Raw genomic sequence first — 115,343 nt, forward strand, 5'->3', positions numbered from 1 at the left:
CGTAGCTCAGTTGGTAGAGCACGGGATTGTGACTCCCGTTGTCGAGGGTTCGATCCCCTTCGTCCACCCCATATTTAGAAAGCGCCAGATTAATAGTCTGGCGCTTTTTTTTATGCTGTTTTTTCTGCCTTTGTTGTTGCGCATTCTCGAAGTCAAGAAAAAAACAAGCATTCTCAATGCCTTGGCGTTAGAATCGCTGCCGGTTTTGAACGCATGGATCTGATCCGGTTACATCGGGGTCAGTGCAGCTATTTAATAGCAGATAACGGCGCAGCACCTGAAAAAGGGCTGTGCCGTTTTTGTTTAAGTGGCTTGAGTTTCAGCGTGGCCGCAGGTATTGGGCTGCAGGGATAGGGTGTTTCGTCGTATTTATGTTTCTCGATGATGCCGCTGTGTCCGCCGGTCCCGTTTGTGGGTCGGCTGTCAGGGAGCTGATCGACAATCGCTTCTATATATAGAAGTGTTGGCGCAGAGCCTTGGCGTGAAGGGATGTATTGCTAGCGGGGCGAGGTGCATTCCTGCATTCGCTCCTATAAATGGCCTGCTGTTTTTTTACCCGTTTTCAGTAGGGTGACTTCTTGAGTTTGACCCACTAGAATGCATGCCCTTGATTCTGGGGTCGGAAACGGCCGGCTAACGTCTGTGCAACGAGGAATATCCATGCAAGTTTCTGTTGAAAATACTTCTGCTCTTGAGCGCCGCATGAGCATCACCGTGCCGGCTGAACGCATCGAGACTCAGGTCAACAAGCGTCTGCAGCAGACTGCCCAAAAGGCCAAGATCGCTGGTTTCCGTCCAGGCAAAGTGCCGATGAGCGAAATCAAGCGCCGCTTTGGTGCTGATGCGCGCCAGGAAGCTGTAGGCGACGTAATCCAGTCCTCCTTTTACGAAGCGGTCGTCGAGCAAAAGTTGAACCCGGCTGGCGCGCCTTCCATCGAGCCTAAATCGCTGGAAGCGGGCAAGGATCTGGAATACGTTGCAGTTTTCGAAGTGTTCCCTGAGTTCACTGTTGCCGGTTTCGAATCCATCGCCATCGAGCGCCTCAGTGCTGAAGTGGCTGATTCGGATCTGGACAACATGCTGGAAATCCTGCGCAAGCAGAACACTCGCTTTGAAGTGGCCGATCGCGCCGCTCAGAACGAAGACCAGTTGAACATCGATTTCGTTGGCAAGGTTGACGGTGAAGTATTCGCTGGCGGCTCCGCCAAGGGTACTCAGCTGGTGCTGGGTTCCAACCGCATGATCCCTGGTTTCGAAGATGGTCTGGTTGGCGCTAAAGCCGGCGAAGAGCGTGTTCTGAACCTGACTTTCCCGGCTGACTATCAGAACCTCGACTTGGCTGGTAAAGCCGCCGAGTTCACCGTGACGGTCAACACCGTTTCCGAGCCTAAGCTGCCAGAACTGAACGAAGAGTTCTTCAATCAGTTCGGTATCAAGGAAACCGGTATCGAAGGCTTCCGCACCGAAGTTCGCAAGAACATGGAGCGTGAACTGCGTCAGGCTATCAAGTCCAAGGTCAAGAACCAGGTCATGGACGGTCTGCTGGCCGCCAACCCGATCGAAGTGCCTAAGGCTCTGCTGTCCAACGAAGTCGATCGTCTGCGCGTGCAGGCTGTTCAGCAGTTCGGTGGCAACATCAAGCCTGATCAACTGCCGGCCGAGCTGTTCGAAGAGCAAGCCAAGCGCCGTGTTGTGCTGGGCCTGGTTGTGGCTGAAGTGGTCAAGCAGTTCGACCTCAAGCCTGACGAAACCCGCGTTCGTGAGCTGATCCAGGAAATGGCCTCGGCTTACCAGGAACCTGAGCAGGTTGTGTCCTGGTACTACAAGAACGACCAGCAGCTGAACGAAGTGCGTTCGGTTGTGCTGGAAGAACAAGTTGTGGATACTGTTCTGCAGAAGGCTAGCGTGACCGATAAATCGGTCTCTTACGAAGAAGCAGTCAAGCCGGCGGAAGCAGCACAAGCCGACTGATTGTCCGACACGTTTGAAAATACACACATAAGCCAGCCTCGCGCTGGCTTATGTGTATTCAAGACATGACTATTTGGGAGTGACTGCAGGACATGTCCCGCAATTCTTATTATCAGCAGAGTTCTGACATCCAGGCCGCAGGCGGCCTGGTCCCGATGGTTATCGAGCAGTCCGCCCGTGGCGAACGCGCCTATGACATCTACTCGCGCCTCCTCAAGGAACGAGTGATCTTCCTGATTGGCCCGGTAGAAGACTACATGGCCAACCTGGTCGCGGCGCAACTGCTGTTCCTTGAAGCGGAAAATCCGGACAAGGACATCCATCTTTACATTAACTCGCCAGGTGGTTCGGTCACTGCGGGGATGTCGATCTATGACACCATGCAGTTCATCAAGCCTGACGTCTCCACTACCTGCATCGGCCAAGCCTGCAGCATGGGTGCTTTCCTGCTCGCCGGCGGCGCAGCGGGCAAGCGTTTCTGCCTGCCGAACTCGCGGATGATGATTCACCAGCCACTGGGTGGTTTCCAGGGGCAAGCGACCGATATCCTCATTCATGCCGAGGAAATCAAGAATATTCGTCTGCGCCTCAATACGTTGTTGGCCCATCACACAGGTCAAAGCCTCGAAACCATTGAGCGCGACACCGAACGTGATAACTTCATGAGTGCCGAGCGCGCAGCCGAATACGGGCTGATCGACTCGGTCATGCAGAAGCGTCACATGCCTGCCTAAGCAGCCCAAATGTAGGTGGTTGGTTTAACTGACCACCTGCGGACTTGAAAAAGCCCGCAATAGCCTTCATCTTGTGTTGCAAGCCTATCGGATTTGGATCGATCGAATGACTGACACCCGCAACGGCGAGGACAACGGCAAATTGCTCTATTGCTCCTTCTGTGGCAAAAGCCAGCATGAAGTGCGCAAATTGATTGCCGGCCCCTCGGTCTTTATCTGCGACGAATGCGTCGACCTGTGCAATGACATCATCCGTGAGGAGGTGCAGGAAGCCCAGGCCGAAAGCAGCGCGCATAAATTGCCTTCGCCTAAAGAAATCAGCGGCATCCTTGATCAGTATGTGATTGGTCAAGAGCGTGCAAAAAAGGTTTTGGCCGTAGCGGTGTACAACCACTACAAGCGGCTGAACCAGCGTGACAAAAAGAATGACGATGTCGAGCTCGGCAAAAGCAACATCTTGCTGATTGGTCCTACAGGTTCGGGTAAAACCCTGCTTGCAGAAACCTTGGCTCGCCTGCTGAACGTTCCCTTCACCATTGCCGATGCAACCACCCTCACCGAGGCTGGTTACGTAGGTGAGGATGTCGAGAACATTATTCAGAAGCTGCTGCAGAAATGCGATTACGACGTGGAAAAAGCCCAAATGGGCATTGTCTACATCGATGAAATCGACAAGATTTCGCGCAAATCCGACAACCCGTCGATTACCCGGGACGTTTCCGGTGAAGGCGTGCAGCAAGCACTGTTGAAACTGATTGAAGGCACGGTTGCTTCCGTTCCGCCACAAGGCGGCCGCAAGCATCCCCAGCAGGAATTCCTTCAGGTTGACACGCGCAATATCCTGTTCATCTGCGGCGGTGCGTTCTCCGGTCTGGAAAAGGTTATTCAAAGCCGTTCCACCCGTGGTGGCATTGGCTTCGGTGCAGAAGTGCGCAGTAAGGAAGAGGGCAAGAAAGTTGGTGAGTCCCTGCGTGAAGTCGAGCCTGACGATCTGGTCAAGTTCGGTCTGATCCCGGAATTCGTCGGTCGCCTGCCTGTCCTGGCGACCCTGGACGAGCTTGATGAGGCTGCATTGATGCAGATCCTCACCGAACCGAAAAACGCCCTGACCAAGCAGTACGCCAAGCTGTTCGAGATGGAAGGCGTGGACCTTGAGTTCCGTGCTGACGCGCTCAAATCGGTGGCCAAGCGGGCACTGGAGCGCAAGACAGGCGCTCGTGGTTTGCGTTCGATCCTCGAAGGTGTGTTGCTCGACACGATGTACGAAATCCCCTCGCAGTCCGAGGTGAGTAAAGTCGTGATCGACGAAAGCGTTATAGAAGGCAAGTCCAAGCCACTGTATATCTATGAAAACAGTGAGCCGGCTGCAAAGGCTGCACCTGACGCGTAAGTGTCGTCCTGCTGCAATAGAACCAGCTGTACAAAATAAGGGGGCCTTTGGGCCCCTTTGTTTTTACTGCGTTTAACTGCTGCCATTGAGCTTGTTTTTTTTGCAGGCAGCCCCCATCTTGGTTTCAGGCTACTTCCATCTGTTTACGGCCCCTTGGGCCGCCGTAGAGGCGAAATCATGAAGACAACCATCGAATTGCCTCTCCTGCCATTGCGTGATGTCGTTGTGTATCCGCACATGGTTATCCCGCTGTTCGTGGGGCGCGAGAAGTCGATCGAAGCCCTCGAGGCCGCGATGACGGGCGACAAGCAGATTCTGCTGCTGGCCCAGAGAAATCCTGCCGACGACGATCCGGGCGAAGAGGCCTTGTATCGCGTCGGTACCATTGCCACTGTTCTGCAACTGCTCAAGCTGCCTGACGGCACCGTCAAGGTGCTGGTCGAAGGTGAGCAGCGTGGTGCGGTCGAGCGCTTCATGGAGGTGGACGGCCATCTGCGCGCTGAAGTGGCGCTGATCGATGAAGTCGATGCACCCGAGCGCGAATCCGAAGTGTTCGTTCGCAGCTTGCTTTCCCAATTTGAACAATACGTACAGCTGGGCAAGAAAGTTCCGGCTGAAGTCCTGTCTTCCCTCAACAGTATTGATGAGCCAAGCCGCCTGGTGGACACCATGGCCGCGCACATGGCGCTGAAGATCGACCAGAAGCAGGACATCCTCGAAATTATCGATTTGTCTGCCAGGGTCGAGCATGTCCTGGCATTGCTGGATGCCGAAATCGACCTGTTGCAGGTTGAAAAGCGCATCCGTGGTCGGGTCAAGAAGCAAATGGAGCGCAGCCAGCGCGAGTACTACCTGAATGAGCAGATGAAGGCCATTCAGAAAGAGCTGGGTGACGGCGAAGAAGGCCACAACGAAATCGAAGAGCTGAAAAAGCGCATCGATGCTGCTGGCCTCCCGAAAGATGCCTTGACCAAGGCGACCGCCGAGCTGAACAAGCTCAAGCAGATGTCGCCGATGTCCGCTGAAGCCACCGTGGTACGTTCCTACATCGACTGGCTGGTCCAGGTGCCGTGGAAGGCCCAGACCAAAGTGCGTCTGGACCTGACTCGCGCCGAAGATATTCTCGACGCCGATCACTATGGCCTGGAAGAGGTCAAGGAACGCATCCTCGAATACCTCGCCGTGCAGAAGCGGGTGAAGAAAATTCGCGGGCCGGTGTTGTGTCTGGTCGGTCCTCCTGGTGTGGGTAAAACCTCCCTGGCTGAGTCCATTGCCCACGCAACAAACCGTAAATTTGTACGCATGGCCCTCGGCGGCGTGCGCGATGAAGCGGAAATTCGTGGTCATCGCCGTACTTACATCGGTTCGATGCCAGGAAGATTGATTCAAAAAATGACAAAAGTGGGTGTGCGCAACCCGCTGTTTCTGCTCGATGAAATCGACAAAATGGGCAGCGACATGCGTGGCGACCCGGCATCTGCCTTGCTGGAAGTGCTCGACCCTGAGCAGAACCACAATTTCAACGACCATTACCTGGAAGTCGACTATGACCTCTCCGATGTGATGTTCCTGTGCACCTCCAACTCCATGAATATCCCGCCAGCTTTGCTGGACCGGATGGAGGTGATTCGTCTGCCGGGCTACACCGAAGACGAGAAGATCAACATTGCCGTCAAATACCTTTCGCCCAAGCAGATTTCAGCCAACGGCTTGAAAAAAGGCGAGATCGAATTTGATGCTGAGGCAATCCGCGACATCATTCGCTACTACACCCGCGAGGCCGGTGTGCGGGGTCTTGAGCGTCAATTGGCGAAGATCTGTCGCAAGACGGTCAAGGAACATTCCCTGGAAAAACGCTTCTCGGTGAAGGTCACGGCTGAGTTGCTGGAACATTTCCTGGGTGTGCGTAAATTCCGTTATGGCCTGGCTGAGCAGCAGGATCAGATCGGCCAGGTTACGGGCCTTGCGTGGACTCAGGTGGGTGGCGAGTTGCTGACCATCGAGGCCGCTGTGGTACCGGGCAAGGGGCAATTGATCAAGACCGGTTCCCTTGGCGATGTGATGGTCGAGTCCATCACCGCTGCACTGACCGTTGTGCGCAGTCGTGCCAAGAGCCTGGGCATCCCCCTGGACTTCCATGAGAAGCGCGACACTCACATCCATATGCCGGAAGGGGCAACCCCCAAAGACGGCCCTAGCGCAGGCGTAGGCATGTGCACGGCCCTTGTTTCGGCATTGACCGGCATTCCAGTGCGCGCCGACGTGGCCATGACCGGGGAAATTACCCTTCGTGGCCAGGTGCTAGCCATTGGTGGCCTCAAGGAGAAATTGCTGGCTGCGCACCGTGGCGGGATCAAGACAGTGATTATTCCGGAAGAGAATGTTCGCGACTTGAAGGAAATTCCTGACAATATCAAGCAGGATCTTCAGATTAAACCGGTTAAATGGATTGACGAGGTCCTGCAAATTGCGCTGCAATACGCGCCGGAGCCCTTACCGGATGTGGCTCCGGAGATAGTTGCAAAGGACGAAAAGCGCGAAACTGACTCTAAGGAAAGAATTAGCACGCATTAATACGTTTAAGCTTGGGGGCTTCCTTGACAGCTTTTTAGAGCCCTTGTTATAAAGCGGCTCTTAAGTGTCTGTAGGCCATTCAGCACTGGTTTTTGCTTTCACCAAAAAACTTAGAATCATACTCAATAGATATAAGGGGACTTAGAGTGAACAAGTCGGAACTGATTGATGCTATCGCCGCATCTGCTGATATCCCGAAAGCCGCTGCTGGCCGGGCGCTGGACGCAGTAATCGAATCCGTCACTGGCGCTCTCAAGGCCGGCGACTCTGTGGTACTGGTTGGTTTCGGTACTTTCTCTGTGACCGATCGTCCAGCTCGCACTGGCCGTAACCCACAGACTGGCGAAGCCCTGAAAATCGCGGCAGCCAAAAAACCAGGTTTCAAAGCCGGTAAAGCTCTGAAAGAAGCCGTTAACTAAGCTTCGCTCAAGCTTTTGCCTATCCGGGTCACACGCAAGTCTGACCTGGCAGCGGAGCGGCACCAGACCCAGCTTATGTTGAGTCGCCACGCCGGGGGTGTGGGTTCTAACCCCCGACCGCTCCGCCAGTTACGAGAAGGCGCATCCTCGGATGCGCCTTTCTTCTATCCGGACTCTACCCACGCTCCACGGTTGCCTAATTTTGAAGTTCAACCGTTTCTGGGGGACGCATGCTGCAAAATATCAGGGACAATTCACAAGGCTGGATTGCCAAGACCATTATCGGGATCATCGTTGTATTGATGGCTTTCACCGGTATCGAGGCCATTTTTCAGGCCACGACCAACAGCCAGGATGCGGCCAAGGTCAATGGTGAAGAAATCAGTCAAAACGAGCTGAGCCAGGCCGTCGACACGCAACGTCGGCAGCTGATGCAACAGTTGGGCAAGGACTTTGACGCGTCCTTGCTGGATGAAAAAATGCTGCGCGACGCCGCGCTCAAAGGCCTGATCGATCGCAAGCTGCTGCTGCAAGGCGCGGCTGACTCGAAATTCGCTTTCTCGGAAGCTGCGCTGGATCAAGTAATCCTGCAGACGCCGGAATTCCAGGTCGATGGCAAGTTCAACGCTGAGCGTTTCGACCAGGTGATCCGTCAGCTGGGCTACAGCCGTATGCAATTTCGTCAGATGCTGACCCAGGAAATGCTTATCGGCCAAGTGCGTGCAGGTATTGCCGGCAGCGGTTTTGTAACCGATGCGCAGGTTTTGGCATTTGCTCGTCTGGAAAAACAGACCCGCGATTTCGCCACTGTAAGCGTCAAGGCCAACCCGGCGGCGGTGAAACTCACCGATGACGAGGTCAAGGCTTACTACGACCAGCACGCCAAAGAGTTCATGACACCGGATCAGGTGGTCATCGATTACCTGGAGTTGAAGAAGTCTTCCTTCTTTGACCAAGTCACCGTCAAGGACGATGAGCTGCAGGCGCAGTATCAGAAAGAAACCGCCAACCTCGCTGAACAGCGTCGCGCCGCGCATATTCTGATTGAAGTCAACGACAAGGTGAACGAGGCGCAAGCCCAGGCCAAGATCGAAGAAGTGCAGGCTCGCCTGGCCAAGGGCGAAAGCTTTGAAGCCCTGGCCAAGGAGTTTTCGCAGGACCCTGGTTCGGCCAGCAATGGCGGTGACTTGGGTTACGCAGGCCCGGGTGTCTACGATCCAGACTTCGAAACAGCCCTGTATGCCTTGAACAAGGATCAGGTTTCGGAGCCGGTACGTACCACCTTCGGCTGGCACTTGATCAAGCTGTTGGGTGTCGAAGCACCGCAAGTGCCATCGTTTGCCAGCCTGAAAGACAAGCTGACCCACGAAATCAAGACCCAGCAGGTTGAGCAGCGTTTCGTCGAAGCGACCAAGCAATTGGAAGACGCCGCGTTTGAGGCCTCCGATCTGGCTCAGCCGGCTTCGGACCTGAAACTGACCGTGCACACCTCAGCGCCATTTGGCCGCGAAGGTGGCGAAGGTGTTGCAGCAAACCGCGCAGTGGTAACCGCTGCTTTCAGCCCGGAAGTATTGGATGAAGGTGCCAACAGCACTGCCATCGAACTGGACCCGGAAACCATCGTGGTGCTGCGTGCCAAAGAGCATCGCAAGCCAGAACAGTTGCCGCTGGAAAGCGTTGCCACTGCCATCCGTGCACAGTTGACCAAGGAGCGCGCAAGCGCTGCGGCGAAGACTCATGCCGATGAGCTGATTGCCAGCCTGCGCGATGGCAAGTTGCCGCTGAATCAAGCGGTCGATGGTCAGGCATGGAAATTTACCGAAGCGGCCACCCGTGGCCAGGAAGGGATCGACCCAGCCGTGCTGCAGGCCTTGTTCCGCATGGCCAAGCCAGTCGCCAAGGACAAACCGACGTTCAGCGACGTGACGCTGTCTGACGGTAGCTTGGTGATTGTGCGTCTCAACGCCGTCAACGAAGCAGTTGCCCCGACGGACGAAGAGAAGGCGCAATATCGCCGCTTCCTCGCGTCCCGTGTTGGCCAGCAGGACTTCGCTGCCTATCGCAAGCAGTTGGAAGCCCAGGCTGACATCAAGAAGTTCTGATGTCGTTATCAGCCTGAATAAAAAGACCCCGGCCTGAAGAGGCCGGGGTCTTTTTTTATGGACCGTCAGTCGTTTCCATTCAGACGCTTGCCCGAGAACTTGAGCTTGCCCCAGGTCAGCCCAATCACCGCTGCCAGGGACGAAGCTGTCAGCACGCTCAGCTTGGCAGCCGACAGTAGCGTCGGATCAGAGAAGGCCAGCGAGGATATGAAAATGGACATGGTAAAACCAATTCCTGCCAGCAGGCCAACCAGGCCGACACCGTTCCAGGTCACGCCCTCAGGCAGTTTGCAGAGGTTCAGTTTAACCAGCACCACGCTCGCCAGTATTACCCCCAGCGGCTTGCCGAGTACCAGAGCCAGGATGACGCCCATGAACACACCGTGGGGTAGCGGATCGTCCAGGTTGAACCCTTGCAGACTCACTCCAGCGTTGGCCAGGGCGAATAGCGGCATGACCCCGAAGGCTACCCATGGGTGTAAACCCGCCTGAATGCGCTGCACCGGCGGTAACATCTCGCGCTGAGCCTGTCTCAACTGCCTCAACGGTTTGGCGACCTGATGCGCACCTTCAGCTGATTGCGAAAGTCGGTCAATCAGTTCATTAAACGTGCGCCCGATGGTGTCCAGAGGCCGTTCCGATGTAGGTCTGGAGCTGACGGGGGTGATCAGGCCAAGCATGACGCCCGCGAGCGTCGGGTGCACACCGGTCTTGAGCAGGCCAAACCAGACAATTGCTCCCGGCAGAACGTACACAATGGCCTTGCCTATGCCCATCTGCTGAAAAATCAGCACTAGCGCCAACCCGCAGGCCGCGATCACCAACCCCATGTAGTCCAGGCTGGCGGTGTAGAAGATGGCAATGATCAAGATAGCGACGATGTCATCAATGATTGCCAAGGCCAGCAACAGGATGCGCACGCCACCGGGAATTGACTTGCCCAACAGCGCGAGCACACCCACTGCGAACGCGATATCAGTGGCGGTGGGCACGGCCCAACCGCTGGCGGCCTCGGTACCGTGATTGAGCAGGGTATAAATGATCGCCGGCATCAGCACTCCACCCAGTGCAGCGCCTAACGGTAGGGTGGCCAGTTTCAGGTTGGCGAGTGCGCCGTCCTTTATTTCCTGGCGAATCTCGGCACCCACCACCAGGAAGAAGATGGTCATCAGCCCGTCGTTCACCAGGAAGTGCAATGAGCGTGAGACCGTGAAGTCCCCCAACCCAATAGTGAGTGGGGTATTCCAGAAATGTTCGTAGGAATCGGCGGCAGGGCTATTGGCCCAGATCAGCGCCACAATCGCTGCCAGCAGCAGCACGATACCGCTGACCGCTTCGATGCGTGAAAACCGCTCCAGCACAGACAGGGCGCCCTCAGTCAAAACCTGTGGGCGGGGAATAGCAGGGTGTTTATCAGGCACGACAAGTCTCCATTGGCGGCCCGACCAATGCTCATCCTTTAACCTACCCTGTGCTGTATGCAGCAGCGCACCCAGTGCGATCATAAGAGTTAACCGACACTGAGTCACGTTGCTGGTTAAACATCTGTTAAATGAAGCGTCGCCGTCAGGGCCATCAAGTCGCCATGCCTCGGCGAAGTTGCGGGTGTTTATCGACCCTATGGGCGAGCGCCTTTTTCCTGCAGACACCGTCCCGTAAGACTGTGACGTTTTACCGACAGGAATCCGCGCGCCAACGCCACGATCTGTTGCACAATACCGCCCTGACTGTTTTCCTCAGGATTTTCAATGTCGACATCATTTCACTTGCGTGCCCTCAGCGTGGCGCTGGTGCTGGCGGGCGCCGCGGGCTGCTCGTCGCCCAAGACCGCTATTTATGAACATGAGAATTTCGACGACTCCGGTACGTTTTCACGTGATTATCCGGTCAGTGATGTCGCGGCTTGCGAAGCGGCCAGGCGTGCCTTGCTAAGCCAGGGCTATATCATCACCAGCAGCGATCCGAAGCTGGTGGTCGGTAACAAGAGTTTCCAGCAGACCGGCGAAACCCACCTGCAGATTAGTTTCAACGTGGTGTGCGCCGACGATGGCAGTGCGAATCATCACTCGACGATGTTTGCCAACGCCCTGCAGGATCGCTATGCACTGAAGAAGGTCAATAACTCCGCAAGCCTGGGTGTGGGTGTGTTGGGATCGGTGTCGATGCCGATTGGCTCCACCGATGACTCGATGGTCAAGGTGGCCAGTGAGACAGTGTCTGCGCCCAAGTTTTATGACCGTTATTTCGCGCTGGTGGATGTTTTTCTGCCACAGGAAGTGAAAGAGGCCGCGCATATTCCTGAAAAACCCAAGGCCGAGCTGGGCGTGCCGGAGCCCAAGGCGGCACCGGCTGAGCCGGCCCCGGCGGCTGATAAGCCCCAGGTGCCCGCGCCCCTGGCTCCGGTAACGTCGCCCGCCCCTGCGGCAGAGCCCGAGGCATCGCAACCGTTGGCCCCGCCACCGGAAGCCGCGCCGATTGCACCAGAGCAAGCCCCTGAGCCAGCGGCACCGGTTGAAACTGCGCCAACGTTGCCTGCGCCGACAGAGTCCATTGAGCCCCTACCGACACCTGCACAGTAGTCTGAGCTAGACCGCTACGGGATTCGATTTGTTGACATCGATCCCGTAGCGGCTTATGGCCTCGCTGCCGCGGCTGCGACTGATCAGACCGTCGTCGGCCAAGGCCTTCAGCGCGGCCAGCGCGATGAAATGCCGACCCTCCTTGAAGAACTCCCGTAAAGCTTCCCGCGTATCGGATTGATCGAACCCTTTGGCGCCCAGGGGCGAACGTGCGGATCTGGTAGGCGAAGATTTTCATGTGGTCGGTGGCGACCATCACCGCAGACTGCTAAATCGCCAGAACGCGGCTACGTTTAATATTCAGGTGCAGGAACGTTATGGCCCGTACATTTTTTCGTCATGACGGCACTTTAGGCTGGTTGTGAAGGTCATTAAGCAACCACCGCGTTGAACTCAACAAGGAGCTGACAATGGACGATTACCAGGAAGAATTGCTGGAGTACCAGGCCTTTGAACTGGACCCGTTGGACCCGACCGATGACGCCACAGAGCTGTAACCGTACGTCAGGCTGAATGCCGCTGACTGCGGCGAAATTCCCCTGGGGTCTGGCTGTTCCAACGCTTGAACGCCCGTTGAAAGGCTTCGGCTGAGGCAAAACCGAGCAAGTAGGCGATTTCGCCGAACGCCAGTTCCGTATCGCGAATATAGGTCATGGCCAGGTCGCGGCGGGTATCGTTGAGAATCGCCCGAAACTGCGTGCCTTCTTCGGCCAGTTTGCGGCGCAAGGTCCAGGTTGGCAGCTTCAAGCGTGCCGCCACTTCTTCCAGGTTGGGTTCCCGACCGCCATTGAGCATCGGCCCGAGTAAACGGGTGATGCGCTCGCGCAGGCTGCGGGTGCGGGTCAACTGCTCCAATTCCCTTTCACACAGCTGCAACAGCGTTTGCCAGGTACTGGGGCAATGCGCGGGGTTGCGCAGTGCCAGGGTGTGTTGGCTCAGGCGCAGTTGATTGGCCTCGGCACCAAACTGAATCGGACAGTCTCCCAGCACGCTGTAGCGCGGACTGTAGTCGGGCGCCGCGAATTCGATCTCGATACGTTCGGCCCGCACCGGTTCTGCGCTCAGGCTCGACAGCTGATGCAGCCAGCCGGCGATGATCGAGTCCACCACAAAGCGGTTGTAGGCGTTGTAGGGGCTGATGGAGTAGAAACGCAACCACGCGCCCTGGGCGTCTTCATGAAAGCTGGACTGGCCACGGTAATTGGTGCCATACAACGCTTCGAAGCGGGTCAGCGTGCGGGCGGCCTCGCGTACGGTGGGCGCCTGGGCGGCGGTGACACCGGCCAACCCTGCCTGGCTCAAGCGACTGAGCTGGCCCATGCGCAAACCCAGGCTCGGATCGCCGGTCAACTGAATGGCCGCGTGGCCCAGGCGCATGTAGCGGGGGATCGACAAGCGAGCACCGGCCTCGCCAAGGCGTGCCGGGTCCAGGCCGTATTGCAGCAGCAGTGGTTGCGGGTCCAGGCCATGGCTGAGGATGGCGTCGGCCAGTGTGTGGACAAAGCCCACCGATAAATCCCCGAGGCGCATTGGCGCAGGCTTCATGATTTACAGCCAGACGTTCAGCATGCGCGCACCACGCGCGTTGCTGTCGGCGAACACTTCGCCATTGCGGGTGAGAAAGCTCTGCCCGGCACTGCTCTGGTCCCAGAACTGCCCGCGCAGGAAAACACTCATGCCGGCCGTGGCTTGGCTGATGGGTTGTTGGCTGATCAGCGTCAGGCGGTGCCAGGCTTCGCCTTCACTGAGTTCTTCGGGTTTGAGGCTGACTTCCGGCGGCGTCGATACGCTCTTGAAGCCACGCCACGGTTTGTCCCACGTATCGCGGCCAATGACGAACGCCGGCACCACCACCAATTGCGCGCCTTGTTCATTGAGCTTGCGGTAGTTGTCCGGGTACCAACTGTCGCTGCCAATCAGGATGCCCAGGCGGCCGGCAGGCGTATCGATCACGCTGATGGCGTTTTCATCGCTGGGTTGGATAAAACCGCGCTCATCGAAGATCGGGTAGAGCTGGCGCTGGGGTTGGCCCAACGGAAAGCCATCACGGCCAAATACCAGGCTGGCGTTGTACAGCGCGCCATGGCCGACCTGCAATTGGCCCTGGCTGACACTGGGGTTGGGCAAGGCAATGGAGCCGGCCACCAGGGTGATGCCGAACTCTTTGGCCAGGCCGCCAAACAGAATCTGATAGTCGCGCGCCATGGTCGGCGCTTTCATGCGCAGGTAGGCGTCGTCCATACGGTTGGCGCCCTCGGCGCTGATCAGGGCGCGAAGGAACAGCAGCGGGTTGCTGGCCGACAGCCAGTTCATTGCCTCTTCAAGACTGGTGGCCTGGTACAGCTGGTCTTTTTCGCCACTGAGCATCAGCCAGGTGCCGACATGTTCGGGCAATACGACGATGGTTTTCTCGTTAATCAGGCCTTGGTCCTGGGCTTTGCGCAGGTAGGCAGACAGTTTCAGGTGCAGGCGTTCCAGGCTCTGGTAGTCGGCGGGAAACAGTTCTGGCTGGATGCCCAGCAGGTTGCCGCGATCGGCGGGGATACCTTCGTCGACTGCCAGGTTAATCCGCAGGTCCGACAGGTAATGCCCCACGGGGCGCTCCTGGGTCCAGACCAGATAGGCGGAAACGGCGGCGACGAAGGCCATGGTGAGGGTTAAGGCAAGCAGTTTACGCATGGGGAAAATGACAACGGACGGTGTGCATGATCTTGCATGTTCCCTTAAAACTGTATCGCAGGTACGAAAAACAATGGTTGGGCGCAAAATTTCAGATCGATATGAAATCATATTTTTGCGGCGAGGTGAATGTCGGCCTCATTCAATACGGAGGATGCGTTGTGTCAAATGTGATCTGCGCTTGCACCCAAACCCATCGAAGTGAAGTTTGGGGCAAGCGCACACTCACATGAGATCTTCGTTATTTTGAGCCTTGTGCTCGCTTGACTGACTGGGATTGTTTACCAGCTGATCCGAACCCCCGCGTTACCACTGACACCCTCCAGTTCGTTGGTATCCAGATTAGTGTTGTAGTCCGCCGCCAGGTACATGCTCACTGTCGAGGACAAACGGGCGACCACGCCCACGCCCAGATCGGCGGAGGAGGACTTGTGATCGCTCTTGATCCGGTCGACGTCATCGTAGGTCACCGTATCGCTGCCACCGAAGGTGCGCCAGGCGTTGGCTCGCAGATAAGGTTCGATCGGCGTGTTCTGCACCAGGTAACGGCCTTTCAGGCGCGCGCCGACGCGCCCGGTCCAGTAATCCTGGGAGTCGAATGAGACCTTGGAAATACCGTCATTCTGGCTGTCCATATTAATCTGCTGGTTGATCACCTGGACCTGCGGTTCCACTACCCAGTGCTCCGACACGGTAATCGGATACCCGGCTTCTGCCGACAGCGCCAGTGCGTGGCCCTTGCTGTCCGTCTTCACGCCACGGTCGGACTTGTTGTCGCCATCCAGGCGGGTACCCATGGCCACCAGGTCCACGTACCAGCCTTTGGGATCGGTTAGGGTCCAGTAGGCACCGAAGTTGTCCCCGTCAAGTTTGACCCGACCGGAGCGGCGGTCCTGGAAGCCCAAGGCAAAGCCTTTGACGTCGCCCTGTAAACGGCTTTGACCCACGAACAAACCGAAGCGCTGGGTCTGCCCGCCACTGGTTTCAGAGGCGTAGAGATCGTGACCCACCTGATAGCCTTTGACAGAACCGTCGAAACTCGGCGAAACGGTGCCTGACCAGCTCTTGTTGAAGTCACTGCCATACGCACGACCCCAACCGGCCGGGACGGCTCCGGTTTCGCTCAGCAGGCTTTGTTCGCCCTGGCGGTCATGGAACGTACCCAGCGCTTGCAAGGTCATCAACTGTGCGGCCGGCACCACCACCGAATACACGGGCACTTCCAGGCGGTACAGGGGAATTGGATCGGCGCCCGCGATCGCTGTCGGCAGTAGTGGGGTGGTGACGGCAGGCTCAGGCGAGGCTCCGGCCGGCACTTGCGTAGGTGGTGGAGCAGGGGGCTCAACTGGCGCGACAGGTTGTGAGGTCGGCGGCTCCACCGGCGGCTCATCGGGCGCGACCACGGGCGGTGTCGGTGGAATCGGTGGTATCGGCACCACGACTGGCGGCACCGGTGGGGGCGTCGGTACCACGGGCGGTTGCACCGCCACTGCCGAGGAGCGCAGGTACCAGTTGTTTTCCGAACCCGCCGTGACCCCGCCCTTGAACAGATAGTATTCATAGGCCCCGGCAGACACCGAGCCTTTCAGGGCAAAGGCATCGGTAGTGCTGACCGCGCCGTTGAGCGCCTGCACCACCTCGATCCCATTGTTTTGCGTGAGGCCACCGAGGCCACCGAGGTTGGTTACCGCCAACTGGGTGTTGCCGCTGATGGTGCCGTCCGAGACCACCAGTTTGTCAGTGGCGGAGCTGTCGTCTCCCAGCACCGTTTGCAGCCATAACTGTCCATTGTTGCCAACATAGTTGCCGTACACCGTTAGCGAGTCGGTGGCGCTGTTGCTGGCGGTGGTCATGTCGATGGTGCCGGCGTTGTTGAGGATGGCCAACTGGCCGGCGGTATAGGGGCGGATGCTGCCTTGGGTCACGGCCAGCACACTGCTGCTGTCGATGGAAAAGGTTCCAGTATTGCTGGCGCTGTCACCGAGGAAAAAATCCCCCGCCAGGTCGAAGCGCGAATTGTTGTTGAGGTTGACGGTCTCCCAGCCGATGTAACGCGATGCTGTGCTGGAGGTGGTGTTATCGAAGGTCAGTTGATCATTGCCCAGGCCACCGTCGATGGACGGCGTGGCACTTAACAGGCTTTCAGTCAGGCCGCTGAGCAGCGCGGTATCGTTACCGTCACCCATCAGCACGGCTGATTTGATCTGGCCGCCATTGATCCAGTTGAGTGTGTCGTTGCCGACGCTGGCGCGGATTTCGCCGTTAATGATCCCGCCGTTGATTGTGATGCTGTCATTGCCACCGCTGACGCTGATATTGCCGCCGATAGTGCCACCGGAAACGATAATCCGGTCGGTGCCAAAACCGGTCACCAGGTTGCCGAGAATCGAGCCACCGGACATGTCGTAGATATTGTTATCCAGCTTCATGTCGACCCGGCCAATGGTGCCGCTGGTCTGCTGCGCCACGTCGCCGTCTTCAAAGGCGCCGACGATGGTACCCCCGGTCATCAGGAAGGTGTCGCGGCCGTCTCCTTGGGCCAGGGACTGGATTTGTCCGCCGCTCATTACAAAGTCATCGATACCATTGCCTTGGGAAACAGCCCCGGTGACCGCACCGGCACTGATTTGGAAGCGATCGGCACCGTCACCCTGGGTGATTGTCCCCACAATGCGGCCAGAGTTTATATCGACGAAGTCACCCCCCGGACCGAAGGTGATGTTGCCGTTGATGGTGCCGGTGCCGCCGGCGGGGAGTGTCAGGGTGTTGTTGCCCACCAAGTCGGTAAGGCCGGTAGCGCTGGTGCCGCTGTCGCACAGATAAGAATCAACCCCGGGGCCTGGGGTAAGTACACAGGCGGCCTGGGCTTGCTGCAAGGCGAGACTCATCAGGGAAAGTACGCTAACGCCGAGTAGAGCAGGCTTGGTAAATAACCGTTCCGTGTGCATAAGGCCGTCCTGCTCTAGTTATAAAACTGTACTGGGTTTAGTACATGTCGTTCAGGTTGGCAATTAATGGCGCGCGCTCGCTTGGTTCAAGGGTGAGTGAACAGAATTTAGATCCTGGTGAATACTCATGGAGGGTTTGGCACCCGGGTAGGGCCGATAGGCACACTTGCCAAGAGGCGCTGCGCATTTGGATCAATAAGTTGTCAGTTTCAGTCATTGAGCGACAGCGGGTGGACTCTTAGTCTGTGGGGCATAAACCGATGGGGTGCCGTTTGAGCGTCCCACGTCCCGTGATGATCCGTTGTGGAGCTGTACCATGACCGCTGCTGCCTACCCGCACCTGCTGGCCCCGTTGGACCTGGGTTTTACCACCTTGCGCAACCGCACACTGATGGGCTCGATGCACACTGGTCTTGAAGAAAAACCCGGTGGTTTCGAGCGCATGGCGGCCTATTTTGCCGAGCGCGCCCGTGGCGGCGTTGGCCTGATGGTCACTGGCGGCATTGGCCCTAACGATGAAGGCGGGGTGTATTCCGGTGCGGCCAAGCTGACCACTGAGGAAGAGGCGCAAAAACACAAGATCGTCACGCATGCCGTGCACGAGGCGGGTGGCAAGATCTGCATGCAGATTCTCCATGCCGGCCGTTATGCCTACAGCCCCAGGCAGGTGGCGCCAAGCGCGATCCAGGCGCCGATCAACCCGTTCAAGCCTAAAGAGCTGGACGAAGAGGGCATCGAAAAGCAGATCAGCGATTTCGTCACCTGCTCGGTACTGGCCCAGGTCGCCGAGTATGACGGTGTGGAAATCATGGGTTCTGAAGGCTACTTCATTAACCAGTTTCTCGCTGCCCACACCAACCATCGCACCGACCGTTGGGGCGGTGCCTACGAAAACCGCATGCGCTTGCCGGTGGAGATCGTCCGTCGGGTGCGCGAAGCCGTGGGGCCCAATTTCATTATCATTTTCCGCCTGTCGATGCTCGATCTGGTGGAAGGCGGCAGCACCTGGGAAGAAATCGTGCAATTGGCCAAGGCCATCGAGCAGGCTGGCGCGACGCTTATCAACACCGGCATTGGCTGGCATGAAGCGCGCATCCCGACCATCGCCACCAAAGTCCCCCGTGGCGCCTTCAGTAAAGTGACTGCCAAGCTGCGCGGTTCGGTGAAGATCCCGCTGATTACTACCAACCGTATCAACACCCCGCAAATCGCCGAGCAGATCCTGGCCGAAGGCGATGCTGACATGGTCTCCATGGCCCGGCCGTTCCTGGCGGATGCGGACTTCGTCAATAAGGCCGCTGAAGGCCGCGCTGACGAGATCAATACGTGCATTGGCTGCAACCAGGCCTGCCTGGACCACACCTTCAGCGGAAAACTGACCACCTGCCTGGTCAACCCGCGGGCGTGCCATGAGACCGAACTCAACTATCTGCCCGTCAAGCAGATCAAGAAAATCGCCGTGGTCGGCGCCGGGCCTGCGGGTTTGGCTGCAGCCACCGTGGCGGCCGAACGCGGCCATCAAGTGACGCTGTTCGATTCCGCCAGCGAGATCGGCGGCCAGTTCAATATCGCCAAACGCGTCCCGGGCAAGGAAGAGTTTGTTGAAACCCTGCGCTACTTCAAGCGCAAGTTGCAGACGACCCATGTCGAGTTGTGCCTCAACACCCGCGTGGATGTGGAGCATCTGGTGGCTGGCGGTTATGACGAAATCATCCTGGCCACCGGTATTGCGCCGCGTACCCCGGAGATTGCGGGTGTCGAGAACGCCAAGGTGCTCAGCTACCTGGACGTGATCCTGGAACGCAAGCCGGTGGGCAAGCGTGTGGCGGTAATCGGGGCCGGTGGCATCGGTTTTGACGTGTCGGAATTCCTCGTGCACCAAGGCGTGTCCACCAGCCTGGATCGTGAGGCGTTCTGGAAAGAGTGGGGCATTGATACTCACCTTGAGGCGCGGGGCGGCGTGGCCGGAATCAAGGCTGAGCCTCATGCACCGGCGCGCCAGGTGTTCCTGCTGCAGCGCAAGGCTTCCAAGGTCGGTGACGGCCTGGGCAAGACCACTGGCTGGATTCACCGCGCCGGCCTGAAGAACAAGCAGGTGCAGATGCTCAACAGCGTCGAGTACTTGAAGATCGATGATGAAGGTTTGCACATCCGCATCGGTGCCGACGGCGAGCCCCAGGTGTTGGCGGTGGACAACATTGTCATCTGTGCAGGCCAAGACCCGCTGCGCGAACTGCAGGACGGTCTGGTCGCTGCCGGGCAGAATGTGCATCTGATCGGTGGTGCCGATGTTGCCGCCGAGCTGGATGCCAAGCGCGCCATCAACCAGGGCTCGCGCCTCGCCGCCGAGTTGTAAGTGCGTTGAAGGGGTGGTGTTAGAATACCGCCCCTTTTTTCATGCAGACTCGCTGCCATGGGTCCCTTCGACTGGCTCCCTCACGCCCCGCTTGAACCGTTGCATCTGGACTGGCTGGCACGCGCTGGCATCGAGGTTGCGGTGCTGCGCCTGGATCGTATCGACCCGCTGATCAGCGGTAACAAGTGGTTCAAGCTGACCGAGCATTTGGCTCAAGCTCAGCAAGCCGGCGCTAGCGGTATCATCAGCCTGGGCGGTGCTTACTCCAACCACCTGCACGCGTTGGCGGCAGCCGGCAAACGCTTCGGCTTTGCCACCGTCGGGCTATTGCGTGGTCATCCTCAAGAAACCCCCACCGTACTCGACCTCAAGGCCTTCGGCATGCAGCTGCATTGGCTGGGCTATGGCGGATATCGGGCGCGCCATGAGCCTGATTTCTGGCTGTCGTGGAGGGAGCAGTATCCGCATTTGCACCCGGTGCCTGAGGGTGGCGGAGGATTGTCGGGGGCCATGGGCTGCAGGCAGTTGGTGTTCCAGGCACAGGCACAGTTGTGCGGTTTGGGTTGGGCGGACTATCACGGTTGGTGGCTAGCCGCCGGGACCGGTACCACGTTGGCCGGGCTGGTGCTGGCCGAGGCGGGTGCGCATCCGGTGTATGGCGCGCTGGCGGTGCCACAGGATCACGGTGTGGAGCGCCAGGTGCGCGAGATTGTGCAAGGAGGGTTCGAACTGCTTGATGCCAGCCGAGGCGGATTTGCCCAGGTTGATCCCGTGCTGCTGGCGTTTATCGACGCCACGGAACAGGCCAGCGGTTTGCCCCTTGAGCCTCTTTACACCGCCAAGGCGCTGCTGGCGTTGAAGGAGCAAGTCGAGGCGGGCCGGTTTGCCGTAGGCACACGCCTGATCTTCATCCACACCGGCGGTTTACAGGGCCGCCGGGGTTTTGCGTAAGGTCAGCGTTTAGGCATCATCCGCATCATGGTGTTGTCACGCATAAAGTAATGGTGATAAAGCCCCGCTATGGCATGCAGGCCGATCAGCCAATAGCCGATGGTGCCACCCAGCACGTGCCAGCCTTCGATCTGCTTGGCCAGGTCCTTGTTCTCGCCAATCAGCGGCGGTAACTCAATCCCGTAAAACAGCACCGAGTGTCCCTCGGCGCTAACGATCAACCAGCCAAAAATCGGCATGCCGATCATGAATACATAGAGTGCCACGTGCATCAGGGTGGCAAGCAAGGCCTGCCATTGCGGCGGCGCCGGCACGATCTTCGGTGCTACTCCCAGGGTGCGCGCGAACAGTCGCAGCCAGACCAGTACGAATACCGTCAGGCCGAACATGAAGTGCAGCTCCTTGATTAACGTACGGCCACCACTGCCCTTGGGGAATATCCCGCGAAATTCAATGGCGGCGTAGACCACTACCAGCAGCACCAGCATCAGCCAGTGCAGGGCAATCGACATCGTACTGTAACGCGAATCAGTGTTTTTCCAGGGCATTGCTTTGTTCCTCACTCATCAGGGCAAACCTCCGTTCTTTAACGACGAAGTCCTTTCAATGTAAGCCTTTTTTCCAGGTTTGCCCGTGGCAACTGCGTGAGGTCGCAATATGTTGATCTTTATCAGTTGCTCTGCGGCATCTCACCTCGTGCCAGACGACTATTGATATCGGCAATGACCGCAGGCAGGTCGCTGATAGTGTCGATCATATAGTGAGGACGTGAGCTTTCGAACTGGCCCTGGATACGGCTGCGTTCGCTGGCCAGTGTTTCGCCGTCCAATGCGCGAAATTGTTCGTAGGTAAGGCCCAGCGCGTTGCCCGAGCAGGTCAGCGCCACGGTCCACATCCCGGCACGACGGCCTTCCAGAATGCCCGGCACGGTATCGTCGATCTTCACGCAGGCAGCGACATCATCTATCCCCAGCGCGATCACGTTAGCCAACGCCTGGGCCGGCCACGGGCGGCCGTTGGGCACTTCGTCGGTGGCGACCACATGGTCGGCGACATAGCCGTTACGGGCGGCCAGTTCCACCACCTTATCCATGACCTGCTTGGGGTAGCCGGAGCAGGAGCCGATCTTGATACCTTGCTGACGCAACTGCGCGATGGTCTCCAGGGCGCCGGGAATCAAGGCGGAGTGTTCGGCGATCTTTTCGATCTGCAACGGCATGAAGCGTTGGTAGATGGCGGTCACGTCGTCATCGGTCGGCGTACGGCCAAATGCTTTGAAGTACCGTTCGGCCACTTGCGGCTGGTCGCACAGGGTGCGGATGTGGTCCCACTTGCCCATGCCCATCGGGCCGCGCGCTTCTTCGATGGAGACCTGGACGTCGAATTCGGCGAAGGCTTCGACAAAGATCTGGGTTGGGGCGAAGGAGCCGAAGTCGACCACGGTGCCGGCCCAGTCGAGGATGGCGGCTTGGAGTTTGCTTGGGTTTTGGTAGTTCATGGTTCAAATCCTGTGGTTCAAAATAAGGGGGGTAATCAGATTTACAGCACTTCCATCTCTTGCAGTACCTGGGCAATCGCTGCCACGGCAGCCTGCATCTCGGTCTGGTTGACATGGCCGATGCAGCCGACGCGAAAGGTTTCCACTTGGGTCAATTTGCCGGGGTAGAGGATGAATCCCTTGGCCTTGACCCGTTCGTAGAAGTCCTTGAACTGGTAGCGCGGGTCGTTTGGCGCGTGGAAGGTGACGATGATCGGCGCCTGGATCGCGGTGGGTAGAAAGCTGCGCACACCGAGCTTGGCCATCCCCTCCAGCAGTGTCTGGCAGTTGTTGGCATAGCGCTGATGGCGAGCCGGCAAGCCGCCTTCTTCGTTGTATTGCAGCAACGCTTCGTGCAGTGCGGCGACGACGTGGGTTGGCGGGGTGAAGCGCCATTGGCCGGTCTTGGCCATATAACTGTGTTGATCAAACAGATCCATGGCCAGGGAGTGGCTGTTGCCCTGGGAGGCGGTCAGTGCCTGTTTTTCGGCGAAGACAAAACCCATCCCCGGCACACCTTCCAGGCATTTGCCGGAGGCGGCGATCAGCGCATCAAAAGGCACTTGGCGGGCATCGATGGGCAGCGCGCCAAAGGAACTCATGGCGTCGATGATCAGGCGCCTGCCGTGGCGGGCGATGACCTGGGCGATTTCCGGTAGCGGGTTGAGGATGCCGGTGCTGGTTTCACAATGGATCAATGCGACGTGGGTGATACCGCTGTCAGCCTGCAGCAGGCGGTCGACGTCGGCGGCGGTGGTGGGTTCATCTTCGGCGGTTTCAAAGGTGCTGAACGAGCGGCCCAACACTTTGCAAATCTTCGCCAGGCGCTTGCCATAGGCGCCATTGATTAGCACCAGCACCTTGCCGTCCCGTGGGACCAGGGTGCCGATGGCCGCTTCTACCGCGAAAGTGCCGCTGCCCTGCAACGGCACGCAGTGATGGCTGTCGCTGCCGTTGACGATACTCAGCAGCTGCTTGCAGAGGCTGGCGGTCAGTTGATTGAAACTGTTATCCCATGAACCCCAGTCCACCATCATTGCCTGGCGGGTACGGGCGGAGGTGGTCAAGGGCCCGGGGGTGAGCAGGATCGGCGCGGCAGTACTCATTCTGATGTCCTCGCAAAGCGTTGGGGTGAAGCTACGGGACATAAGTTGCAGTTTGCCTTGTCATCAATCAAATTGTTTGTTGTTATGCCAGCCATCAGTGAGGCCGATAACTATGAATTTATTTCAACTGCGTGCATTTGATGCCGTCGCCCGTGACGGTAGTTTTACCCGTGCCGCTGCGCGGTTGTTTATCAGCCAGCCGGCGGTCACCGGGCATATCAAGGCGCTGGAGGAGCACTACCAGATCACCCTGTTGCGGCGCACTGCCCGGCGGGTGGAATTGACCGAGGAGGGCACCAAGCTCGCCGCGATCACTCGGGCCATCTTTGGCCTGGTGGACGAGGCGCAAGCGATGCTGGAGGCCAACCGGCAACTGCTCACCGGGCGCCTGGAAGTGGCGGCGGACGGGCCGCACATGGTCATGCCGATGCTGGCGAAGTTGCGCGCCCGTTATCCGGGGATCACCGTCAACCTGCGCCTGGGCAACGCTCAGGAAACCCTCGCCGCACTGCTGTCCGAACACGCTGACGTGGCGGTGTTGACCGAGGTCGAGCCGCGCAAGGGCCTGCACCTGCAACCCTTGAGTGAGTCACGGATCTGCGCGCTGGTGCCGGCAGGGCATCCCTGGTTGGCGGACCCGGCAGGGATTCGCCTTGAGCAACTGGACCAGGTGATCATGGTGTTGCGCGAGCCCAGTTCCATCACCCGCCGCACCTTCGACGATGCCTGCTCCCAGGCAGGGGTCCAGCCCAAGGTGCTGCTGGAACTGGACAGCCGCGAAGCGGTGACGGAAGCCGTGGCCGCTGAGTTGGGGGTGGGGGTGGTGTCATCGGTGGAGGTCAGCCGCGACCCACGGGTTCGAGCGATTCCCATCAGCGGCGACGGGCTGGTGAACCAGCACATGATCGGTTGCATGGAGCGGCGCCGGGAGTTGCGCTTGATTCAGGCGTTTTTTGAGTTGGCGCCGGGCTGATCCTCCAGCAGGCTTTCCCTGACAATCTCCAGGAATGTCGCCACCACTCCAAACCATTGCGCACCCGACCTCCTGCGTCAGCGGCCGGTTTTTTGGTGGATCAGAGTGTTTTTGCGCTATAAACTCTGGCCCCAAAGCGCCGGCCAGTAGACGTCTCGGCGCGATGGACAAAAGAGAGCGAGTCATGGGCGCACAGTGGAAGGTTAAACACAAAGAAGCGGCATCCAATGCCAAGGGCAAGATTTTCGGCAAACTGGTGAAAGAGATCACTATTGCCGCCCGCAACGGTGCCGATATCTCGACCAACGCGCACCTGCGTCTGGTGGTGGAACAGGCCAAAAAGGCCTCGATGCCCAAGGAAACACTGGACCGGGCTATCAAGAAAGGCGCCGGCCTGCTGGGTGAGACCGTGCACTACCATCGCGTGACCTACGAAGGTTTTGCCCCGCATCAGGTGCCATTGATCGTTGAGTGCGTGACCGACAACATCAACCGTACCGTGGCGGAAATTCGCGTGGCGTTTCGCAAGGGTCAACTGGGCGCTTCCGGCTCCGTGGCCTGGGACTTCAACCATGTCGGCATGATCGAAGCCACGCCAGACACCCCGGACGCCGATCCGGAAATGGCCGCCATTGAAGCCGGCGCCCAGGATTTTGAAGAAGGCGAAGAGGGCGCAACCCTGTTCATCACCGAGCCTACTGACCTCGACTCCGTACAGAAAGCCTTGCCTGAACAGGGTTTCACCGTGCTGTCCGCCAAGCTGGGATATCAGCCGAAAAACCCGGTCAGCGGTTTGAGCGAGGAGCAAATGGCTGAAGTCGAAGCCTTCCTCGAAGGCCTGGACAACCATGACGACGTGCAGGACATGTTTGTCGGGTTGGCGGGCTAACCCTTTAACTGATCATTCCCACCCAGTGTGGGAATGATCATACGGTCACGCTAACAGCGTCTCGATCTCGGCGAATCCCGGCCTTGCCAGCACATCCGGCTGACAGCAACGCTCCTGCAATACCTCCAGTGCCCGGCGATTCTCATCGCTCAACCCGGTCTCAATCCGCTCCAGCAACTCCCCCAGCAACACCCCGAATGCCCGCACTTCAATGCGCTGCAAGGCCTGTGTTTCGAGGCTGTCAGCCGTGGCATGGAACGAGGCGGCACCAAAGTCCCCCAGCAAACAATCACCGGCTTCGTTCCACAAAATATTGTGGCCGTAGAGATCGCCGTGGGTGATGCCCTGGCGATGCAGATGTGCCGCCACCGAGGCGATGCCGCTCACCATGCGCAGGGCCACCTCGGCGCGCAAGCGCGTGCCGGGTTCATAGACGTCACGGGTACACGAGGCCAGGCTCGGCAAGCCCGCGAGGTTGCGGTAGCTCGGCTCGATCAGTGGCATCACCAACGCCGCCTGGCCTTCGGGATGGCCAATGACGCGGCCTTCAACCTTGATCAAATTGGCATGTTGGCCGGCAGCAATGCTGGCCTGCATCTCGTGCAAGGGAGAACCGTCGCTGGTGATGCTGCCTTTGTAGAGCTTGACCGCGACGGCCCTGGCCGGGCCCGTCGTTGGGGTCCAGGTCGCCTGGCGAATGATCCCGGAAGCGCCTTCGCCGAGCACCTGGGCCAGGTCGAGCTGCGACCAGGGAATATTGGGTGTCGTGTCGTTGCTGGCCACCTCAACGGCCATTTCCACCGGGTTGCCGGCATAGGCCAGCCAGGTCAGGCTGGGCAGCGCCAGCAGCCAGTCCGGCAGGTAGGTCAAGCGGTTGGAGGCGATGCGCAGCAACTCAAGGTTTTTGCAGTGGGCCAGGCTCTCGGGTAACTGTTCAAGGTGGTTGCCGGCCAGCATCAGTTTTTGCAGCAGCGGTCTTTCGCCCAACTCGGCCGGCAACCGGCTGATGCGGTTGTCGGTGAGGATCAGCCAACGCAGCAATGGCGGCAGGGCGGCGGCCGGGACGTTTTCTATCTGGTTGGCCTTGAAACCGACCATGCTCAACCGGGTGCATTGGCCCAGGCATTCGGGCAGTTCGGTGAAGGCATTGTCGGAGCAGAACAGCACGCGCAAGTGGTGCAGGCGGTGCAGGTCGTCCGGCAGGCCGTGCAGGGCGTTGCCGCTCAGGTTGAGAATTTCCAAGGAGTCCGCCAGGTCGAAGATTTCCCGGGGGAATTCTGTCAGCCCGCAAGATAGGTCCAGACGCTTGATGCCAGCCAATTGGCCGGCCTTGAGTTGGGCAAGGGTATCCATGAACAGCGTGGTCACTCGGCAATAGGAAGGGCGTAACGGGTGGTGATGATAGCGGTTTGACGAGCACAGAGGCGCGATCTGTACCGCAAGGACCGATATTGACATGTGGTGTTGGGCGTGGGGTTCTAGAACCTTATGGTCTGCTTGAGCATCTGGGTGGTCGGTTCATCCGTCGGGCTGACCATCGCATAGTTGTAGCCGGCGCCCGACCAGTACTCGGCCTGCAACCCGTCGGCACTGCGACTGCCCCGTGGCAGCAGGTTGTTTCCCGGCCCTGGTGGCCGGATGTAGAAGCTGATGCGCCGGCCTTTGGGGTCTTCGTACAGCACCATGGCCGCCGCGCCCTGCTCGGTGGTGAGCAAGCGCCCGCTGACCGCCTTGAAACCCGCCTGGGTCAGGTCCGGCAGGCGGTGGGCCTGGGTGAAGTAGCGGTCGAGCCAGGTTTGTATGTCGCCGTTGTCTTGCACTTTGTAGTCGGCGGGCATGATCTGGTTCTGGGCAAACAGGCGATAGGCCTGCATGGCATCGGTCATCGGTGGCACCGCGCTGGTCATGGTTGCTTGCCGTGCCTGCCAGCCGCCCAGGCCGCCGACGCTGACGGCTATCAATAGCACGGCGGCGGTGGCGAGGTGACGGCGAGACTGGCGCTTGATCCGTTGGCGAATCATGGCCGGGTCCAGGTCAGGATTGGCGGGTTGTTGTTGCAGCGCGCCACTCAGGGCTGCGCGCAGGTGTTGTGCATCCTGTTGCCAGGCGTGGACCTGGGCCGCGACCTCGGGGTGGGCCGCCAGCCAGATATCGAGTAGGCGACGATCAGCCTCCAAAAGCTGGTGATCGACGTAGGCATGCAAATCGCGTTCGCTGGGAGGCAGGCTGATCATTTGAGTATCCGCAGGGAAGGGCTGGTGATTTCGCCGTCGCTGACCTGACGTAAGGCCTGGCGCGCACGGGACAGGCGAGACATCACGGTGCCGACGGGCACATCGAGGATGTCGGCGACTTCCTTATAGCTCAAGCCCTCTACCGAGACCCACAGCAGCAGGGCGCGTTGTTCGGTGTTCAGTTGGTCGAAGGCTTGCAGGGTCGATTGCGCAATCACGGTGCGCTCGACCGAGGGCTGGGCGTCATCGCGGCCGGTAAAAAACTCAAGCATCCGCGCATAGCGCCGGAAACGCCGGTGAGCATCGAGAAACTGCCGGTAAAGGATCGAGAACAGCCATGCGCGCAAATCGCCTTCGGGGCGCTTGTCGGCCCAACGGATGATCGCGCGCTCAAGGCTCGCCTGCACCAGGTCGTCGGCGCTGCTGGAGTTGCGCGTCAGGGACACGGCAAAACGCCGAAGCCTTGGAATGAGTTCACGTAACTGTTCGTCGAGTTCGTGCATGGGGTTCTGGCTAGTCACTACGCTGGGACTAGGAAGACGCCCAGTGTTGAAGGTTATTCCAGGCCTTGAAAAATAAACAGCCAGCCCGGGAATAGAGTTTGCCGGGGTTCGTCCTATTGCACCGACCTTCTGTTTTCACACCTGTAGCCACTGGCCCTGGAGTTCTTTCATGGTAGATCACTCATCACCGCGACACCCTCCGTTAAGCACTGCGAGCCTGATAGTGCGGTTGGCCAGCATCGGCGTAGTGGTAGCGGTTGTGGCGGGGGCTTTTGCCTACGTCAACGGCAGCCTCGACCCACAACGATTGCGCCCCAAAACCCTGGTCAACGCCTTGGAAACCAACAACGGTGTGCATCCGGGTTACCGCCGAAACCACTCCAAAGGTGTATGCGTGGCGGGTTATTTCGAGAGTGATCCTTCGGTGCGCCAGTATTCCAGTGCCCAAGTGTTCAGCGAGGCGCGTACGCCGGTGATTGGCCGCTTTGCCTTGCCCAGCGGCAACCCCTATGCGCCGGACAGCAGCGTACCGATCCGCAGTTTTGCCCTGCAATTCAGCTTGGCCAACGGCCAGCAATGGCGCACTGGGATGAACAGCATGCCGGTGTTCCCGGTGGGTACGCCCGAGGCGTTCTACCAGATGCTCAAGGCGGGCGCGCCGGACCCTGCCACCGGCAAGCCGAACCCGGCCAATATGCCGGCATTCTTTGCTTCTCATCCGCAGACGGCGCCGTTTCTGGCGTGGGTAAAAACCGCTAAACCGTCCGCCAGCTATGCCACAGAGACTTATAACGGCATCAATGCGTTTTACCTGGTGAATGCCAGTGGCCAACGTCAGGCCGTTCGCTGGGGCGTGGTGCCTGTGAGTGAGGATGCGCCAGGTGCTGCAGCGCCAGAAGGCGCGGACTTCCTGGAAAAAGACCTGGCACAGCGCCTGGTAGCCGGCCCCCTGCATTGGCAGTTGAATATCACCCTGGCCAATCCCGGCGACCCCACTGATGACGCCAGCAAGGCCTGGTCGGGTGAGCACAAGGTGTTGAACGCCGGGACTCTGGTACTGCAAAGCAGTCAGCCGCAAATCGACGGTGATTGCCGCGATATCAACTTTGATCCGTTGATCCTGCCCAGTGGTATCGAAGCCTCCAATGACCCGCTGCTGGCCGCTCGTTCGGCGGCGTATGCCAGTTCCTACCTGCGCCGTACCAGTGAAGTCAGTCAGTTGCACAGTGCCCCTCAGGAGTCGAAGCCATGAATGTCCAACCCCGGTTTTTCGCACCCTTGGCGCGGCTGCTGCATTGGCTGATGGCCTTGATGGTCATCGCCATGCTGTTTATCGGCGCGGGCATGGCGGCCTCGGTCTCGCAACGGCACGAGTGGCTGCTGCATCTGCACAAGCCTTTGGGGATCGCCATCCTGGCGCTGGTGATCGTGCGCCTGGTGGTGCGCTTTTCCACTCGCCAGCCGTCGTTGCCCACCGACTTGCCGTTATGGCAGGTGCTGGCGGCCAAGGCGTCCCATGTCGTGCTTTATGCGTTGATGCTGATCTTGCCGTTGCTGGGCTGGGGGATGATTTCGGCGGCGGGTGATCCGGTGATGCTCAGCAGTTCCGTGCAGTTGCCTGCACTGGTCTCGGCCAATGCCCAGCTATTTGCGGTGTTGCGTAAGGCTCATGGGTTTCTCGCCTACTTGCTGTTCCTGACGGTGCTGATGCATCTGGCGGCGGCGCTGTTTCATGGGCTGATCCGCCGTGATGGCGTACTGCAAAGCATGACCGGGACCAAGGACTGATGGTTAACCCTGTGACGGTTGTGCTTGTGCAGCCGTTGCAGGGCTCAGCGTAACCCGCCAGTAGATCAGCGCCAGCAGGTTGATGCCGGCGCCGAGGGCGCAGACTCCAATCCATCCCGCCCAGGCATACACCATGGTTGCACCCACTGATCCCAGCGCGCTGCCCACCGAATAGAACAGCATGTAGCCGGCCGCCAACCGGCTCTGGGCTTCGGGGCGCACGCTGTAGATCAGGCTTTGGCTGGTGACGTGCACTGCTTGCAGGCCCAGGTCGAAGGTAATCACGCCGAGCAACAGCGCCCACAGGGAGGATTGGGTAAAGGCAATCGCCAGCCAGGACACCAGCATCAACACCAGGGCAACGCCGCTGGTCCATTGGGCCAGGCCCCGGTCGGCCAGATGCCCGGCGCGGGCTGCACCAAGGGCACCAGCTGCACCGGCCAGTCCGAACAGGCCGATTTGCGTGTGGGACAACGACAGCGGCGGGGCTCTCAAGGGCAACACCAGTGGCGTCCACAGCACGGTGCCGGCGGCGAAAATCAGCAGCGCCAATACCGCCCGGTCCCGCAGTACCTTTTCTTTCCGGAACAGGGTGAAGACCGAGCGGATCAACTGACCATAGGATTCGCTGGCCCTTGGCTGTTCGGCTGTGGGCAAGATCCGCCAAAGCATCAGTGCCATCAGCAAGGTCAATCCCGCCGACAACACGTACACCGAGCGCCAACCGGCCAGGTCAGCCATGGTTCCCGACACCGTGCGCGCCAGCAGCAGGCCGACCACGATGCCACTGGTGACCAGTCCCACTACATGCCCGCGTTGCTCGGGCCGTGCCAGGTTTGCGGCATAGGCCACCAGCACCTGGGTCACTACCGCCAGCAACCCGGTGAGGACCATGCCGGCCAGCAGCCAAAAGCGGTTGGAGGACAGTGCCACCAGCAGGACCGCGAAAGTCGACAACAGCAACTGGCCGACGATCAAGCGCCGCCGGTTCAACAAGTCGCCTAGAGGTACCAGCAGCAACAGGCCGACGCCATAACCGATCTGTGTCAGGGTGATGACGATACCGACCGTGGCGTGGTCCATGGCGAAGCTGTCGGCCATGGCATCCAGCAAGGGTTGGGCGTAATAGACGTTCGCCACCGACAGGCCGCAGGCGATGGCGAACAGCAAGACTACGGCGCCGCTCAAGGGGGATTGAGACATCGTGACTTCCCTACTCTGGTTTCGAATTAAAACCAGTTGTACGGTAGGTATTCTAGTTTTATATTGCAACTACATTTTTCCGAAGGCAGGTATCTTCCCGTGGTCAAGCTCACCCGCTTTGAAAGCGCCGAATGCCCGGTGGCTCGTTCCCTCGATGCCATTGGCGATGGTTGGGCGCTGTTGATCATTCGTGATGCCTTCGACGGCATCCGGCGCTTTGGCGAGTTCCAGCGCAGCCTGGGGGTGGCCAAGAACATTCTTTCGACGCGTTTGCGTAGCCTGGTGGCCCATGGGATTTTCGAGATCGTTCCGGCGTCGGATGGCAGCGCGTATCAGGAATACCAGTTGACGGAAAAGGGCAGGGGGTTGTTCACCGTGATCATTGGATTACGGCAATGGGGCGAGGGGTTTTTCTACGCTGAGGGTGAACACCATTCTGTGATGGTGGACTGCGCGCAGGGGCTTGCGTTACGGGCGCTGGAGTTGCGCTCGGCAGATGGCCGCCTGGTGGGGCCAGAGGATTGTCGACGCGTGGCCGTCGAGTAAAGGGCCCAAATCCAGAGGGCCCTTCAGCACGGGGTTAGCGCAACACTGCAACGATATCCGCCACCGTACTCAACACATCCTTGCCCAACTGCATCGAGCGTTTGCCCGACCAGCCGGTGTGCGGATCAGGTGAGTCATCGTTGTCCTTGAAGGGCATTTCCAGGGTCAGTGACAGGCAATCGAACTTCTCGCCAACGCTGTTGCAGGCCAGGGTCATGTTGGCTTCGCCCGGCAAGTCACGGGTGTAGCCGTGGACGGTCTGGAAGTCGCGGGTCAGCGCGCTCAGGTGGCTGCGAAAGTGTTTTTCCAGCTGTTCGATACGCGGGGTGTAACCAGGGTTGCCTTCACAACCAGCGGTGAAGACGTAGGGGATTTCTTCGTCACCGTGGATGTCCAGGAACAGGTCGACGCCATATTTTTCCATCTGCTGCTGGACGAACAGCACTTCCGGACTGATTTCCTGGCTGGCACTTTGCCAGGCGCGGTTGAGGTCCTGGCCCATGGCGTTGGTGCGCAGGTGACCGTGGAAGGCTCCGTCCGGGTTCATGTTGGGTACCAGGTACAGATCGGCGGCGGCCAGGAGCTTTTTCAGTTCATCGTCGCCGTCCTGTTGCAGGCGTTCGATGATGCCTTCCATAAACCATTCGGCCATGTGCTCGCCCGGATGCTGCTGGGCAATGATCCAGACCTTGCGCTTGCCTTTGCCGCCTTTGCCCCGACGCAGTAATGGAATGTCGCGGCCTTCAACACTTTTGCCGGTGGCCAGCAATTGAGTGCCGGCGCGATTCAGTGCCTGGTCGATCAACCCGTCATGACGCTCGCGGCTGTAGGGTTCGAAATAGGCGAACCAGGCTTGTTTTTCCTGGGTTTCAAGGCTGATGTGCAGGGTCTCGCCATCAAAGCGGGTAGGCACCCGGAACCAATTGATGTGGTCGTAGGATGCCACGGCGCGGTAGCCAGTCCAGGCATGTTTGTAGGAGGACTGGCCGGCGTTGCTCAGGCGGAAGGTGTGGGTGTGGCCCACATGCATGCCTTCGGCCTTGAAGTGGAACCACTGGAAGTGCTGGCTGCGAGTATCTGGTTTGATCGCCAGCAGCAACTGATGGGCATCGCTGGCGTCGAGCACCTGGATATTGCCACTGTCAAAGTTGGTGCTGATTTTGATGGAGGTCAAGGCCACGGTCATAGTCTGGTTGCCTGAATATGATTGTTGTGGCTGGCATTTTACACAGGAGCGAGGTAAAGCTCGGACGCAAATTTTTGCGTGGGGAGAGGGGGGCGTCATCCATGACGCCGCAGTAGCTTAGAATCTATGAGATTGATTCTCAAGTGCTATTTTGGAAAGATCGATGCCAGAGCGCTTGATCGGCTTTCTTTCGGCGATGGTCTTTTGCTACCATGCGAGCCATCAAGCAACACACAGTCTTCATTAGCCTGAAGCCACGCCAGGAAAAACTGGCAAAAAAAAGACCCGGCCAAAGAGCCGGGTCAAAAACCGTGATTAGCCTGATGAGGAGATATTCCAAGAGTCCGACCTAAGGTCCCTTGGTTTATCGACTGATCTCGCGACCAGCTGCATGCAATAATAATCATTATCATTTGCAAGTCAAATGTTTTTATCAACCTGATAGAAATATTTGTCGTTGATGGCTTCTACGCGCTTGTCTGGTGGTCGGTTTTCCGAGCCGAGACTTGCAGTGTCCGTTCCAGCATGGCCCTGGCCATATCAATCAAATAAACCACCGAAAATGCCAGGTCGCGGCTATTGCCGAGGGTGCCATTCGCCGATTCATAAGCCGTGGCGGCCGCGCTGCGCAGCAGGTCAGAGGCGTGGAGAAGGGCTTCTTCATCACTGACCTCGGCCTTGACTTCGAACAAGGTGCCATCGGTTACCGATTCGGTTACATCCGTTTTCAAGTAATAATCCAGCGCACGCTGGGCTGCACCGCTGCTGTGCAGGAAAAGCAGTTCATCTTCGTCGGGTGTAGAGGGCTGGTGGTCCGGGGACAGGGTCATGATGGGGGTGCTCTGGGTAGGGAGTGGAATGCCTGGACCCAATAGTAGTACGTATTGTATTTATGTCATTTGATTGATTACTACAAAGTGTTTATTGTGGGCCTGAGTACACAACGTATTGTCGGCCCCATGGATAAATGGATAGCGTTGGTCAAAACCAGCATGAAAGACCGCAAGGTCACACAGGATCAGCTTGCAGAGCGCTTGGGCATGTCCCAGGGCGGCGTCGGCCATTGGCTGAACAAACGCCGTATACCGAGCCTCGCCGACATGAATCGGGTGATCGAGGAGCTCGGCCTGGGGGTTCTCGAAGTCGCCTTGGTGATCCGCGAAAAGGCCACCGAGCCGGTTGAAGACGAGCAGTTGCCGGCCGAGAAATACAACCCGTATTTTCGTTATCCGGTGAGCGACTGGAAGGGCGTGGGCGAGGTTCGCGAAGAGCGCCCTGCCTATGGCGCTGCGCGCTTCGAGCTGACGGACTACCGCGCCCGCGGCGCTGCGTTCTGGCTGCAGGTGACAGGTGACGCGATGACCGCGCCCAGCGGTTTGAGCATCGGTGAAGGGATGATGATCCTGGTCGACCCGGCGATTGAAGCCGAGCCCGGCAAGCTGGTGGTCGCCCAATGGCCGGATGCCATCCAGGCGACCTTCCGCAAACTGATGGAGGAGAGCGGCCAGCTTTACCTGGTGCCGCTTAACCCGACCTATCCGAAATCCCTGTTCACCGATGAATGCCGGATCATCGGCGTAGTGGTACAGGCGACGGTGAAGTTCTAAGCCTGCGCCTCCAGTTCTACCAGCGCGCTGCCTTCGCCGACCATTTCGCCTTCCTGGCAATACAGCGCCTTGACGATGCCGGCGTGGGGCGCCCGGATGCTGTGTTCCATTTTCATGGCCTCCAGCACCACCAACTGTGTGCCGGCCTCAACGGCCTGCCCGAGTTCCACCAGCACGCGCACGATGCTGCCATTCATCGGTGCGGTCAGGCCGCCTTGATGAGACTGGCTGGCCTCAACCGCGGCGATCGGATCAAACAGCCTCACGCTGTGCATCTCGCCGTCCCAGCGCAGAAAGAAACCCCCTTCGCCACGTACGGCGAGGTGCGAGCGCCGCACGCCTTGCTGGTCGATCAGCAACTGTTCGCCCCGCAGTTGCGGTGCGTGAACACTTTCTCGCAGCGTCACGAGGCGATCCTGGCCGTTGCAGCTCAAGTGCAGCGAGGTCTCGGCGGGTAAGCCTGCACGAAAGCCATTGCTGCGAGCCCAAGGCGAGCAAGAATCATCATCGCGTACCTTGGCAGGCTGACTCTGCATAAAACCATGGCCGGCGGCTTGCCAGAACTCATCGCTCAATTCGCCGACGGCGGGCAGCAGGTCATCCTGATAGCGAGGAATAAACCCGGTATCCAGTTGCGCCGCCGCAAACGCCGGATGGCCGATGATACGTCGCACAAACCCCAGGTTAGTCTTCAGCCCCCCGATGGCGAACTCATCCAGCATGCTCAACAGTCGCAGGCGCGCCTGTTCGCGGTCCTCGCCCCAGGCAATCAGCTTGCCGAGCATAGGGTCGTAAAACGGCGAGACGCTATCGCCTTGCTCGACACCACTGTCAACCCTGCGGCCCGGCCCAGGCGCTGATTCACGGTACAGCGCCAGGTGCCCGGTGGCCGGCAGAAAATCATTGGCAGGGTCTTCGGCGTACAAGCGTACTTCAATGGCATGGCCGAGCAGCGGCACCTGCTCCTGGGTCATCGGCAACGGTTCGCCCTGAGCCACACGAATTTGCCAGGCCACCAGGTCAAGGCCGGTGATGGCCTCGGTCACCGGGTGCTCCACCTGCAGCCGTGTGTTCATTTCCATGAAGAAAAATTCGCCCCGTGCATCCAGCAAAAACTCCACGGTGCCAGCACCGATGTAGCCGATGGCCTGGGCCGCACGTACTGCAGATTCGCCCATGGCCTTGCGCAGCAAAGGGCTGAGACCAGGTGCTGGCGCTTCTTCGACGACCTTCTGATGACGGCGCTGGATCGAGCAGTCCCGCTCATTGAGGTACAGGCAATGCCCCTGTTGATCGGCGAACACCTGGATCTCCACATGGCGCGGCTTGATCAGGTACTTCTCCACCAGCATCTGCGCGTTGCCAAAGGACGACAGGGCTTCGCGCTGTGCCGAGGCCAGGGCTTCGGCCAGTTGGCTGACGTCTTCGACCACCTTCATGCCCTTGCCACCACCACCGGCGGTGGCCTTGAGCAGCACCGGGTAACCAATGCGTTCGGCCGCTTCGCGAAAGGTTGCCAGGTCCTGTGCTTCGCCATGGTAGCCGGGCACCAACGGCACCCCGGCGGTTTCCATCAAGGCCTTGGCAGCGGATTTGCTGCCCATGGCATCGATGGCCGAGGCGGGCGGGCCGAGGAAGATCAAACCGGCCGCTTCAATCGCGCGAGCAAATCCGGCATTTTCCGACAGAAAGCCATAACCGGGATGAATCGCCTGGGCACCACTGGCCTTGGCCGCAGCGATCAGTTTGTCGATTTGCAGGTAGCTGTCAGCAGCCTTGCTGCCGCCCAGGTCGACGCGGATATCGGCCTCGCGGCTGTGGCGGGCGTCGCGGTCGGTAGCGCTGTGGACGGCGACCGTGGTCAGTCCCAACGATTTGGCCGTGCGCATGACCCGGCAAGCAATTTCGCCGCGATTGGCCACCAGCACGGTAGTGAGAACAGGTGAACTCATGAACGCGGCTCCTGGGATTGCCAGCTGGGCGGACGTTTTTGCAGAAAGGCTCGCAAGCCTTCCTGGCCTTCGGCGCTGACGCGGATGCGCGAGATGGAGTTTTCGCAATAGCGCCGTAGCGCTGGGGTAAGTGCGCCGTGAGCGACTTCGCGCAGCAAGTCTTTGCTGGCACGCATCGCCGCCGGGCTGTTGAGCAGCAGGTTGGCGATCCACTGTTCAACCTGATGATCCAGTTCGGCTGGCGGATAACTTTCCGCCAACAGGCCGATTTCCCGCGCGCGCTCACCACTGAACCGCTCGGCAGTCAGGGCATAACGGCGGGCTGCACGCTCACCGATGGCCTGAACCACAAACGGGCTGATGACCGCTGGCGCCAGGCCAATGCGCACTTCCGACAGACAGAACTGCGCGTCATTGGTGCCAATGGCCATGTCACAGCAACTGATCAAACCGAGGGCGCCACCGTAGGCTGCGCCTTGAACCACTGCCAGCGTCGGGATCTTCAGCTTGGCCAGGTTGTACATCAGCTCTGCCAGTTCCCGGGCGTCATCCAGGTTGGTGTGGTAATCCAGCTCGGCCGACTGTTGCATCCAGGCCAGGTCGGCGCCGGCGCTGAAGTGCTTGCCACGGCCGCGCAGTACCAGAAAGCGCAGGGTGGGATCACCCTGGACGTGGTCCAGGGCAATGATCAGTTCGCGGATCATTTCGGCGTTGAAGGCATTGTTTTTGTGTTCTCGACTCAGCCACAGGGTGGCGAAGCCACGGGCGTCGGTAACCAGTTCGAGAGTGTTGAAATCGCTCATGGGGTGCAGCTCCATTTCACATGCGGAACACGCCGAAGCGGCTCGGCTCGATGGGGGCATTCAGCGAGGCAGACAGGGCCAGGGCCAGCACGTCGCGGGTCTGCAACGGGTCGATGACGCCGTCGTCCCACAGGCGAGCGCTGGAGTAATAGGGATGGCCCTGGGTCTCATATTGGTCGAGGATCGGTTGCTTGATGTTGGTCTCTTCCTGGGCACTGAACGGCTGGCCACTGCGCTCTGCCTGCTCTCGCTTGACCTGCACCAGCACGCCGGCCGCCTGTTCGGCACCCATCACGCCAATCCGCGCGTTGGGCCACATCCACAAGAAGCGCGGGTCATAGGCGCGACCGCACATCCCATAGTTCCCGGCGCCAAAGCTGCCACCGATGATTACTGTGAATTTCGGCACCTTGGCACACGCCACGGCCGTCACCAGTTTGGCGCCGTGCTTGGCGATGCCGCCGGCCTCGTACTTCTGGCCGACCATAAACCCGGTGATGTTTTGCAAAAACAGCAGGGGAATTCCACGCTGGCAGGCCAGCTCGATAAAGTGCGCGCCTTTTTGTGCAGCCTCGGCGAAGAGGATGCCGTTGTTGGCCAGGATCGCAATCGGGTAGCCGTGCAAGTGGGCGAAACCACACACTAGGGTGGTGCCGAACAGTGCTTTGAATTCATCGAACACCGAACCGTCCACCAGCCGGGCGATGACTTCGCGCACATCGAATGGCTGCTTGGCGTCGGCCGGAATTACCCCATACAACTCATCGCTGCCATAGAGCGGCGGCACAGGTGTGCGCTGCTGCAACTGACCCTGTTTATGCCAGTTGAGGTTGGCCACGCTACGGCGGGCCAAGGCCAGCGCATGTTCGTCGCTGTCGGCATAGTGGTCGGCCACACCGGAAATCTTGCAATGCACATCGGCGCCGCCCAGGTCTTCGGCGCTGACTACTTCACCAGTGGCGGCCTTCACCAGCGGCGGGCCGGCCAGGAAAATGGTGGCTTGCTGGCGGACCATGATCGCTTCGTCCGCCATGGCCGGCACATAAGCACCGCCAGCGGTACAGGAACCCATGACCACCGCGATTTGCGGGATGCCCTGGGCACTCATGTTGGCCTGGTTGAAGAAGATCCGCCCGAAGTGCTCGCGATCGGGAAACACCTCATCCTGGCGCGGCAGGTTGGCGCCGCCCGAATCCACCAGATAGATGCAAGGCAGGCGGTTCTGCTCTGCGATGGTCTGGGCGCGCAGGTGTTTTTTGACCGTCAGCGGGTAGTAGGAGCCGCCTTTCACCGTGGCGTCGTTGGCGACGATCATGCACTCCACGCCTTCGACGCGGCCAATCCCGGCAATCACGCCAGCGGCTGGCACGTCTTCGCCATATACCTGGTAGGCGGCCAGTTGGCTGAGTTCAAGAAACGCTGAACCGGGGTCGAGTAAACGATTGATACGCTCGCGAGGCAGCAGTTTGCCACGGGAGGTATGGCGCTCCTGGGCCTTGGCGCCGCCGCCTTGCTGTACCTGGGCGAGCAGGGTGTGCAGGGCGTCGACCTGTTTGAGCATCGCCGCGCTGTTAGCGGCAAATTCCGCCGAGCGCGGGTTGAGTTGGGTGTGCAGGGTTGCCATGGCGCGCGCTCCGTTAGCGGGTTTCGTTAAACAGTTCGCGACCAATCAACATGCGACGAATCTCACTGGTGCCCGCACCGATTTCATACAGCTTGGCGTCGCGCAACAGGCGGCCAGCCGGGAACTCGTTAATGTAGCCGTTACCGCCCAGAATCTGGATCGCATCGAGGGCCATTTGCGTGGCGCGTTCGGCGCTGTAGAGGATTACCCCAGCGGCGTCCTTGCGGGTGGTTTCGCCGCGCTCGCAGGCCTGAGCCACGGCGTACAGGTAGGCACGGCTGGCGTTGAGCTGGGTGTACATGTCAGCGACTTTGCCCTGGATCAGCTGGAATTCGCCGATGCTCTGGCCAAATTGCTTACGGTCGTGGATGTAAGGGACGACTACGTCCATGCACGCCTGCATGATCCCGGTGGGGCCGCCAGACAGCACCACACGCTCGTAGTCCAGGCCGCTCATCAACACCCGCACGCCGCCGTCGAGCTTGCCCAACAGGTTTTCTTCCGGCACTTCGACGTCATCGAAAAACAGCTCGCAGGTGTTGGAGCCGCGCATACCCAGCTTGTCGAACTTGTTACTGCGGCTGAAGCCTTTCCAGTCGCGTTCGACGATAAATGCGCTGATGCCGTGGGCACCTTTTGCCAGGTCGGTCTTGGCGTAGATCACATAGGTGTTGGCGTCGGGGCCGTTGGTGATCCAGGTCTTGCTGCCATTGAGCACGTAGTGATCGCCGCGTTTATCGGCACGCAGCTTCATCGACACCACGTCAGAACCGGCATTCGGCTCGCTCATGGCAAGGGCGCCGACGTGCTCGCCGCTGATCAGCTTGGGCAGGTATTTGGTTTTCTGTTCGTGGCTGCCGTTGCGGTTGATCTGGTTGACACAGAGGTTGGAGTGGGCGCCATAGGACAGCGCCACCGACGCCGAGCCCCGGCTGATTTCTTCCATGGCCACCACGTGGGCGAGGTAACCCAGGCCGGCGCCGCCGTATTCTTCTGGCACGGTAATGCCCAAGAGGCCCATGTCACCAAACTTGCGCCACATGTCTACGGGGAACAGGTTATCGATGTCGATCTGCGCTGCCCTTGGTGCCAGTTCCTTGGCCACAAAGGACTGCACCTGGTCACGCAGCATGTCGATGGTTTCACCAAGGGCGAAGTTCAGGGAGGGGTAACTCATGACGGGGCACCTTTACGCTTTATTTTTGTGGGAGTTGATTGCCCGGTCGGGCACTCACCTTTACGTTAACGTAAGCTTGCCTTGCGCGACTGTCAATCATAGCTTACGTTAACGTCAAGCTCGCGCCTGCCTGGCGCACCGTCCACCTACAAAAAAGACAATAGGGGTCGTTATGGATCAACCGAATCAGAGCTACAGCCGTGGCTCCCAAGACAAGGCCTTGCTGGCCATGACCATTGGTCAGGCGTTTGACCGTACGGTCGCGCAGCACTCTGATGGCGATGCATTGATAGTGCGCCACCAGAACCTGCGCTACACCTGGCAGCAACTGGCCGATGCCGTTGACCTGCACGCCCGGGCCCTGCTGGCGTTGGGCTTGCGGGCTGGAGATCGCCTGGGTGTCTGGGCGCCCAACTGTGCCGAGTGGGTTATCAGCCAGGTGGCCAGTGCCAAGCTGGGTGTGATCCTGGTCAATATCAATCCGGCTTACCGCAGCAGCGAACTGGAATACGTGCTCAAGCAATCCGGTTGCCAATGGTTGATCTGCGCGGGGGCGTTCAAATCGTCCGATTACCACGCCATGCTGCAAGAACTGGTGCCGGAACTGGCGGAGCAGTCCATCGGCCAGTTGCACTGCGAGAAGTTGCCTGGGCTGCGTGGCGTTATCAGCCTCGCCCCGCGGCCGCCCTCGGGATTCCTGCCCTGGTCGCAGTTGTCGACGATGGGGGCGGGCATCCCCCCGCAGCAACTGCATGCCCGCCAGGCCAGCCTGCACTTCGATCAAGCCGTCAACATCCAGTACACCTCCGGCACCACCGGCTTCCCCAAGGGCGCCACCCTCAGTCACCACAATATTCTCAACAACGGCTATATGGTCGGCGAAAGCCTGGGGCTCACGGCGCAAGATCGCCTGGTGATTCCAGTGCCGCTCTACCACTGCTTCGGTATGGTTATGGGCAACCTGGGCTGCATCACCCACGGCACTACCATGATTTACCCCAATGACGGCTTCGACCCGTTGCTGACCCTGACCGCCGTCGCCCAAGAGCAAGCCACTGGCCTGTACGGCGTGCCCACCATGTTTATCGCCATGCTCGATCACCCGCGCCGCGCCGAGTTCGACCTGTCGAGCCTGCGCACCGGGATCATGGCCGGCGCCACCTGCCCAATCGAGGTGATGCGCCGGGTCATCAGCGAGATGCACATGAGTGAGGTGCAGATTGCCTACGGCATGACTGAAACCAGCCCAGTGTCATTGCAGACCGGGCCGGATGATGGCCTGGAATTGCGGGTCACTACCGTCGGTCGCACCCAGCCGCAACTGGAAAGCAAGATTATCGACGAGGCCGGTAACACAGTGGCGCGCGGGCAGATAGGCGAGCTGTGTACCCGAGGCTACAGCGTCATGCTCGGTTATTGGAACAACCCCCAAGGGAGCCGAGAAGCCATCGACGACGCCGGCTGGATGCACACCGGCGACCTGGCGACCATGGACGAGCAGGGCTACGTGTGTATTGCCGGGCGCAACAAGGACATGATCATTCGCGGCGGCGAAAACGTGTACCCGAGGGAGTTGGAGGAATTCTTCTTCACCCACCCGGCAGTGGCTGACGTGCAGATCATCGGCATCCCCGACGCACGCTATGGCGAGGAGATCGTCGCCTGGGTCAAATTCCATCCTGGTCATGTGGCCAATGAACTGGAACTGCAAACCTGGTGCAAGGGGCGGATTGCCCACTTCAAGACGCCCAAACATTTCAAGTTTGTCGATGAATTTCCGATGACGGTAACGGGCAAGATCCAGAAGTTTCGCATGCGTGAGATCACGATTGAGGAGCTGCTGGGAAGGGATTGATGCAGGGGTGGGCTGTTTCCTGAAGCCCAGACAGCACAAAGGGGAGCCGAGGCTCCCCTTTAATTTGTTGTTACGTGCTCTTTTTTTATTATTGAGGGGCGGTCTATTGTTGTTTTTAGCAACCGTGGCCCTTTACTGCTGTTTTTGGCGACCCCCATCCGGGGTCAAGAGCAAACGTATTTTTTTGAGCGCTGATCTGCTTCTTCGCACGCGATCCAACCAGTGGGTAGCTACCTTGAGGTAGTTTTATTGTTCTCTGCCCGGTTGCGAGTGGCGGCATCTGCCGTACCCTGCGAAGCACATCTTCTCCAAAAAAATCTGTTAGCTGCGTCTCTGCCGTGTTGTTTTTGTTATGTCAGAGTCGTTACGTCTTATTTTTATTGGGTTTGCTACGTTTTATTCTTGTTATGCCATAGAGATAGCAGAAGCCGTGCCAACTTTTTAAATTCCTTTAAAATCAATAGGTTGGTTTTTTTAAGAAAATATCTTTCAGTAAATGCGACAGAATATGTTCCCTTGTTACTCGATGTGTATCCGTGCGGTAACACATCTGCACAGATGCGGTACTCAACCTCCACTGCGCGCCTTGGCTACCCGCGATCCGGTCGGGCGGCCCAATACCGTACAAATCTGCTGGCCGGCCAGCAGCAGTTGATCCAAATCGATTCCGGTCTCGATACCCAGGCCATTGAGCAGGTACAGCACGTCCTCAGTGGCGACGTTACCGCTGGCGCCCTTGGCATAGGGGCAGCCGCCGAGGCCGGCGATAGAGCTGTCGAACACCTGGATGCCTTCCTGCAAGCTGGCGTAGACATTGGCGATGGCTTGGCCATAGGTATCGTGGAAGTGCCCAGCGAGCTTGTCCCTCGGCACTTGAGCGCCCACCACCTCAAACATTCGTCGCGTAGCGCCCGCAGTGCCGGTGCCGATGGTGTCTCCCAGGGACACTTCATAACAGCCCATGGCATACAGCTCACGGGCGACGGCTGCCACCTGTTCCGGTGCGATCTGGCCTTCGTACGGGCAGCCCAGCACACAGGACACGTAACCGCGCACAGTGATCCCATGTTGTTTTGCCGACGCCATGATCGGTGCGAACCGCTCCAGGCTTTCGCTGATGGAGCAGTTGATATTGCGCTGGGAAAACGCCTCGGACGCCGCCGCGAACACCGCGACCTCCTTGACCCCGGCCGCCATCGCGTCCTCGAATCCCCGCAGGTTCGGCGCCAGCGCGCCATAGGTCACGCCAGGTTTGCGCTGTATTCGGGCAAATACCTCGGAGGAGCCTGCCATCTGCGGCACCCATTTGGGTGAGACGAAACTGCCCACTTCGATATAGCCCAGGCCGGCAGCGCTTAGGGCGTCTACCAGCCGGACCTTGTCGTCGACACTGATGGGCTGCGCTTCGTTTTGCAGACCGTCGCGTGGGCCGACTTCTACCAGGCGTACATGAGAAGGAAGAGACATGGGGATTACCTTTTAGAGTTGGCCAACCTGGCTCTGAATGGTCTGTTCCAGCGCCTGGGTGCAGCGCTCTTCGGCGGTATCGAGTTCCAGCTTCATCTGCTCGATATCCAGCATCTGCTGCTCCAACTGCTGGCGGCGCTCGGTGATTTTCGCCAGCATGCTGTGCAGTTGTTTCTGATTGCCGCTGGTGGGGTCGTAGAGTTGGATCAACTCGCGGCATTCGGCCAGGGAAAAACCGATGCGCTTGCCTCGCAGGATCAGCTTGAGACTGACTTTGTCCCGAGGCGTATAAATGCGTTCCTGCCCCCGGCGTTCCGGGGACAGCAGGCCTTGTTCTTCATAGAAGCGAATGGCGCGGGTGGTGATGTCGAGCTCGCGGGCGAGGTCGGAGATGCTGTAGGTCGTGCTCATGCAGATGCCCAGAAGATGTCTTGGGCGCTAAGCTAATGGCTGGTTGACGTAAGCGTCAAGTCGCAATGAGGTTGCTGGGGCTGCTACGCAGCCCAACGCGGCGGTGCGGCGATCCGACAAGCCCGCTCGCCACAACAAGCCTCCTCACAACAGATCAAGCTTGCTGCTTGTCCAGCTTCTTCTCATGGGCCGTCACCTGCTGGCACAACTCGATCATCTGCTCGCGCATCCAGCGGTTGGCTGGGTCCTGGTCGGTGCTTTCATGCCAGTACAGGTGGGTTTCCACCGATGGCACATCATTGACCGGCAGGTTGAACGAATGCAGGTCGTTGCGCCGGGCAAAGCGCTCCGGCACGGTCATGACCATGTCGGTCTGCTGCAGCACTTGCGACGCCATCAAGTAATGCTGGGAGCGCAAGGCGACCTTGCGCTGAATACCCATCTTGCCCAGGGCCAGGTCGACATGGCCCAGGCCATTGCGGCGGCTGGAGATATGGATGTGGGTCAGCGAGAGGTAATCATCCAGGCTGAATTTTTCCTTGCCCGCCATGGGATGGCCCTTGCGCATGGCACACACGTAGCGGTCTTCCATCAGCTTGACGTGGCGCACTTGCGGGTCGGTGTTAAGCGGCGCATCCACGGCGAAGTCCAGACGACCGGCCGCCAGTTCCTTGGTGGTTTCCCGACGCTTGGACAGGAAGCTCTCGATGATTACCGTCGGTGCCAGGCGGCGCAGGCGTTGGAACAGCGGTGGCAGGATCACGGCTTCGGTAAGGTCAGTCATGCTGATGCGGTAAGTCTTGGCCGCCTGCAACGGGTTGAAGATCCGGCTTTCCTGCACCGATACCCGCAGCAACGACAGCGCGTTACGCACCGGGCCGATGATGTTTTGCGCCATGGGCGTGGGCACCATGCCTTGGGCTGTGCGCACGAACAGCGGATCGTTGAAGGTTTCCCGCAGGCGCGCCAGAGCGTTCGACACCGCCGGTTGGGTAATGCCGACGATCTGCCCGGCGCGGGTCAGGTTGGCTTCGGTATAGATCGCGTCAAAGACGATGAAAAGGTTGAGGTCGACCTTGCTCAGATTCATTTCGCTGCGCTCTTATTGTTAGGTTTTCATAGGCCGATCATATATCGGTGATGAATGTTAATACACGCCGAGAATAGGCTAGGTAAATTTTCGTAGCTGTTCTAGCATCGTTTCATGACCCCGACAACCTCCCGTTCTATAGAGAAAGAGAAGGTAACTGCTCATGGATTTCGCTTATTCGCCCAAGGTTCAGGAACTGCGTGAGCGCGTCACCGCGTTCATGGACGCTTACGTTTACCCGGCCGAGCCGGTGTTTGAACGCCAGGTCAGCGAAGGTGATCGCTGGCAGCCCACCGCGATCATGGAGGAGCTCAAGGCCAAGGCCAAAACCGAGGGGTTGTGGAACCTGTTTCTGCCGGAATCGGAACTGGGCGCTGGCCTGACCAACCTGGAATACGCACCGTTGGCGGAAATCATGGGCCGTTCGTTGTTGGGGCCTGAACCGTTCAACTGCTCGGCGCCGGACACCGGCAACATGGAAGTGCTGGTGCGCTACGCCAACGAAGAGCAGAAACAACGCTGGCTGGAGCCGCTGTTGCGGGGCGAGATCCGCTCGGCATTCGCCATGACCGAACCGGACGTGGCCTCTTCCGACGCTACCAACATGGCCGCCCGCGCGGTTCGCGATGGCGACGAATGGGTTATCAATGGCAAGAAATGGTGGACCTCCGGCGCCTGTGATCCGCGCTGCAAGATCATGATCTTCATGGGCCTGAGCAACCCCGATGCGCCGCGTCATCAGCAACACTCGATGATCCTGGTGCCGGTGGACGCTCCGGGCGTGAAGATCGTCCGTCCGCTGCCGGTGTTTGGCTACGACGATGCACCTCACGGCCACGCCGAAGTGCTGTTTGAAAACGTCCGTGTACCGTACGAAAACGTCCTGCTGGGCGAAGGCCGCGGCTTCGAAATCGCCCAGGGCCGCCTTGGCCCTGGCCGTATTCACCACTGCATGCGCTCCATCGGCATGGCTGAACGGGCGCTGGAGTTGATGTGCAAACGCGCCATCAGCCGCACCGCCTTTGGCAAGCCGCTGGCGCGCCTGGGGGGCAATATCGACAAGATCGCCGACTCTCGGATGGAAATCGACATGGCACGGCTGCTGACCTTGAAGGCGGCCTACATGATGGACACCGCCGGCAACAAAGTGGCGAAAAGCGAAATTGCCCAGATCAAGGTGGTGGCGCCGAACGTGGCCTTGAAGGTGATTGACCGGGCGATCCAGATCCACGGCGGGGCCGGGGTTTCCAATGATTTTCCGCTGGCCTACATGTACGCCATGCAACGCACCCTGCGCCTGGCCGACGGCCCGGATGAAGTACACCGTGCGGCGATTGGCAAGTTCGAGATCGGCAAGTATGTGCCTCGGGAAATGATGCGTAGCAGCCAGTAACCAGGCCTCTGTGGCAAGGGGGCAAGCCCCCTCGCCACAATAGTCCTGACGAGTCACCTCAACATCTCAATAAACCCAAACCTCCACCCGCCGATTCTTGATCCTTCCTTCATCCGCCGTATTCGCCGCCACCGGCATCTGCGCGCCAAACCCACTAATATCGCGCAACACCACCCCACTCTTGACCAACTCCCGACGCACCGCCATCGCCCGTAACTTGGAAAGCAGGGCGGCCCGTTGCGGATCATTCTTCGCATCACCAAACCCTACCAGAGTTACCTGCTTGTCGAGCTTGCCGTGGCTTCTCAGGTAAGCCAACACCCGCATCAGGTCCTGGCGTGCCTTGCTATCGAGGCTGGCGCTGCCCTCCTCAAATCGAAAATTCACCGTCAGCCGCTGGGCCTGTCGGGCAATCGCCTGATAGCCCTCGGGCATTGCTACGCGGGGCTCGACTGTGATGGCCTGGACCTGTTGCGCGATAAAACCATTGGCAGCAACGATAGCCTGGCCCTTGGCACTTTGGGCGAAGTTCACCAGCGCCTCGGCCCAGGGATTCTGCTTGCCGGGCGGCAGGTAAAAGAACAGTCGGCGTGACAGTGGGTAGTCTTCGGTGGCAATCAGGCTGCTCAGCGGGAGCATGGGGTGTGATTCGCCATCGCTGATGGCCACTGCCTTGGCCTGGCGTACATAGGGCAGGCCAATAAAACCGATGCCTTGGGGGTCGTGGCTGACGGTATCGGACAACTGCTCGCTGGACTCGAAGCGTTTGGCCGTGCCGTCGAGAATTTTGCCTCGGCGGCTGAGCACCAGTTCCTTAAAGGTGTCGAAGGTGCCGGATTGATCATCCCGAGCGTACAGATGAATCGCGCCACCGACGCCACCCAACGCTTCCCAGGTACTGACTTCACCACTGAAAACCTGCGCCAGTTGCTCAGTGTTCAAAGTGTTCAGCGGGTTGTGGGGATGAAGGATGATCGCCAAGCCATCAATGGCGATCACCTGTTCGGCATTGGAGCTTTTCAAGTCGCCCAGGGGTTCGAGGTCCACCAGTTCGCGATCCTTGATCGGGCGCGAAGATGCCGCCAGGTCGGCACTGGCGTTTTTTAGGGCAGTAAACCCGGTGCTGGAGCCGTGGGCGGCAATCTCCACCGTGACCCGGTGGCCTTGACGGGTTTTGCCAACGATGCGCTGCTCGTTGGCTTTGTCGTTGGGTTCACTGTGCACGTCCTGCAGACCCTGTTGCTCCATCAAACCCTTGACCAACGCCGGACCCAACGCCGCGCCAATGGTATTGGAACCCTGGATACGCAAGGCCGGGCCGTGTTCGGGAAAGGGGAGTTGCGCAGAAAACGCGTGGAGGGGCAGGGTGCTGCAAATTGCCAGCAGGTACAGAACGCGCAGCATCATGCCGGCACCTTCTCAAGCCAAAGGGAGTGCCGGGAGATTAAGTCAGGAAGGTTGCATAAATATGACTGCAGGAGCGAGCAAGCTCGCTCCTGCAAGGGAGGGTCTCAGCTCAGTTCCAGCCAGATCGGCGCATGGTCGGACGGCTTTTCCATGCTCCGCAGATCGTAATCCACACCCGCCGCCTTGACCCGGGGCAACAATCCGAGGGACGTCATGATCAAGTCGATGCGCAGCCCACGCTTGGGTTCGTCTTCAAAGCCACGGCTGCGGTAATCGAACCAGCTGAAGCGATCGGCCACGTCCGGGTTCAAGTGTCGGAAGCTGTCGACCAATCCCCAGTTCTTCAAGCGCGCCATCCACTCACGCTCTTCCGGGAGGAAGCTGCACTTGCCGGTTTTGAGCCAGCGCTTGGCGTTATCGGCCCCGATGCCGATGTCGCAATCTTGCGGGGAAATATTCACGTCGCCCATCACCACCAGCGCTTGGTCATTACTGAACTGCGTCTCCAGCAACTGTTGCAGGTCATTGTAGAAACGCTGCTTGGCCGGGAACTTGGTGGGATGGTCGCGGCTTTCACCCTGTGGGAAATAGCCGTTCATGATGGTGATCGGGTTGCCATTGCCGTCGGCGAATGTGCCCCAGATAAACCGCCGCTGGGCGTCTTCTTCATCACCGGCAAAACCTTTGTGCAGCGCCAGGGGCTCCTGGCGCGAGAGCAGGGCGACACCGTAGTGGCCTTTCTGCCCGTGGTAATACACGTGATAACCCAGGGCCTGGACCTCGGCCAATGGGAACTGGTCGTCATGGACCTTGGTTTCCTGCAAGCCGATCACGTCCGGCTGGTGTTTCTCGATCAGCGCCGCCAACTGATGAGGGCGGGCGCGCAGCCCGTTGATGTTGAACGAGACGATTTTCATGGTCGGCAGTCCTAGCAAAAGTGCGATGCTAGCCGACAAGTCGGACGGGAGCCAGCGTGGCGGTAGGACAGATGCACTGCTAATGTCCTTCAAGGTGCCGCATGCAGGGAACGAGTCAGCCGTCGCGGGCTCGTACTACAAGAGCGCAACCTTTCGAGTAGCGCCTATTTGAGTTGCGTCCAGGGGAGATACACCGTTATGCCTGACACCTCGACTGCCATCGCCCAGATTCATATGCTCGACAGGGGCTATTCCCGCGAAGCCCGTTCCCTGTTGTACCAGGCCTACCGTCATGAGCCGACCTTCGCCTACATCTTTGAAGCCGAGCGCTCCGGATATGAGCAGCGCGTGCGCGCCACGGTACGCGAGCTGGTCAAGCAGCACTTCTTCCAGAACTTGCCAGCCATCGGCCTGCTGGTCAACGACCGGTTGATCGGCATCGCCCTGATCGCGCCGCCGCAACGACGCCTGGGTATCACGGAAAGCTGGGCCTGGCAGTTGCGCATGTGGCTGAGCACCGGTGTGCGCGGTACCCGACGCTATCTGGAATACCATCAGGCAGTGCTGGCGTGCCTGCCGTCGGAGTCGGTGCATGTACTGCCGTTGCTGGGAATTCACCCGCAATTTCAGGGTAAGCACTTTGGCGAACAGTTGCTTGAGGCGGTGCATAACTGGTGCGCCGAAGACCCCAACTCCACCGGCGTGGTACTGGACACCGGTAATTCGCGCTACCTGGACTTTTACAAACGTCAGGGTTATGAAGAAATTGGCGAGGTCGCTGTAGGACCTATTCGTGAACACGTGTTTTTTCATCCGAATCCACAGGCGTTACAGGCAGCAACGGTTTAAGACAGAATTATTCAGACAAATCCGGGTTCTAAGATGTTCCCAAGCTCGTGTAGCATCCGCGCCTATGAAGTTTCCCGGAAAATTTACCAGCGGCTTGATTCTACTGTTCACAAGCTGCGGCGCGTTGGCGCAAAGCGAATTGGACGTGCGGATCAAGCCTTCAAACGACGCGCTGAAAGCCAACATCGAAGGCTATATTGGCGGGGTGGGCGATCGTGACGAAGAAGCCTTGTTGCGCTTCAGTCGTGGTGCCGAAGAGCAGGCCCGCAAGGCCGCCCAGGCGCTGGGCTTTTATCAGCCGCAGATCGCCAGTGACGTCACGGGCGGCAAAAACCCACGCCTGATCCTCACCATCGACCCCGGCGAGCCGGTGCACTTGCGCAATGTGACCATTCGCGTCGACGGCCAGGCTGCCAGCCTTAAATCCTTTCGTGTGCCTGACAGCAACGAACTCAAGCCCGGTGCAGTGCTCAACCATGGCAGCTACGAAGACGCCAAGCGGCTGATCCAGAACCAGGCTTCCCGTTACGGTTTTTTCAGTGGCCGCTTCACCAGCCAAAAACTATCGGTCGACCCCCAGGCGGGCGTGGCCGATATCGACCTCGTCTACAACAGCGGCCCGCGCTACACCCTGGGCAAGGTCAGCTTTGCTGGCGACGCGCCGTTCGATGAAGACCTGTTGCAGCGCATGGTGCCGTTCCAGAGTGGCGCGCCCTACGATTCCGAATTGATCGCCGAACTCAACCAGGCCCTGCAATCCAGTGGCTTTTTTGAAGGCGTGCGTGTCGATGCGGCACCTGCTGCTGCGGCCAATGATGTGATTCCAGTAGCGGTCCAGTTGGAAACCCGCAAGCCGCGAACCATGGGCCTGGGCCTGGGCTTTTCCACGGACGTCGGCCCACGCGGCAAAGCCAACTGGACCCGCCACTGGGCCAATTCGCAGGGGCACAGCTATGGCTGGGAGGCCGAATTGTCGGCGCCTAGGCAGAACGTCGGTCTGTGGTATGACATTCCGCTTGACCCGCCGCTGACCGACAAACTGCGTTTCGCTGGTGGCTATCAAAATGAAGAACTGTCGAACACCGACACCCTGAGTAAATTGCTCACCTTCGGCCCTGAATGGCACAGCAAGTTGCCCAGTGGCTGGACGCGGGTGATCTCCCTTAAGTGGCAGCGCGAAGAGTATCGCCTGGGGGATGACTCGGGCCTGAGCAATCTGCTGATGCCCGGCGTCAGCTATTCCTACCTGCGCAGTGACAACCGTATCGATCCCCATAACGGCTATCGCCTGCAATTTGATGCCAAGGTCGCCAAGGAGGGCTTGGGCTCTGACACCAACCTGCTTTACGGCACGGCGATGGTCAAAGGCTTGACCACCCTATGGGACAACCACCGCTTCCTCGCCCGGGCGCAGTTCGGCGGCAGTACCACCAACGGCTACAAATCAGTGCCGCCGTCTCTGCGCTTTTTTGCCGGTGGCGACCAGAGCGTGCGCGGCTATGAGTACCAGACCCTGTCGCCGGAAAACTCCGAGGGCGATCGCATCGGTGGCCGCTACATGGTGGCTGTGAGCGCCGAGTATCAATACTCCATCGCCGAAAAATGGCGAATTGCGACCTTTATCGACCAAGGTAACTCCTTCAACAGCCTGGAACTGCCGAGCCTGAAAACCGGCGTCGGCGTTGGTGTGCGTTGGGTATCGCCGGTAGGGCCGATCCGCCTCGACCTGGCCCATGCCCTGGAAGACCCGGGCGGCATTCGTTTGCACTTTTCCATGGGGCCTGAGCTGTGATGCGTGGTTTGAAAATAGCGGGGCTGGCCGTTCTTGCGGTTTTTGCGGTGTTGTTTCTGGCGCTGTGGGCGGTGCTGGGCACGCAAGTTGGCAGTCGCTGGGTGCTGAATCAAGTACCGGGTTTGACTGTCGACAACTTCCAGGGTCGCCTGGGCGGGCAATGGAGCGCTGATCATCTCCTGTGGCAGCAAGACAGCAGCCGGGTGGAACTCAATGCCCCCAGGTTCGACTGGTCACCTGGGTGCCTGATGCGCATGACGTTGTGCATTGATCAGCTGGACGTGGAACAAGTCAGCCTGCAATTTCCCCCCAGCACCGATGAAAGCAGCGCCCCCATCAGCCTGCCGGAGTTAAAACTGCCGTTGGCGATCCAGCTGGGTGACGTGCGCGTCGGCCGCCTGTTGTTCAACGGCAGCGAAGAACTCAAGGGCTTGCAACTGGCAGCCCACTGGACTGCCGAGGGGATGAAAATCGACTCGGTGCACTTGCAGCGGGATGACCTGACCCTGGAGTTGTCCGGTTTGCTGCAACCGATTGGCGATTGGCCGTTGAGTGCGACCGGCAACCTGAGTTTGCCTTACGCTCCCGGTGGCGCACCTTGGGCCATTGCGCTCAAAGTCGATGGCGACTTGCTCAAGACCCTCAAGCTCGATGCCGACAGCAGCGGCTATCTGCAAGGCAAACTCAGCGGCGAGCTGCAACCCCTGGTGGAAAACCTACCAGCGCAAGTGCACATCACCGCCGACGGCTTCAAGGCCAGCGCTGATTTGCCCGACACCCTGCAACTCAATCAGCTTGATCTCACCGCCAAGGGCGACCTGAGCAGTGGCTACCAACTGCTGGGCAAAGCCGTCCTGCCGGCGGAAAAAGGCCCGGTGGACTTGCTTCTGCAAGGCCGCGTCGACGCCAAGGGTGCACAGCTCGCGGGCCTGCACTTGAACGCCGCAGACAAGCAAAGCCTCAAATTAAGCGCTCAACTGGATTGGCAGCAAGGCTTCAGCGCCGACGCCAAGATCCACTGGCTGGACTTTCCCTGGCATCGCCTCTACCCGCTGATCGACGAACCCCAAGTGGTGTTGCGTACCTTTGACGGCGAAGTCTTCTACAAGGACGGCAACTACCTGGGCAACTTCAAGGCCGACCTCGATGGCCCGGCCGGCAAGTTCAGCCTGGTCAGCCCGTTCAGCGGCGACCTCAAGCAAGTGTTCCTGCCGCAGTTGAAACTGGCCGCCGGCCAAGGCAAGGCCGAAGGGCACCTGAACCTGCAGTTTGCCGATGGCATTGCCTGGGATACCGCGCTGGACCTGTCGGCAATCAATCCGGCGTACTGGGTCGCGCAATTACCGGGCACTCTGGCCGGCCCATTGCGCAGCAAAGGCGAAATGAAGAACGGGCAGCTTAAGCTGAACGCCGATCTGGACCTCAAGGGCCGTTTGCGCGGCCAGCCAGTGGTGTTGCAGGCCAAGGCCGACGGCGCGGGCGAGCAATGGACCCTCGGCGCCCTGGATATTCGCCTGGGTGACAACCGCATCAACGGCAGCGGCAGTTTGCAACAGCGCTTGGCCGGGCAGATCGACATCAAGCTGACGCGCCTGGCCCAGCTGTGGCCGCAACTGCGCGGGCAGGTCAACGGTCGCCTCGATGTCGCCGGCACGTTGAAAGCGCCTCAGGGCAAGCTCAATCTGTTGGGCCAGCAATTGGCGTTTGAAGACAATCGCCTGCAAAACCTGTCCCTGGATGCCAGCCTCGACACCGCCCAACGGGCAAAAATCGACCTCAAGGGCAGTGGCATTCAGGCCGGCGAAACCCAGGTCGGGACTTTCACCGCCAGCGCCCAGGGCGATATCAAAAGCCAGAAAGTGCAAGTGGACCTCGTCGGCCCGCTGGTCAAACTGGCCCTGGCCCTGGACGGCAATCTCGACAAAGGCAACTGGCGCGGCCGGCTGGCCAGCGGTGACGTACAAGCCGGTGGGCAGGATTGGAAGCTACAGGCTCCGGCTAAAATCGAACGAATGGCTGATGGCAAGCTGACCCTTTCCGCTCATTGCTGGGTCTCCGGAGCGGCCAGTTTGTGTGGCGAAGATCAGCGCTTGATGCCCGAGCCCAAGCTGCGTTACCACCTCAAGCAATTCCCCATCGACAGCCTGGCGCAATGGCTGCCCAAGGATTTCGCCTGGCAGGGCAAACTCAACGCGGACGTGCAACTGGATCTGCCGGCCAGTGGCCCCAAAGGTGTGGTCTCGGTGGATGCCAGTGGCGGTACCTTGCGGGTCAAGGACAAGGATCAATGGCTGGATTTTCCCTACGACGCGTTGACGTTGGAGACCACCCTCAATCCCAAGCGCATCGACACCCAACTGAATTTTCGGGGTGGCAAGCTGGGCGAGTTGTTGTTACAGGCCCAAATCAATCCATTGCCGAAGAACAAACCGTTGACCGGCAATTTCAGCCTGATCGGCCTGGACCTGGCGGTGGCGCGGCCGTTTGTACCGATGGTTGAGAAGCTCAACGGCAAACTCAATGGTAACGGGCGAATCTCCGGCAGCCTCCTGGCGCCCCAGGTCAACGGCAGCGTCAACCTGATCGGCGGCGAAATCTCCGGCCCTGAATTGCCCACCAGCTTTGAGGGCCTGAACATCCAGGCCTTGATCGCTGGCGAAAGCGTGCAACTCAACGGCGGCTGGCGCAGTGGCAAGGCCGGGCAGGGCACGGTCAAAGGCCAGATCGACTGGGGCCACACCCTGGCCGTGGACATCAGCCTGCAAGGCACGCACCTGCCGGTCACCGTCGAGCCCTATGCGGCCCTGGAAGTGGCACCCGATCTGAAGATCACCATGAACAACGATAAGCTGGCCATCTCCGGCAAGGTGCAGATTCCCAAGGGCGAGATCATCGTGCGTGAACTACCGCCGTCGACGGTCAAGGTCTCCGATGACACGGTGATCGTCGGCAGCCAGACCGAGGAGGGCAAGCCGCCGTTGGCGATGGCCATGGACATCGACGTGGTAGTGGGCGAGGACAAATTGAGCTTTGCCGGGTTCGGCTTGACGGCCAACCTGCAAGGCCATGTACACATCGGCGATAACATGGACACCCGTGGCGAACTGTGGCTCAACGATGGCCGTTATCGTGCCTACGGCCAGCGCCTTACCGTGCGCCGTGCACGGCTGTTGTTTGCCGGTCCCCTTGATCAGCCGTACCTGGACATCGAGGCCATCCGCCAGACCGACGATGTAATCGCCGGTATCCGCCTGAGCGGCAGCGCTGAACAACCCACTACGCAAATCTTCTCGGAACCGGCCATGAGCCAGGAGCAGGCGCTGTCCTACCTGGTGCTGGGGCGCCCGCTGACTACCACCGGCGAAGACAACAACATGCTGGCCCAGGCGGCGCTGGGCCTGGGGTTGATGGGTAGCGCCGGGGTGACTTCGGACATTGCCAAGAACCTGGGAATCCAGGACTTTGAACTCGACACTCAGGGCAGTGGCAACAACACCGCCGTGGTGGCCAGCGGCAAGATCTCGGAAAAGCTCAGCTTGCGCTATGGCGTCGGGGTGTTTGAACCGGCCAGTACCATTGCGCTGCGTTACTTGCTGAGTAAAAAGGTTTACCTGGAAGTGGCCAGCGGTGTGGCCAGTTCGCTGGATATCTTCTACAAGCGGGATTTCTAAACCCCAGCCCTTGTAGGAGCGAGCCTGCTCCTACAAGGGATAATCATCTATCCGCCTTATACAAAGCACCCTAACTATTTGTTTGACATTTGCTGCCTAGGCAGTAATATCTTGTCATACATTCACTGCCTAGGCAGTTAATAGGTAGGTCTCGATGAAACACTTCACCCCCGAAAACCTCCACAACTGCCACCTCGGCCTCCTGTTGGGTCGCGCCGCCTTGCTCAAGGACCGCATCATCGACACCCATATGGAACCCCACGGCATCACTGCCGCGCAGTTCAAGGTGTTGATCATCATGGCCCAGTTCGGCGTCGATACCCCGGCGCAGCTATGCGCGCACCTGTCCCTGGACAGCGGCTCCATGACTCGCATGCTCGACCGCCTGGAGCAAAAAGACCTGCTGGCGCGCAAGCGCTCCGAACAGGACCGGCGCCAGGTGCAACTGGTGCTGACGCCGGAAGGGCAGAGCCTGGCGGACATGCTCCCGCACATCGGGGCGCAGGCTTTGAACCAACTAGCGGGGGCCCTGGAGCCGGGGGAATTGAAAACCCTGGAACATATTTTGAAGAAGATTCTGATAGCTGCGGGTGATCCCATCACCCTTCAGCGGGTAGGTAACTCATGAATGCTCGCGCCCTTTGCCTCGTGCTAATGGCTATGAGCATGGCCGGTTGTGCCAACTTCAGCGGCCTGGACACCCAAGGCAAAACGATCGAAGCCAATAACCTGCAAGCGGGTAAATCCCTCAGTGGCGTGCTCCTGTCGCCTGCCGCCTGGCCAAAAAACGACTGGTGGAAAAGCCTCGGCGACCCACAGCTCGACGGCCTGATCCAGGAGGCTCTGCGCGACAGCCCTGATATGCAAGTGGCCAGCGCCCGAGCCCATCAGGCCGAAGCAGCGGCCTACGCCGCAGACGCCGCACGCATGCCAACCCTGGATGGCAGCGCCGGTATTAGCCGTTCGCGCCTGGCCAAGGATCAGGACCCGTTGGGCCGGGGTGATGCCTACGCCACCGTGCGTAACGTCGGTGCCAGCTTCAATTACAACTTCGACCTGTGGGGCGGCCAGCGTGCTGCCTGGGAAGCGGCATTGGGCCAGGCTCGCGCCGCCGAAGTCGACCAGCAGGCCGCGCAGTTGACCCTGGCCGCCGACGTGGCGCGGGCCTACAGCGATCTTGGTCAGGCCCATATTCTCCATGACCTGGCCAACGACGACCTCAAGCGTACGCGGCAGATGCTCAACCTGAGCAAGCGCCGCCTGAGTTCCGGGATCGACAGCCAGTACCAATACCAGCAAACCGAAAGCCTGCAAGCCAGCTCCGAGTCGCAATTGATCGACGCCGAGAAAAAGCTGCAGAGCGCGAAAATCGCCCTGGCGGTACTGCTCGGCAAAGGCCCGGACCGTGGCAACGAGCTGACCCGCCCGAATGTGCTGACACCCAGCGCAGTCGCCGTGCCTTCGGTGCTGCCAGCCGAACTGCTGGGCCGGCGTCCTGACCTGGTGGCCGCCCGTTGGCGAGTAGAAGCGGCGAGCAAGAATATCGTCGCCGGCAAGGCCAACTTCTATCCCAACCTCAACCTGAGCGCTAGCGCCGGGGCTGAGTCGTTACTGGGAGATGCCATGTTCGGTTCCGCCAGCCGCTTCTTCAACATCGCCCCCACTGTGTCCCTGCCGATTTTCGACGGCGGCCGTCTGCGTGCCGATCTTGATTCCCGAGACGCCGACTACGACCTGGCGGTGGCCCAGTACAACAAAAGCCTGGTGAAAGCGTTGGGGGATGTCAGCGACAGCCTCTCGCAACTGCGGGACATCGGTCGGCAGATCCAGGCCCAGCAACACGCCACGGACATTGCTCAGGATTCCTACAACACCGTGGTTCAGCGTTACGGCTCAGGTATCGGTAATTACCTGGACGTGCTCAGCATCGAACAGCAACTGCTGCAGGCCCAGCGCCAGTTGGCCAGCCTGAATGCCGAGCAAATCGATCTTTCGATTCAATTGATGCAGGCCCTGGGTGGTGGTTTTCACACCGCTAACGTGGCGTCGACCACTCCTGCCACGCGCACTGAATAATTCAAGGTACTTGTCATGGCCACTGCCCAAACAACCGACACCACAGAACAACCCAACGACAGCAACCCGCGCAAACGCAAAATCATGCTGCTGGGCCTGGCACTGATCGTCATCCTCGGCATCGTGGGCGTCTGGGGCTGGCATGAACTTTACGGGCGCTGGAGCGAAAGCACCGACGACGCCTACGTCAACGGCAACGTGGTGGAAATCACCCCGCTGGTCACTGGCACCGTGGTCAGCATCGGCGCCGACGATGGCGACCTGGTTCACGAAGGCCAGGTGCTGATCAACTTCGACCCCAACGATGCCGCCGTCGGCTTGCAAAGTGCCCAGGCCAACCTAGCGCGCACCGTGCGCCAGGTGCGGGGTTTGTACAGCAATGTCGATGGCATGAAAGCCCAGGTCCTGGCGCAGAAAGCCGAAGTGCAAAAGGCCCAGGACAACTACAACCGTCGGAAAAACCTGGCCCAGGGCGGGGCGATTTCCCTCGAAGAACTGTCCCATGCCCGTGACGACCTGACCTCGGCGCAGAATGCCCTGGCCAACGTCCAGCAGCAGTTCAAGACCTCCAGTGCGCTGGTGGATGATACAGTGATTTCCTCCCATCCAGACGTGCAGGCCGCCGCTGCGCAACTGCGTCAGGCCTACCTGAGCAACGCCCGCAGCACCTTGATCGCGCCGGTCACCGGTTATGTCGCCAAGCGCACTGTGCAATTGGGCCAGCGTGTGCAGCCGGGTACCGCGCTGATGGCGGTCATCCCGCTGGACCAGCTGTGGATCGACGCCAATTTCAAGGAAACCCAACTGCGCCAAATGCGCATTGGCCAGCCTGTGGACATCGAAGCTGATATCTATGGCAGCGACGTGAAGTACAGCGGCACCATCGACAGCCTAGGCGCCGGGACCGGCAGTGCCTTCGCCTTGCTGCCGGCGCAGAACGCCACCGGCAACTGGATCAAGATCGTGCAACGGGTGCCGGTGCGGATCCATATCAATGCCGAAGAGTTGGCCAGGAATCCTTTGCGAGTCGGCTTGTCGACCCTGGTCAATGTCGATCTGCACGACCAGAGCGGCCCGGTACTGGCGCAACAACCGCCGCAAAAAGCCTCGTTCAGCACCAACGTGTACGACCGTCAGTTGGTCGAAGCCGACGCGATGATCACCCAACTGATTCATGACAACAGTGTGGCGGCTCCCAAGGCAGCGCAGCGCTAATGAGCAATAACGCCTCCTTCACGCCGCCCAGCTTGCTGATGGCCACCATCGGCCTGTCCCTGGCGACCTTCATGCAGGTGCTCGACACCACCATCGCCAACGTGGCGTTGCCGACCATTTCCGGCAACCTTGGGGTGAGTTCGGAGCAGGGCACCTGGGTCATCACCTCGTTCGCCGTCAGCAACGCTATTGCCTTGCCGTTGACCGGCTGGCTGAGCCGCCGTTTCGGTGAGGTTAAGCTGTTTTTGTGGGCCACCATCCTGTTCGTGCTGGCCTCGTTTCTCTGCGGCATCTCTACGTCGATGCCTGAGCTGATCGGTTTTCGCGTGCTGCAAGGCCTGGTGGCAGGGCCCTTGTACCCGATGACCCAGACGTTGTTGATCGCGGTCTATCCGCCGGCCAGGCGCGGCATGGCCCTGGCGTTGCTGGCGATGGTCACGGTGGTGGCGCCGATTGCAGGTCCCATCCTCGGCGGCTGGATTACCGACAGCTACAGCTGGCCGTGGATCTTCTTTATCAACGTGCCCATCGGCATCTTTGCGGTAATGGTGGTGCGCTCGCAGTTAAGGAAGCGGCCGGTGGTCACCAGTTACCAGCCGATGGACTATGTCGGGCTGTTGAGCCTGATTGTGGGGGTCGGCGCCTTGCAGATCATCCTCGACAAGGGCAACGACCTGGACTGGTTCGAGTCGAACTTCATCATCATCGGCGCAGTGATCTCGGTGGTTGCCCTGGCGGTGTTCGTGATCTGGGAAATGACCGACAAACACCCGGTGGTCAACCTGCGGCTGTTTGCTCATCGCAACTTCCGCATCGGCACTATCGTATTGGTGTTTGGCTACGCGGGGTTCTTTGGGATCAACCTGATCCTGCCGCAATGGTTGCAGACCCAGATGGGCTACACCGCTACCTGGGCAGGCCTGGCCGTGGCACCGATCGGTATTTTGCCGGTGTTGATGTCGCCGTTTGTCGGCAAGTACGCCCACAAGTTCGACCTGCGGCTGTTGGCCGGGCTGGCATTCCTGGCGATTGGCCTGAGCTGCTTTATGCGTGCCGGCTTCACCAATGAAGTGGACTTCCAGCACATCGCTCTGGTGCAGCTGTTCATGGGCATCGGTGTGGCGCTGTTCTTTATGCCGACCTTGAGCATTCTGATGTCCGACCTGCCGCCGCACCAGATCGCCGATGGCGCGGGCCTGGCGACCTTCCTGCGGACCCTGGGCGGCAGCTTTGCGGCGTCGCTGACTACCTGGATCTGGATTCGCCGGGCGGACCAGCATCATGCCTACATGAGCGAGAGCATGAGTACCTACGACTCTGCGACACGAGATGCCCTGAATACCTTGGGCGGTGCCAGTCACCAAGCGTATGCGCAGTTGGATCAGATACTGACCAGCCAGGCGTACATGATGTCCACCGTGGATTACTTCACGTTGATGGGGTGGATGTTCATGGGATTGATTCTGCTGGTGTGGTTAGCCAAACCGCCGTTTACCGCGAAGGCGGGGCCGGCGGCGAGCGGACACTAGGTTCGGTGTTTTAACACTGTGGCGAGCGGGCTTGCCCGCTCGCCACAACAAGCCCGCTCATCACAGGGATATTCAGCTTCCAGGCAACGCCAACTGCGGATTCACAAAATCAAACGCCGCCAACTGAAATCCTTGCTCATCCACCTGCAACGCCCAACCCTGCTTGTCCCAATCCCCCAGCACAATGCGCTTGGCCGCTTGATCGCCAATCTGCAACTTGTGAATGGCCGGGCGATGGGTATGCCCATGCACCAGCGTGTGCACGCCAAACGCCTGCATCACCCGCGGCACTTCCTCGGGCGTCACATCGACAATATCGTTGGCTTTCATCCGCGTATGGGCACGACTTTCACTGCGCAGCTTGCGCGCCAGTTTGTGCCGGGCGCCCAAGGGCAGGTGACGCAGGATAAACAGGGTAATGGGGTTGCGCAGGATGCGCCGCAGCTTCATATAGCCGACGTCGCGGGTGCAGAGGCTGTCGCCGTGCATCAATAGCACTGGCTCGCCATAAAACTGCACGACAGAGGGGTCCTTGAGTAAGGTGGCGCCTGCAGCTTTGCAGAACACCTTGCCCAGCAGGAAATCACGGTTGCCGTGCATCAGAAAAATCGGGGTGCCGCTGTCGCTCAGCTCACGCAGAGCCTCGCAAATAGAACGCTGGAAGGGCGTCATCGCATCGTCGCCAATCCAGGCTTCGAAGAAGTCTCCCAGAATGTACAACGCGTGCGCGGAGCGAGCGCGACCTTTCAGTAAATCCAGAAACGCCCGGGTAATGTCCGGGCGCTCCTCTTCCAGATGCAAATCTGAAATCAGCAGTATCACGCTTCGATGATCTCGGCTTTCTCGACGATCACGTCTTCTGCGGGTACGTCCTGGTGGCCGGATTTCATGGTGGTGGAAACACCCTTGATCTTGTCCACGACGTCGGTGCCTTCAACTACTTTGGCAAATACCGCGTAGCCCCAGCCCTGAGTAGTCTTGGCGCTGTGGTTGAGGAAGCTGTTGTCTGCCACGTTGATGAAGAACTGAGCGGAGGCCGAATGCGGCTCCATGGTACGAGCCATGGCGACAGAGTACTTCACGTTGGGCAGACCGTTGTCCGCTTCGTTCTGGATGCTTGGGCGCTTGTCTTTCTTTTCTTTCATGCCCGGCTCGAAACCGCCGCCCTGGACCATGAAGTTGCCGATGACACGGTGGAAAACCGTGTTTTCGTAGTGGCCTGCTTTAACGTATTCGATGAAGTTGGCAACGGTAATCGGTGCTTTCTCAGCGTTCAGTTCCAGAACGATGTCGCCATGGTTGGTGGTCAGTTTGACTTGAGTCATGTTCGCTACTCTTTCAAGGAATTCGTGGGTTCGGGCGTTTTTGGCGCCGCTACCTGTTTGGCCAAACGACGGCCAAGGTGCGCAGTTTAGCGTGACCTGCAGGAATTTCGAGGTGGTTTTTTACCGCCCATGCAATAAATGAAGCAGTTTTTGGCCGCGCTCTGTCAGGTGATTGACAGCATCGGCTATGATAAGCCCTTTGTTTTAGGCCTACCCCGGCCACGTACTTCGTCTGTTCAAGGATCCTATGAGCAAGCCCACTGTCGACCCTACCTCGAATTCCAAGGCCGGACCTGCCGTCCCGGTCAATTTCCTGCGCCCGATCATCCAGGCGGACCTGGATTCGGGCAAGCACACGCAGATCGTCACCCGCTTCCCGCCAGAGCCCAACGGCTACCTGCACATCGGTCACGCCAAGGCGATCTGTGTCAACTTCGGCCTGGCCCAGGAGTTCGGTGGCGTCACGCACCTGCGTTTCGACGACACCAACCCGGCCAAGGAAGACCAGGAATACATCGACGCCATTGAAAGCGACATCAAGTGGCTGGGCTTTGAATGGTCCGGTGAAGTGCGCTATGCCTCGCAGTATTTCGACCAGTTGTACGCCTGGGCTGTCGAGCTGATCAAGGCCGGCAAGGCCTACGTTGACGACCTGAGCCCGGAGCAAGCCAAGGAATACCGTGGCAGCCTGACCGAGCCTGGCAAGAACAGCCCGTTCCGCGACCGTTCGGTTGAAGAAAACCTGGACTGGTTCGCCCGCATGAAAGCCGGCGAGTTCAAGGACGGCGATCGTGTACTGCGAGCCAAGATCGACATGGCCTCGCCGAACATGAACCTGCGCGACCCGATCATGTACCGCATCCGTCACGCTCACCACCACCAGACCGGTGACAAGTGGTGCATCTACCCCAACTACGATTTCACCCACGGTCAGTCGGACGCTATCGAAGGCATCACCCACTCCATCTGCACCCTGGAGTTCGAAAGCCACCGTCCGCTGTACGAATGGTTCCTCGACAGCCTGCCCGTACCGGCGCATCCGCGTCAGTACGAGTTCAGCCGCTTGAACCTGAACTACACCATCACCAGCAAGCGCAAGCTCAAGCAACTGGTCGATGAAAAGCACGTCTTCGGTTGGGACGACCCGCGCATGTCCACGCTGTCGGGTTTCCGCCGCCGTGGCTACACGCCAAAATCGATCCGCAACTTCTGCGACATGGTTGGCACCAACCGTTCCGACGGCGTGGTGGACTTCGGCATGCTGGAATTCAGCATCCGTGACGACCTCGACCACAGCGCACCACGCGCCATGTGCGTGCTGCATCCGCTGAAAGTTGTGATTACCAACTACCCGGAAGGCCAAGTCGAGAACCTCGAACTGCCGTGCCACCCGAAAGAAGACATGGGCGTGCGGGTATTGCCGTTTGCCCGTGAAATCTACATCGACCGTGCAGACTTCATGGAAGAGCCGCCAAAAGGCTACAAGCGCCTGGAGCCCAACGGCGAAGTGCGCCTGCGCGGCAGCTACGTGATCCGTGCCGACGAAGCGATCAAGGACGCCGATGGCAACATCGTCGAGCTGCGTTGCTCCTACGATCCGGACACCCTGGGCAAGAACCCTGAAGGTCGCAAGGTCAAGGGCGTGGTGCACTGGGTGCCGGCTGCGGCCAGCATCGAATGCGAAGTACGCCTGTACGATCGTCTGTTCCGTTCGGCCAACCCTGAGAAGGCCGAAGACAGCGCCAGCTTCCTGGACAACATTAACCCTGACTCGCTGCAAGTTCTTACAGGTTGTCGTGCTGAGCCATCACTTGGTAATGCACAGCCGGAAGACCGTTTCCAGTTCGAGCGCGAAGGTTACTTCTGCGCGGATATCAAGGACTCGAAACCTGGTCAGCCGGTATTCAACCGTACCGTGACCTTGCGTGATTCGTGGGGCCAGTGATCATGCAGGCCTGACCGGCTTTGCATAGAGAGAAGGAATTGTTGTGCTAACGATCTACAACACGCTCAGCAAGAGCAAAGAAGTCTTCAAGCCTTTGGATGGCAACAAGGTGCGCATGTACGTCTGCGGCATGACCGTGTACGACTACTGCCATATCGGCCACGGCCGCAGCATGGTTGCCTTTGACCTGGTGACCCGCTGGTTGCGTTTCAGCGGTTATGACCTGACGTATGTGCGCAACATCACCGACATCGAAGACAAGATCATCAACCGCGCCCGCGAGAACGGCGAGCCGTTCGACGTGCTGACCGAGCGCATGATCACCGCGATGCACGAGGACGAGGCGCGCCTCAACATCCTCAAACCGGACATGGAACCCCGCGCCACGGATCATATCCCTGGCATGCTGACCATGATCCAGACCCTGATCGACAAGGGTTACGCCTACGCCCCGGGCAATGGCGACGTGTACTACCGCGTCGCCAAGTTCATGGGTTACGGCAAGCTGTCGCGCAAGAAAATTGAAGACCTGCGTATCGGTGCGCGGATCGAAGTCGACGAAGCCAAACAGGACCCACTGGACTTCGTCTTGTGGAAAGGCGTCAAGCCCGGCGAGCCGAGCTGGGAGTCACCATGGGGCGCCGGGCGTCCGGGCTGGCACATCGAATGCTCGGTGATGTCCACCTGCTGCCTGGGCGAGACCTTCGACATTCATGGCGGTGGCAGCGACCTGGAGTTCCCGCACCACGAAAACGAAATAGCCCAAAGCGAAGCGGCCACCGGCAAGACCTACGCCAACGCGTGGATGCATTGCGGCATGATTCGCATCAATGGCGAGAAGATGTCCAAATCCTTGAACAACTTCTTCACCATCCGCGATGTGCTGGAAAAGTACCACCCGGAAGTTGTGCGTTACCTGCTGGTGTCGAGCCACTATCGCAGCGCCATCAACTACTCGGAAGACAACCTCAAGGACGCCAAGGGCGCCCTGGAACGTTTCTACCACGCGTTGAAAGGCCTACCGACCGTTGCTCCTGCTGGCGGCGAAGCGTTCGTTGAGCGTTTCACCCAAGTGATGAACGACGACTTCGGCACGCCGGAAGCCTGCGCGGTGCTGTTCGAGATGGTGCGTGAGATCAACCGGCTGCGCGAGAGCGATATTGATGCAGCGGCCGGTTTGGCGGCGCGCTTGAAAGAATTGGCCAGTGTGCTGGGCGTCCTGCAAATGGAAGCCGATGACTTCCTGCAAGCCGGCGCTGAAGGACGCGTTGATGCCGCTGAAGTGGATGCGCTGATTCAGGCGCGTTTGACTGCCCGGGCTAACAAGGACTGGGCTGAGTCTGACCGAGTTCGTGACCAACTGACTGCGATGGGTGTGGTGTTGGAAGACGGGAAGGGTGGGACGACTTGGCGGTTGGCTGATTAGGGTTGATTGCCCGCTGAATGAAAACGCCCCGACTGGTTCGGGGCGTTTTTGTGTGAGTTTTGGGGGACTTGCCTGTGGCTTTTCTTGTCGCAACCTAGATGTTGGGCTCAATTAGAATGAGGCGCTCCCAGCGCGCGCCGAGTCGTTTTTGCTCCTGGATGGCTTATGTACGCTCAGCTCACTCATTCCCAAGAAGCTCGCCTAGCCAGCCTTCTGATGTAACAAACTAATTCACGGATATTTACCTACAGAGTAGATCCTTATACGATGACGGCTGACTCTACTGCTCTCCATCGGGTCGGAACACGCTATGGTTGTTCAGTGTATGGCAAGGCGACTTAATAAGTGGTGTTTTGTAGTTTCACAAAATATCGCGCAGGCATATAAGCAGCACAGCTGCATGCGGGTCCGATCATTTCTATACTTACCTATAATACTATTGAGTGTCTGAACGATGAGCAGTACTGATTTACTAGTCGACGACTCTAAACTATTCAGTATAGTTATAGTAAACTACAAGACGCCAGAAATTACCAAAATATGCTTGGACTTATTGCGCAAGCATGTGGGTGGTAGCAACGTCCCAATATGGGTGGTTGATAACTACTCTGCCGATGAGAGTACCGAGTATTTGCGGACACTTGACTGGATCAACTTAATCGAGCGTACTGCTCCTGAACCAGAACCGGGCCATATTGCGCATGGCAAAGCACTTGACATGGTTTTGGAGCGAATTGAAACTGATTATTTATTCCTGATGCACACCGATACGTTTGTTTTCGATAAAAACGTTTTCTCGATGATGCTAAATAAATGTATTAAAAACCCCAAAGTCGTAGCCGTCGGCTGTGTAGAACAATTAAATCGTGGCGCCGCGAGAACCCTTTGGCGCTTTAGCTCGCGACTCTTCAAACACCATTTCAGACACCTGAAAGTTTCCCTGGGATTACGTTCCAGAGAACCAAAGCCGTACAAGGAAGTCTACTTGAAGAGCTTTTGTACGTTGTGGAACTGCAAACTTGTCAAGCAGCACGGCATGCATTTTTCGATGGATGATCGTGTGCCTGGCTATACCCTCCAAGACCGCATGACCGAGCTTGGCTATGTCATTGAAATGTTATCGCCACGTAAAATTTTCAGCTACCTAGATCACATTCAGGCCGGTACTGTTGCAGCAGCTGGTGGCTATGGAGAGACTCATAGACGAACCAATATGTACAACAATATCCTTAAGCGTATGAACAAGAAAGACAGCAATAGTTAAGCTTCGAAGCCGCACGGCGAGTAGTGTGTGCGACACTGTTTGAGTGTCATCCACAGGTCTTTATATTAAGTTATTGGAGCGGTAATGGCACCCATCACTCAAGCACTACCCATCACCCTCTCCCCAGAGCTTGATTTCGATCAAAACGCCGCCAGCGCTTTTGGTTATTCACTTGCCAGCCGCTATGTCCAGGCTACGCCATTTCCGCATATAGTAATCGATGATTTTTTACAGGCAGACCTGATTGCGAGTATCTGCTCGCACTTCCCAGTCGAGCCGACTAACAACGAAATGCTCTACGAGCGCGGCTATAAAGGCCAGCGTAAACGTCAAATAAGTCCCAACGAATGCGCCCCATTTTTGAAGACTCTTTTCAACGCGTTTAACTCGGCCCCCATGTTGCAGTTTCTTGAAAAACTCACGGGCATCGAAGGTTTGATCCCCGATCCCTATTTTACCGGTGGCGGGCTGCATGAAACAAAAAGTGGTGGTTTCCTAGGGGTGCACTCAGACTTCAGGCTCAACAAGAAACTTAATGTTGAACGCAGGCTGAATGTCATAATTTACCTGAATGAGGACTGGCAAGAGGAATACGGCGGCAATTTGGAACTTTGGGATGTCGACATGAAGAGGTGTCTTGAAAAAGTCCTGCCAATTTATAACCGCTGCGTCATTTTTAACACAGACAAAGATAGCAATCATGGGCACCCAGAGCCATTGACAACTCCGGAGCACATCACGCGCAGGTCTATTGCACTTTATTACTATACTGCACAAACCATGGCGGTCGATCCCGCACAAAGAAACAAAACCCATTACAAACCAAGGCCAAAAGATCGATTAAGTCTCAAATATTATATTAGCAAGCTAGTCAAGAGAAAGAACTAAGCTATATCGCTAAGGAAGGTCTGAAGTGTGGGTAGGGGCAAATATAGTTGTCCCGTTTAGGGGCTGGCTACTATAAAGAGGCAACCCAGTGTGTACAAAAATCATGTTGCTCCTGGATGTTGTTGGTTATGTTATTTTCATCATGATCAAAAATATAGACCAGTTCCCCGTCCGACTGGCCCATTTTGAGTTCATATGCAACAAGCCCATTTGATATGTACGATGACATTCCAGAAGTATGCATGTTGACTTTAGCTCCCTTGCATAAAAATTTTGTGTCTTTAAAGTCTGCTCTTAGTAGGCCAAGGCAGTCATACAGATCGCTGGCTGTATAAGTTTTCTTGAGTCCGTTATCTAGTAATAGGGTTAAAGCTGGTTTCCCATCCTCGTATTCTATTGTCAAACTTTCACGAGTATTGTTTTTGATGGTGATGATTTCTACGGATTCTCATGGATATTCTCTACTTGTAAGAGAAAGAAGTCGGACTTATTCGTCAGTACTGATAGGACGTTTCGTCAAGTCATCGACTACATCTGCGCTTCAGCGTAGGAGTCAGCTGTCACCCTGGCGCAGACGCTTGTACAAGGTGTTGCGGCTCACGCCCAACTCACGGGCAAGATGGGAAATGTTGCCACCCAACGCTTTTAGCTGTTGGTTGAGGTCCAGGTTGTCATCCAGAACTTCATTGGCGGGGAGCGGTGCCGCTACGTTGAGATCCACAAAGAAATCATCCGGCAAGTGTTCCGGCCGGATTGGCTGATCTTCAGCCATGGCCAGCGCCACCTGCATCACGCTGCTGACCTGGCGCAAATTGCCCGGCCACGGATGTTGATCGAACAGCGCCAGTACTTCGGCGCTCAGCCCAGCCCATTGGGTCGGTTCACGGTGTTGTTGCCACAATTGCTTGAACAGCGCCTGCTTGTCACTGCGCTCGCGCAAGGGCGGCAGTTCCAGGGTCAGGCCGCCGATGCGGTAATAGAGGTCTTCGCGAAAGCGGCCGATCTGTACCTGTGCGCGCAACGAGCGGTTGGTGGCGGAGATGATCCGCAAGTCCACCGGGAACAACTCGCTGCTGCCCACTGGCTGCACGCAGCGTTCCTGCAATACCCGCAGCAGTCGAGCCTGGGTTGGTAGGGGCATGTCGCCGATCTCATCAAGAAACAGAGTGCCTTTGTCGGCCTTGCGGATCAGGCCGATGCTGCCTTTCTGATTGGCGCCGGTGAACGCGCCTTTTTCGTAGCCAAACAGCTCCGATTCCACCAGCTCGGCAGGAATCGCCGCACAGTTGACGGCGATAAATGCTTGTTGGCTGCGGGAGCTGGCCTGGTGCAGGGCTTTGACGAACACTTCTTTGCCGACGCCAGTTTCACCGTGGATCAGCAGCGGAATATCCTTTTCCAACAGCCGCTCGGCCTGGCGTACGGCCTTTTCCACACGGCTGTCGCCAAAGTGCAGGGTCTTGAGGCTGATAGGGGTGGCTACGGCGGGCGCTGGATCGCTAAACACGCGGGCCTGGATCGGCGTCTGTTTGGGCCGCTTCAACAGGCATTGGAAGCGGTTGCGCCCGGCGGCTTGCAGGGCGAAGGGCAAGCCTTCGGGTTGGTTGAGCAGTTCCAGCAGCGACACCTTGAACAGGCTGTCGATCGTCACCCGCGACAAGCTGATGCCCAGCAGGTTGTCGGCACGGCGGTTGGCCGATAGCACCTGGCCGCTTTCATTGAAAATCAGCAAGCCGGCCCACTGGCTGTCGAGGTTGCTCAGGCCGGTATTGAAGGTCAGCTGGAAATGTTCGCCGCTAAACAGGTTGAGGATCAGCCGGTTTTCCACCGTCTGGCTCATCATCTTGACCATGCCCAGGGTGTGGGACGGCGGCAGGTAACTGTCGCTGGACACGTCCAGTACCGCGATGATCTCGCGCTTGGCGTCGAAGATCGGCGCCGCCGAGCCGGTCATGAAACGATTGGCCTTGAGGAAGTGTTCATCGTGCTCGATATGTACTGCCTGGGCACAGGCCAGGGCGGTGCCGATGGCGTTGGTGCCACTGGAGCGCTCCATCCAACTGGCGCCGGCGCTGAAGCCTCGGGCCAGTTTAGGCTCGATAAAACGTTGGGTGCCCCAGGAGGTCAGCACCTGGCCCTGGTTGTCGGCGAGCATGATCAGGCAGTTGGAGTTGCTGAGGATGTTCTCGTAATAGGGCAGGACTTCCTGGTGGGTGGTCTGCACCAGGGAATGCTGGCTTTCCAGCAGTTGACTGATGCCCTCGGCGGGCAGTTGATCGAAGCTCGGCGTGCTCTGATGATCAAGGCCAAAGGCGCGGCAGCGGCGCCAGGAGTCCTGGATGATGGTGTCGTGAGTCAGCAGTGGGGCAGGTGCGGCCATTTCTGTGACCTTCTTTTTATTGTTTTTTTATGGGGCTCATCTTGTGGAGCGAGCAAGCGCGCTCCTACAAAGGCTCATTCAGTGTTGTTCAGAACTGTTCATTGTCAACCTGGAGGCTGTTCAATTGTTCAGTGCGGGATGTTCATTTCTGTTCAGCAGTGAACGCTGGGTTTGCCTTCCCTTTACCCAACGCCTTTCTTATCAAGGACCTGCGCTGGCTATTGGCTTTTGGCACGAAACTCGCTCTGACATTTCGATAGAACAATTCCAATAATAAAAAGGTCGTGTCATGTCATTGACCCTGGAACATGTCACCCGCGTCGTCGAAGGCCAGACCTGGATCGATGATGTCAATCTGCGCTTTGAAGCCGGCTCCTTCAACGTTCTGCTGGGCCGCACCCTGTCCGGCAAGACCAGTTTGATGCGTCTGATGGCCGGCCTGGACAAGCCCGTCAGCGGTCGCATCCTGATGAATGGTGTTGATGTCACCCAACAATCGGTGCGGTTGCGCAACGTGTCGATGGTCTACCAGCAGTTCATCAATTACCCGACCATGACGGTCTACGAGAACATCGCTTCGCCGTTGCGCCAGGCCGGTGTCTCGGCTGAGCAGATCCAGAGCAAGGTACTGGAAACCGCGAAGATGCTGCGCATCGAGAAATTTCTGCAACGCCATCCCTTGGAACTATCCGGTGGCCAGCAGCAGCGCACGGCCATGGCCCGAGCGCTGGTCAAGGACGCCGAGTTGATCCTGTTCGATGAGCCGCTGGTGAACCTGGACTACAAACTTCGGGAAGAACTGCGTCAGGAAATGCGCGAACTGTTCAAGGCGCGCCACACCATCGCCATTTACGCCACCACTGAACCCAACGAAGCCCTGGCCTTGGGCGGCACCACCACGATCCTCCACGAAGGCCGGGTGATCCAGAGCGGCAAGGCCGCTGAGGTGTACCACCAGCCGCGAACGGTTCTGGCTGCCGAATTGTTTTCCGAACCGCCGATCAATCTGATGCCGGGACGGATTAGTGGTAATGAAGTGAGTTTCGCCAACTTCGTGCATTTCCCGCTGAACGTCGACCTGCGGCCCATCGGTGAAGGTGAGTTCCGCTTTGGCGTGCGCCCCAGCCATATCAGCCTGGTGCCCAGCAATGATGATGACCTGGAGCTGGCGGTAACCGTGGAAGTCGCGGAAATCAGCGGCTCGGAAACGTTCCTGCATGTGCGCAGTGAACATTTTCTGCTGGTTTTGCATCTGCCTGGGGTTCACGAATACGACGTCGATGCGCCGATCCGGATCTATATCCCCACCCACAAATTGTTTGTGTTCGATGGTCAGGGACGGTTAGTCCAGGCCCCCGGTCGACGTGTCGCGAGGGTTGCCTGATGGCCGAAATCCATTTGCAGAACCTGGCTCATAGCTACAGTCCTACGCCAACAGGCCCTGAGGACTACGCCATTCGCGAAATGAACCACGTCTGGGAGCAGGGTGGCGCCTACGCGTTGCTTGGCCCCTCAGGCTGCGGCAAGTCCACCTTGCTCAATATCATCTCCGGCCTGCTCAGCCCGTCGGAAGGCCAAGTGATGTTCGACGGCAAGGTGGTCAACGAGCTGACCCCGGAAAAGCGCAACATCGCCCAGGTGTTCCAGTTTCCGGTGGTGTACGACACCATGACGGTGTTCGACAACCTGGCCTTTCCCTTGCGCAACCAGGGCATGGCACCCGCGAAAATTCACAGCAAGGTGCAGGAAATTGCCGAGGTCCTCGACCTGCAGGCCCTGTTGAGCAAGAAGGCTCGCAACCTCACTGCCGATGAAAAGCAAAAGGTCTCCATGGGCCGTGGGCTGGTGCGCGATGACGTGTCAGCGATCCTGTTCGACGAGCCGTTGACGGTGATCGACCCACACCTGAAATGGAAGCTACGGCGCAAGCTCAAGCAGATCCACGAGCAGTTCAACATCACCATGGTCTACGTCACTCACGACCAACTGGAAGCCTCGACCTTTGCCGACAAGATTGCGGTGATGTACGGCGGGCAGATCGTGCAATTCGGCACGCCACGGGAGTTGTTCGAGCGGCCCAGTCATACCTTTGTCGGTTATTTCATCGGCAGCCCTGGGATGAATCTGATCGAAGTGCAGGCGGACGCCGGTGGCGTGTGCTTTGCCGGGACGCACCTGGCGTTGTCCGAGGCGCTGCAACAGCGGATCGCGCAAATGGATTACAAAAAACTGCAGGTCGGCATTCGCCCGGAGTTTATCCATGTCTGGGATGAGCCCAACCCCGATGCGTTGCAGGCTGATGTGGTCCACGTCGAAGACCTAGGCACCTACAAGATCATGACCCTGAACCTCGATGGCGCGCCGCTGAAAGTGCGCCTGGCCGAGGACAAGCCGGTGCCAGAGGGCCGGGCGTCCATCAGCTTTCCCGCGCAATGGTTGATGGTCTATGCCGACGATTACCTGCTGGAGATGCAGCCATGAATAAGGTGCAGAACAATAAGGCCTGGTGGTTGGTGCTGCCGGTGTTTCTGTTGGTGGCCTTCAGCGCAGTGATTCCGATGATGACGGTGGTCAACTATTCGGTGCAGGACATTTTCGACCAGTCCAGCCGCTACTTTGTCGGCGCTGACTGGTACAAGCAGGTGCTGCTGGACCCGCGATTGCATGACTCGTTGCTGCGCCAGTTCATTTATTCCGCCTGCGTGCTGCTGATCGAGATTCCTTTGGGGATAGCCATTGCCTTGACCATGCCCACCAAGGGCCGCTGGTCGTCCCTGGTGCTGATCGTCATGGCGATTCCGTTGCTGATCCCGTGGAACGTGGTCGGTACTATTTGGCAGATCTTCGGCCGGGCCGATATCGGTTTGTTGGGCTCGACCCTCAATGCGATGGGCATCAGCTACAACTATGCCGCCAACACCATGGACGCCTGGGTCACGGTGCTGGTGATGGACGTCTGGCACTGGACTTCACTGGTAGCACTGCTGTGCTATTCGGGGCTGCGGGCGATCCCGGATGTGTATTACCAGGCGGCGCGTATTGATCGCGCATCAGCCTGGGCGGTATTCCGACATATCCAGTTGCCAAAGATGAAGAGCGTGCTGCTGATCGCGGTGATGCTGCGCTTCATGGACAGTTTCATGATCTACACCGAGCCGTTTGTGCTGACCGGCGGGGGTCCAGGCAATGCCACCACCTTCCTGAGCCAGACCTTGACCCAGATGGCCGTAGGGCAATTCGACCTGGGCCCGGCGGCGGCATTTTCCCTGGTGTATTTCCTGATCATCCTGTTGGTGTCCTGGCTGTTCTATACCGCCATGACCCACTCCGACGCCAATCGCTGAGGCCGCCATCATGAGCAAACGCAAGCTTGTGCCGCTGCTGATCTACATCCTGTTCCTGCTAGTGCCGATCTACTGGCTGCTGAACATGTCCTTCAAGAGCAACACCGAAATCCTCGGCGGCCTGACACTGTTTCCCCAGGATTTCACCCTGGCTAACTACAAGGTGATCTTCACCGACCCCAGTTGGTACACCGGCTATCTGAACTCGCTGTATTACGTCAGCCTGAATACGGTGATTTCCCTAAGCGTGGCGTTGCCGGCAGCCTATGCGTTTTCCCGCTACCGTTTCTTGGGGGATAAGCATCTGTTTTTCTGGCTGCTGACCAACCGTATGGCGCCGCCGGCAGTGTTTCTGCTGCCATTTTTCCAGCTGTATTCGTCTATCGGCCTGTTCGACACCCATATCGCCGTGGCCCTGGCTCATTGCCTGTTCAACGTGCCGCTGGCGGTGTGGATTCTTGAAGGCTTCATGTCCGGGGTGCCCAAGGAAATCGATGAAACCGCCTACATCGATGGCTACAGTTTTCCCAAGTTTTTTGTGAAGATTTTTATCCCCTTGATTGGTTCTGGGATCGGCGTGACGGCGTTTTTTTGCTTTATGTTTTCCTGGGTCGAACTGTTGCTGGCGCGCACGCTGACGTCGGTCAACGCCAAGCCTATCGCGGCGGTGATGACCCGTACGGTCTCGGCCTCCGGCATTGACTGGGGTGTACTGGCGGCGGCGGGAGTGTTGACCATTCTGCCGGGTATGCTGGTGATCTGGTTTGTTCGTAACCATGTGGCCAAGGGCTTTGCTCTGGGCCGGGTCTGAGGAGTCGATGATGGAATGGATGGCCTGGACCACCCCGACTGCGCTGTTCTTTGCGGCCATTGCCCTGCTGCTGGCGGGCATGACCACCTGGGAGTTGCGCTCGCCGAGTATCCCCCGGCGCGGCTTTTTACCGATCAGCACCACTCGTGGTGATCGTTTGTTTATTGGTCTTCTCGGGAGCGCCTACCTGCATTTGCTGGTGATTGGCGTGACCGGCTGGAGCATCTGGGTGGCGTCCGCGCTGTCCCTGGTGTGGCTGTTGGCTGTGATGCGCTGGGGCTAGTTGCCAGGTCTTGGCACCCCCACTCTGTACTTAACCAGGAGGTCTCTATGTTCGACAAAAACAATAAGCTGCGACATAGCATTTCATTGGCGGCCGTGCTGGCGCTCAGCGGGTTGAGCGCTGCAGCCTGGGCCGATGCCTACGAGGACGCGGCGAAAAAATGGATCGGCAGTGAGTTCAAACCGTCCACCCTGACCGAAGCCCAGCAGCTCGAAGAGTTGAAGTGGTTTATCAAGGCGGCCGAGCCGTTTCGTGGGATGAAGATCAACGTGGTGTCGGAAACCCTGACCACCCACGAGTATGAATCCAAGGTGCTGGCCAAGGCTTTCAGCGAAATCACCGGGATCAAGCTGACCCACGACCTGTTGCAGGAAGGCGACGTGGTGGAGAAGCTGCAAACCCAGATGCAGTCCGACAAGAACATCTATGACGGCTGGGTCAACGACTCGGATTTGATCGGTACGCACTTTCGCTACGGCAAGACTGAATCCATCACCGATCTTATGGCCAACGAAGGCAAGGACTTCACCTCGCCGACCCTGGACCTCAAGGACTTCATCGGCATTTCCTTCACCACCGCGCCGGACGGCAAGATCTACCAGTTGCCCGACCAGCAGTTCGCCAACCTGTATTGGTTCCGCGCCGACTGGTTCGAGCGTGCGGACCTGAAAGCCAAGTTCAAGGAAAAGTACGGCTATGAGTTGGGCGTGCCAGTGAACTGGTCGGCCTATGAAGACATCGCCAAGTTCTTCACCGAAGACGTCAAGGAAATCGACGGCAAGCGCGTCTACGGGCACATGGACTATGGCAAGAAAGACCCGTCTCTGGGCTGGCGTTTCACCGATGCCTGGTTCTCCATGGCTGGTGGTGGCGACAAAGGCTTGCCTAATGGCTTGCCGGTGGACGAATGGGGCATTCGCGTCGAGGATTGCCATCCGGTGGGCTCCAGCGTCACCCGGGGCGGCGACACCAATGGCCCGGCGGCGGTCTTTGCCACGCAGAAGTATGTCGACTGGATGCGCGCCTACGCGCCGCCGGAAGCAGCGGGCATGACCTTCTCCGAATCCGGGCCGGTGCCGTCCCAGGGCAACATCGCCCAGCAGATATTCTGGTACACCGCCTTTACTGCCGACATGACCAAACCCGGCCTGCCGGTGATGAATGCCGACGGCACGCCGAAGTGGCGCATGGCGCCATCGCCGCGTGGGCCGTATTGGGAGGAGGGCATGAAGCTGGGGTATCAGGACGTGGGTTCCTGGACCTTCCTCAAGTCGACACCGGAGAAACAGAAACTGGCGGCCTGGCTCTATGCCCAGTTTGTGACCTCGAAAACCGTGTCGCTGAAGAAAACCATCGTCGGCCTGACGCCGATCCGCGAGTCTGACATCAACTCCCAGGCCATGACCGACCTGGCACCGAAGCTTGGCGGGCTGGTGGAGTTCTATCGCAGCCCGGCCCGTGTGCAATGGACACCGACCGGGACCAACGTGCCGGATTATCCACGCCTGGCCCAACTGTGGTGGAGCCATATTTCGGAAGCCGCCAGCGGCGAGAAAACCCCGCAACAGGCGCTGGACGGTTTAGCCAAGGACCAGGACGCCATCATGACGCGTCTGGAACGCTCCAAGGTGCAGCCGATCTGCGGGCCGAAGATGAACCCGGAGCGCGATGCGCAATACTGGTTTGATCAGCCTGGGGCGCCGAAGCCGAAACTGGCGAACGAGAAGCCCAAGGGTGAAACGGTCAACTACAACGAGTTGCTCAAGTCGTGGGAGGCGGCGCGTAAGTAAGAGGGGGCGTTAGTAGAACGGCACCGTGAGGTGCCGTTTTTTGTGGTGTTTCTGCTACCGCTATCGCGATAGCAATAGACGTCGCGCGGCCCCTCTTGGATCTATTCCCAGAAACGCAAAACGGCACCCGAAGGTGCCGTTCTATTTACTGCAATCGCCTAAACGATCAACCCGCCATCACCGCATGCTGCACCAAGGTGAGCAACGGTTGTGGGTAGACGCCGAGGAAGAACGCCAACAAGGCGATCGCCAGCAGCATCACGCCGCCGGCTTTCTGTTCCCAGTGCAGTTCGGCGTCGACACGGCGCAGGTTTGGCTCGATCAGGTACAGCGTCACCATCACGCGCAGGTAGTAGAAAACGCCGATGGCGCTGCCCAATACCAGCGAAGCCACCAGCCACCATTCGTGCGCTTCAACACCGGTAGCCACAATGTAGAACTTGCCGATGAAGCCAGCGGTCAGTGGGATACCGGCCAGGGACAGCATCATCATGGTCAACACGGCAGTCAGGTACGGGCGGCGCCAGAACAGGCCGCGATACTCGTACAGGGCGTCGGCGTCGCGGCCTTTGTAAGGCGAGGACATCAGCGTGATCACGCCGAACGCGCCAAGGCTGGTGATCACGTAGGTGACCAGATAGACGCCGATGGCTTCCACCGCCAGGCCCTTGCTTGCCACCAGGGCGATCAACAGATAGCCGAAGTGAGCGATGGACGAATAACCCAGCAGGCGCTTGAGGTTGTTCTGGGTCAGGGCCAGTAGGTTACCGAACAGGATCGACGCGATGGCGATGATGGTCAGCACGTCGCTCAGTACACCGGTGTTGGCTGCAGGCGAGATCTGGAACAAACGCACCATCACTGCAAACACCGCGACTTTCGAGGCGGTAGCCAGGAAAGCAGCGACTGGCGCCGGGGCGCCTTCGTACACGTCCGGGGTCCACAGGTGGAACGGCACCAGCGACAGCTTGAACGCCAGGCCGATCAACATCATTGCCAGGCCCAACTGGGCAATTGGCGCAGGCATGCTGGTGGCGGCCAGGGCGTGACCGATACCGCTGAAGCTCAGGCTGCCAGCTTCGGCGTAGAGCAGCGCCATACCGAACAACAGGAACGCGGAACCAGCCGCCGACAGCACCATGTACTTGATGCCGGCTTCCAGGGAGCGCTTGTTGAAGAAGGCGTAGGCCACCAGGCCGTAGGTCGGGATCGACAGCAGTTCCAGGCCGATGAACAAGCCGGCCAGGTGTTGCGCGCTGACCAGGACGATACCGCCGGTGGCAGCCAGCAGGATCAGCAGATACAGCTCTTCGCGGTTGCCTGGGTAACCGGTGCCGCCTTCGCCGAGGTAGGCGTGGGCGAGGGTGACGCAGGCCAGAGTGGCGACGAGGATCAACGCGATGTACAGCAGCGCGAAGTCATCGACCATCAACAGCGGGGTGACCGCCAGTGGCGCGACCTTGAGTGCCGGGATGATCGACAGCAAAGCCAGGTTCAGGCCCGCCACCGAAATCAGGAAGGTCTGCGAGTGGTTGCGGCGCCAGGCGATCGCCAGCATCACCGTTACAACGGTGAGGCTGGTGATCAGCAGCGGCGCAAGCGCGATAAAATGTTGGATCGTGAATTCCATAGCGCTCTTACCGGGCCGAAGCGAGTTGAGTGAAGGCGGTGCCGAACCATTGCTGCACGCCATGCATCGTTGCGGCAGAGGTATCGAGGAACGGCTGCGGGTACACGCCGATGTAGATCAGCAGCACTGCAAGGCCGAGCACCATGATCAGTTCGCGAGCATCCAGGCCATGCAACACGGCGTCCGACTTGGACGGACCGAAGTAGGCACGGTGGATCATGATCAGCGAGTAGACCGAACCGAACACCAGGCCGGAGGTAGCGATAGCACTGACCCACGGTGTATTGACGAACGCACCCATCAGGATAAGGAATTCGCCAATGAAGTTGCCGGTACCCGGCAAGCCCAGGGACGCGGCGGCGAAGAACAGGCTGATGGCCGGCAGGTAGGCGATACGCGACCACAGGCCGCCCATCTCACGCATGTCACGGGTGTGCAGACGCTCATACAACTGGCCACTGAGGATAAACAGTGCCGCCGCCGAAACGCCGTGAGCCAACATCTGGATCACTGCACCTTGCAACGCGACCTGGCTGCCGGAGTAGATGCCGATCAGTACGAAGCCCATGTGGGAAACGGACGAGAAGGCGATCAGACGCTTGATGTCGGTCTGGGCGAAGGCCAGGAACGCACCGTAGAAGATCCCGATCAGACCGAGGGTCATGGCGATCGGCGCAAACTCGGCCGAGGCATTCGGGAACAGCGGCAGGGCGAAACGCAGCAAGCCGTAGGCCGCGGTCTTCAACAGGATACCGGCCAGGTCCACGGAACCGGCGGTCGGCGCCTGGGCGTGAGCGTCAGGCAACCAGGAGTGGAACGGCACCACCGGCAGCTTCACCGCGAAGGCGATGAAGAAGCCCAGCATCAAGATGTACTCGGTGGTCAGGGACATCTTGGTTTTCAGTAGCGTGGCGTAATCAAAAGTGATTACCCCGGTGCTGTTGAAGTTGACCAGTACCAGGCCGAGGATCGCCACCAACATGATCAGGCCGGAAGCCTGGGTGAAGATGAAGAACTTGGTCGCCGCGTAGATCCGGGTTTTCTTGCCGTCCGAAGAACTGTGACCCCAGAGCGCGATGAGGAAGTACATCGGCACCAGCATCATTTCCCAGAAGAAGAAGAACATGAACAGGTCGAGGGCGAGGAACACGCCGACAACACCGCCCAAAATCCACATCAGGTTCAGGTGGAAGAAGCCCACGTGATGCTGAATCTCTTTCCAGGAGCAGAGTACCGAGAGGATACCCAGCAGGCCGGTCAGCAGGATCATCAACAGCGACAGGCCATCGAGGGCCAGGTGCACGTTGATGCCAAAGCGCGGGATCCAGATGTGCTTGAACTCAAGCGCCCAGGTGGGATCGGCGCCAGGCGCCGGAGCAAATGAATAGTCGCCATGGGCCCACAGCCAGAGGCCGAGAGCGAGTTCCAGGGACATGGTCAGCAACGCAATCCAGCGGGGCAGGGTAGCGCCGAAGCGCTCACCCATCCAGCAGAGCAGGCCGCCGATAAAGGGAATCAGGATTAGCCAGGGCAGAATCATGACGGGCTCGTTTCCTTTCGCAAGTTCGCAAAGTTCATATCAGACCGCTACCACAACGATGGCGCCGATCACCAGCACGGCACCGGCCGCCATGGAAGCTGCATACCAGCGCAACTGGCCAGTCTCGGTGCGGCTCAGGGCGGTGTGACCAGCCTTGGCAGCACGCGGGATCAAACCGATGGTCTGGTCGAACGGGTCTTTGCGCAGTACGTGGCTGATCGCAAGGTAAGGCTTGACGAACAGTTTGTCGTAGACCCAGTCGAAGCCCCAGGCAGCGAACCACCAGGCCGAAAGGAAGCGGCCAATGGCACTGTTGGCAACGGCGGTGACGAAGCGACGCTTGCCGAGGAACAGCAGTGCCGCCAGCAGGATACCGGCCAGGGCGATGGCGCCCGAGGCGATTTCCAGGCTGTGCTTGGCGTCGCCGCCGGCATGGCCGACGCTTTGTGGTAACACGCCAGCCAGTGGCGGGGTGATCATGGCGCCGACGAAGGTCGACAGGATGATCAGCACCGACAGTGGCAGCCAGTGGGAGATGCCATGGCCCGCGTGGGCTTCGGTCTTCGCTTCACCGTGGAACGCGATGAAGATCAGGCGGAAGGTGTACAACGAGGTCATGAACGCACCCACCAGGCCTGCATACAGCAGTCCCTGGTTACCGCTGGCAAAGGCTTCCCAAAGGATTTCGTCTTTGGAATAGAAGCCTGCGGTCACCAATGGCAAGGCCGACAAGGCCGCGCCGCCGACGATAAAGCTGGTGTAGGCCAGTGGCAGCTTCTTCCACAGGCCGCCCATCTTGAAGATGTTCTGCTCATGGTGGCAGGCAACAATCACCGCACCGGAGGCAAGGAACAGCAGGGCCTTGAAGAAGGCGTGGGTCATCAGGTGGAAGATCGCGCCTTCCCAGGCACCAATGCCCAGGGCCAGGAACATGTAGCCGATCTGGCTCATGGTCGAGTAGGCGAGGATGCGCTTGATGTCGGTCTGAACCAGTGCAGCGAAACCGGCGAGCACCAGGGTCACACCACCGACGATGCCGACAAGATGCAGGACGTCCGGCGCCAGGGTGAACAGGCCGTGGGTACGGGCGATCAAGTAGACACCGGCGGTTACCATCGTCGCGGCGTGGATCAGTGCCGAAACCGGAGTAGGACCGGCCATCGCGTCCGCCAGCCAGGTTTGCAGTGGCAGTTGCGCGGATTTACCGACAGCGCCGCCCAGCAGCATCAGGGTCGCCAGGGTGATCCAGAAGTCACCGACCTGGAATTTCTGCGGCGCGAGCACCAGCAGTTCCTGGATATTCAACGTACCCAACTGTTGGAACAGGATGAACAGGCCGATGGCCATGAACACGTCGCCGATACGGGTGACGATAAAGGCCTTGAGTGCCGCGTTACCGTTGTTGCGGTTGCTGTAGTAGAAACCGATCAACAGGTACGAGCACAGGCCCACACCTTCCCAGCCGAAGTACAGGAACAACAGGTTATCACCCAGCACCAGGAACAGCATGCTGGCGATAAACAGGTTGGTGTAGGCGAAGAAGCGCGAGTAACCGGCTTCACCGCGCATGTACCAGGAGGCGAACAGGTGGATCAGGAAACCCACGCCCACCACCACGCCAAGCATGGTGATCGACAGGCCGTCGACGTAGAGGGCGAAGTTGGGCTTGAAGCCCTCCACCGACATCCACTGCCACAGCACCAGGGTGTAGTGACCACCCTCGGGCGGCGCGACGTTGAATTGCCAGATGACGTAGGCGGCGACAATCGCCGACAAGCCAATGGACCCGACGCCGATCAGGGCCGAGAGATTTTCCGAGAGACGTCCACGGGAGAACGACAGCAGCAGAAAACCGATCAGGGGAAATACGAAAGTCAGAAAGATCATGTTCATCCGCGCATCTCACTGGCAGCGTCGATATCAAGCGTGTGGAAGCGACGATACAGTTGCAGCAGAATCGCCAGGCCAATACTGGCCTCGGCGGCTGCCAGGCTGATCACCAGGATGAACATGACTTGTCCATCCGGCTGGCCCCACCTTGCACCTGCCACGATGAACGCCAGTGCAGCGGCGTTCATCATGATTTCCAGGCTCATCAACACGAAGAGAATGTTGCGGCGCACCATCAGGCCGACCAGGCCAAGGCAGAACAGGATGCCGGCGACCGCCAGACCATGCTCCAAAGGGATAGCAGGCATCATCATTGCTCCTTGGCTTCGTTGCGGCCCAAGTGGAAGGCGGTGATGGCTGCGGCAAGCAGCAGCATCGAAGCCAGTTCGACCACCAGCAGGTACGGGCCGAACAGGCTGATGCCCACGGCCTTGGCGTCTACGGTGGTGTGGCCGATGGCGTGGCCGCTCTGGTGAGCGAACAGCACATACAGCAGCTCGCCAAGCAGCAGGGCTGCCAGGATCACCGGGCCGATCCAGATGCCGGGTTTGAGCCAGACGCGCTCCTGGGCGACCGAAGCCGGCCCCAGGTTGAGCATCATCACCACAAACACGAACAGCACCATGATGGCGCCAGCGTAGGCGATCACTTCCAGCACACCGGCGAACGGTGCGCCGAGGCTGAAAAAGGTCATGGCCACGGCGATCAGCGAAATGATCAGGTAGAGCAGGGCGTGCACGGGGTTCGTGTTGGTGATCACGCGAAGCGTGGCCACTACTGCAATACCCGATGCGAAATAGAAAGCGAATTCCATCTTTCTTCCTTAAGGCAGCAAGCTCTTCACGTTGATCGGCTCGGCTTCGTTTTGCGCGGAGCCTTTTGGCTTACCGGCAATGGCCATACCTGCAACACGATAGAAGTTGTAATCAGGGTTTTTACCGGGACCAGAGATCAGCAGATCTTCTTTCTCGTACACCAGGTCCTGACGTTTGAACTCGGCCATTTCGAAATCCGGTGTCAGCTGGATCGCGGTGGTCGGGCAGGCTTCCTCACAGAGACCGCAGAAAATGCAGCGCGAGAAGTTGATACGGAAAAACTCCGGGTACCAACGACCGTCTTCGGTTTCAGCTTTCTGCAGGGAGATGCAGCCCACCGGGCACGCCACGGCGCACAGGTTGCAGGCCACGCAGCGCTCTTCGCCGTCGGGGTCGCGGGTCAGGACGATACGGCCGCGATAGCGCGGCGGCAGGTACACCGCTTCTTCCGGGTATTGCAGGGTGTCGCGTTTGCGAAAGCCGTGACCGAACACCATCACCAGGCTTCGCAACTGGGTACCGGTACCCTTAACGATGTCGCCAATATATTTGAACATGGGTCAAATCCTCACTGAACCGCGCCCGCTGGCGTGTTCAACAACACAACGGCAGCAGTCACCAGCAAATTGATCAGGGTCAGCGGCAAGCAGAACCTCCAGCCGAAATCCATCACCTGGTCATACCGTGGACGCGGGATGGCAGCGCGCAGCAGGATGAACAGCATGATGAAGAACGAGGTCTTCAAGACGAACCAGAGGAAAGCCAGTTGCGGCAGGATGCCGAACGGACCGTGCCAGCCACCGAAGAACAAGGTCACCAGCAGCGCCGAGATCAAGATGATGCCGATGTACTCACCGACGAAGAACATGCCCCATTTCATGCCGGCGTATTCAATGTGATAACCGTCGGCCAGTTCCTGTTCCGCTTCCGGCTGGTCGAAGGGGTGACGGTGAGTCACGGCTACGCCTGCGATGAAGAAGGTACAGAAGCCGAAGAACTGCGGAATGATGAACCACAGGTTCTGCGCCTGGTACTCGACGATGTCGCGCATGTTGAACGAGCCGACCTGCACCACGATGCCCATCAGGGCCAGGCCCATGAACACTTCGTAGGACACGGTCTGGGCCGAGGCCCGCAAGGCGCCCAGCAGGGCGAACTTGTTGTTACTGGCCCAACCGGCGAACAGCACCGCATAGACCGACAGACCGGCCATGGCGAAGAAGAACAGCAAGCCGATGTTCAGGTCCGCCACGCCCCAGGTCGGGGTGATCGGGATGATTGCGAAGGCAATCAGCAAGGCGCTCATGGCCACGACCGGTGCCAGGGTGAAGATCACCTTGTCGGCAAACGGCGGGGTCCAGTCTTCCTTGAAGAACATTTTCAGCATGTCGGCGGCGATCTGGAACATGCCGAACGGGCCAACGCGGTTCGGACCGTAACGGTCCTGCCACCAGCCCAGCAGTCGACGTTCGACGAAGCTGAGCAGGGCGCCCGCGACCACCACGGCCAGCAGGATCACGATGGCCTTGACGACCGCAATGATCACGTCGATCACTTCAGGGGTGAACCAGGTCATTGCGCTGCCTCCTGCAGACCGTCAACGATAAAGCCTGCAATTGCCGGCGGGATACCGGCGATACCTGCTGGCAATGCCACCAGGCCGGCGCCCAGCTCTTCGTTGATGCGCAGCGGCAGACGCAGGGTCTGGCCGCCTACGTTCAAGCTGAGCAGGGCACCGTCGTTGACGCCCAGGCGATCGGCTTCCGACTTGGCCAAGGCTACATAAGCAGCCGGGATGCGCTCTTGAACCGGCGCGGCCTTGGAAGAGTTCTCTTCGCTGCCGAACAGGTGGAAGAACGGCACGACCTGCCATGTACCCTGGGCCGGGTTGAAGGCGCGTGGAACATTGGCGAACCAGTTCAGCGAGTCACCCTGGCTTTCGATCAAGCGGGTGCCTGGGTCGCCAGCGCGGATATGACCACCGACTTCGTCCTGGAACTTGTTCCAGGCTTGCGGCGAGTTCCAGCCCGGCGACCAGGCGAACGGCACCTGCTGGCGAGGCTCGACCGAGCCCGAGTAACCTTCCATGGAGAAGGCGAACGCGGTGTCGTTGTCTTGCGAAGTACGCGGTTCATGCACGCTGATGTCGGCGCGCATGGCGGTACGACCGGAATAACGCAACGGTTCACGGGCCAGTTTCATACCTTTGATGCGGAACGAGGCGGACGGTGCAGCGTCGACGATGCGGGCCAATTGCGGCGTGCTGGAAGCGCAGGCTGCGGTGACGTGGTCCAGTAGGGTCCAGTCGATTGGCTGGTTCAGCAAGGTGGCGCGCAGGGCATGCAGCCAGCGCCAGCCTTCGTGAACCAGGATGCTCGCGTCGAGGTACTTCGGATCGAACACTTGGAAGAAGCGCTGGGCGCGGCCTTCCTGGCTGACCAGAGTACCGTCGCCTTCAGCGAAGCTTGCCGCTGGCAGTACCAGGTGGGCACGGTCGCTGGTGGCGGTTTTCTGGTGGTCGGCAACGATCAGCACTTTGGCCGCGTTTAGCGCAGCGTCAACCTTGGCTGCGTCAGTGCGGGTGTACAGATCGTTTTCCAGCACCACGATGGCATCGCTGCTGCCGTCGATCACGGCTTGCAGGGCGGCGTCCAGGGACTCGCCACCCAGCATGGCCAGGCCGAGGCTGTTGGCTTCTGGCACGATCAGGCTGATGGAACCGTTCTTCTCGCGCAGCTTGAGGGCCTTGGCGATGTTGGCCGCGGCTTCGATCAGCGCCTTGGAACCCAGGGAGGTACCGGCGATGATCAGTGGGCGCTTGGCCGCCAGCAGGGCGTCGGCGATGCGCTTGGCCAGTTCAAGGGCTTCGGCGTCCAGGCCCTCAACGGCAGGCGCGCTGGCGTCGATGGCATGGGCCACGGCAAAACCGATGCGGGCGAGATCGTCAGGCGCGGCGTGAACGCACTCTTCGGCGATATCGTCGAGCTTGGTTTCAGCCAGGCTTGCGATAAACAGCGGGTTCAGCGCGTTCTGGCCGATGTTTTTCACCGCCGCGTCGAGCCATGGCTGGACGCGCAGGGCGTCGGCCATGTCTTCAGCCTTGCCCTTGACCGACTGGCGCAGGGCCAGGGCCATGCGGGCGGCGGTCTGGGTCAGGTCTTCACCGAGGACGAAGATCGCGTCATGGTCTTCGATGTCGCGCATGTTTGGCACAGGCAGCGGGCTGTCGTTCAGCACTTGCAGGACCAGGCGGATGCGTTCCAGTTCAGCGGCTTCGATACCCGAGTAGAAGTGCTCGGCGCCTACCAGTTCGCGCAACGCGTAGTTGCTTTCGAGGCTGGCGCGGGGCGAACCGATACCGACGATGTTGCGACCGCGCAGCAGGTCAGCGGCTTTATCCAGCGCCTGGTCCAGGCTCAGCTTGGCACCATCGGCCAGCAGCGGTTGGCGTGGACGGTCTTCGCGGTTGACGTAGCCATAGCCGAAACGGCCACGGTCGCACAGGAAGTACTGGTTGACCGAACCGTTGAAGCGGTTTTCGATACGACGCAGTTCACCATAGCGCTCGCCAGGGGAGATGTTGCAACCGCTGGAGCAGCCATGGCAGATGCTCGGCGAGAACTGCATGTCCCACTTGCGGTTGTAGCGCTCGGAGTGAGTCTTGTCGGTGAACACACCGGTTGGGCAGACCTCGGTGAGGTTGCCGGAGAACTCGCTTTCCAGCACGCCATCTTCAACGCGACCGAAGTACACGTTGTCGTGGGCGCCGAACACACCGAGGTCGGTGCCGCCGGCGTAGTCCTTGTAGAAGCGCACGCAGCGGTAGCAAGCGATGCAGCGGTTCATTTCGTGGGAAATGAACGGGCCCAGTTGCTGATTCTGGTGAGTACGCTTGGTGAAGCGATAACGGCGCTCGTTGTGGCCAGTCATCACGGTCATGTCTTGCAGGTGGCAGTGACCGCCTTCCTCGCAGACCGGGCAGTCGTGCGGGTGGTTGGTCATCAGCCATTCAACGACGCTGGCGCGAAACACTTTCGCTTCTTCGTCGTCGATGGAAATCCAGCTGCCGTCGGTGGCGGGGGTCATGCAGGACATGACGATCCGACCACGCTTGTCATTCTCGTCGGTGTACTGCTTGACCGCGCACTGGCGGCAAGCGCCAACGCTGCCAAGGGCGGGGTGCCAGCAGAAATAAGGGATATCGAGGCCTAGCGACAGACACGCCTGTAACAGGTTGTCTGCCCCATCGACTTCGAGCTCTTTGCCGTCTACGTGGATAGTGGCCATGGTTCAAAGTTCTTCGTTGGCCCGGTGTCAGCGGGCGTGGCTAATGGAATCTTGTTATTCATGTGAATCAACACAGCCTTAAAGGCGTCATCACATGAGAAAGCGAAGGGCACGGACCTTTCGCCTTGTTAAGCGTTACGCGCCGACTACGATCGGCCTCGCCAGAGGCGGGACGGCGGCGCTGGTGGGCGCGATGCCGGCTTCGAACTCCGAACGGAAGTATTTGATTGCGCTGCCCAATGGCTCCACGGCGCCCGGTGCGTGAGCACAGAAGGTCTTGCCAGGGCCGAGGAAGCCGACCAGACCCAACAGGGTCTCGATGTCACCGGGCTGACCTTCGCCTTTCTCGATGGCCATCAAGAGCTTGACGCTCCATGGCAAACCATCGCGGCAAGGCGTGCAGAAGCCGCAGGATTCGCGGGAGAAGAACTGCTCCATGTTGCGCAGCAAGGAGACCATGTTGACGCTGTCGTCCACCGCCATGGCCAGGCCGGTACCCATGCGGGTGCCCACCTTGGCGATGCCGCCGGCATACATTTGTGCGTCCAGGTGCTCGGGCAACAGGAAGCCGGTACCGGCGCCGCCTGGCTGCCAGGCCTTGAGGGTGTAACCGTCGCGCATGCCGCCGGCGTAGTCTTCGAACAACTCGCGACCGGTGATGCCGAATGGCAACTCCCACAAGCCAGGGTTCTTGACCTTGCCGGAGAAGCCCATGAGCTTGGTGCCCATGTCTTCACTGCCTTCGCGGGCCAACGATTTGTACCAGTCCACGCCGTCGGCAATGATCGCCGGCACGTTGCAGAGGGTTTCAACGTTGTTTACGCAAGTCGGCTTGCCCCACACACCGACGGCGGCAGGGAAGGGCGGCTTGGAGCGCGGGTTGGCGCGGCGGCCTTCGAGGGAGTTGATCAGTGCGGTTTCTTCACCGCAGATGTAACGCCCTGCGCCGGTGTGGACGATCAGCTCGAAATCAAAACCGCTGCCCAGGATGTTCTTGCCCAAAAGGCCGGCTGCCTTGGCTTCTTCCACTGCACGGTTCAAGTGCTTGGCGGCGGTGGTGTATTCGCCACGCAGAAAGATGTAGCCACGGTAGGTTTTCAGCGCTCGGGCACTGATCAGCATGCCTTCGATCAGCAGATGGGGCAGTTGCTCCATCAGCATGCGGTCTTTCCAGGTGTTGGGCTCCATTTCATCCGCGTTGCACAGCAGGTAGCGGATGTTGATGGATTCGTCCTTGGGCATCAGGCCCCACTTCACGCCCGTGGGGAAGCCTGCACCGCCGCGGCCTTTCAGGCCTGCGTCTTTCACGGTCTGGACGATGTCGTCCTGGGCCATGTCGGCAAAGGCTTTGCGCGCGGCAGCGTAACCGTTCTTGGCCTGGTACTCGTCGAGCCAAACGGCTTCGCCATCGTCACGCAGGCGCCAGGTCAGCGGGTGAGTCTCGGCCGAACGCTTGATGCGGTTGGCAGGACCGAAGGAAGTCAGGGTCATGGGTAGCCCTCGAGCAATTGGGCGACGCCAGCAGTTTGCACGTCACCGAATGTGTCGTCGTCGATCATCAACGCCGGCGCCTTGTCGCAGTTGCCCAGGCAGCACACCGGCAGCAGGGTAAACCGGCCGTCAGCGGTGGTCTCGCCCAGGCCGATGCCCAGCTTGCTCTGGATTGCGCCGACCACGGACTCGTGGCCGCCGATATAGCAGACCATGCTGTCGCACACGCGAATGATGTGGCGGCCCACCGGTTGGCGGAAGATCTGGCTGTAGAACGTAGCCACGCCTTCAACGTCGCTGGCGGGGATGCCGAGTATCTCGCCGATGGCGTAGATGGCACCGTCTGGCACCCAGCCACGTTCCTTCTGGACGATCTTCAAGGCTTCGATCGACGCCGCGCGCGGGTCTTCGTAGTGATGCAGCTCGTGCTCAATGGCCGAGCGTTCGGTTTCACTCAAGGTAAAACGGTCTGTCTGGATAAGCGTGCTGTTCATGCTTAGCGGTCCACGTCGGCCATAACGAAATCGATACTACCCAGGTACGCAATCAAGTCCGAGACCATGCTGCCTTTGATCACCGAAGGGATCTGCTGCAGGTGCGGGAAGCTTGGGGTGCGAATCCGGGTGCGGTAGCTCATGGTGCCGCCATCGCTCGTCAGGTAATAACTGTTGATACCCTTGGTCGCTTCAATCATCTGGAAGGACTCGTTGGCCGGCATTACCGGGCCCCACGAGACTTGCAGGAAGTGCGTGATCAGGGTTTCGATGTGCTGCAGGGTGCGCTCTTTAGGCGGCGGCGTGGTTAGCGGGTGATCCGCCTTGTACGGGCCTTCCGGCATGTTGCGCATGCACTGGTCGATGATTTTGATGCTCTGGCGCATCTCTTCGACGCGCACGATGCAACGGTCGTAGGCATCGCCATTGGCCGCCAGCGGGACTTCGAACTCGAAGTTCTCGTAGCCGGAGTACGGGCGTGCTTTACGCAGATCGAAATCACAACCGGTGGAACGCAGGCCGGCACCCGTGACGCCCCATTCCAGGGCCTCTTTGGTGTTATAGGCAGCGACGCCGATGGTCCGACCCTTGAGGATACTGTTGTCCAGGGCGGCTTTCTGGTACTCATCGAGGCGTTTTGGTAGCCACTCGACGAAGTCTTTCACCAGTTTTTCCCAGCCGCGCGGCAGGTCATGCGCAACGCCGCCGATGCGGTACCAGGCCGGGTGCAGACGGAAACCGGTGATAGCTTCGATCACCGTGTAAGCCTTCTGGCGGTCGGTGAAGGTGAAGAACACCGGCGTCATCGCACCAACGTCCTGGATATAGGTACCCAGGAACAGCAGGTGGCTGGTGATCCGGAAAAACTCGGCCATCATGATGCGGATGGTGTCGACTTTGTCCGGCACCTTGATGCCGGCCAGCTTCTCGACCGCGAGCACGTACGGCAGGTTGTTCATCACACCGCCGAGGTAATCGATACGGTCGGTGTACGGGATGAAGCTGTGCCAGGACTGGCGCTCGGCCATCTTCTCGGCACCACGGTGGTGGTAGCCAACGTCCGGCACGCAGTCGACGATTTCTTCGCCGTCCAGTTGCAGGATGATGCGGAAGGCACCGTGAGCCGAAGGGTGGTTCGGGCCCAGGTTGAGGAACATGTAGTCCTCGTTGGTGCCGGAGCGTTTCATGCCCCAGTCTTCCGGACGGAAGCGCGCGGCTTCTTCTTCAAGCTGCTGCTTGGCCAGGGTCAGGCTGTACGGATCGAATTCAGTGGCGCGGGCAGGGAAGTCCTTGCGCAGCGGGTGACCTTCCCAGGTCGGCGGCATCATGATGCGCGACAGGTGCGGGTGGCCGGGGAAATCGATGCCGAACATGTCCCACACTTCACGCTCGTACCAGTTGGCGTTTGGCCAGATACCGGTCACGGTCGGAATGCTCAAGTCGCTCTCGGAGAGGGCAACCTTGATCATCACGTCGCTGTTACGTTCCAGCGACATCAGGTGATAGAACACGGTGAAGTCGGCGCCGCTCGGCAGCCCCTGGCGCTTGGTACGCAGGCGTTCGTCCACGCCATGCAGGTCATAGAGCATGACGTACGGCTTGGGCAGGTTGCGCAGGAAGCTCAGGACTTCGACAAGCTTGGCACGCGCCACCCACAGCACCGGCATACCAGTACGCGTGGCCTGGGCGGTGAAGGCGTCAGGGCCAAAACGGTTATTGAGTTCGACGACCACATCCTGGTCGTCTGCCTTGTAAGGCGGGATGTACAGAGCACTGCCTGTAGTCATGGTTTTTTATCGCTTTCGGTCAACGTAAAGAATGAAGCCAGGTTTTCGTTCTATAAAAGAAGCGGCTCTGGATCAGACTTCGTCGGGGCTGCGCAGGTTGGTGACCTGAATACGCTGTTCGCGGCGCTGTTCCTTTTGTGACGGCATCTCGGCGCGGTATACGCCTTGATCTCCGACAACCCAGGAAAGTGGGCGACGCTCCTTGCCAATCGATTCCTGCAACAGCATCAAGCCTTGCAGAAATGCTTCAGGGCGGGGCGGGCAGCCAGGCACGTAGACGTCCACGGGCAGGAACTTGTCCACCCCCTGAACAACGGAGTAGATGTCGTACATGCCACCGGAGTTGGCGCACGAACCCATGGAGATAACCCACTTTGGTTCGAGCATTTGCTCGTAGAGACGCTGAATGATCGGCGCCATCTTGATAAAGCAGGTACCGGCGATAACCATGAAATCCGCCTGGCGCGGCGATGCCCGGATAACTTCGGCGCCAAAGCGCGCGATGTCGTGGGGCGCCGTGAAGGCGGTGGTCATTTCCACGTAGCAGCAGGAAAGGCCGAAGTTGTACGGCCACAGGGAGTTTTTACGCCCCCAGTTGACCGCGCCGTTCAGCACGTCTTCCAGCTTGCCCATGTAGATGTTTTTGTGGACTTGGTCTTCTAACGGATCGGAAACGGTTTCCCGCTCGCCGATGGGGTACTGCTCGTTAGGAGCATCCGGGTTGATCCTGGTGAGATTGTATTGCATCGCCAAAGCCTCATTGTTTCAGCTTCGCTTGCCGCTTGCGACGAGCTTCCGGAGCCCAGTCAAGGGCGCCCACTCGAAATAGGTAGACAAGGCCTGCCAACAGAATTGCTATGAAAACGAGAGCTTCGACGAATCCGGTCCAGCCACTTTCGCGGACGGACACAGACCAGGCAAAGAGAAAAAGGGCTTCGATATCGAAGATCACGAAGAGCATCGCGACCAGATAGAATTTGGCTGAGAACCGCAAGCGGGCGCCACCTGTAGGTAGCATGCCGGACTCGAACGGTTCGTTTTTGCTGCGACCCCAGGCTTTTGACCCCAGGAGGCTGGATACACCGAGCATGAAGGCGCAAAGGCCGACGACACCCAAAAGGAAAATGGCAAAGCCCCAGTTGTGGGCCATGAGTCCTGTCGCTTCGGGCATGCTGGTAATCCTTAACAGAGAGCAAGGGTCTCTGAGCTTGATAAAGAAATAAAGCAGTGACGATATGTCGCAGAGCAATCAATCGCGGTGATTTTATGGCTAAACACCGGGCAAGTAAAATTCCGAGAGCGAATTTATTCGATGGAATAAGGACATAGTGCACCTTTGTGGGGCTGCAGCCCATACGCTACGGGCATTAGCTTGATTTTCATCAATTATGTTTTGTTTAACGAGTAATGAAGTTTCTGCCCTCCAAATGATAATGACTATTGTTTGAGCGGATTTTAAACGGGTGTTGGGTGTGTTACGGGAGAAGTTGTTGTTACTTGCCCGTTTGGCCCAAGTTGGTAAAGGGGATCTTTTAACCGAATCTTCCGAAGCGAATACCGCTCTGGATCAATGTTCTGCGAAAATTCTGGCGCTGGGCGCATTTCCAGTGAGAGTCGGGCTTGTTGTGCCGAGTGGGCTTGTCGGATCACCGAACCGCCGCGTTGGAGCGCGGAGCACTCCCTGGCCGGCCACTGTGATTTATCAGAAAGACCGCAGTGATCTTACTGGGGCTACTGCGCAGCCCAGCGCGGGCAAGCCCGCTCGCCACAGGGAATTTACACATCAGCTAGCGCCCATCCGCTTTTGCTTTTCACCACTCAGGTCGGCTACCAGGCCGCCGTGCTTTTGCTTTTGATCTAAGGCGCCCCGTTAACCACGATGGCTGAACGCAGGCATTGATCCGTGGGTAAACCGGCAGGACGCCGGTTTAGCCGCGCTGGGCCAGGGATGGCCCATCGCGGCGGCCCACGGAGTAATGCCGCAGAGAAGGCATGCCGAGCCTAAGCGAGGCACCAAGTGGTGGGGCAAGAGCCTTTGGCTACTTTGGGCTTTTCAAAGTGACACGTCGTAAGGACGTAACCCTAATCCGCCCTGACCAAAATAACGGATATATACCCAGCCCAGCCCGCAACCCCAAAACCCTGCCGGCAAAGATGCGTAGATACCCATGCACCTATGAGGCAAGCCACACATTTGATCTTCGGTGTGCCAGGGAGATCTTCGCAGGCAAAAAAAACGCCCCGAACCAGTCGGGGCGTCAGATCGTGCGGCACTGCGGTTAGCTTTTTATCGGGTCCGCAATGGCCGTGTACTCAGGTTACTCAGTGGAACTGTTCTTCTTCGGTCGAGCCGGTCAGCGCGGTTACGGACGAGGAGCCGCCCTGAATTACGGTGGTCATGTCGTCGAAGTAGCCAGTGCCCACTTCCTGCTGGTGCGCCACGAAGGTGTAACCCTTGGAGGCATCAGCGAATTCCTGCTCCTGCAGTTTCACGTAGGCAGTCATGTCGTTGCGGGCGTAGTCGTGCGCCAGGTTGAACATGCTGTGCCACATGTTGTGAATGCCGGCCAGGGTGATGAACTGGTGCTTGTAGCCCATGGCGGACAGTTCGCGCTGGAACTTGGCGATGGTCGCGTCGTCCAGGTTTTTCTTCCAGTTGAAGGAAGGCGAGCAGTTGTAGGACAGCAGTTGGTCCGGGTATTCCTTCTTGATCGCTTCAGCAAAGCGACGAGCTTCGTCCAGATCTGGCTTGGCGGTTTCGCACCAGATCAGGTCGGCGTACGGTGCGTAGGCCAGGCCGCGAGCGATAGCCTGGTCAAGGCCGGCGCGTACTTTGTAGAAGCCTTCCTGGGTGCGTTCGCCAGTCACGAATGGCAGGTCGTACGGGTCGCAATCCGAAGTCAGCAGGTCTGCTGCGTTGGCGTCGGTACGGGCCAGGATGATGGTCGGTGTACCGGCAACGTCAGCCGCCAGACGGGCAGCGGTCAGCTTCTGTACGGCTTCCTGGGTAGGAACCAGTACCTTGCCGCCCATGTGGCCGCATTTCTTCACGGAAGCTAGTTGGTCTTCGAAGTGAACGCCGGCAGCGCCTGCCTCGATCATGCTCTTCATCAGCTCGTAGGCGTTCAGTACGCCGCCGAAGCCGGCTTCGGCGTCAGCCACGATTGGCGCGAAGTAGTCGATGTAGCCTTCATCGCCCGGGCCTTTACCGGCTTTCCACTGGATCTGGTCGGCGCGGCGGAACGAGTTGTTGATGCGCTTGACCACGGTTGGCACGGAGTCCACCGGGTACAGCGACTGATCTGGGTACATGGATTCTGCGGAGTTGTTGTCCGCAGCCACTTGCCAGCCAGACAGGTAGATCGCCTGGATACCGGCCTTGACTTGTTGCACAGCCTGGCCGCCGGTCAGGGCGCCCATGCAGTTGACGAAATCTTTATCGGGACGGAAGGACGGCTTGGCGCCCTGGGTCACCAGGTTCCACAGCTTCTCGGCGCCCAGTCTTGCAAAGGTGTGCTCAGGTTGAACCGAGCCGCGCAGGCGGACGACGTCAGCAGCGGAGTAAGCGCGTGTCACGCCTTTCCAGCGTGGGTTTTCAGCCCAATCTTTTTCGAGGGCTGCAATTTGCTGTTCGCGTGTCAGTGCCATGGAGATAAACCTCGTCGCATAGGTCTGGGTGGAAAAATCCTGTTGCCAGCCGCGCATTCAGTGCGTGGGCGTGGCTGCTCGCTGACCAGAGGCTTAGGCTTGGCGGGGACTGCGACGGGATGAACGATGAGCTCAAGGGGGAAGTGAGCAGGTAGAGGCGAACCGAGAACTGTCTTCGGGCATCGTGGGCCCTTGTACGATCCATCAGTGTATTGCCGGGTTACCTGGTTAGCTTCCGTCCCTCGGGACAACTTCGTTCCAGTCGCAACCTCGTCAAACACACCTTGTGGGCGGGTACAGACACGAATCGGCTCAAGTGGGTAGCTAAGAGCTGCGATCCGAAGGCCCTTGCCAGGGCCTCTGATTAGCGGGAGCGAGGCCATCATGCCCATGCTTTTTTGGATCGTCAAATGTTTTGTAGTGCTTTTTTTCAAGCACTACATCTTTAGTCTAAGACGACTAATCAGTCAGTTTTTGGTGCTTCAGTTCAATGTGTCGACTTTGACCCGCAAGGTCAGGTCATCCCTGCCCTGAGTCGAGTAGGTGCGGGTTGCGCCCTGTTTGTCGGCCTGGGTCTGACGATTGATCCCGGCCAGGGTGATCCATTCGCCCAGGCGGCCGCTGACGGTTGTGTCGGTACTTTGTACGTTCACTACATCGGGACGTTCCTGGCTCATGCGGTCACGATTGGTACTGATGCTCAGGTGGACGGTTTCGCCGGTGACGCTGGCAGTGACGTAGAAACCCTGGGTGACGTTGCGATATTGGGTCTGGTTTTGCGGGCGGCCGTAGGTGTCGGGTTGGGTTGTGGTGAGAGGTACGCTCTGGCCCACCTGGATCAGCGCCGGCACGCCTTCGCTGGCCTGGATCTGCTGGATGCCGCCGTCGCGGCTTTCAGTGCTGTAGGTAATGACTTGGTTGTTGGTTTGCTGATTGTTTTCATTAGTGTCGACGGTGATCAGCAGGCGCTTGGACGGTATGTCCAGTTGCGCGAGGAGGGCGCGCAAGCCCTGGATCTTGTCTGGCTCGGCGTTGACAATCAATTGATTGCCATAGGCGCTGACGGTGCCGTCCTTGCCGATAAAGTTCTGTGCCACTGGCAGCAGGTCGGCGCTGGTGCGATTACTCAGGGGCACGACTTCGGTGGCGGCCATCACCGAGAAGCTGGTGGTCAGGAGCAGGGCTGTGAGTAGGGTGCGTAGGGACATGTCCGTTATCTCTGCGAATAAATGAAGCCCCTAGGAGCTGTCGAGTAAAACGAGGCTGCGATGGGCCACCATAGCAAAATGCCCCGCTATCGACATGATAGCGGGGCATTTTGTGGTGTTGCTTATTGGGGCTTGGAGGCTTGGATCAGCCCTCACGCACCATATCAACATGAGGAATCCCTACTTCCAGGAACTCTTCGCTGACGATTTTAAAGCCCAGCCGCTCATAAAAAGGCGTCGCATGAACCTGGGCGCTAAGGATCTGTTTGGCCTGGCCGCGCTTCTGGGCCTCACCAATCACCGCATCCATCAGTGCATCGCCGACCTTCAGTCCGCGCCAGTCCTTGAGGACCGACACACGGCCGATCTCGCCGCTGGGCAGCAAGCGGGCGGTACCGACAGGAAAGTCGCCTTCCAGCGCGAGGAAATGCACCGCGCCAGCGTCGTCAGCATCCCATTCCAACTCAGGCGGAACTGATTGTTCGGCGATAAACACCGCTTCACGAATACGCCGAATCTCGGCGTTGTCCTTTAGCCAGTCCGCGACACGTACGCGAATCTTATTCATCGGCAAACCCCAGGCTTCCTTGCTTGACCAGTTCGCAGAGCAGATCACGGCCCTCTTCATCCGCCAACCAAGGGCCGAGGTTGTCGACGTGCAGCGAATCGGCGGCGCAAACCATTTTCAACAGATCCCGCAGCTTGCCCGGCAACAGACGGCTATGGCCGCTGGCGAAGAGCAGCAGGTCGTCATCCACTTCCGACCATGCCAGGCGTGCGCTTGGGTTGCGAATCAGTACGGCGCCCTGTTCCAGGCTGCTCAGCAGGTCGTCTTCTTCCAGTTCCGGGCCTACTACCAGTTCGGGATAGCGCGGTTCGGTCATGAACTGTCCGAACCAGGTCAGCAGCATGCGCTCGTCGCTCATGTGCTCGGCCAACAGCCCCTTGAGGCGATCAAGGGCGTCGCTTTGGATCTGGTGCGGATCACTCACGGGCTGGGCGTCGGCGTCGGTGTAGCGCTCTTCATCCGGCAGGTACTGGCTGAGGAAGTCGGTGAAGTGGGTCAGCACTTCAGCGGCGCTCGGGGCGCGGAAGCCCACCGAGTAGGTCAGGCAGTCATCCACGGCAACACCGCAGTGGGCCAGGCGCGGTGGCAGGTAGAGCATGTCTCCCGGCTCCAGCACCCATTCTTCGGTGGCTTCGAAGTTGGCGAGGATGCGCAGGTCGGCGTGCTGCAGCAGCGGGCTTTCGGAGTCGCACATCTGGCCGATTTTCCAGTTGCGCTTGCCGGCGCCTTGCAGCAGGAACACATCGTAGTTGTCGAAGTGCGGGCCAACGCTACCGCCAGGGGCGGCATAGCTGATCATTACGTCGTCGATGCGCCAGCTCGGCAGGAAACGGAAGTTTTCCAGCAATTCGGCAACTTCCGGGACGAACTGGTCGACAGCCTGTACCAGCAGAGTCCAGTCACGCTCGGGCAAGGCGCTGAAGGCATCTTCGGCGAACGGGCCGCGACGCAGCTCCCACGGACGCTCGCCGTGCTCGATCACCAGGCGCGACTCGACTTCTTCTTCCAGGGCCAGGCCGGCCAATTCATCGGCATCGATCGGGCTTTCGAAATCGGGAATGGCCTGGCGGATCAGCAGCGGTTTCTTCTGCCAGTAGTCGCGCAGGAATTCCCGTGCAGTGATGCCGCCCAGAAGTTGAAGAGGAATATCAGGATTCATGTGTAACCTATTGAAAAAAAGCACTTTTAAGACGGGAATAAAAACGCCCGGCGCTGCCGGGCGTCTCAAGGGTCTTGCAGCAATCAGATGCGTTTGGCTTGTGCCACAGCGTTGCCGATGTAGTTGGCCGGGGTGAGCAGTTTCAGCTCAGCCTTGGCGGCGGCTGGCATGTCCAGACCGTCGATGAACGTTTGCAGTGCGTCGCAGGTGATGCCCTTGCCGCGAGTCAACTCTTTGAGCTTCTCGTAAGGGTTTGCGATGTTGTAACGACGCATCACGGTCTGGATCGGCTCGGCCAGGACTTCCCAGCAAGCGTCCAGCTCAGCGGCGATTTTCTGCGCGTTGAGTTCCAGCTTGCTGATGCCTTTGAGGCTGGCTTCGTACGCGATCACGCTATGAGCGAAGCCCACGCCGAGGTTGCGCAGTACGGTGGAGTCGGTCAGGTCGCGCTGCCAGCGGGAGATAGGCAACTTGCTGGCCAGGTGCTGGAACAGGGCGTTGGCGATACCGAGGTTGCCTTCGGAGTTTTCGAAGTCGATCGGGTTGACCTTGTGGGGCATGGTCGACGAACCGATTTCACCGGCAATGGTGCGCTGCTTGAAGTAGCCCAGGGAGATGTAGCCCCAGATATCGCGATCAAAGTCGATCAGGATGGTGTTGAAGCGCGCAATGGCGTCGAACAGCTCGGCGATGTAGTCGTGCGGCTCGATCTGCGTGGTGTAGGGGTTGAAGCCCAGGCCCAGCTCGTCTTCGATGAAGGCGCGGGCGTTTTCTTCCCAATCGATCTCAGGGTAGGCACAAATGTGCGCGTTATAGTTGCCGACGGCGCCGTTGATCTTGCCCAGCAGCGGTACGGCAGCGACTTGAGCGATTTGACGCTCCAGGCGGTATACCACGTTGGCCAGTTCTTTACCCAGGGTGGTCGGCGAGGCCGGTTGACCGTGAGTGCGCGACAGCATTGGCACGTCGGCAAAGCGGATAGCCAGCTCACGAATGGCCTCGCTGGTCTGGCGCATCAGAGGCAGCATGATGTCATCACGGCCTTCACGCAGCATCAGGGCGTGGGACAGGTTGTTGATGTCCTCGCTGGTGCAGGCAAAGTGGATGAATTCGCTGACCTGGGCCAGCTCTGGCAGTTTGGCCGCTTGTTCCTTGAGCAGGTACTCAATGGCTTTGACGTCGTGGTTGGTGGTGCGCTCGATCTCTTTGACACGCTCGGCGTGCTCCAGAGAGAAGTTTTCCGCCAGGGTGTTCAGTACAGCGTTGGCTTCGGCTGAAAACGCCGGCACTTCGCTGATGGCGGGGTGAGCAGCCAGGCGCTGGAGCCAGCGCACTTCAACCAGAACGCGTGCACGGATCAACCCGTATTCGCTGAAAATAGGGCGCAGGGCCTGGGTTTTGCCGGCGTAGCGGCCGTCAACAGGGGAAACCGCAGTGAGCGAAGAAAGCTGCATGGGGTGCTCTCGGACAGTCGGGCAACGAAATGGGGCGCGTATCATACATGAAAAAATTCGCCGGTCCGCTGCCAACTGACCGGCGTATTACGCGTAACGAGGTGATAAGGGGCCTGTATCTGCGACTTATTCGTTGCGCATCAACGGGTAAAGCTCTTTAAGTAATTTGCGACGGCTAATGACCAGCTGCCAACGATGACCGCCCAATTGCCGCCACAACCGCGCCGAACGAATACCAGCCAACAGCAGGGCACGGATTTTCGAGGCGTTGTTCGGTTGTTGCAGATTGCGCATGTCGCCGTGGACCTGGATGCGCTGGCGCAAGGTGCTCAAGGTGTCCTGGTACAGCGCGCCACAGGCTGCGATCACATTTTCGTGGGCCGGGCCGAAGTGCTCGACCTGAGACTGAATCTGCGGCAGGCGCTTGCCGATGGTTTCCAGCAGGTCGTCGCGCTTGGCCAGTTGCCGCTCCAGGCCGAGCATCGACAGGGCGTAGCGCAGTGGCTCGCGCTGCAGGGTGTTTGGGTCGCGCTCCAGGGCACCGATCAGGGCGCGATAACCTTCGCGCAGGGCCAGGTCGTCACCGCCGTAGACTTCCAGGGTGTCTTTTGGGTCGCGGATCAGCAGGCTGCCAAGCATGCAGGTTAGGCCCGCTTCGGTAACCTGGCCGGTCTTGGCGATTTTATCCACCAGCACGGCGGCAAGAAATACGCCGCCCAATGCCGTCAATTGCTCCTGGGTCGGGCTCATGCCTTGCTGCTCCAGGGTTCGGCGACTTCAATCACGCCGCCTCCCAGGCAAATCTCTGCGTCATAGAACACCACCGATTGCCCCGGTGTGACCGCGCGTTGCGGGTCGTCGAAGGTGGCGCGGTAGCCGTTGGCGGTTTTTTCCAGGGTGCACGGCTGGTCGCTCTGGCGATAGCGCACCTTGGCGGTCAGGCGGCGCGGCGTGCTCAGGTCCACCGGGTTGACCCAGTAGATGTCAGAGACGAGCAGGGCGCGGGAGAACAGGTACGGGTGGTCATTGCCCTGGCCAACGATCAGTTCGTTGTGCTCCAGGTCCTTGATCAACACGTACCACGGCTCGTCACTGGCGTCTTTCAGGCCGCCAATGCCCAGGCCCTGGCGCTGGCCGATAGTGTGGTACATCAGGCCGTGGTGCTGGCCGATGACTTCGCCTTCGGTGGTCTTGATCTCGCCCGGTTGCGCTGGCAGGTATTGTTTGAGGAAGTCACTGAAGCGGCGCTCGCCGATAAAGCAGATCCCAGTGGAGTCTTTCTTCTTGGCGGTCGCCAGTTCGTGTTTTTCGGCGATCTTGCGCACTTCGGGCTTTTCCAGTTCGCCGACCGGGAACAGCGTCTTGGCGATTTGTTCACCGCCAACAGCGTGCAAGAAGTAGCTCTGGTCCTTGTTTTGGTCCAGGCCCTTGAGCAGTTCGGTGCGGCCGTCTACATCGCGGCGACGCACGTAGTGGCCCGTCGCAATCAGGTCAGCGCCGAGGATCATGGCGTAGTCAAGGAACGCCTTGAACTTGATCTCGCGGTTACACAGGATGTCCGGGTTCGGCGTGCGACCGGCCTTGTATTCAGCCAGGAAGTGCTCGAACACGTTGTCCCAGTACTCGGCGGCAAAGTTGGCGGTGTGCAGCTTGATGCCGATCTTGTCGCAGACGGCCTGGGCATCGGCCAGATCGTCCATGGCGGTGCAATATTCCGTTCCATCGTCTTCTTCCCAGTTCTTCATGAACAGGCCTTCCACCTCATAACCCTGCTCCATCAGCAGGACGGCGGAAACGGAAGAATCCACGCCGCCGGACATACCGACGATGACGCGCTTCTTTTGTGTGTCAGAAGGGGCTGGATCACGCATAGGATTTCAACGGGTGTCTTTAAAAAGGACGCGATTCTAGCAGGCCCGAGCCTGCAAGGCTAAAGAGAAGGGCGGATCAATTTGAGACTGTGGTGAAAGCCTGCCAGATAATCATCGATGCAACGGATGATCAGCTCGCTGCGCCAGTTCTCGCGCAGCGCCATCAGCTCGTCACGGGTCAGCCAGCAGGCGCGCACGATACCGTCGTCCAGTTGATAGTCCGGATGGTGTTTCAGGGCTTTGGCGATGAAGCAGACCCGCTGGTAGGTCACGCCGTTGCTGGGGGCGGTGTACAGGTAGATCCCGACGATGCCGGTAGCTTCGACGTCCCAGCCGGTCTCTTCGAGGGTTTCGCGCACGGCGGCCTCGATCAAGGTTTCATTCGGGTCGAGGTGGCCGGCGGGCTGGTTGAGCACGGCGCGGCCGCCCTTGAGTTCTTCGACCATCAGGAAGCGGCCATTGTCTTCGACGATGGTGGCGACGGTGATGTGGGGTTGCCAGGTCATAAAAAGGTCTCGAACGATCAGATTGACATGAGTGTTCTGCGTGGTACGTGCGACATCATACGGGGTGCCTGCCAGCGCTTGTTTAATTTGGGCGCCCGGCAGGCATCGGAACGTCGGGCTTGGACCGCTGCTCATTTCAAGTAGGGGGGGGGCAGCTATTTAAGTGCGTTGGTAATGGCGTCAAAGGCGACCATGTCGTCAATGACCTCGCCGCCCGTGGCTTTGGTTTGCGCTTCCCACACTACGATCACGACGTTATGGGTTGGGTTGATGTAGAGGTACTGGCCAAAGATACCTGCAGCAGTAAAGGCTTTATCGGCCTTTGAAGCGGCAGTCCAGCCCGGCCACCACATGGAAGCAAAGTCACCGTACGCGGGGTCAGTGCCCGTGGTCGCGCTGGCGAAGCTCGTCCAGCCTTTGGGTAGCACCTGCTTGTCGCCAGCTTTGCCACCGCTGAGTACGAACTGTCCGAAACGCCCGTAATCCTCCAGGGTCGCACTGATGCCGCTGCCCCCCACTTCATTGCCATTGGGGCCGTCGAGCCACCAGTTTGCGTCGGCTTGCATGCCGTATGGCACCCAGATTTTCTCACTCAAATATTGTGCTAGCGGCTTGCCCACGGCAGCGCTGACCAGTTGCCCCAATACCTGTGTTTCACCCGTGCTGTAGTTGGTGTGGGTGCCAGGTGGCGCGATGCTGGGCAGGCTGGCCATGTACTTGAGGGCGGAGCCGGGAACTTGCTCTGTTTGCAGCTTGAGCATCACTCTGCGGTCTGACGTTGGGTCGGCATATTTCTCGCTCCATTTGACGCCGGATCGCATGGCCAGCACCTGGCGTACTGTCGCCTGCTCGTAACCGCTGCCGGCCAGTGACGGCAGGTAGCGGGTCACTTTGTCATCAAGGCTTTTGATCGCGCCGTCCTGCAGTGCGGCGCCTACGAGGGTCGAGGTGATTGATTTGGCCACTGACATGGACATCCATCGGGTATCGGGTGTGTTGCCTTTTTCGTAGCGTTCAGTAACGACTTGACCGTCCTTGAGCACCAGCAAGCCTGTTACGCGGTTGAGGGTGACGAAATCATCGAGGCTGTAGCGTTTGCCTTCGTAATCAAATGCAACCGGCCCCAGTTGCTGGCTGCTGCGTGGTAATGGAAAAGGGTGACCGCCTGCCTTGATGGTGCGCACGGGGAATAAGCGGTCGATATTGCGAAAGGTAGTGACGGCGGTTTCTGCGCTGAGTTTGCCGTCGTACATGGTCTGAACGTTGCCAATCGGCTCCTGAGTGTGGAGGTAGGCACTCGTGGGCCCTGAGTTGGCCGTGCAGGCGGTCAGCAGGGCCAGTACTGAAGAGCAGGCTAGTGCCTGGAAGATACCGGCCCTAACACGCCGTTCCGCGCTTGATGAATGATCAAGAGTTGTTGGCATAGAAGCTCCCTTCTTTATAGTTTTTGATGGCTGGAGCACAAATGCGCAGCAAGTACTGCGCCAATAGGTGTGCGCCAAGGTATGAGAGCGGTTAGCAGTTAATTTCCGAATAAAAGGCAAAAAAAATCCGGAGTCCTTGTGGGACTCCGGATTTTCCTGCTGCTTGAGGATTAGTCAGCAATCCATCAGGGGCAGCGTCGCGGCACAAGGTCGCGTTTATATCTTTACACCAGCGCAGCAATCGCCGCGTTGAAGGTGTTGCTTGGGCGCATGGTCTTGCTGATCAGGTCGGTATTGGCGTGGTAGTAACCGCCGATGTCCACCGGCTTGCCCTGTACGGCGTTGAGCTCGGCAACGATAGTTGCCTCGTTCGCGGCCAGGGTCTTGGCCAGTTCGCTGAACTGCGCTTGCAGTGCGCTGTCTTCGGTCTGGGCAGTCAGGGCCTGAGCCCAGTACAGCGCCAGGTAGAAGTGGCTGCCGCGGTTGTCGATGTTGCCGACTTTGCGCGATGGCGACTTGTTGTTGTCGAGGAACTGGCCGGTGGCCTGGTCCAGGGTCTTGGCCAGTACCAGGGCTTTCGGGTTGTTGTAGTTCACACCCAAATGCTCAAGGGAGGCGGCCAGGGCCAGGAACTCGCCCAGGGAATCCCAGCGCAAGAAGTTTTCTTCCAGCAGCTGTTGCACGTGCTTTGGTGCCGAACCGCCAGCGCCGGTTTCGAACAGGCCGCCACCGTTCATCAGCGGCACGATCGACAGCATCTTGGCGCTGGTGCCCAGTTCCATGATCGGGAACAGGTCAGTCAGGTAGTCGCGCAGTACGTTGCCGGTCACCGAGATGGTGTCCTTGCCTTCGCGGGTGCGGTCCAGGGTGAACTTCATCGCGTCAACAGGCGCCATGATGCGGATGTCCAGGCCGCTGGTGTCGTGATCCTTCAGGTAAGCCTGAACTTTCTCGACCACTACGCCGTCGTGGGCGCGCAGTGGGTCCAGCCAGAAGATCGCCGGGGTGTTACTGGCGCGGGCACGATTGACGGCCAGCTTGACCCAATCCTGGATTGGCGCGTCCTTGGTCTGGCACATGCGGAAGATATCGCCGGCTTCGACGGTCTGTTCCATCAGCAGGTTGCCCTTGCTGTCGGTGACGCGAACTACGCCGTCAGCCTTGATCTGGAAGGTCTTGTCGTGGGAGCCGTACTCTTCGGCTTTTTTCGCCATCAGGCCAACGTTTGGCACGCTGCCCATGGTGGTTGGATCGAAGGCGCCGTGTTGCTTGCAGTCTTCGATCACCGCCTGGTAGATGGTGGCGTAGCAGCGATCCGGGATCACGGCCTTGGTGTCGTGCAGTTGACCGTCAGTGCCCCACATCTTGCCGGAGTCACGGATCATCGCAGGCATCGAGGCGTCGACGATAACGTCGCTCGGTACGTGCAGGTTGGTAATGCCTTTGTCCGAGTTGACCATGGCCAGGGACGGACGAGCGGCGTACACCGCCTGGATGTCGGCTTCGATCTGCGCTTGCTGATCGGCCGGCAGGGCCTTGATGCGGGCGTACAGGTCAGCGATGCCGTTGTTCAGATTGAAGCCAATCTGCGCCAGCACATCAGCGTGCTTGGTCAGGGCGTCTTTATAGAACTCGGCAACGATCTGGCCGAACATGACTGGGTCGGAAACCTTCATCATGGTGGCTTTCAGGTGAATCGACAGCAACACGCCTTGTTTCTTGGCGTCTTCGATTTCAGCGGCGATGAAGCTACGCAGGGCGTTTTTGCTCAGTACGCCGCAATCGAGGATCTCACCAGCCAGGGCGGTGGTTTTTTCTTTCAATACGGTGGTGGTGCCGTCTTTGGCGATCAACTCGATTTTGACAGCGTCAGCCGCTTCGATCTGTACGGCTTTTTCGCTGCCGTAGAAGTCGCCGGTGCTCATGTGGGCAACGTGGGACTTGGAGTCCGCAGCCCAGGCGCCCATTTTGTGCGGGTGCTTGCGTGCATAGTTCTTGACCGACAGCGGTGCGCGGCGGTCCGAGTTGCCTTCGCGCAGTACCGGGTTCACGGCGCTGCCCTTGATCTTGTCGTAACGTGCACGGGTTTCTTTTTCCGCGTCGGTGGTTACGGTTTCCGGGTAGTCCGGCAGGTCGAAGCCCTTGGCTTGCAGCTCCTTGATCGCGGCCTGCAACTGAGGCGTCGAGGCGCTGATGTTCGGCAACTTGATGATGTTGGCTTCAGGGGTGACAGCCAGGGCGCCCAGTTCGGCGAGGTGGTCCGGCACGGCCTTGGCGCCCAGTTGCTCGGGGAAGCTTGCGAGGATGCGCCCTGCGAGGGAGATGTCGCGGGTTTCCACGGCAATATCAGCGGAAGCGGTGAAGGCCTCTACGATAGGCAGCAGTGAATAGGTGGCGAGGGCTGGGGCTTCGTCGGTGAAGGTATAGATGATCTTCGAGCGGGTGGGCATATTCGGATTAACTCTCTTCTTTACTGAAAGCGTGCGCGGAAACTCGAGATGCGCCGGGTAAAGCGCGTTCGTTCAAAGTCATCCATGAGCCGAATGTCGATGTTTCTTCGCGATGATGTTGGGTTGCATCAGTCGAGCGTCAAGCGGGTGGACTGCTGTGGCAGCCCGGCTTTTGGGCGGAAAGTCTCGTAATAGAGAGGCCAGCCGTCGTGACTCTGTGGTCAGCGGCGGCATTATACATAGGTCGCTATGCTTACGCCGAGCCTTCATACAAAAGGTGTCTCGTCCATTGGTCTAAAGGTCGCAGGTACCGGGCTACGCCTAAAGTCGCACGTTGTGCTCAAGTTTGGCGTTTTTCCCTTTGATTTCAAGCTTTTAGGCGGCTAAATGTGCTGTTTTCGCAGCGAATGGGCAGGGGCTGAGGTTCCCGTTGCCAGGCAACTGGAGTACGCTCGAGCGCAGCCAGATGTTCAATCCACAAACGGAGTTCAGCATGGGATACAAGAAGATTCAGGTTCCGGCAGTCGGCGACAAAATCACCGTCAATGCAGACCATTCTCTCAATGTTCCTAACAACCCGATCATTCCCTTCATTGAAGGTGACGGTATTGGTGTCGACATCAGCCCGGTGATGATCAAGGTTGTCGATGCAGCTGTTAACAAGGCCTACGGCGGCAAGCGCAAAATTTCCTGGATGGAGGTTTATGCCGGCGAGAAGGCAACTCAAGTTTACGACCAGGATACCTGGTTGCCCCAGGAAACCCTGGACGCGGTCAAGGATTACGTGGTTTCCATCAAGGGCCCGCTGACCACTCCGGTCGGTGGCGGCATCCGTTCGTTGAACGTGGCCATGCGCCAACAGCTCGATTTGTATGTGTGCCTGCGCCCGGTGCGCTGGTTCGAAGGTGTGCCAAGCCCGGTCAAGAAGCCTGGCGATGTCGACATGACCATCTTCCGTGAAAACTCCGAGGACATTTACGCGGGTATCGAGTGGAAAGCCGGTTCCCCGGAAGCGATCAAGGTCATCAAGTTTCTGAAAGAGGAAATGGGTGTCACCAAGATCCGCTTCGACCAAAACTGCGGTATTGGCATCAAGCCGGTATCTCTGGAAGGCACCAAGCGCCTGGCGCGCAAGGCCCTGCAGTATGTGGTCGACAATGACCGCGACTCGCTGACCATCGTGCACAAAGGCAACATCATGAAGTTCACCGAAGGTGCCTTCAAGGAATGGGCCTACGAAGTGGCCGCCGAAGAGTTCGGCGCGACCCTGCTTGACGGTGGTCCGTGGATGCAATTCAAGAATCCGCGCACCGGCAAGAATGTCGTGGTCAAGGACGCCATCGCCGACGCCATGCTTCAGCAAATTCTGCTGCGCCCAGCCGAATACGATGTGATCGCTACCCTGAACCTCAACGGTGACTACCTTTCTGATGCCCTGGCGGCAGAAGTGGGCGGTATCGGCATTGCACCGGGCGCCAACCTGTCCGACACCATCGCGATGTTCGAAGCCACCCACGGTACCGCGCCGAAATACGCCGGTAAGGACCAGGTCAACCCGGGTTCGCTGATCCTTTCGGCAGAAATGATGCTGCGTCACATGGGCTGGACCGAAGCGGCCGACTTGATCATCAAGGGCACCAACGGCGCGATCTCGGCCAAGACTGTGACCTATGACTTCCATCGCTTGATGGAGGGTGCCAAGTTGCTGTCTTCGTCGGCGTTTGGTGATGCGTTGATTTCTCATATGTAAGCCGACAACCCGAAAAGAAAAAACCGACCCTCCCAAGTCATTGGGGGGTCGGTTTTTTTATCGTGGAGCGTTTACTCAGCGGCGAATCAAGCCGTTTGTTTTTTTGATTTTTGAGTCATGGGTCTTTCGATTGCGGTTGCGCTCAGATCGGGGGTTTCGGTCTGTGTGCTGGTACTCTCCGTGACATGCGCACGAATTTCCACCGCGTGCAGCCCCTTTGGCCCTTGAATGATTTCAAAGATTACAGGTTGTCCGGCCTTGAGCGTTTTATAGCCATCCATGCTGATGGCCGAAAAGTGCGCAAAAAGGTCTTCATCCTTGCCGTCTTCATTAATGAAGCCGTACCCCTTGGCATTGTTGAACCACTTGACCTTACCGCTAGCCATGCCCATATCCCTCTGCACCAGACTCCATCACTGGAGTATCATCCAGTTTATCCGTCCTAACCCGAACAAATAAGGTTGACTGCGCGGACCTTTTTTACCCACTGTGGGTTCTATTGGTTGTAACACCGATTTGCCGATAGTCAAGGCGACCAGTCGGTCAGAGATTGAAAATCTGACAGGCCGCCCCCATCACTGTATTTGCACAACTGACGAACCTTTCTTTCCATGCATGCAATCAGCCAGATTCGACTAACATTCAATCAGGACCGCCCGACTCTCCATAAGGATCATCCGGATGGTCACGAGGACGACGACGGTTCTGCAGGTATTGCTGTCCAGGAGGCCAAGCCTGCTTTACAGGCGCCGCCGATGTACAAGGTGGTTTTGTTTAATGATGACTACACGCCGATGGATTTCGTCGTCGAAATACTCGAGGTGTTTTTTAGCCTGAACCGCGAGTTGGCGACCAAGGTAATGCTGGCCGTTCACACAGAAGGACGGGCAGTATGTGGAGTGTTTACCCGCGACATCGCCGAGACGAAGGCCATGCAGGTCAACCAGTACGCCAGGGAAAGCCAGCATCCGCTACTCTGTGAAATCGAGAAGGACGGTTAACTCCGACCACTTGGGTATGAGGTGAAGCTATGTTAAACCGCGAGCTCGAAGTCACCCTCAATCTTGCCTTCAAGGAGGCCCGTTCGAAGCGTCATGAATTCATGACCGTCGAACACCTGCTGCTGGCACTTTTGGATAACGAAGCTGCCGCCACCGTTTTGCGTGCGTGCGGCGCCAACCTCGACAAGCTCAAGCATGATCTACAGGAGTTTATCGACTCCACCACACCACTGATCCCCGTTCACGACGAGGATCGCGAAACCCAGCCAACCCTGGGCTTCCAGCGGGTGCTTCAGCGTGCCGTCTTCCACGTACAGAGCTCCGGGAAGCGCGAAGTCACTGGTGCCAACGTGCTGGTCGCCATCTTCAGCGAACAGGAAAGCCAGGCGGTGTTTCTGCTCAAGCAGCAGAGCGTTGCCCGGATCGATGTCGTCAACTACATCGCCCACGGCATCTCGAAAGTGCCTGGGCATGGCGATCACTCCGAGGGTGAACAGGATATGCAGGACGACGAGGGCGGTGAGTCTTCTTCTTCAAGCAACCCACTGGATGCCTATGCCAGTAACCTCAACGAGCTGGCGCGCCAAGGGCGGATCGATCCGCTGGTGGGGCGTGAGCTGGAAGTCGAGCGCGTCGCGCAGATCCTGGCTCGTCGTCGCAAGAACAATCCGCTGCTGGTAGGCGAGGCGGGCGTGGGTAAAACCGCAATTGCCGAAGGCTTGGCCAAACGTATCGTTGATAATCAGGTTCCCGATCTGCTGGCCAACAGCGTCGTCTACTCCCTTGATCTGGGTGCGTTGCTCGCCGGGACCAAGTACCGTGGCGATTTCGAGAAGCGCTTCAAGGCGTTGCTCGGCGAGCTGAAAAAACGCCCGCAGGCGATCCTGTTTATCGATGAAATTCACACCATCATCGGTGCCGGTGCAGCCTCCGGTGGCGTGATGGATGCCGCGAACCTGCTCAAGCCGCTGCTGTCATCGGGCGATATCCGTTGTATAGGTTCGACCACGTTCCAGGAGTTCCGCGGGATCTTCGAAAAAGACCGTGCCCTTGCACGTCGCTTCCAGAAGGTCGACGTGTCCGAGCCTTCGGTCGAAGACACCATTGGCATTCTGCGCGGTCTCAGGGGGCGTTTCGAAGCGCACCATGGCATCGAATACAGCGATGAAGCCCTGCGCGCTGCTGCTGAGCTCGCGTCGCGCTATATCAATGACCGGCATATGCCGGACAAGGCCATCGACGTCATCGACGAAGCAGGGGCCTATCAGCGCCTGCAACCGATCGAGAAGCGTGTGAAGCGCATTGAGGTGCCTCAGGTCGAGGATATCGTGGCGAAAATCGCACGAATTCCGCCAAAACACGTCACCAGTTCCGACAAGGAGCTGCTGCGTAACCTGGAACGCGACCTCAAGCTGACGGTGTTTGGTCAGGATGCGGCGATCGATTCGCTGTCGACTGCGATCAAGCTGTCCCGGGCGGGCCTCAAGTCGCCGGACAAGCCAGTCGGTTCGTTCCTGTTCGCAGGGCCTACCGGTGTCGGCAAGACCGAGGCGGCACGTCAGTTGGCCAAGGCCATGGGCATCGAGCTGGTTCGTTTCGACATGTCCGAGTACATGGAGCGGCACACTGTGTCGCGCCTGATCGGTGCGCCTCCGGGCTATGTCGGGTTCGACCAGGGCGGGCTGTTGACCGAAGCGATCACCAAGCAGCCGCATTGCGTGTTATTGCTCGATGAAATCGAGAAGGCCCACCCGGAAGTCTTCAACCTGCTGTTGCAGGTCATGGACCATGGGACCCTGACCGACAACAACGGGCGCAAGGCGGACTTCCGTAACGTGATCGTGATCATGACCACCAACGCCGGTGCCGAAACGGCCGCGCGGGCTTCCATTGGCTTTACTCATCAGGATCACTCTTCCGATGCGATGGAAGTGGTCAAGAAGAGCTTTACGCCAGAGTTTCGCAACCGTCTGGACACCATTATCCAGTTTGGTCGCCTCAGTCATGAGGTCATCAAGAACGTGGTGGACAAGTTCCTTACCGAGCTTCAGGCGCAGTTGGAAGACAAACGCGTGCAGCTGGAAGTTACGGACGCGGCACGCAGCTGGCTGGCAGCGGGTGGCTACGACGCGGCAATGGGTGCGCGGCCGATGGCGCGGTTGATCCAGGACAAGATCAAGCGTCCACTGGCCGAAGAGATCCTGTTTGGCGAACTGGCTGACCATGGTGGCGTGGTGCACATCGATCTGAAGGATGATGAACTGACCTTCGAGTTTGAAACCACGGCTGAAATGGCCTGATAGCTGACTGCAATAAAGCAAAAAGGCGCCGAGAGGCGCCTTTTTACTGTGTGCAGGAGTGAGCTTGCTCGCGAAAAACGAAAGGGCGCCCTTGGTTGCCAGGTGCCCTGCGTTATTGTTAACCACCTTAGCGAGCAAGCTCGCTCACAGTGACTCAATGGTGTTGCTAAAAACTGCGCGCACAAAAACGCCCGGTATAACCGGGCGTTTTGTATTGACTTGATTAACGAGCGCGGTAAGTGATGCGCCCTTTGCTCAAATCATAGGGCGTCAGCTCGACGCGCACTTTGTCGCCGGTAAGAATACGAATGTAGTTCTTGCGCATCTTGCCGGAAATATGCGCGGTTACGACGTGCCCATTTTCCAACTCCACGCGAAACATGGTGTTGGGCAGGGTGTCGACGACAGTGCCTTCCATTTCGAAGCTGTCTTCTTTCGACATGCAGTAAAGCCCTCGGTATCCAATGAATGGCCCGGTGCAACTGCTCCAGGCAAAAGCGGCGTGCATTGTGCCCGAAAAATGGGGTTTAAGCCAAGGGGTTCTAGTTCAGAGTGACCCATCTTTGATTAATTAGCAGCTCAATGGGCCGATATTGGGTCTTGTAGTTCATTTTTTTGCAGTTCTTGATCCAGTATCCGAGGTATACCGCTTCCAATTCCAGCCTCAACGCTTCGCCGATTTGCCAGAGGATTGCAAAGCGTCCTAGGCTGCGGCGTTCTTCGGTAGGTTCGTAAAAGGTGTAGACCGCAGACAGGCCGTTGGGCAGCAGGTCCGTGACGGCAACGGCCACCAGCCGTCCCTCAAGGCGAAACTCGTAGAAGCGTGAGAACGGCAGCTCGCGCACCAGAAACGTGGAGAACTGGTCGCGGCTGGGAGGGAACATGTCGCCATCGGCGTGGCGTTGTTCGATGTAGCGCTGGTAGAGATCAAAATATTCTTCGCTGAAGCCTGGTTTGGCCGGTGTCACCGTCAGGTCGGCATTGCGCTTGAGAATGCGTTTCTGATTACGATCTGGCAAAAATTGCGCCACGGGAATGCGTGCCGGCACACAAGCATTGCAGTTCTGGCAGTGGGGCCGGTACAGGTGGTCGCCGCTGCGCCGAAAACCCATCTCTGACAGGTCGGCATAGACGTGCACGTCCATTGGCTGGCTGGGGTCGAGGAACAGCGTGGTGGCCTGCTCATCGGGCAGATAGCTGCAAGAGTGGGGTTGAGTGGCATAAAACTTCAAGCGCGCCAACTCGGTCATGATCAACCCTCGGATAAGCTTTGAAATAAGTGTAAGCCAGGTGCGACGAAGTCGCCTAGGAAACCCACGGTGCGGCGCTGGGTTGGTCCAGATGGTCGCGCAGGTAACCGGCAAAGTCGCTGCGGGGTATGGCGCGGGCGCCGAGGCTGTGCAGGTGATCGGTGGGCATCTGGCAGTCAATCAGCACAAACCCCCAGGCCTGTAATTGCTTGACCAGGGTAGCAAAACCGAATTTCGAGGCGTTGTCGGCGCGGCTGAACATCGACTCACCGAAAAATAACTGGCCCATCGCAAGGCCGTAGAGGCCGCCGACCAGTTCGCCCTGGTCCCAGACTTCCACTGAGTGGGCATAACCGCGTTGATGCAACTGCAGGTAGGCGCTCTGCATGGCGTCGGTGATCCAGGTGCCATCGGCGTAGCTTCGGGGGGCGGCGCAGGCCTGGATGACTGCGGCGAAGTCCTTGTCGAAGGTCACCTCATAGCGTTGCTGACGCAGCAATTTACCCAGGCTGCGGGATACGTGCAGTTCGGCGGGAAATAGCACGGTGCGTGGGTCGGGCGACCACCAGAGAATCGGCTGGCCTTCCGAAAACCAGGGAAAGCAGCCGTGGCGATAGGCCTTGATCAGGCGGTCGGCAGACAGGTCGCCACCGGCCGCAAGCAGGCCATTGGGTTCGTGCATGGCTTTTACCAGCGGCGGAAAAGTCAGGGTGTTGCGTTGCAGCCAGGTCAGCATGGTATTCAGACTTAGGGGAGGGGAGGGCGGTGACAGGTCTAGGCCCGCCGCATCAGGCAGTGATTATTGTCGACGGGACGCAGCTCGGCTACCCCGAACGCGCAATCAGTGCCTGGATGCATAAGCGAGTGTTTCTGCAACTCTAAGGCAGAGGTGTGGTCGTAATCGGGTTCAGTGATGATCCGCTGGGCGGATGGCGCAGGATGATCGTTTTCAATGCTTGTCCAGTCTGATAACAACAGCTCATAAGCCTTTGTCAGCAAAGACAATGCATGCTCAAATTGAATTGCATGAAAATTGCCGTTGGCTAGACTGTATTGGTGAGCCAACTGCGTGGCAACGGGCACACAAACCCGTACAATGCGGCGCTATATCCTTGTGTTCAGGCGTTATCGCCGTTTCATGATCCCGTCACAGAGTGTTAAAAGAAGTATCAACGACGCGGGTTCACTTTTTACCTGTCCGGATTGGGCAGTGTTTTTGTAGTCATTCAACAGTTGGACGCGCTACAGGCGCAGGAAAAGACCAGTTTTGAAGAAATCCACCGTAACACCTAAAACAGCAGTAGTTCCGGCCTGGCGTCAGCATCTGCACTATCGGCTCAAGGAAGGTGCGCTGATTGCCATCGGCGCTTTATGCCTGTTCCTGATGATGGCCTTGTTGACCTATGGCAAGGATGATCCGGGCTGGAGCCATAACAGCAAGATCGACGACGTGCAGAACTTCGGTGGTCCTGCCGGCTCCTACAGCGCCGATATCCTGTTCATGATCCTGGGATATTTCGCTTATATCTTCCCGTTGTTGCTGGCGATCAAGACCTGGCAGATTTTCCGGCAGCGTCATGAACCCTGGCAGTGGAGCGGCTGGCTGTTTTCCTGGCGCTTGATCGGCCTGGTGTTCCTGGTGTTGTCGGGCGCGGCCTTGGCGCATATACATTTTCACGCACCTACCGGCTTGCCGGCTGGAGCGGGCGGCGCCTTGGGCGAAAGTCTCGGTGACCTGGCCCGCAAGAGCCTGAACATCCAGGGCAGCACCCTTATGTTCATCGCCTTGTTCCTGTTTGGCTTGACGGTATTTACCGATCTGTCCTGGTTCAAGGTCATGGACGTGACAGGCAAGATCACCCTGGACCTGCTCGAACTGTTCCAGAGCGCCGCCAACCGCTGGTGGTCAGCTCGCGTGGATCGCAAGCGCATGGTCGCGCAGTTGCGTGAGGTCGACACCCGCGTCAGCGAAGTGGTTGCCCCCAGCACGCCGGACCGGCGTGAACAGGCCAAGGTCAAGGAGCGGCTGATCGAGCGCGAGCAGGCCCTGACCAAGCACATGTCTGACCGCGAGAAGCAAGTACCGCCGGTGATTGCCCCCGCGCCGACCATGGCTGCGGAGCAGAGCAAGCGCGTGCAGAAAGAGAAACAGGCTCCATTATTTGTCGACAGCGCCGTGGAAGGGACCTTGCCGCCGATCTCGATTCTTGATCCAGCCGAGAAGAAAAAGCTCAACTATTCCCCTGAGTCCCTAGCGGCCGTTGGCCATTTGCTGGAAATCAAACTCAAGGAGTTCGGCGTCGAAGTCTCGGTGGACTCGATTCACCCAGGCCCCGTGATCACTCGTTACGAAATCCAGCCTGCCGCCGGTGTGAAGGTCAGCCGCATTTCCAACCTCGCTAAAGACTTGGCGCGTTCCCTGGCTGTGACCAGTGTGCGGGTGGTGGAAGTGATTCCGGGCAAGACTACCGTCGGTATCGAGATTCCCAACGAAGACCGGCAGATCGTGCGCTTCTCCGAAGTGCTGTCGACACCGGAGTATGACAACTTCAAGTCGCCGGTCACCTTGGCCCTGGGCCATGACATTGGTGGCCGGCCGGTCATCACTGACCTGGCGAAAATGCCTCACCTGCTGGTAGCCGGCACCACTGGTTCAGGTAAGTCGGTGGGTGTGAACGCGATGATCCTGTCGATCCTGTTCAAGTCTGGCCCAGAAGACGCCAAACTGATCATGATCGACCCAAAAATGCTTGAACTGTCAATCTACGAAGGCATTCCGCACCTGTTGTGCCCGGTGGTAACCGACATGAAGGACGCCGCCAACGCCCTGCGCTGGAGCGTCGCCGAGATGGAACGGCGCTACAAGTTGATGGCGAAGATGGGCGTGCGTAACCTCTCTGGCTTCAACGCCAAGGTCAAGGAAGCCCAGGACGCCGGCACGCCGCTGACCGATCCGCTGTACAAGCGCGAAAGTATTCACGACGAAGCACCATTGCTGATCAAGCTGCCGACCATCGTGGTGGTGGTCGACGAATTTGCCGACATGATGATGATCGTTGGCAAGAAGGTCGAAGAGCTGATCGCTCGTATTGCCCAGAAGGCTCGTGCTGCCGGTATTCACTTGATTCTGGCGACCCAGCGGCCGTCGGTGGATGTTATCACCGGTCTGATCAAGGCCAACATCCCGACCCGCATGGCGTTCCAGGTGTCGAGCAAGATCGACTCGCGGACCATCATCGACCAGGGTGGCGCTGAACAGTTGTTGGGCCACGGTGACATGCTCTACATGCCGCCAGGCACGAGCCTGCCGATCCGGGTCCACGGTGCGTTCGTCTCCGATGATGAGGTACACCGTGTGGTAGAAGCCTGGAAACTGCGCGGCGCCCCGGAATACAACGACGACATCCTCGCAGGCGTCGAAGAGGCCGGCAGCGGCTTCGACGGAGGCAGTGGTGGCGACGATGATGCCGAAACCGATGCGCTCTATGACGAAGCCGTACAGTTCGTCCTGGAAAGTCGTCGCGCCTCGATCTCTGCTGTTCAGCGCAAGCTGAAGATCGGCTATAACCGCGCCGCCCGCATGATCGAATCCATGGAAATGGCTGGTGTGGTGACGTCCATGAACACCAACGGTTCCCGCGAAGTTCTTGCGCCGGGGCCGGTGCGCGACTGATATGTGCCGCGTGACCACGCGCGGCTCGCCTTTCAACCGAAATCTATGAGGACTCCCATGCGTCTTATCCGCATGCTGTTGTTGCCGGCGCTGGCTTTGACCGCTCTTTCTGCTCACGCTGATCCGGCCTCCGTTGCGAGCCTGACCAACTTGCTGGAAAAATCCAAGACACTGACCGCACGCTTTTCCCAGTTGACCCTGGATGGTGGTGGTACCCAGCTGCAGGAAACCGCTGGCGAAATGGCAGTGCAGCGTCCAGGGCTTTTCTACTGGCATACCGACGCACCCGCCGAGCAAACCATTGTCTCTGATGGCAAGAAGGTGACGCTGTGGGATCCGGATCTGGAGCAGGCGACCATCAAGACACTTGATCCACGCCTGAGCCAGACCCCTGCCTTGCTGCTGTCTGGCAATGTGTCGCAAATCAGTGAGAGCTTTGATATTACGTCCAAGCAGGCCAGCGGCGTGATCGACTTCACCCTCAAGCCGAAATCCAAGGACACGCTGTTTGACAGCCTGCGCCTGTCGTTTCGCAATGGCATGATTAACGACATGCAGTTGATCGACAGCGTCGGCCAGCGCACCAATATCCTGTTCACTGGGGTCAAGGCCAATGAGCCTGTCGCCGCTTCCAAGTTCAAGTTCGACATCCCCAAGGGTGCCGACGTGATCCAGGAATAAACTGCCTAGAGGTTACAAACGCTGCCCATGGACCTGTTTCGAAGTGACCCGATTGCTCAACCTTTGGCGGCGCGCCTGCGCTCGACCAACCTGGACGAGTACGTCGGGCAGGAACACCTGCTCGCTCGCGGCAAGCCCTTGCGCGAAGCCCTGGAGCAGGGTGCCCTGCACTCGATGATTTTCTGGGGGCCGCCGGGCGTGGGTAAAACCACTTTGGCGCGGCTGCTGGCAAAAGTCTCGGACGCACACTTCGAAACGGTCTCGGCGGTACTGGCCGGGGTCAAGGAAATCCGCCAGGCTGTGGAAATCGCCAAACAGCAGGCCGGTCAATACGGCAAGCGCACCATCTTGTTTGTCGACGAAGTGCACCGCTTCAACAAGTCGCAACAGGATGCGTTCCTGCCCTATGTCGAAGACGGCACGCTGATTTTTATTGGTGCCACCACCGAAAACCCCTCCTTTGAGCTGAACAACGCCTTGTTGTCTCGGGCGCGGGTCTATGTGCTCAAAAGCCTCGACGAAGCAGCCATGAAAAAGCTGCTGCAGAGAGCGTTGAGTGAAGACAAGGGCCTGGGCAAGCGCCAGCTGAGTCTCAGTGAAGAAGGCTTCAAGATTCTGCTAAGTGCCGCTGACGGAGACGGGCGACGTTTTCTCAACTTGTTGGAGAACGCTTCCGACCTGGCTGAAGATGCTAGTGAAATCGGTGTCGACCTGCTGCAAAGCCTCTTGGGCGATACCCGCCGCCGTTTCGACAAGGGCGGCGAAGCGTTTTACGACCAGATATCGGCGCTGCACAAGTCGGTGCGAGGCTCCAACCCCGACGGCGCGCTGTACTGGTTCGCCCGCATGATCGACGGTGGTTGCGACCCACTGTATCTGGCTCGGCGTGTGGTACGCATGGCCAGCGAAGACATTGGCAACGCCGACCCGCGCGCCCTGAGCCTGTGCCTCGCCGCCTGGGAAGTGCAGGAGCGCCTCGGCAGCCCGGAAGGCGAGTTGGCGGTGGCCCAGGCCATTACCTACCTGGCCTGTGCGCCGAAAAGCAACGCGGTTTATATGGGGTTCAAGTCCGCATTGCGCGCTGCCGCCGAGCACGGTTCGCTGGAGGTGCCGCTGCACCTGCGCAATGCGCCGACCAAACTGATGAAACAGCTGGGTTATGGCGACGAATACCGTTACGCCCATGATGAGCCGGATGCCTATGCGGCCGGCGAAGACTATTTTCCCGACGAGCTTGAGCCTCAGCCGTTCTACCAACCGGTGCCTCGTGGCCTGGAGCTGAAGATCGGTGAGAAACTCAATCACCTTGCCCAACTCGACCGACTTAGCCCGAAACAGCGGAGAAAGTAGTGCTTAGAACGATTCTTGCCGTGTCCGTGGCCGGCATCGCTGGTACATTATTGCGTTTCGCCGCAAGCAACTGGGTGAGTGCCAACTGGCCGCGACATTTTTATGCGGCGACCCTGGCCGTCAACTTGGTGGGGTGTTTGATCATTGGCGTGTTGTA

The 115,343-nt window shown here is 58.8% G+C and carries 94 protein-coding genes and 1 pseudogene (1 of these 95 running past the window's edge); 41 read left to right on the top strand and 54 right to left on the bottom strand.

Annotation, left to right across the window (positions count from 1 at the left end; translation table 11 throughout):
- Positions 1-660: 660 nt before the first annotated feature.
- From tig to AAEZ06_RS20845, 6 genes are all read left to right on the top strand, one after another.
- A complete protein-coding gene (gene tig, locus AAEZ06_RS20820; protein ID WP_149414019.1) occupies positions 661-1,971 on the top strand; it encodes a trigger factor in 1,311 nt (436 codons plus the stop codon).
- A 92-nt stretch (positions 1,972-2,063) separates the two neighbouring features.
- On the top strand, positions 2,064-2,705 hold the full coding sequence (gene clpP / locus AAEZ06_RS20825) for an ATP-dependent Clp endopeptidase proteolytic subunit ClpP (RefSeq protein WP_133100316.1): 642 nt from the start codon (positions 2,064-2,066) through the stop codon (positions 2,703-2,705).
- A 106-nt stretch (positions 2,706-2,811) separates the two neighbouring features.
- Positions 2,812-4,095, top strand: a complete 1,284-nt coding sequence (clpX, locus tag AAEZ06_RS20830; protein ID WP_133100315.1) for an ATP-dependent Clp protease ATP-binding subunit ClpX — start codon at positions 2,812-2,814, stop codon at positions 4,093-4,095.
- A 177-nt stretch (positions 4,096-4,272) separates the two neighbouring features.
- Entirely contained in the window at positions 4,273-6,669 is a 2,397-nt protein-coding gene (gene lon, locus AAEZ06_RS20835) for an endopeptidase La (protein ID WP_149414018.1), read from the top strand.
- A gap of 146 nt (positions 6,670-6,815) precedes the next feature.
- Entirely contained in the window at positions 6,816-7,088 is a 273-nt protein-coding gene (locus tag AAEZ06_RS20840) for an HU family DNA-binding protein (protein WP_074759350.1), read from the top strand.
- Positions 7,089-7,318: 230 nt separating this feature from the next.
- A complete protein-coding gene (locus AAEZ06_RS20845; protein ID WP_350615988.1) occupies positions 7,319-9,190 on the top strand; it encodes a SurA N-terminal domain-containing protein in 1,872 nt (623 codons plus the stop codon).
- Between the two features lie 65 nt (positions 9,191-9,255).
- Here AAEZ06_RS20845 and nhaA read toward each other — a convergent pair whose 3' ends face one another.
- Entirely contained in the window at positions 9,256-10,611 is a 1,356-nt protein-coding gene (nhaA, locus tag AAEZ06_RS20850) for a Na+/H+ antiporter NhaA (protein ID WP_350615990.1), read from the bottom strand.
- A 327-nt stretch (positions 10,612-10,938) separates the two neighbouring features.
- On the opposite strand from nhaA, the gene AAEZ06_RS20855 reads away from it, so the two are divergent.
- Positions 10,939-11,769, top strand: coding sequence for a DUF2242 domain-containing protein (locus AAEZ06_RS20855; protein WP_350615992.1), 831 nt, complete (start codon positions 10,939-10,941; stop codon positions 11,767-11,769).
- A gap of 6 nt (positions 11,770-11,775) precedes the next feature.
- Here AAEZ06_RS20855 and AAEZ06_RS20860 read toward each other — a convergent pair.
- The 4 genes and pseudogenes from AAEZ06_RS20860 to AAEZ06_RS20875 form a co-directional block, all read right to left on the bottom strand.
- Positions 11,776-12,028: pseudogene (locus AAEZ06_RS20860) on the bottom strand (transketolase-like TK C-terminal-containing protein); the annotation flags it as partial.
- 245 nt (positions 12,029-12,273) lie between these two features.
- The gene (locus tag AAEZ06_RS20865) at positions 12,274-13,314 is read right to left on the bottom strand and encodes an AraC family transcriptional regulator (RefSeq protein WP_350615994.1); all 1,041 of its coding nucleotides are present in this window, start codon (positions 13,312-13,314) and stop codon (positions 12,274-12,276) included.
- A gap of 3 nt (positions 13,315-13,317) precedes the next feature.
- Complete coding sequence (locus AAEZ06_RS20870) at positions 13,318-14,448, bottom strand: carbon-nitrogen hydrolase family protein (protein ID WP_350615996.1); 1,131 nt, start codon at positions 14,446-14,448, stop codon at positions 13,318-13,320.
- Between the two features lie 281 nt (positions 14,449-14,729).
- A complete protein-coding gene (locus AAEZ06_RS20875; protein ID WP_350615998.1) occupies positions 14,730-17,396 on the bottom strand; it encodes an autotransporter family protein in 2,667 nt (888 codons plus the stop codon).
- 316 nt (positions 17,397-17,712) lie between these two features.
- On the opposite strand from AAEZ06_RS20875, the gene AAEZ06_RS20880 reads away from it, so the two are divergent.
- On the top strand, positions 17,713-19,752 hold the full coding sequence (locus tag AAEZ06_RS20880) for an oxidoreductase (protein ID WP_350616000.1): 2,040 nt from the start codon (positions 17,713-17,715) through the stop codon (positions 19,750-19,752).
- 57 nt (positions 19,753-19,809) lie between these two features.
- Positions 19,810-20,703, top strand: coding sequence for a 1-aminocyclopropane-1-carboxylate deaminase/D-cysteine desulfhydrase (locus AAEZ06_RS20885; protein WP_149414009.1), 894 nt, complete (start codon positions 19,810-19,812; stop codon positions 20,701-20,703).
- Between the two features lie 2 nt (positions 20,704-20,705).
- Here the strand turns inward: AAEZ06_RS20885 and AAEZ06_RS20890 are convergent, their stop codons facing one another.
- The 3 genes from AAEZ06_RS20890 to AAEZ06_RS20900 all read right to left on the bottom strand — a co-directional run bounded on the left by AAEZ06_RS20890 (position 20,706) and on the right by AAEZ06_RS20900 (position 23,346).
- Complete coding sequence (locus AAEZ06_RS20890) at positions 20,706-21,251, bottom strand: cytochrome b (protein WP_149414008.1); 546 nt, start codon at positions 21,249-21,251, stop codon at positions 20,706-20,708.
- A gap of 122 nt (positions 21,252-21,373) precedes the next feature.
- Positions 21,374-22,201, bottom strand: coding sequence for a phosphonoacetaldehyde hydrolase (phnX, locus tag AAEZ06_RS20895; RefSeq protein WP_149414007.1), 828 nt, complete (start codon positions 22,199-22,201; stop codon positions 21,374-21,376).
- A gap of 41 nt (positions 22,202-22,242) precedes the next feature.
- A complete protein-coding gene (locus tag AAEZ06_RS20900; RefSeq protein ID WP_350616003.1) occupies positions 22,243-23,346 on the bottom strand; it encodes a 2-aminoethylphosphonate--pyruvate transaminase in 1,104 nt (367 codons plus the stop codon).
- 112 nt (positions 23,347-23,458) lie between these two features.
- Between AAEZ06_RS20900 and AAEZ06_RS20905 the strand changes: the two genes are divergently transcribed.
- A complete protein-coding gene (locus AAEZ06_RS20905; RefSeq protein WP_350616005.1) occupies positions 23,459-24,319 on the top strand; it encodes a LysR substrate-binding domain-containing protein in 861 nt (286 codons plus the stop codon).
- 184 nt (positions 24,320-24,503) lie between these two features.
- Positions 24,504-25,208, top strand: a complete 705-nt coding sequence (locus AAEZ06_RS20910; protein ID WP_149414004.1) for a YebC/PmpR family DNA-binding transcriptional regulator — start codon at positions 24,504-24,506, stop codon at positions 25,206-25,208.
- Positions 25,209-25,253: 45 nt separating this feature from the next.
- On the opposite strand, the gene AAEZ06_RS20915 is transcribed toward AAEZ06_RS20910, so the two are convergent.
- From AAEZ06_RS20915 to AAEZ06_RS20925, 3 genes are all read right to left on the bottom strand, one after another.
- Positions 25,254-26,561, bottom strand: coding sequence for a leucine-rich repeat-containing protein kinase family protein (locus AAEZ06_RS20915; protein WP_350616008.1), 1,308 nt, complete (start codon positions 26,559-26,561; stop codon positions 25,254-25,256).
- A gap of 125 nt (positions 26,562-26,686) precedes the next feature.
- Complete coding sequence (locus AAEZ06_RS20920; RefSeq protein WP_149414002.1) at positions 26,687-27,442, bottom strand: anti-sigma factor family protein; 756 nt, start codon at positions 27,440-27,442, stop codon at positions 26,687-26,689.
- A complete protein-coding gene (locus tag AAEZ06_RS20925) occupies positions 27,439-27,945 on the bottom strand; it encodes a sigma-70 family RNA polymerase sigma factor (protein WP_350616010.1) in 507 nt (168 codons plus the stop codon). The genes AAEZ06_RS20920 and AAEZ06_RS20925 overlap by 4 nt, the downstream gene beginning before the upstream one ends.
- Before the next feature lie 169 nt (positions 27,946-28,114).
- Here AAEZ06_RS20925 and AAEZ06_RS20930 point away from each other — a divergent pair, with 169 nt between their 5' ends.
- Both AAEZ06_RS20930 and AAEZ06_RS20935 read left to right on the top strand, forming a co-directional pair.
- The gene (locus AAEZ06_RS20930) at positions 28,115-29,197 is read left to right on the top strand and encodes a catalase family peroxidase (RefSeq protein ID WP_149414000.1); all 1,083 of its coding nucleotides are present in this window, start codon (positions 28,115-28,117) and stop codon (positions 29,195-29,197) included.
- Positions 29,194-29,733: a cytochrome b gene (locus AAEZ06_RS20935; protein ID WP_149413999.1), complete on the top strand. Its 540-nt coding sequence runs from the start codon at positions 29,194-29,196 to the stop codon at positions 29,731-29,733. Before AAEZ06_RS20930 ends, AAEZ06_RS20935 begins: the two co-directional genes overlap by 4 nt.
- Before the next feature lie 3 nt (positions 29,734-29,736).
- Here the strand turns inward: AAEZ06_RS20935 and AAEZ06_RS20940 are convergent, their stop codons facing one another.
- The gene (locus AAEZ06_RS20940; protein WP_350616013.1) at positions 29,737-30,936 is read right to left on the bottom strand and encodes an MFS transporter; all 1,200 of its coding nucleotides are present in this window, start codon (positions 30,934-30,936) and stop codon (positions 29,737-29,739) included.
- A gap of 99 nt (positions 30,937-31,035) precedes the next feature.
- Here AAEZ06_RS20940 and AAEZ06_RS20945 point away from each other — a divergent pair, with 99 nt between their 5' ends.
- Positions 31,036-31,482, top strand: coding sequence for a winged helix-turn-helix transcriptional regulator (locus AAEZ06_RS20945; protein ID WP_149413997.1), 447 nt, complete (start codon positions 31,036-31,038; stop codon positions 31,480-31,482).
- A gap of 34 nt (positions 31,483-31,516) precedes the next feature.
- Here the strand turns inward: AAEZ06_RS20945 and AAEZ06_RS20950 are convergent, their stop codons facing one another.
- Together AAEZ06_RS20950 and AAEZ06_RS20955 are read right to left on the bottom strand one after the other, a co-directional pair.
- A complete protein-coding gene (locus tag AAEZ06_RS20950) occupies positions 31,517-32,668 on the bottom strand; it encodes a M14 family metallopeptidase (protein WP_149413996.1) in 1,152 nt (383 codons plus the stop codon).
- Positions 32,669-33,135: 467 nt separating this feature from the next.
- Positions 33,136-33,498, bottom strand: a complete 363-nt coding sequence (locus tag AAEZ06_RS20955; RefSeq protein WP_350616016.1) for a DUF6124 family protein — start codon at positions 33,496-33,498, stop codon at positions 33,136-33,138.
- Positions 33,499-33,627: 129 nt separating this feature from the next.
- Here AAEZ06_RS20955 and AAEZ06_RS20960 point away from each other — a divergent pair, with 129 nt between their 5' ends.
- The gene (locus tag AAEZ06_RS20960; RefSeq protein ID WP_149413994.1) at positions 33,628-34,275 is read left to right on the top strand and encodes a LexA family protein; all 648 of its coding nucleotides are present in this window, start codon (positions 33,628-33,630) and stop codon (positions 34,273-34,275) included.
- Here AAEZ06_RS20960 and AAEZ06_RS20965 read toward each other — a convergent pair.
- Genes AAEZ06_RS20965 through AAEZ06_RS20980 form a run of 4 tightly spaced genes read right to left on the bottom strand, consistent with a single transcriptional unit; the run spans position 34,272 to position 39,831 of the window.
- Entirely contained in the window at positions 34,272-36,227 is a 1,956-nt protein-coding gene (locus AAEZ06_RS20965; protein WP_350616018.1) for an acetyl/propionyl/methylcrotonyl-CoA carboxylase subunit alpha, read from the bottom strand. The genes AAEZ06_RS20960 and AAEZ06_RS20965 overlap by 4 nt on opposite strands.
- Positions 36,224-37,030, bottom strand: coding sequence for a gamma-carboxygeranoyl-CoA hydratase (locus tag AAEZ06_RS20970; RefSeq protein WP_149413992.1), 807 nt, complete (start codon positions 37,028-37,030; stop codon positions 36,224-36,226). The genes AAEZ06_RS20965 and AAEZ06_RS20970 overlap by 4 nt, the downstream gene beginning before the upstream one ends.
- Positions 37,031-37,046: 16 nt before the next feature.
- On the bottom strand, positions 37,047-38,654 hold the full coding sequence (locus tag AAEZ06_RS20975) for a carboxyl transferase domain-containing protein (RefSeq protein ID WP_149413991.1): 1,608 nt from the start codon (positions 38,652-38,654) through the stop codon (positions 37,047-37,049).
- A gap of 13 nt (positions 38,655-38,667) precedes the next feature.
- Positions 38,668-39,831, bottom strand: coding sequence for an isovaleryl-CoA dehydrogenase (locus AAEZ06_RS20980; RefSeq protein ID WP_149413990.1), 1,164 nt, complete (start codon positions 39,829-39,831; stop codon positions 38,668-38,670).
- A gap of 172 nt (positions 39,832-40,003) precedes the next feature.
- On the opposite strand from AAEZ06_RS20980, the gene AAEZ06_RS20985 reads away from it, so the two are divergent.
- A complete protein-coding gene (locus AAEZ06_RS20985; protein WP_350616021.1) occupies positions 40,004-41,686 on the top strand; it encodes an AMP-binding protein in 1,683 nt (560 codons plus the stop codon).
- Positions 41,687-42,253: 567 nt separating this feature from the next.
- On the opposite strand, the gene AAEZ06_RS20990 is transcribed toward AAEZ06_RS20985, so the two are convergent.
- The 3 genes from AAEZ06_RS20990 to AAEZ06_RS21000 all read right to left on the bottom strand — a co-directional run bounded on the left by AAEZ06_RS20990 (position 42,254) and on the right by AAEZ06_RS21000 (position 44,654).
- On the bottom strand, positions 42,254-43,153 hold the full coding sequence (locus AAEZ06_RS20990) for a hydroxymethylglutaryl-CoA lyase (protein WP_149413988.1): 900 nt from the start codon (positions 43,151-43,153) through the stop codon (positions 42,254-42,256).
- 12 nt (positions 43,154-43,165) lie between these two features.
- Positions 43,166-43,564, bottom strand: coding sequence for a MerR family transcriptional regulator (locus tag AAEZ06_RS20995; protein WP_350616023.1), 399 nt, complete (start codon positions 43,562-43,564; stop codon positions 43,166-43,168).
- 154 nt (positions 43,565-43,718) lie between these two features.
- Entirely contained in the window at positions 43,719-44,654 is a 936-nt protein-coding gene (locus tag AAEZ06_RS21000; RefSeq protein ID WP_133100278.1) for a LysR family transcriptional regulator, read from the bottom strand.
- A 163-nt stretch (positions 44,655-44,817) separates the two neighbouring features.
- Here AAEZ06_RS21000 and AAEZ06_RS21005 point away from each other — a divergent pair, with 163 nt between their 5' ends.
- Positions 44,818-46,047, top strand: a complete 1,230-nt coding sequence (locus AAEZ06_RS21005; protein WP_149413986.1) for an acyl-CoA dehydrogenase — start codon at positions 44,818-44,820, stop codon at positions 46,045-46,047.
- A gap of 66 nt (positions 46,048-46,113) precedes the next feature.
- Here the strand turns inward: AAEZ06_RS21005 and AAEZ06_RS21010 are convergent, their stop codons facing one another.
- Positions 46,114-47,454: a substrate-binding domain-containing protein gene (locus AAEZ06_RS21010; protein ID WP_149413985.1), complete on the bottom strand. Its 1,341-nt coding sequence runs from the start codon at positions 47,452-47,454 to the stop codon at positions 46,114-46,116.
- 104 nt (positions 47,455-47,558) lie between these two features.
- Complete coding sequence (gene xthA / locus AAEZ06_RS21015; protein WP_149413984.1) at positions 47,559-48,371, bottom strand: exodeoxyribonuclease III; 813 nt, start codon at positions 48,369-48,371, stop codon at positions 47,559-47,561.
- Positions 48,372-48,569: 198 nt separating this feature from the next.
- On the opposite strand from xthA, the gene AAEZ06_RS21020 reads away from it, so the two are divergent.
- The 7 genes from AAEZ06_RS21020 (at position 48,570) to AAEZ06_RS21050 (ending at position 59,503) form a co-directional block, all read left to right on the top strand.
- Complete coding sequence (locus AAEZ06_RS21020; RefSeq protein WP_149413983.1) at positions 48,570-49,220, top strand: GNAT family N-acetyltransferase; 651 nt, start codon at positions 48,570-48,572, stop codon at positions 49,218-49,220.
- 64 nt (positions 49,221-49,284) lie between these two features.
- Positions 49,285-51,012 carry an autotransporter assembly complex protein TamA gene (locus AAEZ06_RS21025; RefSeq protein ID WP_350616027.1) on the top strand — a complete coding sequence of 576 codons (1,728 nt, stop codon included), beginning with the start codon at positions 49,285-49,287 and terminating at the stop codon, positions 51,010-51,012.
- Positions 51,012-54,683 (top strand): translocation/assembly module TamB domain-containing protein, encoded by a 3,672-nt coding sequence (locus AAEZ06_RS21030; protein ID WP_350616029.1) that lies wholly within the window; start codon positions 51,012-51,014, stop codon positions 54,681-54,683. The genes AAEZ06_RS21025 and AAEZ06_RS21030 overlap by 1 nt, the downstream gene beginning before the upstream one ends.
- A gap of 154 nt (positions 54,684-54,837) precedes the next feature.
- Positions 54,838-55,311, top strand: coding sequence for a MarR family winged helix-turn-helix transcriptional regulator (locus AAEZ06_RS21035; protein WP_149413980.1), 474 nt, complete (start codon positions 54,838-54,840; stop codon positions 55,309-55,311).
- The gene (locus AAEZ06_RS21040; RefSeq protein WP_350616031.1) at positions 55,308-56,759 is read left to right on the top strand and encodes an efflux transporter outer membrane subunit; all 1,452 of its coding nucleotides are present in this window, start codon (positions 55,308-55,310) and stop codon (positions 56,757-56,759) included. Before AAEZ06_RS21035 ends, AAEZ06_RS21040 begins: the two co-directional genes overlap by 4 nt.
- Before the next feature lie 15 nt (positions 56,760-56,774).
- On the top strand, positions 56,775-57,974 hold the full coding sequence (locus AAEZ06_RS21045) for an HlyD family secretion protein (RefSeq protein WP_149413978.1): 1,200 nt from the start codon (positions 56,775-56,777) through the stop codon (positions 57,972-57,974).
- Complete coding sequence (locus AAEZ06_RS21050) at positions 57,974-59,503, top strand: DHA2 family efflux MFS transporter permease subunit (RefSeq protein WP_149413977.1); 1,530 nt, start codon at positions 57,974-57,976, stop codon at positions 59,501-59,503. The genes AAEZ06_RS21045 and AAEZ06_RS21050 overlap by 1 nt, the downstream gene beginning before the upstream one ends.
- A gap of 72 nt (positions 59,504-59,575) precedes the next feature.
- Here the strand turns inward: AAEZ06_RS21050 and lpxH are convergent, their stop codons facing one another.
- Both lpxH and AAEZ06_RS21060 read right to left on the bottom strand, forming a co-directional pair.
- Positions 59,576-60,325, bottom strand: coding sequence for a UDP-2,3-diacylglucosamine diphosphatase (gene lpxH, locus AAEZ06_RS21055; RefSeq protein WP_350616034.1), 750 nt, complete (start codon positions 60,323-60,325; stop codon positions 59,576-59,578).
- Positions 60,322-60,828 (bottom strand): peptidylprolyl isomerase, encoded by a 507-nt coding sequence (locus tag AAEZ06_RS21060; RefSeq protein WP_149413975.1) that lies wholly within the window; start codon positions 60,826-60,828, stop codon positions 60,322-60,324. Before AAEZ06_RS21060 ends, lpxH begins: the two co-directional genes overlap by 4 nt.
- 247 nt (positions 60,829-61,075) lie before the next feature.
- Between AAEZ06_RS21060 and AAEZ06_RS21065 the strand changes: the two genes are divergently transcribed.
- From AAEZ06_RS21065 to AAEZ06_RS21080, 4 genes are all read left to right on the top strand, one after another.
- Complete coding sequence (locus tag AAEZ06_RS21065) at positions 61,076-62,773, top strand: glutamine--tRNA ligase/YqeY domain fusion protein (protein WP_149413974.1); 1,698 nt, start codon at positions 61,076-61,078, stop codon at positions 62,771-62,773.
- Positions 62,774-62,816: 43 nt separating this feature from the next.
- Positions 62,817-64,199: a cysteine--tRNA ligase gene (cysS, locus tag AAEZ06_RS21070; protein WP_350616037.1), complete on the top strand. Its 1,383-nt coding sequence runs from the start codon at positions 62,817-62,819 to the stop codon at positions 64,197-64,199.
- A 454-nt stretch (positions 64,200-64,653) separates the two neighbouring features.
- The gene (locus AAEZ06_RS21075) at positions 64,654-65,463 is read left to right on the top strand and encodes a glycosyltransferase (protein WP_149413972.1); all 810 of its coding nucleotides are present in this window, start codon (positions 64,654-64,656) and stop codon (positions 65,461-65,463) included.
- Between the two features lie 84 nt (positions 65,464-65,547).
- Positions 65,548-66,351, top strand: coding sequence for a 2OG-Fe(II) oxygenase (locus AAEZ06_RS21080; RefSeq protein WP_350616039.1), 804 nt, complete (start codon positions 65,548-65,550; stop codon positions 66,349-66,351).
- 553 nt (positions 66,352-66,904) lie between these two features.
- Here AAEZ06_RS21080 and AAEZ06_RS21085 read toward each other — a convergent pair.
- The gene (locus AAEZ06_RS21085; protein WP_350616041.1) at positions 66,905-68,731 is read right to left on the bottom strand and encodes a sigma-54-dependent Fis family transcriptional regulator; all 1,827 of its coding nucleotides are present in this window, start codon (positions 68,729-68,731) and stop codon (positions 66,905-66,907) included.
- 289 nt (positions 68,732-69,020) lie between these two features.
- On the opposite strand from AAEZ06_RS21085, the gene AAEZ06_RS21090 reads away from it, so the two are divergent.
- From AAEZ06_RS21090 to AAEZ06_RS21115, 6 genes are read left to right on the top strand one after another with little or no spacing between them, the layout of a single operon-like run.
- Entirely contained in the window at positions 69,021-70,115 is a 1,095-nt protein-coding gene (locus tag AAEZ06_RS21090; RefSeq protein WP_350616043.1) for an ABC transporter ATP-binding protein, read from the top strand.
- On the top strand, positions 70,115-71,212 hold the full coding sequence (locus AAEZ06_RS21095; RefSeq protein WP_149414130.1) for an ABC transporter ATP-binding protein: 1,098 nt from the start codon (positions 70,115-70,117) through the stop codon (positions 71,210-71,212). The genes AAEZ06_RS21090 and AAEZ06_RS21095 overlap by 1 nt, the downstream gene beginning before the upstream one ends.
- The gene (locus AAEZ06_RS21100) at positions 71,209-72,075 is read left to right on the top strand and encodes a carbohydrate ABC transporter permease (RefSeq protein WP_149414131.1); all 867 of its coding nucleotides are present in this window, start codon (positions 71,209-71,211) and stop codon (positions 72,073-72,075) included. The genes AAEZ06_RS21095 and AAEZ06_RS21100 overlap by 4 nt, the downstream gene beginning before the upstream one ends.
- Positions 72,076-72,085: 10 nt before the next feature.
- The gene (locus AAEZ06_RS21105; protein WP_124387065.1) at positions 72,086-72,886 is read left to right on the top strand and encodes a carbohydrate ABC transporter permease; all 801 of its coding nucleotides are present in this window, start codon (positions 72,086-72,088) and stop codon (positions 72,884-72,886) included.
- 10 nt (positions 72,887-72,896) lie between these two features.
- A complete protein-coding gene (locus tag AAEZ06_RS21110; protein ID WP_133100256.1) occupies positions 72,897-73,169 on the top strand; it encodes a DUF2160 domain-containing protein in 273 nt (90 codons plus the stop codon).
- Between the two features lie 47 nt (positions 73,170-73,216).
- A complete protein-coding gene (locus tag AAEZ06_RS21115; protein ID WP_133100255.1) occupies positions 73,217-74,959 on the top strand; it encodes an ABC transporter substrate-binding protein in 1,743 nt (580 codons plus the stop codon).
- Positions 74,960-75,125: 166 nt separating this feature from the next.
- Here AAEZ06_RS21115 and nuoN read toward each other — a convergent pair whose 3' ends face one another.
- The 23 genes from nuoN to AAEZ06_RS21230 form a co-directional block, all read right to left on the bottom strand.
- Positions 75,126-76,589: an NADH-quinone oxidoreductase subunit NuoN gene (gene nuoN / locus AAEZ06_RS21120; RefSeq protein WP_350616047.1), complete on the bottom strand. Its 1,464-nt coding sequence runs from the start codon at positions 76,587-76,589 to the stop codon at positions 75,126-75,128.
- Between the two features lie 7 nt (positions 76,590-76,596).
- On the bottom strand, positions 76,597-78,129 hold the full coding sequence (gene nuoM / locus AAEZ06_RS21125) for an NADH-quinone oxidoreductase subunit M (RefSeq protein WP_149414133.1): 1,533 nt from the start codon (positions 78,127-78,129) through the stop codon (positions 76,597-76,599).
- Between the two features lie 39 nt (positions 78,130-78,168).
- Complete coding sequence (nuoL, locus tag AAEZ06_RS21130; RefSeq protein ID WP_149414134.1) at positions 78,169-80,022, bottom strand: NADH-quinone oxidoreductase subunit L; 1,854 nt, start codon at positions 80,020-80,022, stop codon at positions 78,169-78,171.
- Positions 80,019-80,327: an NADH-quinone oxidoreductase subunit NuoK gene (nuoK, locus tag AAEZ06_RS21135; RefSeq protein WP_003174727.1), complete on the bottom strand. Its 309-nt coding sequence runs from the start codon at positions 80,325-80,327 to the stop codon at positions 80,019-80,021. The genes nuoL and nuoK overlap by 4 nt, the downstream gene beginning before the upstream one ends.
- A 2-nt stretch (positions 80,328-80,329) precedes the next feature.
- Positions 80,330-80,833, bottom strand: coding sequence for an NADH-quinone oxidoreductase subunit J (nuoJ, locus tag AAEZ06_RS21140; protein WP_133100251.1), 504 nt, complete (start codon positions 80,831-80,833; stop codon positions 80,330-80,332).
- 9 nt (positions 80,834-80,842) lie between these two features.
- Positions 80,843-81,391, bottom strand: coding sequence for an NADH-quinone oxidoreductase subunit NuoI (nuoI, locus tag AAEZ06_RS21145; protein ID WP_149414135.1), 549 nt, complete (start codon positions 81,389-81,391; stop codon positions 80,843-80,845).
- 11 nt (positions 81,392-81,402) lie between these two features.
- Positions 81,403-82,410: an NADH-quinone oxidoreductase subunit NuoH gene (gene nuoH / locus AAEZ06_RS21150; protein ID WP_133100250.1), complete on the bottom strand. Its 1,008-nt coding sequence runs from the start codon at positions 82,408-82,410 to the stop codon at positions 81,403-81,405.
- Complete coding sequence (nuoG, locus tag AAEZ06_RS21155; RefSeq protein ID WP_350616051.1) at positions 82,407-85,121, bottom strand: NADH-quinone oxidoreductase subunit NuoG; 2,715 nt, start codon at positions 85,119-85,121, stop codon at positions 82,407-82,409. Before nuoG ends, nuoH begins: the two co-directional genes overlap by 4 nt.
- Positions 85,122-85,256: 135 nt before the next feature.
- Positions 85,257-86,612, bottom strand: a complete 1,356-nt coding sequence (nuoF, locus tag AAEZ06_RS21160; RefSeq protein ID WP_149414137.1) for an NADH-quinone oxidoreductase subunit NuoF — start codon at positions 86,610-86,612, stop codon at positions 85,257-85,259.
- Positions 86,609-87,106, bottom strand: coding sequence for an NADH-quinone oxidoreductase subunit NuoE (gene nuoE, locus AAEZ06_RS21165; RefSeq protein ID WP_149414138.1), 498 nt, complete (start codon positions 87,104-87,106; stop codon positions 86,609-86,611). The genes nuoF and nuoE overlap by 4 nt, the downstream gene beginning before the upstream one ends.
- Positions 87,107-87,108: 2 nt before the next feature.
- Positions 87,109-88,893, bottom strand: coding sequence for an NADH-quinone oxidoreductase subunit C/D (gene nuoC / locus AAEZ06_RS21170; protein WP_133100246.1), 1,785 nt, complete (start codon positions 88,891-88,893; stop codon positions 87,109-87,111).
- 72 nt (positions 88,894-88,965) lie between these two features.
- Positions 88,966-89,640: a NuoB/complex I 20 kDa subunit family protein gene (locus AAEZ06_RS21175; RefSeq protein WP_133100245.1), complete on the bottom strand. Its 675-nt coding sequence runs from the start codon at positions 89,638-89,640 to the stop codon at positions 88,966-88,968.
- A 10-nt stretch (positions 89,641-89,650) separates the two neighbouring features.
- Positions 89,651-90,064, bottom strand: a complete 414-nt coding sequence (locus AAEZ06_RS21180; protein ID WP_133100244.1) for an NADH-quinone oxidoreductase subunit A — start codon at positions 90,062-90,064, stop codon at positions 89,651-89,653.
- Between the two features lie 1,151 nt (positions 90,065-91,215).
- Positions 91,216-92,541 (bottom strand): isocitrate lyase, encoded by a 1,326-nt coding sequence (aceA, locus tag AAEZ06_RS21185; RefSeq protein WP_133100243.1) that lies wholly within the window; start codon positions 92,539-92,541, stop codon positions 91,216-91,218.
- Between the two features lie 482 nt (positions 92,542-93,023).
- Complete coding sequence (locus AAEZ06_RS21190) at positions 93,024-93,749, bottom strand: secretin N-terminal domain-containing protein (protein ID WP_149414864.1); 726 nt, start codon at positions 93,747-93,749, stop codon at positions 93,024-93,026.
- A 145-nt stretch (positions 93,750-93,894) separates the two neighbouring features.
- Positions 93,895-94,317 (bottom strand): GNAT family N-acetyltransferase, encoded by a 423-nt coding sequence (locus AAEZ06_RS21195; protein WP_133100240.1) that lies wholly within the window; start codon positions 94,315-94,317, stop codon positions 93,895-93,897.
- Positions 94,310-95,476, bottom strand: coding sequence for a ribosomal protein uL16 3-hydroxylase (locus AAEZ06_RS21200; protein ID WP_149414863.1), 1,167 nt, complete (start codon positions 95,474-95,476; stop codon positions 94,310-94,312). Before AAEZ06_RS21200 ends, AAEZ06_RS21195 begins: the two co-directional genes overlap by 8 nt.
- Positions 95,477-95,559: 83 nt before the next feature.
- Positions 95,560-96,930 carry an adenylosuccinate lyase gene (gene purB / locus AAEZ06_RS21205; protein ID WP_149414862.1) on the bottom strand — a complete coding sequence of 457 codons (1,371 nt, stop codon included), beginning with the start codon at positions 96,928-96,930 and terminating at the stop codon, positions 95,560-95,562.
- Between the two features lie 126 nt (positions 96,931-97,056).
- On the bottom strand, positions 97,057-97,680 hold the full coding sequence (hflD, locus tag AAEZ06_RS21210; RefSeq protein ID WP_133100237.1) for a high frequency lysogenization protein HflD: 624 nt from the start codon (positions 97,678-97,680) through the stop codon (positions 97,057-97,059).
- Positions 97,677-98,801, bottom strand: coding sequence for a tRNA 2-thiouridine(34) synthase MnmA (mnmA, locus tag AAEZ06_RS21215; protein WP_149414861.1), 1,125 nt, complete (start codon positions 98,799-98,801; stop codon positions 97,677-97,679). Before mnmA ends, hflD begins: the two co-directional genes overlap by 4 nt.
- A 59-nt stretch (positions 98,802-98,860) precedes the next feature.
- Positions 98,861-99,307 carry an NUDIX hydrolase gene (locus tag AAEZ06_RS21220; RefSeq protein WP_149414860.1) on the bottom strand — a complete coding sequence of 149 codons (447 nt, stop codon included), beginning with the start codon at positions 99,305-99,307 and terminating at the stop codon, positions 98,861-98,863.
- Between the two features lie 155 nt (positions 99,308-99,462).
- The gene (locus AAEZ06_RS21225; protein ID WP_178114525.1) at positions 99,463-100,560 is read right to left on the bottom strand and encodes a serine hydrolase domain-containing protein; all 1,098 of its coding nucleotides are present in this window, start codon (positions 100,558-100,560) and stop codon (positions 99,463-99,465) included.
- A gap of 395 nt (positions 100,561-100,955) precedes the next feature.
- Positions 100,956-103,181 (bottom strand): NADP-dependent isocitrate dehydrogenase, encoded by a 2,226-nt coding sequence (locus AAEZ06_RS21230; RefSeq protein WP_350616058.1) that lies wholly within the window; start codon positions 103,179-103,181, stop codon positions 100,956-100,958.
- A 493-nt stretch (positions 103,182-103,674) separates the two neighbouring features.
- Between AAEZ06_RS21230 and icd the strand changes: the two genes are divergently transcribed.
- Positions 103,675-104,931, top strand: a complete 1,257-nt coding sequence (gene icd / locus AAEZ06_RS21235; protein WP_133100233.1) for an NADP-dependent isocitrate dehydrogenase — start codon at positions 103,675-103,677, stop codon at positions 104,929-104,931.
- An 86-nt stretch (positions 104,932-105,017) separates the two neighbouring features.
- Here icd and cspD read toward each other — a convergent pair whose 3' ends face one another.
- Positions 105,018-105,323 carry a cold shock domain-containing protein CspD gene (gene cspD / locus AAEZ06_RS21240; protein WP_149414858.1) on the bottom strand — a complete coding sequence of 102 codons (306 nt, stop codon included), beginning with the start codon at positions 105,321-105,323 and terminating at the stop codon, positions 105,018-105,020.
- A gap of 219 nt (positions 105,324-105,542) precedes the next feature.
- On the opposite strand from cspD, the gene clpS reads away from it, so the two are divergent.
- Both clpS and clpA read left to right on the top strand, forming a co-directional pair.
- The gene (gene clpS, locus AAEZ06_RS21245; protein WP_149414857.1) at positions 105,543-105,932 is read left to right on the top strand and encodes an ATP-dependent Clp protease adapter ClpS; all 390 of its coding nucleotides are present in this window, start codon (positions 105,543-105,545) and stop codon (positions 105,930-105,932) included.
- A 29-nt stretch (positions 105,933-105,961) separates the two neighbouring features.
- Positions 105,962-108,232, top strand: a complete 2,271-nt coding sequence (clpA, locus tag AAEZ06_RS21250) for an ATP-dependent Clp protease ATP-binding subunit ClpA (RefSeq protein WP_149414856.1) — start codon at positions 105,962-105,964, stop codon at positions 108,230-108,232.
- Between the two features lie 223 nt (positions 108,233-108,455).
- Here the strand turns inward: clpA and infA are convergent, their stop codons facing one another.
- The 4 genes from infA to AAEZ06_RS21270 all read right to left on the bottom strand — a co-directional run bounded on the left by infA (position 108,456) and on the right by AAEZ06_RS21270 (position 110,565).
- On the bottom strand, positions 108,456-108,674 hold the full coding sequence (infA, locus tag AAEZ06_RS21255; RefSeq protein ID WP_002553999.1) for a translation initiation factor IF-1: 219 nt from the start codon (positions 108,672-108,674) through the stop codon (positions 108,456-108,458).
- Positions 108,675-108,774: 100 nt separating this feature from the next.
- Positions 108,775-109,482, bottom strand: coding sequence for an arginyltransferase (locus AAEZ06_RS21260; protein WP_149414855.1), 708 nt, complete (start codon positions 109,480-109,482; stop codon positions 108,775-108,777).
- Between the two features lie 55 nt (positions 109,483-109,537).
- On the bottom strand, positions 109,538-110,218 hold the full coding sequence (gene aat, locus AAEZ06_RS21265; protein ID WP_149414854.1) for a leucyl/phenylalanyl-tRNA--protein transferase: 681 nt from the start codon (positions 110,216-110,218) through the stop codon (positions 109,538-109,540).
- A gap of 38 nt (positions 110,219-110,256) precedes the next feature.
- Entirely contained in the window at positions 110,257-110,565 is a 309-nt protein-coding gene (locus tag AAEZ06_RS21270) for a hypothetical protein (protein WP_149414853.1), read from the bottom strand.
- Positions 110,566-110,749: 184 nt separating this feature from the next.
- Between AAEZ06_RS21270 and AAEZ06_RS21275 the strand changes: the two genes are divergently transcribed.
- The 4 genes in view from AAEZ06_RS21275 to crcB are tightly spaced (at most 57 nt apart) and all read left to right on the top strand, a layout consistent with a single transcriptional unit that may run on beyond the window.
- Positions 110,750-113,155, top strand: coding sequence for a DNA translocase FtsK (locus AAEZ06_RS21275; protein ID WP_149414852.1), 2,406 nt, complete (start codon positions 110,750-110,752; stop codon positions 113,153-113,155).
- A gap of 57 nt (positions 113,156-113,212) precedes the next feature.
- Positions 113,213-113,836, top strand: a complete 624-nt coding sequence (gene lolA / locus AAEZ06_RS21280) for an outer membrane lipoprotein periplasmic chaperone LolA (RefSeq protein WP_133100226.1) — start codon at positions 113,213-113,215, stop codon at positions 113,834-113,836.
- A 27-nt stretch (positions 113,837-113,863) separates the two neighbouring features.
- On the top strand, positions 113,864-115,186 hold the full coding sequence (locus AAEZ06_RS21285; protein WP_133100225.1) for a replication-associated recombination protein A: 1,323 nt from the start codon (positions 113,864-113,866) through the stop codon (positions 115,184-115,186).
- Positions 115,186-115,343 carry the start of a fluoride efflux transporter CrcB gene (gene crcB / locus AAEZ06_RS21290; RefSeq protein WP_133100224.1) on the top strand. The gene runs 217 nt beyond the window's last position, so the window shows 158 of its 375 coding nt (coding positions 1-158); it begins with the start codon at positions 115,186-115,188; the stop codon falls past the right edge of the window. Before AAEZ06_RS21285 ends, crcB begins: the two co-directional genes overlap by 1 nt.

This window comes from Pseudomonas sp. HY7a-MNA-CIBAN-0227 (assembly GCF_040310325.1).
Lineage (GTDB): Bacteria > Pseudomonadota > Gammaproteobacteria > Pseudomonadales > Pseudomonadaceae > Aquipseudomonas.

Bases quoted from the DNA above. Each gene is read 5' to 3' on its own strand.
- tig (WP_149414019.1), top strand. From the start codon at position 661: ATGCAAGTTTCTGTTGAAAATACTTCTGCTCTTGAGCGCCGCATGAGC.
- clpP (WP_133100316.1), top strand. From the start codon at position 2,064: ATGTCCCGCAATTCTTATTATCAGCAGAGTTCTGACATCCAGGCCGCA.
- clpX (WP_133100315.1), top strand. From the start codon at position 2,812: ATGACTGACACCCGCAACGGCGAGGACAACGGCAAATTGCTCTATTGC.
- lon (WP_149414018.1), top strand. From the start codon at position 4,273: ATGAAGACAACCATCGAATTGCCTCTCCTGCCATTGCGTGATGTCGTT.
- AAEZ06_RS20845 (WP_350615988.1), top strand. From the start codon at position 7,319: ATGCTGCAAAATATCAGGGACAATTCACAAGGCTGGATTGCCAAGACC.
- AAEZ06_RS20855 (WP_350615992.1), top strand. From the start codon at position 10,939: ATGTCGACATCATTTCACTTGCGTGCCCTCAGCGTGGCGCTGGTGCTG.
- AAEZ06_RS20865 (WP_350615994.1), bottom strand. From the start codon at position 13,314: ATGAAGCCTGCGCCAATGCGCCTCGGGGATTTATCGGTGGGCTTTGTC.
- AAEZ06_RS20870 (WP_350615996.1), bottom strand. From the start codon at position 14,448: ATGCGTAAACTGCTTGCCTTAACCCTCACCATGGCCTTCGTCGCCGCC.
- AAEZ06_RS20875 (WP_350615998.1), bottom strand. From the start codon at position 17,396: ATGCACACGGAACGGTTATTTACCAAGCCTGCTCTACTCGGCGTTAGC.
- AAEZ06_RS20880 (WP_350616000.1), top strand. From the start codon at position 17,713: ATGACCGCTGCTGCCTACCCGCACCTGCTGGCCCCGTTGGACCTGGGT.
- AAEZ06_RS20885 (WP_149414009.1), top strand. From the start codon at position 19,810: ATGGGTCCCTTCGACTGGCTCCCTCACGCCCCGCTTGAACCGTTGCAT.
- AAEZ06_RS20890 (WP_149414008.1), bottom strand. From the start codon at position 21,251: ATGCCCTGGAAAAACACTGATTCGCGTTACAGTACGATGTCGATTGCC.
- phnX (WP_149414007.1), bottom strand. From the start codon at position 22,201: ATGAACTACCAAAACCCAAGCAAACTCCAAGCCGCCATCCTCGACTGG.
- AAEZ06_RS20900 (WP_350616003.1), bottom strand. From the start codon at position 23,346: ATGAGTACTGCCGCGCCGATCCTGCTCACCCCCGGGCCCTTGACCACC.
- AAEZ06_RS20905 (WP_350616005.1), top strand. From the start codon at position 23,459: ATGAATTTATTTCAACTGCGTGCATTTGATGCCGTCGCCCGTGACGGT.
- AAEZ06_RS20910 (WP_149414004.1), top strand. From the start codon at position 24,504: ATGGGCGCACAGTGGAAGGTTAAACACAAAGAAGCGGCATCCAATGCC.
- AAEZ06_RS20915 (WP_350616008.1), bottom strand. From the start codon at position 26,561: ATGGATACCCTTGCCCAACTCAAGGCCGGCCAATTGGCTGGCATCAAG.
- AAEZ06_RS20920 (WP_149414002.1), bottom strand. From the start codon at position 27,442: ATGATCAGCCTGCCTCCCAGCGAACGCGATTTGCATGCCTACGTCGAT.
- AAEZ06_RS20925 (WP_350616010.1), bottom strand. From the start codon at position 27,945: ATGCACGAACTCGACGAACAGTTACGTGAACTCATTCCAAGGCTTCGG.
- AAEZ06_RS20930 (WP_149414000.1), top strand. From the start codon at position 28,115: ATGGTAGATCACTCATCACCGCGACACCCTCCGTTAAGCACTGCGAGC.
- AAEZ06_RS20935 (WP_149413999.1), top strand. From the start codon at position 29,194: ATGAATGTCCAACCCCGGTTTTTCGCACCCTTGGCGCGGCTGCTGCAT.
- AAEZ06_RS20940 (WP_350616013.1), bottom strand. From the start codon at position 30,936: ATGTCTCAATCCCCCTTGAGCGGCGCCGTAGTCTTGCTGTTCGCCATC.
- AAEZ06_RS20950 (WP_149413996.1), bottom strand. From the start codon at position 32,668: ATGACCGTGGCCTTGACCTCCATCAAAATCAGCACCAACTTTGACAGT.
- AAEZ06_RS20955 (WP_350616016.1), bottom strand. From the start codon at position 33,498: ATGACCCTGTCCCCGGACCACCAGCCCTCTACACCCGACGAAGATGAA.
- AAEZ06_RS20960 (WP_149413994.1), top strand. From the start codon at position 33,628: ATGGATAAATGGATAGCGTTGGTCAAAACCAGCATGAAAGACCGCAAG.
- AAEZ06_RS20965 (WP_350616018.1), bottom strand. From the start codon at position 36,227: ATGAGTTCACCTGTTCTCACTACCGTGCTGGTGGCCAATCGCGGCGAA.
- AAEZ06_RS20970 (WP_149413992.1), bottom strand. From the start codon at position 37,030: ATGAGCGATTTCAACACTCTCGAACTGGTTACCGACGCCCGTGGCTTC.
- AAEZ06_RS20975 (WP_149413991.1), bottom strand. From the start codon at position 38,654: ATGGCAACCCTGCACACCCAACTCAACCCGCGCTCGGCGGAATTTGCC.
- AAEZ06_RS20980 (WP_149413990.1), bottom strand. From the start codon at position 39,831: ATGAGTTACCCCTCCCTGAACTTCGCCCTTGGTGAAACCATCGACATG.
- AAEZ06_RS20985 (WP_350616021.1), top strand. From the start codon at position 40,004: ATGGATCAACCGAATCAGAGCTACAGCCGTGGCTCCCAAGACAAGGCC.
- AAEZ06_RS20990 (WP_149413988.1), bottom strand. From the start codon at position 43,153: ATGTCTCTTCCTTCTCATGTACGCCTGGTAGAAGTCGGCCCACGCGAC.
- AAEZ06_RS20995 (WP_350616023.1), bottom strand. From the start codon at position 43,564: ATGAGCACGACCTACAGCATCTCCGACCTCGCCCGCGAGCTCGACATC.
- AAEZ06_RS21000 (WP_133100278.1), bottom strand. From the start codon at position 44,654: ATGAATCTGAGCAAGGTCGACCTCAACCTTTTCATCGTCTTTGACGCG.
- AAEZ06_RS21005 (WP_149413986.1), top strand. From the start codon at position 44,818: ATGGATTTCGCTTATTCGCCCAAGGTTCAGGAACTGCGTGAGCGCGTC.
- AAEZ06_RS21010 (WP_149413985.1), bottom strand. From the start codon at position 47,454: ATGATGCTGCGCGTTCTGTACCTGCTGGCAATTTGCAGCACCCTGCCC.
- xthA (WP_149413984.1), bottom strand. From the start codon at position 48,371: ATGAAAATCGTCTCGTTCAACATCAACGGGCTGCGCGCCCGCCCTCAT.
- AAEZ06_RS21020 (WP_149413983.1), top strand. From the start codon at position 48,570: ATGCCTGACACCTCGACTGCCATCGCCCAGATTCATATGCTCGACAGG.
- AAEZ06_RS21025 (WP_350616027.1), top strand. From the start codon at position 49,285: ATGAAGTTTCCCGGAAAATTTACCAGCGGCTTGATTCTACTGTTCACA.
- AAEZ06_RS21030 (WP_350616029.1), top strand. From the start codon at position 51,012: ATGCGTGGTTTGAAAATAGCGGGGCTGGCCGTTCTTGCGGTTTTTGCG.
- AAEZ06_RS21035 (WP_149413980.1), top strand. From the start codon at position 54,838: ATGAAACACTTCACCCCCGAAAACCTCCACAACTGCCACCTCGGCCTC.
- AAEZ06_RS21040 (WP_350616031.1), top strand. From the start codon at position 55,308: ATGAATGCTCGCGCCCTTTGCCTCGTGCTAATGGCTATGAGCATGGCC.
- AAEZ06_RS21045 (WP_149413978.1), top strand. From the start codon at position 56,775: ATGGCCACTGCCCAAACAACCGACACCACAGAACAACCCAACGACAGC.
- AAEZ06_RS21050 (WP_149413977.1), top strand. From the start codon at position 57,974: ATGAGCAATAACGCCTCCTTCACGCCGCCCAGCTTGCTGATGGCCACC.
- AAEZ06_RS21060 (WP_149413975.1), bottom strand. From the start codon at position 60,828: ATGACTCAAGTCAAACTGACCACCAACCATGGCGACATCGTTCTGGAA.
- AAEZ06_RS21065 (WP_149413974.1), top strand. From the start codon at position 61,076: ATGAGCAAGCCCACTGTCGACCCTACCTCGAATTCCAAGGCCGGACCT.
- AAEZ06_RS21075 (WP_149413972.1), top strand. From the start codon at position 64,654: ATGAGCAGTACTGATTTACTAGTCGACGACTCTAAACTATTCAGTATA.
- AAEZ06_RS21080 (WP_350616039.1), top strand. From the start codon at position 65,548: ATGGCACCCATCACTCAAGCACTACCCATCACCCTCTCCCCAGAGCTT.
- AAEZ06_RS21085 (WP_350616041.1), bottom strand. From the start codon at position 68,731: ATGGCCGCACCTGCCCCACTGCTGACTCACGACACCATCATCCAGGAC.
- AAEZ06_RS21090 (WP_350616043.1), top strand. From the start codon at position 69,021: ATGTCATTGACCCTGGAACATGTCACCCGCGTCGTCGAAGGCCAGACC.
- AAEZ06_RS21095 (WP_149414130.1), top strand. From the start codon at position 70,115: ATGGCCGAAATCCATTTGCAGAACCTGGCTCATAGCTACAGTCCTACG.
- AAEZ06_RS21100 (WP_149414131.1), top strand. From the start codon at position 71,209: ATGAATAAGGTGCAGAACAATAAGGCCTGGTGGTTGGTGCTGCCGGTG.
- AAEZ06_RS21105 (WP_124387065.1), top strand. From the start codon at position 72,086: ATGAGCAAACGCAAGCTTGTGCCGCTGCTGATCTACATCCTGTTCCTG.
- AAEZ06_RS21110 (WP_133100256.1), top strand. From the start codon at position 72,897: ATGGAATGGATGGCCTGGACCACCCCGACTGCGCTGTTCTTTGCGGCC.
- AAEZ06_RS21115 (WP_133100255.1), top strand. From the start codon at position 73,217: ATGTTCGACAAAAACAATAAGCTGCGACATAGCATTTCATTGGCGGCC.
- nuoN (WP_350616047.1), bottom strand. From the start codon at position 76,589: ATGGAATTCACGATCCAACATTTTATCGCGCTTGCGCCGCTGCTGATC.
- nuoM (WP_149414133.1), bottom strand. From the start codon at position 78,129: ATGATTCTGCCCTGGCTAATCCTGATTCCCTTTATCGGCGGCCTGCTC.
- nuoL (WP_149414134.1), bottom strand. From the start codon at position 80,022: ATGAACATGATCTTTCTGACTTTCGTATTTCCCCTGATCGGTTTTCTG.
- nuoK (WP_003174727.1), bottom strand. From the start codon at position 80,327: ATGCCTGCTATCCCTTTGGAGCATGGTCTGGCGGTCGCCGGCATCCTG.
- nuoJ (WP_133100251.1), bottom strand. From the start codon at position 80,833: ATGGAATTCGCTTTCTATTTCGCATCGGGTATTGCAGTAGTGGCCACG.
- nuoI (WP_149414135.1), bottom strand. From the start codon at position 81,391: ATGTTCAAATATATTGGCGACATCGTTAAGGGTACCGGTACCCAGTTG.
- nuoH (WP_133100250.1), bottom strand. From the start codon at position 82,410: ATGACCTGGTTCACCCCTGAAGTGATCGACGTGATCATTGCGGTCGTC.
- nuoG (WP_350616051.1), bottom strand. From the start codon at position 85,121: ATGGCCACTATCCACGTAGACGGCAAAGAGCTCGAAGTCGATGGGGCA.
- nuoF (WP_149414137.1), bottom strand. From the start codon at position 86,612: ATGACCCTGACTTCCTTCGGTCCTGCCAACCGCATCAAGCGTTCGGCC.
- nuoE (WP_149414138.1), bottom strand. From the start codon at position 87,106: ATGAACAGCACGCTTATCCAGACAGACCGTTTTACCTTGAGTGAAACC.
- nuoC (WP_133100246.1), bottom strand. From the start codon at position 88,893: ATGACTACAGGCAGTGCTCTGTACATCCCGCCTTACAAGGCAGACGAC.
- AAEZ06_RS21175 (WP_133100245.1), bottom strand. From the start codon at position 89,640: ATGCAATACAATCTCACCAGGATCAACCCGGATGCTCCTAACGAGCAG.
- AAEZ06_RS21180 (WP_133100244.1), bottom strand. From the start codon at position 90,064: ATGCCCGAAGCGACAGGACTCATGGCCCACAACTGGGGCTTTGCCATT.
- aceA (WP_133100243.1), bottom strand. From the start codon at position 92,541: ATGGCACTGACACGCGAACAGCAAATTGCAGCCCTCGAAAAAGATTGG.
- AAEZ06_RS21190 (WP_149414864.1), bottom strand. From the start codon at position 93,749: ATGTCCCTACGCACCCTACTCACAGCCCTGCTCCTGACCACCAGCTTC.
- AAEZ06_RS21195 (WP_133100240.1), bottom strand. From the start codon at position 94,317: ATGAATAAGATTCGCGTACGTGTCGCGGACTGGCTAAAGGACAACGCC.
- AAEZ06_RS21200 (WP_149414863.1), bottom strand. From the start codon at position 95,476: ATGAATCCTGATATTCCTCTTCAACTTCTGGGCGGCATCACTGCACGG.
- purB (WP_149414862.1), bottom strand. From the start codon at position 96,930: ATGCAGCTTTCTTCGCTCACTGCGGTTTCCCCTGTTGACGGCCGCTAC.
- hflD (WP_133100237.1), bottom strand. From the start codon at position 97,680: ATGAGCCCGACCCAGGAGCAATTGACGGCATTGGGCGGCGTATTTCTT.
- mnmA (WP_149414861.1), bottom strand. From the start codon at position 98,801: ATGCGTGATCCAGCCCCTTCTGACACACAAAAGAAGCGCGTCATCGTC.
- AAEZ06_RS21220 (WP_149414860.1), bottom strand. From the start codon at position 99,307: ATGACCTGGCAACCCCACATCACCGTCGCCACCATCGTCGAAGACAAT.
- AAEZ06_RS21225 (WP_178114525.1), bottom strand. From the start codon at position 100,560: ATGTACGACGGCAAACTCAGCGCAGAAACCGCCGTCACTACCTTTCGC.
- AAEZ06_RS21230 (WP_350616058.1), bottom strand. From the start codon at position 103,181: ATGCCCACCCGCTCGAAGATCATCTATACCTTCACCGACGAAGCCCCA.
- icd (WP_133100233.1), top strand. From the start codon at position 103,675: ATGGGATACAAGAAGATTCAGGTTCCGGCAGTCGGCGACAAAATCACC.
- cspD (WP_149414858.1), bottom strand. From the start codon at position 105,323: ATGGGCATGGCTAGCGGTAAGGTCAAGTGGTTCAACAATGCCAAGGGG.
- clpS (WP_149414857.1), top strand. From the start codon at position 105,543: ATGCATGCAATCAGCCAGATTCGACTAACATTCAATCAGGACCGCCCG.
- clpA (WP_149414856.1), top strand. From the start codon at position 105,962: ATGTTAAACCGCGAGCTCGAAGTCACCCTCAATCTTGCCTTCAAGGAG.
- infA (WP_002553999.1), bottom strand. From the start codon at position 108,674: ATGTCGAAAGAAGACAGCTTCGAAATGGAAGGCACTGTCGTCGACACC.
- AAEZ06_RS21260 (WP_149414855.1), bottom strand. From the start codon at position 109,482: ATGACCGAGTTGGCGCGCTTGAAGTTTTATGCCACTCAACCCCACTCT.
- aat (WP_149414854.1), bottom strand. From the start codon at position 110,218: ATGCTGACCTGGCTGCAACGCAACACCCTGACTTTTCCGCCGCTGGTA.
- lolA (WP_133100226.1), top strand. From the start codon at position 113,213: ATGCGTCTTATCCGCATGCTGTTGTTGCCGGCGCTGGCTTTGACCGCT.
- AAEZ06_RS21285 (WP_133100225.1), top strand. From the start codon at position 113,864: ATGGACCTGTTTCGAAGTGACCCGATTGCTCAACCTTTGGCGGCGCGC.